97 protein-coding genes, 1 tRNA gene and 1 pseudogene (1 of these 99 running past the window's edge) are annotated in these 115,343 nt (G+C 44.2%); 30 read left to right on the forward strand and 69 right to left on the reverse strand.

Annotated features, from left to right (window positions below; all coding sequences use genetic code 11):
* Positions 1 to 175: 175 nt before the first annotated feature.
* The 3 genes from KUL49_RS12385 to mutY form a co-directional block, all read right to left on the reverse strand.
* Positions 176 to 251, reverse strand: a tRNA-Phe gene (locus KUL49_RS12385).
* A gap of 151 nt (positions 252 to 402) precedes the next feature.
* Entirely contained in the window at positions 403 to 675 is a 273-nt protein-coding gene (locus tag KUL49_RS12390) for an oxidative damage protection protein (RefSeq protein WP_014947929.1), read from the reverse strand.
* Between the two features lie 59 nt (positions 676 to 734).
* Positions 735 to 1,802, reverse strand: coding sequence for an A/G-specific adenine glycosylase (gene mutY / locus KUL49_RS12395; RefSeq protein ID WP_110288991.1), 1,068 nt, complete (start codon positions 1,800 to 1,802; stop codon positions 735 to 737).
* Between the two features lie 113 nt (positions 1,803 to 1,915).
* Here mutY and KUL49_RS12400 point away from each other — a divergent pair, with 113 nt between their 5' ends.
* The 6 genes from KUL49_RS12400 to arcA all read left to right on the forward strand — a co-directional run bounded on the left by KUL49_RS12400 (position 1,916) and on the right by arcA (position 8,703).
* A complete protein-coding gene (locus KUL49_RS12400; RefSeq protein WP_131137472.1) occupies positions 1,916 to 2,620 on the forward strand; it encodes an alpha/beta fold hydrolase in 705 nt (234 codons plus the stop codon).
* Positions 2,621 to 2,711: 91 nt separating this feature from the next.
* Positions 2,712 to 3,431, forward strand: coding sequence for a tRNA (guanosine(46)-N7)-methyltransferase TrmB (trmB, locus tag KUL49_RS12405; protein WP_131137473.1), 720 nt, complete (start codon positions 2,712 to 2,714; stop codon positions 3,429 to 3,431).
* A complete protein-coding gene (locus KUL49_RS12410; RefSeq protein ID WP_061439106.1) occupies positions 3,431 to 4,513 on the forward strand; it encodes a methyltransferase in 1,083 nt (360 codons plus the stop codon). The genes trmB and KUL49_RS12410 overlap by 1 nt, the downstream gene beginning before the upstream one ends.
* Before the next feature lie 149 nt (positions 4,514 to 4,662).
* Complete coding sequence (gene glgA / locus KUL49_RS12415; RefSeq protein ID WP_131137474.1) at positions 4,663 to 6,087, forward strand: glycogen synthase GlgA; 1,425 nt, start codon at positions 4,663 to 4,665, stop codon at positions 6,085 to 6,087.
* 107 nt (positions 6,088 to 6,194) lie between these two features.
* Positions 6,195 to 7,841, forward strand: a complete 1,647-nt coding sequence (locus KUL49_RS12420; protein WP_039236941.1) for a sensor histidine kinase — start codon at positions 6,195 to 6,197, stop codon at positions 7,839 to 7,841.
* A 154-nt stretch (positions 7,842 to 7,995) separates the two neighbouring features.
* Positions 7,996 to 8,703, forward strand: coding sequence for a two-component system response regulator ArcA (arcA, locus tag KUL49_RS12425; protein ID WP_014947922.1), 708 nt, complete (start codon positions 7,996 to 7,998; stop codon positions 8,701 to 8,703).
* Between the two features lie 157 nt (positions 8,704 to 8,860).
* Here arcA and KUL49_RS12430 read toward each other — a convergent pair whose 3' ends face one another.
* Positions 8,861 to 11,980, reverse strand: a complete 3,120-nt coding sequence (locus tag KUL49_RS12430) for a beta-galactosidase (RefSeq protein WP_131137475.1) — start codon at positions 11,978 to 11,980, stop codon at positions 8,861 to 8,863.
* 104 nt (positions 11,981 to 12,084) lie between these two features.
* On the opposite strand from KUL49_RS12430, the gene KUL49_RS12435 reads away from it, so the two are divergent.
* Positions 12,085 to 12,939, forward strand: coding sequence for an AraC family transcriptional regulator (locus KUL49_RS12435; protein WP_039225847.1), 855 nt, complete (start codon positions 12,085 to 12,087; stop codon positions 12,937 to 12,939).
* On the opposite strand, the gene pmbA is transcribed toward KUL49_RS12435, so the two are convergent.
* Positions 12,936 to 14,267, reverse strand: coding sequence for a metalloprotease PmbA (pmbA, locus tag KUL49_RS12440; RefSeq protein ID WP_131137476.1), 1,332 nt, complete (start codon positions 14,265 to 14,267; stop codon positions 12,936 to 12,938). The genes KUL49_RS12435 and pmbA overlap by 4 nt on opposite strands.
* A 72-nt stretch (positions 14,268 to 14,339) precedes the next feature.
* Between pmbA and yjgA the strand changes: the two genes are divergently transcribed.
* Both yjgA and KUL49_RS12450 read left to right on the forward strand, forming a co-directional pair.
* Positions 14,340 to 14,897 (forward strand): ribosome biogenesis factor YjgA, encoded by a 558-nt coding sequence (gene yjgA / locus KUL49_RS12445; protein ID WP_039236930.1) that lies wholly within the window; start codon positions 14,340 to 14,342, stop codon positions 14,895 to 14,897.
* A gap of 61 nt (positions 14,898 to 14,958) precedes the next feature.
* Entirely contained in the window at positions 14,959 to 15,387 is a 429-nt protein-coding gene (locus KUL49_RS12450; protein ID WP_131137477.1) for a hypothetical protein, read from the forward strand.
* A gap of 87 nt (positions 15,388 to 15,474) precedes the next feature.
* Here KUL49_RS12450 and tldD read toward each other — a convergent pair whose 3' ends face one another.
* The 29 genes from tldD to KUL49_RS12595 form a co-directional block, all read right to left on the reverse strand.
* Positions 15,475 to 16,917, reverse strand: coding sequence for a metalloprotease TldD (tldD, locus tag KUL49_RS12455; protein WP_131137478.1), 1,443 nt, complete (start codon positions 16,915 to 16,917; stop codon positions 15,475 to 15,477).
* Positions 16,910 to 17,728 carry a carbon-nitrogen hydrolase family protein gene (locus KUL49_RS12460; protein WP_014947915.1) on the reverse strand — a complete coding sequence of 273 codons (819 nt, stop codon included), beginning with the start codon at positions 17,726 to 17,728 and terminating at the stop codon, positions 16,910 to 16,912. Before KUL49_RS12460 ends, tldD begins: the two co-directional genes overlap by 8 nt.
* Positions 17,721 to 21,716, reverse strand: coding sequence for a YhdP family protein (locus KUL49_RS12465; protein WP_131137479.1), 3,996 nt, complete (start codon positions 21,714 to 21,716; stop codon positions 17,721 to 17,723). The genes KUL49_RS12460 and KUL49_RS12465 overlap by 8 nt, the downstream gene beginning before the upstream one ends.
* A gap of 26 nt (positions 21,717 to 21,742) precedes the next feature.
* Complete coding sequence (gene rng, locus KUL49_RS12470) at positions 21,743 to 23,209, reverse strand: ribonuclease G (RefSeq protein ID WP_014947913.1); 1,467 nt, start codon at positions 23,207 to 23,209, stop codon at positions 21,743 to 21,745.
* Positions 23,206 to 23,796, reverse strand: a complete 591-nt coding sequence (locus KUL49_RS12475) for a nucleoside triphosphate pyrophosphatase (protein ID WP_131137480.1) — start codon at positions 23,794 to 23,796, stop codon at positions 23,206 to 23,208. The genes rng and KUL49_RS12475 overlap by 4 nt, the downstream gene beginning before the upstream one ends.
* Before the next feature lie 36 nt (positions 23,797 to 23,832).
* On the reverse strand, positions 23,833 to 24,309 hold the full coding sequence (mreD, locus tag KUL49_RS12480) for a rod shape-determining protein MreD (protein WP_014978011.1): 477 nt from the start codon (positions 24,307 to 24,309) through the stop codon (positions 23,833 to 23,835).
* The gene (gene mreC / locus KUL49_RS12485; RefSeq protein WP_131137481.1) at positions 24,302 to 25,204 is read right to left on the reverse strand and encodes a rod shape-determining protein MreC; all 903 of its coding nucleotides are present in this window, start codon (positions 25,202 to 25,204) and stop codon (positions 24,302 to 24,304) included. Before mreC ends, mreD begins: the two co-directional genes overlap by 8 nt.
* A 37-nt stretch (positions 25,205 to 25,241) precedes the next feature.
* Positions 25,242 to 26,285, reverse strand: coding sequence for a rod shape-determining protein (locus KUL49_RS12490; RefSeq protein ID WP_012516782.1), 1,044 nt, complete (start codon positions 26,283 to 26,285; stop codon positions 25,242 to 25,244).
* A gap of 355 nt (positions 26,286 to 26,640) precedes the next feature.
* Positions 26,641 to 30,336, reverse strand: coding sequence for an H-type lectin domain-containing protein (locus KUL49_RS12495; RefSeq protein WP_131137482.1), 3,696 nt, complete (start codon positions 30,334 to 30,336; stop codon positions 26,641 to 26,643).
* Entirely contained in the window at positions 30,333 to 30,818 is a 486-nt protein-coding gene (locus KUL49_RS12500) for an agglutinin biogenesis protein MshP (protein ID WP_131137483.1), read from the reverse strand. Before KUL49_RS12500 ends, KUL49_RS12495 begins: the two co-directional genes overlap by 4 nt.
* Positions 30,808 to 31,539, reverse strand: a complete 732-nt coding sequence (locus KUL49_RS12505) for a type II secretion system protein J (protein ID WP_131137484.1) — start codon at positions 31,537 to 31,539, stop codon at positions 30,808 to 30,810. Before KUL49_RS12505 ends, KUL49_RS12500 begins: the two co-directional genes overlap by 11 nt.
* Positions 31,539 to 32,060, reverse strand: coding sequence for a prepilin-type N-terminal cleavage/methylation domain-containing protein (locus KUL49_RS12510; RefSeq protein WP_131137485.1), 522 nt, complete (start codon positions 32,058 to 32,060; stop codon positions 31,539 to 31,541). Before KUL49_RS12510 ends, KUL49_RS12505 begins: the two co-directional genes overlap by 1 nt.
* The gene (locus KUL49_RS12515; protein ID WP_131137486.1) at positions 32,050 to 32,511 is read right to left on the reverse strand and encodes a type II secretion system protein; all 462 of its coding nucleotides are present in this window, start codon (positions 32,509 to 32,511) and stop codon (positions 32,050 to 32,052) included. The genes KUL49_RS12510 and KUL49_RS12515 overlap by 11 nt, the downstream gene beginning before the upstream one ends.
* Position 32,512: 1 nt before the next feature.
* Positions 32,513 to 33,013: a prepilin-type N-terminal cleavage/methylation domain-containing protein gene (locus KUL49_RS12520; protein ID WP_131137487.1), complete on the reverse strand. Its 501-nt coding sequence runs from the start codon at positions 33,011 to 33,013 to the stop codon at positions 32,513 to 32,515.
* A 22-nt stretch (positions 33,014 to 33,035) separates the two neighbouring features.
* A complete protein-coding gene (locus KUL49_RS12525; protein ID WP_101563278.1) occupies positions 33,036 to 33,623 on the reverse strand; it encodes a prepilin-type N-terminal cleavage/methylation domain-containing protein in 588 nt (195 codons plus the stop codon).
* A gap of 45 nt (positions 33,624 to 33,668) precedes the next feature.
* Complete coding sequence (locus KUL49_RS12530) at positions 33,669 to 34,163, reverse strand: hypothetical protein (protein WP_131137488.1); 495 nt, start codon at positions 34,161 to 34,163, stop codon at positions 33,669 to 33,671.
* Between the two features lie 27 nt (positions 34,164 to 34,190).
* A complete protein-coding gene (locus tag KUL49_RS12535) occupies positions 34,191 to 35,426 on the reverse strand; it encodes a type II secretion system F family protein (RefSeq protein WP_014978002.1) in 1,236 nt (411 codons plus the stop codon).
* A complete protein-coding gene (locus KUL49_RS12540) occupies positions 35,426 to 37,138 on the reverse strand; it encodes a GspE/PulE family protein (protein ID WP_101563275.1) in 1,713 nt (570 codons plus the stop codon). Before KUL49_RS12540 ends, KUL49_RS12535 begins: the two co-directional genes overlap by 1 nt.
* Positions 37,138 to 38,346 carry a lipopolysaccharide assembly protein LapB gene (locus KUL49_RS12545; protein WP_131137489.1) on the reverse strand — a complete coding sequence of 403 codons (1,209 nt, stop codon included), beginning with the start codon at positions 38,344 to 38,346 and terminating at the stop codon, positions 37,138 to 37,140. Before KUL49_RS12545 ends, KUL49_RS12540 begins: the two co-directional genes overlap by 1 nt.
* On the reverse strand, positions 38,343 to 39,245 hold the full coding sequence (locus KUL49_RS12550; protein WP_039236883.1) for an ExeA family protein: 903 nt from the start codon (positions 39,243 to 39,245) through the stop codon (positions 38,343 to 38,345). Before KUL49_RS12550 ends, KUL49_RS12545 begins: the two co-directional genes overlap by 4 nt.
* A 2-nt stretch (positions 39,246 to 39,247) precedes the next feature.
* The gene (gene mshL / locus KUL49_RS12555) at positions 39,248 to 41,059 is read right to left on the reverse strand and encodes a pilus (MSHA type) biogenesis protein MshL (RefSeq protein ID WP_131137490.1); all 1,812 of its coding nucleotides are present in this window, start codon (positions 41,057 to 41,059) and stop codon (positions 39,248 to 39,250) included.
* Complete coding sequence (locus KUL49_RS12560) at positions 41,043 to 41,363, reverse strand: agglutinin biogenesis protein MshK (RefSeq protein ID WP_014947895.1); 321 nt, start codon at positions 41,361 to 41,363, stop codon at positions 41,043 to 41,045. The genes mshL and KUL49_RS12560 overlap by 17 nt, the downstream gene beginning before the upstream one ends.
* Positions 41,364 to 41,372: 9 nt before the next feature.
* On the reverse strand, positions 41,373 to 42,020 hold the full coding sequence (locus KUL49_RS12565) for an agglutinin biogenesis protein MshJ (protein ID WP_014947894.1): 648 nt from the start codon (positions 42,018 to 42,020) through the stop codon (positions 41,373 to 41,375).
* A complete protein-coding gene (locus tag KUL49_RS12570) occupies positions 41,995 to 42,621 on the reverse strand; it encodes a PilN domain-containing protein (RefSeq protein ID WP_131137491.1) in 627 nt (208 codons plus the stop codon). Before KUL49_RS12570 ends, KUL49_RS12565 begins: the two co-directional genes overlap by 26 nt.
* Positions 42,618 to 43,532, reverse strand: coding sequence for a hypothetical protein (locus KUL49_RS12575; protein WP_039225880.1), 915 nt, complete (start codon positions 43,530 to 43,532; stop codon positions 42,618 to 42,620). The genes KUL49_RS12570 and KUL49_RS12575 overlap by 4 nt, the downstream gene beginning before the upstream one ends.
* 166 nt (positions 43,533 to 43,698) lie before the next feature.
* Positions 43,699 to 44,202, reverse strand: a complete 504-nt coding sequence (locus tag KUL49_RS12580; RefSeq protein ID WP_014947891.1) for a hypothetical protein — start codon at positions 44,200 to 44,202, stop codon at positions 43,699 to 43,701.
* 135 nt (positions 44,203 to 44,337) lie between these two features.
* A complete protein-coding gene (locus KUL49_RS12585) occupies positions 44,338 to 44,922 on the reverse strand; it encodes a histidine phosphatase family protein (RefSeq protein ID WP_131137492.1) in 585 nt (194 codons plus the stop codon).
* A 108-nt stretch (positions 44,923 to 45,030) separates the two neighbouring features.
* Positions 45,031 to 46,578, reverse strand: coding sequence for a glycerol-3-phosphate dehydrogenase (gene glpD / locus KUL49_RS12590; protein WP_131137493.1), 1,548 nt, complete (start codon positions 46,576 to 46,578; stop codon positions 45,031 to 45,033).
* 304 nt (positions 46,579 to 46,882) lie between these two features.
* Complete coding sequence (locus KUL49_RS12595) at positions 46,883 to 47,641, reverse strand: DeoR/GlpR family transcriptional regulator (protein ID WP_014947888.1); 759 nt, start codon at positions 47,639 to 47,641, stop codon at positions 46,883 to 46,885.
* 160 nt (positions 47,642 to 47,801) lie between these two features.
* On the opposite strand from KUL49_RS12595, the gene glpK reads away from it, so the two are divergent.
* The 7 genes and pseudogenes from glpK (at position 47,802) to KUL49_RS21195 (ending at position 58,704) form a co-directional block, all read left to right on the forward strand.
* Positions 47,802 to 49,286: a glycerol kinase GlpK gene (glpK, locus tag KUL49_RS12600; RefSeq protein WP_131137494.1), complete on the forward strand. Its 1,485-nt coding sequence runs from the start codon at positions 47,802 to 47,804 to the stop codon at positions 49,284 to 49,286.
* A 305-nt stretch (positions 49,287 to 49,591) separates the two neighbouring features.
* A complete protein-coding gene (locus KUL49_RS12605) occupies positions 49,592 to 52,402 on the forward strand; it encodes a TonB-dependent receptor (RefSeq protein ID WP_242633825.1) in 2,811 nt (936 codons plus the stop codon).
* A gap of 123 nt (positions 52,403 to 52,525) precedes the next feature.
* Positions 52,526 to 54,058 carry a tryptophan halogenase family protein gene (locus KUL49_RS12610; protein ID WP_131137495.1) on the forward strand — a complete coding sequence of 511 codons (1,533 nt, stop codon included), beginning with the start codon at positions 52,526 to 52,528 and terminating at the stop codon, positions 54,056 to 54,058.
* A gap of 13 nt (positions 54,059 to 54,071) precedes the next feature.
* Positions 54,072 to 54,821: a SapC family protein gene (locus KUL49_RS12615; RefSeq protein WP_131137496.1), complete on the forward strand. Its 750-nt coding sequence runs from the start codon at positions 54,072 to 54,074 to the stop codon at positions 54,819 to 54,821.
* Positions 54,822 to 54,841: 20 nt separating this feature from the next.
* On the forward strand, positions 54,842 to 56,305 hold the full coding sequence (locus tag KUL49_RS12620) for an SLC5 family protein (protein WP_131137497.1): 1,464 nt from the start codon (positions 54,842 to 54,844) through the stop codon (positions 56,303 to 56,305).
* A 396-nt stretch (positions 56,306 to 56,701) separates the two neighbouring features.
* Positions 56,702 to 58,311: pseudogene (locus KUL49_RS12625) on the forward strand (alpha-galactosidase); the annotation flags it as partial.
* Positions 58,312 to 58,407: 96 nt separating this feature from the next.
* Positions 58,408 to 58,704: a GH36 C-terminal domain-containing protein gene (locus KUL49_RS21195; RefSeq protein ID WP_242633827.1), complete on the forward strand. Its 297-nt coding sequence runs from the start codon at positions 58,408 to 58,410 to the stop codon at positions 58,702 to 58,704.
* Positions 58,705 to 58,761: 57 nt separating this feature from the next.
* Here the strand turns inward: KUL49_RS21195 and KUL49_RS12630 are convergent, their stop codons facing one another.
* Together KUL49_RS12630 and KUL49_RS12635 are read right to left on the reverse strand one after the other, a co-directional pair.
* Complete coding sequence (locus tag KUL49_RS12630) at positions 58,762 to 59,850, reverse strand: lipopolysaccharide assembly protein LapB (RefSeq protein WP_131137498.1); 1,089 nt, start codon at positions 59,848 to 59,850, stop codon at positions 58,762 to 58,764.
* Positions 59,851 to 59,970: 120 nt separating this feature from the next.
* Entirely contained in the window at positions 59,971 to 60,882 is a 912-nt protein-coding gene (locus KUL49_RS12635; RefSeq protein ID WP_131137499.1) for a LysR family transcriptional regulator, read from the reverse strand.
* 153 nt (positions 60,883 to 61,035) lie between these two features.
* Between KUL49_RS12635 and KUL49_RS12640 the strand changes: the two genes are divergently transcribed.
* The 6 genes from KUL49_RS12640 to KUL49_RS12665 all read left to right on the forward strand — a co-directional run bounded on the left by KUL49_RS12640 (position 61,036) and on the right by KUL49_RS12665 (position 67,033).
* Positions 61,036 to 62,481: a dihydrolipoyl dehydrogenase gene (locus KUL49_RS12640; protein WP_131137500.1), complete on the forward strand. Its 1,446-nt coding sequence runs from the start codon at positions 61,036 to 61,038 to the stop codon at positions 62,479 to 62,481.
* A 2-nt stretch (positions 62,482 to 62,483) separates the two neighbouring features.
* Positions 62,484 to 63,137 carry a glutathione S-transferase N-terminal domain-containing protein gene (locus KUL49_RS12645; protein WP_131137501.1) on the forward strand — a complete coding sequence of 218 codons (654 nt, stop codon included), beginning with the start codon at positions 62,484 to 62,486 and terminating at the stop codon, positions 63,135 to 63,137.
* Positions 63,138 to 63,150: 13 nt separating this feature from the next.
* Positions 63,151 to 64,230, forward strand: coding sequence for a hypothetical protein (locus KUL49_RS12650; protein WP_165477903.1), 1,080 nt, complete (start codon positions 63,151 to 63,153; stop codon positions 64,228 to 64,230).
* A gap of 157 nt (positions 64,231 to 64,387) precedes the next feature.
* Complete coding sequence (locus KUL49_RS12655) at positions 64,388 to 64,939, forward strand: carboxymuconolactone decarboxylase family protein (protein WP_131137503.1); 552 nt, start codon at positions 64,388 to 64,390, stop codon at positions 64,937 to 64,939.
* 59 nt (positions 64,940 to 64,998) lie between these two features.
* Positions 64,999 to 65,463: a nuclear transport factor 2 family protein gene (locus KUL49_RS12660; protein ID WP_131137504.1), complete on the forward strand. Its 465-nt coding sequence runs from the start codon at positions 64,999 to 65,001 to the stop codon at positions 65,461 to 65,463.
* 307 nt (positions 65,464 to 65,770) lie between these two features.
* Positions 65,771 to 67,033: an ABC transporter substrate-binding protein gene (locus tag KUL49_RS12665; RefSeq protein WP_131137505.1), complete on the forward strand. Its 1,263-nt coding sequence runs from the start codon at positions 65,771 to 65,773 to the stop codon at positions 67,031 to 67,033.
* Between the two features lie 11 nt (positions 67,034 to 67,044).
* Here KUL49_RS12665 and KUL49_RS12670 read toward each other — a convergent pair whose 3' ends face one another.
* From KUL49_RS12670 to KUL49_RS12720, 11 genes are all read right to left on the reverse strand, one after another.
* Entirely contained in the window at positions 67,045 to 69,051 is a 2,007-nt protein-coding gene (locus KUL49_RS12670; protein ID WP_131137506.1) for a pyridoxamine 5'-phosphate oxidase family protein, read from the reverse strand.
* Between the two features lie 62 nt (positions 69,052 to 69,113).
* Positions 69,114 to 69,758 carry a glutathione S-transferase family protein gene (locus tag KUL49_RS12675; protein ID WP_131137507.1) on the reverse strand — a complete coding sequence of 215 codons (645 nt, stop codon included), beginning with the start codon at positions 69,756 to 69,758 and terminating at the stop codon, positions 69,114 to 69,116.
* A gap of 646 nt (positions 69,759 to 70,404) precedes the next feature.
* The gene (locus tag KUL49_RS12680) at positions 70,405 to 71,472 is read right to left on the reverse strand and encodes an L-dopachrome tautomerase-related protein (RefSeq protein ID WP_131137508.1); all 1,068 of its coding nucleotides are present in this window, start codon (positions 71,470 to 71,472) and stop codon (positions 70,405 to 70,407) included.
* Positions 71,473 to 71,695: 223 nt separating this feature from the next.
* On the reverse strand, positions 71,696 to 72,985 hold the full coding sequence (locus tag KUL49_RS12685) for an acetylhydrolase (protein ID WP_131137509.1): 1,290 nt from the start codon (positions 72,983 to 72,985) through the stop codon (positions 71,696 to 71,698).
* A gap of 269 nt (positions 72,986 to 73,254) precedes the next feature.
* Positions 73,255 to 74,208, reverse strand: a complete 954-nt coding sequence (locus KUL49_RS12690) for a hypothetical protein (RefSeq protein ID WP_131137510.1) — start codon at positions 74,206 to 74,208, stop codon at positions 73,255 to 73,257.
* A gap of 442 nt (positions 74,209 to 74,650) precedes the next feature.
* Complete coding sequence (locus KUL49_RS12695) at positions 74,651 to 74,908, reverse strand: hypothetical protein (protein ID WP_131137511.1); 258 nt, start codon at positions 74,906 to 74,908, stop codon at positions 74,651 to 74,653.
* The gene (locus tag KUL49_RS12700; RefSeq protein ID WP_131137512.1) at positions 74,901 to 77,966 is read right to left on the reverse strand and encodes a DNA-directed RNA polymerase subunit alpha C-terminal domain-containing protein; all 3,066 of its coding nucleotides are present in this window, start codon (positions 77,964 to 77,966) and stop codon (positions 74,901 to 74,903) included. Before KUL49_RS12700 ends, KUL49_RS12695 begins: the two co-directional genes overlap by 8 nt.
* Positions 77,966 to 78,412 (reverse strand): hypothetical protein, encoded by a 447-nt coding sequence (locus KUL49_RS12705; RefSeq protein WP_131137513.1) that lies wholly within the window; start codon positions 78,410 to 78,412, stop codon positions 77,966 to 77,968. The genes KUL49_RS12700 and KUL49_RS12705 overlap by 1 nt, the downstream gene beginning before the upstream one ends.
* Positions 78,409 to 80,418 carry an AAA family ATPase gene (locus tag KUL49_RS12710; RefSeq protein ID WP_131137514.1) on the reverse strand — a complete coding sequence of 670 codons (2,010 nt, stop codon included), beginning with the start codon at positions 80,416 to 80,418 and terminating at the stop codon, positions 78,409 to 78,411. The genes KUL49_RS12705 and KUL49_RS12710 overlap by 4 nt, the downstream gene beginning before the upstream one ends.
* On the reverse strand, positions 80,415 to 80,675 hold the full coding sequence (locus tag KUL49_RS12715; protein WP_131137515.1) for a hypothetical protein: 261 nt from the start codon (positions 80,673 to 80,675) through the stop codon (positions 80,415 to 80,417). The genes KUL49_RS12710 and KUL49_RS12715 overlap by 4 nt, the downstream gene beginning before the upstream one ends.
* Positions 80,676 to 80,731: 56 nt before the next feature.
* The gene (locus tag KUL49_RS12720; RefSeq protein WP_131137516.1) at positions 80,732 to 81,886 is read right to left on the reverse strand and encodes a site-specific DNA-methyltransferase; all 1,155 of its coding nucleotides are present in this window, start codon (positions 81,884 to 81,886) and stop codon (positions 80,732 to 80,734) included.
* A 78-nt stretch (positions 81,887 to 81,964) separates the two neighbouring features.
* Here KUL49_RS12720 and KUL49_RS12725 point away from each other — a divergent pair, with 78 nt between their 5' ends.
* Positions 81,965 to 84,133, forward strand: a complete 2,169-nt coding sequence (locus KUL49_RS12725) for a DEAD/DEAH box helicase family protein (protein ID WP_131137517.1) — start codon at positions 81,965 to 81,967, stop codon at positions 84,131 to 84,133.
* Positions 84,133 to 85,635, forward strand: a complete 1,503-nt coding sequence (locus tag KUL49_RS12730; protein ID WP_131137518.1) for a hypothetical protein — start codon at positions 84,133 to 84,135, stop codon at positions 85,633 to 85,635. Before KUL49_RS12725 ends, KUL49_RS12730 begins: the two co-directional genes overlap by 1 nt.
* A 49-nt stretch (positions 85,636 to 85,684) precedes the next feature.
* Here KUL49_RS12730 and KUL49_RS12735 read toward each other — a convergent pair whose 3' ends face one another.
* The 15 genes from KUL49_RS12735 to KUL49_RS12800 all read right to left on the reverse strand — a co-directional run bounded on the left by KUL49_RS12735 (position 85,685) and on the right by KUL49_RS12800 (position 100,697).
* Positions 85,685 to 85,876 carry a hypothetical protein gene (locus KUL49_RS12735; protein WP_131137519.1) on the reverse strand — a complete coding sequence of 64 codons (192 nt, stop codon included), beginning with the start codon at positions 85,874 to 85,876 and terminating at the stop codon, positions 85,685 to 85,687.
* A 90-nt stretch (positions 85,877 to 85,966) separates the two neighbouring features.
* Complete coding sequence (locus KUL49_RS12740; protein ID WP_131137520.1) at positions 85,967 to 86,470, reverse strand: hypothetical protein; 504 nt, start codon at positions 86,468 to 86,470, stop codon at positions 85,967 to 85,969.
* Between the two features lie 18 nt (positions 86,471 to 86,488).
* Positions 86,489 to 88,723, reverse strand: a complete 2,235-nt coding sequence (locus KUL49_RS12745) for an AAA family ATPase (RefSeq protein WP_131137521.1) — start codon at positions 88,721 to 88,723, stop codon at positions 86,489 to 86,491.
* On the reverse strand, positions 88,720 to 89,229 hold the full coding sequence (locus KUL49_RS12750; RefSeq protein WP_131137522.1) for a hypothetical protein: 510 nt from the start codon (positions 89,227 to 89,229) through the stop codon (positions 88,720 to 88,722). The genes KUL49_RS12745 and KUL49_RS12750 overlap by 4 nt, the downstream gene beginning before the upstream one ends.
* Positions 89,230 to 89,232: 3 nt before the next feature.
* Positions 89,233 to 89,646, reverse strand: a complete 414-nt coding sequence (locus tag KUL49_RS12755) for a DUF6262 family protein (protein ID WP_131137523.1) — start codon at positions 89,644 to 89,646, stop codon at positions 89,233 to 89,235.
* Positions 89,643 to 90,113: a hypothetical protein gene (locus KUL49_RS20920; RefSeq protein WP_207308455.1), complete on the reverse strand. Its 471-nt coding sequence runs from the start codon at positions 90,111 to 90,113 to the stop codon at positions 89,643 to 89,645. The genes KUL49_RS12755 and KUL49_RS20920 overlap by 4 nt, the downstream gene beginning before the upstream one ends.
* On the reverse strand, positions 90,113 to 91,711 hold the full coding sequence (locus KUL49_RS12760; protein WP_207308456.1) for a hypothetical protein: 1,599 nt from the start codon (positions 91,709 to 91,711) through the stop codon (positions 90,113 to 90,115). The genes KUL49_RS20920 and KUL49_RS12760 overlap by 1 nt, the downstream gene beginning before the upstream one ends.
* Positions 91,708 to 92,691, reverse strand: coding sequence for a tyrosine-type recombinase/integrase (locus KUL49_RS12765; RefSeq protein WP_131137524.1), 984 nt, complete (start codon positions 92,689 to 92,691; stop codon positions 91,708 to 91,710). The genes KUL49_RS12760 and KUL49_RS12765 overlap by 4 nt, the downstream gene beginning before the upstream one ends.
* 47 nt (positions 92,692 to 92,738) lie before the next feature.
* Positions 92,739 to 93,200, reverse strand: a complete 462-nt coding sequence (locus KUL49_RS12770) for a hypothetical protein (protein WP_131137525.1) — start codon at positions 93,198 to 93,200, stop codon at positions 92,739 to 92,741.
* A gap of 16 nt (positions 93,201 to 93,216) precedes the next feature.
* Positions 93,217 to 94,398, reverse strand: coding sequence for a site-specific integrase (locus tag KUL49_RS12775; protein ID WP_131137526.1), 1,182 nt, complete (start codon positions 94,396 to 94,398; stop codon positions 93,217 to 93,219).
* Between the two features lie 147 nt (positions 94,399 to 94,545).
* Complete coding sequence (locus tag KUL49_RS12780; RefSeq protein ID WP_039217393.1) at positions 94,546 to 95,130, reverse strand: single-stranded DNA-binding protein; 585 nt, start codon at positions 95,128 to 95,130, stop codon at positions 94,546 to 94,548.
* 267 nt (positions 95,131 to 95,397) lie between these two features.
* Positions 95,398 to 96,960, reverse strand: a complete 1,563-nt coding sequence (locus KUL49_RS12785) for a sodium/sugar symporter (RefSeq protein WP_131137527.1) — start codon at positions 96,958 to 96,960, stop codon at positions 95,398 to 95,400.
* A 357-nt stretch (positions 96,961 to 97,317) separates the two neighbouring features.
* Positions 97,318 to 98,457, reverse strand: a complete 1,140-nt coding sequence (gene galK / locus KUL49_RS12790; protein ID WP_131137528.1) for a galactokinase — start codon at positions 98,455 to 98,457, stop codon at positions 97,318 to 97,320.
* Positions 98,450 to 99,505: a UDP-glucose--hexose-1-phosphate uridylyltransferase gene (locus KUL49_RS12795; RefSeq protein WP_014947878.1), complete on the reverse strand. Its 1,056-nt coding sequence runs from the start codon at positions 99,503 to 99,505 to the stop codon at positions 98,450 to 98,452. The genes galK and KUL49_RS12795 overlap by 8 nt, the downstream gene beginning before the upstream one ends.
* A 172-nt stretch (positions 99,506 to 99,677) precedes the next feature.
* Positions 99,678 to 100,697, reverse strand: coding sequence for an aldose epimerase family protein (locus KUL49_RS12800; protein ID WP_131137529.1), 1,020 nt, complete (start codon positions 100,695 to 100,697; stop codon positions 99,678 to 99,680).
* A gap of 328 nt (positions 100,698 to 101,025) precedes the next feature.
* On the opposite strand from KUL49_RS12800, the gene KUL49_RS12805 reads away from it, so the two are divergent.
* Positions 101,026 to 102,027: a LacI family DNA-binding transcriptional regulator gene (locus KUL49_RS12805; RefSeq protein WP_014947876.1), complete on the forward strand. Its 1,002-nt coding sequence runs from the start codon at positions 101,026 to 101,028 to the stop codon at positions 102,025 to 102,027.
* A 410-nt stretch (positions 102,028 to 102,437) separates the two neighbouring features.
* Here KUL49_RS12805 and KUL49_RS12815 read toward each other — a convergent pair whose 3' ends face one another.
* The gene (locus KUL49_RS12815; RefSeq protein WP_131137530.1) at positions 102,438 to 103,301 is read right to left on the reverse strand and encodes an alpha/beta hydrolase; all 864 of its coding nucleotides are present in this window, start codon (positions 103,299 to 103,301) and stop codon (positions 102,438 to 102,440) included.
* A 253-nt stretch (positions 103,302 to 103,554) separates the two neighbouring features.
* Between KUL49_RS12815 and KUL49_RS12820 the strand changes: the two genes are divergently transcribed.
* A complete protein-coding gene (locus KUL49_RS12820) occupies positions 103,555 to 104,148 on the forward strand; it encodes a hypothetical protein (RefSeq protein WP_014975368.1) in 594 nt (197 codons plus the stop codon).
* Positions 104,149 to 104,222: 74 nt separating this feature from the next.
* Here KUL49_RS12820 and KUL49_RS12825 read toward each other — a convergent pair whose 3' ends face one another.
* Together KUL49_RS12825 and KUL49_RS12830 are read right to left on the reverse strand one after the other, a co-directional pair.
* Complete coding sequence (locus KUL49_RS12825; RefSeq protein ID WP_014977981.1) at positions 104,223 to 104,807, reverse strand: HAD family phosphatase; 585 nt, start codon at positions 104,805 to 104,807, stop codon at positions 104,223 to 104,225.
* 66 nt (positions 104,808 to 104,873) lie between these two features.
* The gene (locus KUL49_RS12830; RefSeq protein WP_131137531.1) at positions 104,874 to 106,211 is read right to left on the reverse strand and encodes an MFS transporter; all 1,338 of its coding nucleotides are present in this window, start codon (positions 106,209 to 106,211) and stop codon (positions 104,874 to 104,876) included.
* A 343-nt stretch (positions 106,212 to 106,554) separates the two neighbouring features.
* On the opposite strand from KUL49_RS12830, the gene uvrA reads away from it, so the two are divergent.
* Positions 106,555 to 109,386 carry an excinuclease ABC subunit UvrA gene (uvrA, locus tag KUL49_RS12835; RefSeq protein WP_131137532.1) on the forward strand — a complete coding sequence of 944 codons (2,832 nt, stop codon included), beginning with the start codon at positions 106,555 to 106,557 and terminating at the stop codon, positions 109,384 to 109,386.
* A gap of 203 nt (positions 109,387 to 109,589) precedes the next feature.
* Positions 109,590 to 109,757, forward strand: a complete 168-nt coding sequence (locus KUL49_RS20820) for a hypothetical protein (RefSeq protein WP_012516741.1) — start codon at positions 109,590 to 109,592, stop codon at positions 109,755 to 109,757.
* Between the two features lie 77 nt (positions 109,758 to 109,834).
* Here the strand turns inward: KUL49_RS20820 and KUL49_RS12840 are convergent, their stop codons facing one another.
* The 3 genes from KUL49_RS12840 to KUL49_RS12850 form a co-directional block, all read right to left on the reverse strand.
* A complete protein-coding gene (locus KUL49_RS12840) occupies positions 109,835 to 111,337 on the reverse strand; it encodes an Hsp70 family protein (RefSeq protein ID WP_039226858.1) in 1,503 nt (500 codons plus the stop codon).
* A 76-nt stretch (positions 111,338 to 111,413) separates the two neighbouring features.
* Complete coding sequence (locus KUL49_RS12845; RefSeq protein WP_131137533.1) at positions 111,414 to 112,649, reverse strand: S41 family peptidase; 1,236 nt, start codon at positions 112,647 to 112,649, stop codon at positions 111,414 to 111,416.
* Between the two features lie 11 nt (positions 112,650 to 112,660).
* Positions 112,661 to 113,137, reverse strand: coding sequence for a MarR family winged helix-turn-helix transcriptional regulator (locus KUL49_RS12850; RefSeq protein WP_131137534.1), 477 nt, complete (start codon positions 113,135 to 113,137; stop codon positions 112,661 to 112,663).
* 212 nt (positions 113,138 to 113,349) lie between these two features.
* Here KUL49_RS12850 and KUL49_RS12855 point away from each other — a divergent pair, with 212 nt between their 5' ends.
* Both KUL49_RS12855 and KUL49_RS12860 read left to right on the forward strand, forming a co-directional pair.
* Positions 113,350 to 113,769 (forward strand): thioesterase family protein, encoded by a 420-nt coding sequence (locus KUL49_RS12855; RefSeq protein ID WP_014975361.1) that lies wholly within the window; start codon positions 113,350 to 113,352, stop codon positions 113,767 to 113,769.
* 22 nt (positions 113,770 to 113,791) lie between these two features.
* On the forward strand, positions 113,792 to 114,490 hold the full coding sequence (locus KUL49_RS12860; RefSeq protein WP_131137535.1) for a 2OG-Fe(II) oxygenase: 699 nt from the start codon (positions 113,792 to 113,794) through the stop codon (positions 114,488 to 114,490).
* Here the strand turns inward: KUL49_RS12860 and KUL49_RS12865 are convergent.
* On the reverse strand, positions 114,487 to 115,343 hold the 3' portion of the coding sequence (locus KUL49_RS12865) for a dihydrodipicolinate synthase family protein (protein ID WP_131137536.1). The gene runs 91 nt beyond the window's last position; only the last 857 of its 948 coding nucleotides appear in the window; its start codon lies beyond the right edge, outside the window — the gene reads right to left on this strand; its stop codon occupies positions 114,487 to 114,489. The two genes, KUL49_RS12860 and KUL49_RS12865, sit on opposite strands and share 4 nt — an antisense overlap.

Below are 115,343 nucleotides of genomic sequence, written 5' to 3' on the forward strand. Positions count from 1 at the left end.
AACCGCCGAGATCAAAAAAGCCCCGCATTTTCATGCAGGGCTTTCTGAATAATGGTGCCTCGACCCGGGATTGCAACGCGCGGCGCAGCCGCAGGGGCACGTTAGCGTGTGCCTGTGTTTTTCAACCGCCGAGATCAAAAAAGCCCCGCATTTTCATGCAGGGCTCTCTGAATAATGGTGCCTCGACCCGGGATCGAACCAGGGACACGCGGATTTTCAATCCGCTGCTCTACCAACTGAGCTATCGAGGCTGAAACTTGTTAGCGTTCTAGGCGTTTACTGCCTGTCCTGCTGTGGGTGCGTATTAAACGGTTTTCGCCTTCACAAGTCAACCGTTTTTCTCGCTTTTTTTGCGCTTTTATTACTGTTTGCGCATTGTTTGCTCAAAAAACGCTTTTTTGCTTATTTTTCAGGCGGAACGTAGCCTTCAATCGTAGGCTCTACGTCGTCAAACAAGTACGCCGACATTTTTTCTTCTAAAAACTTACGGGCATTCGGCTCCATCATATTCAACTTGTGTTCGTTAATTAGCATGGTTTGCTTTTTCTGCCATTCGGCCCATGCTTCTTTAGAAATGTTGTCGAAAATACGCTTACCCAGCTCCCCCGGGTAAAGTTGGAAATCTAAGCCGTCAGCTTCTTTTTGAAGCTTGCGACAAAATACCGTTCTTGCCATGTTATTTCCTTTCGTTCGCTATCTGCTTAGCAAAAAATATTGCGTTGGGCTTAGAACGCCTAACGCATTAACTGCTGAATAATCTTGGTTGTAGGTGCCGCCAAACCAACTTCAATAGGCTCGTTCAACGAAAACCAACGAAATGCCGTTTCGGCTACGCGCTTTGATGGAGCAGAGTTTACCACGGCCACCACCGGGGTGATATCTAAATGAAAATGGCTAAAGGTATGACGGAACCCTTCAAGCGTTCGGGTTTCGTCGACACTGATACCTCGCTTGGCCAACTGCTCAATCCCCTCTTCTATTGAAGACACCTCAATAAAACCATATAGGCCACCCCACAGCCCTGTTGAGGGACGCTGCTCTAAATACACTTGGCTGTTAAACTGTGCCACCATCATATAGGTGGATTTCTCCGGTAGCGCCTTTTTCGGCTTCTTACCCGGGTAGTCGGCTTGCGCGCCTTGGGCGTAGGCAATACAGTCGGCTTGAAGCGGGCACTCATCACACTTTGGCTTGCTTCGCGTACAGATCATCGCGCCCAAGTCCATCATCACCTGCGTATAGTTGGCACAACGTCCGCCTTCTGAATTAGTGGGCGTGTTTTTCTCGGCCACTTCCCAAAGCTGATTCTCTACTTTTTTCTGTCCCGGCCACCCGCCGATTGCATAGTATCGGGCCAACACACGCTTCACATTGCCATCTAATATAGGAAAGCGCATATTGCGAGATAGCGAAAGTATCGCCCCAGCGGTAGATCGCCCTATGCCGGGCAAATCCATGACTTCTTCTAGACTATAGGGAAACTCGCCGTTGTACTTTTCTACCAGCGTATTCGCAGCTTTGTGAAGATTTCTTGCTCTTGCGTAGTAGCCAAGCCCAGTCCAATGATGAAGCACGTCGTCTTGAGAAGCCTTAGCCAAGTCGTGCACGGTAGGAAAGGACGCCATAAAGCGTTTAAAGTAGGGAATTACCGTGGTGACTTGAGTTTGCTGCAGCATTATTTCCGACACCCACACCTTATATGGCGTAACGTCTTGTTGCCAAGGCAAATGCTTTCGCCCGTGTTTATCAAACCATGCGAGTGCTCGCTCTGCAAAGCTACCTGTATATTGTTGTTCTGTCATAATCGTCTGTATGGGCAGTTACTACCACTTGGTCGTTTTCTACTTAGCGACCATTCATTAAAAAGCGCGCTATGGTAGCATGTAACTAGCCAGTTTATTGTTAAGGAGCACACGTGTCTGTGCAGCACCCTGTTTTATTTTTTCCCGGTACGCTCTGTGACGAGCGCGTATTTCTACCGCTTTGGCGCGAACTAAATATTGCACAACGTCGTTTTGTACCGCTTCAATGGGCAGCATCGCTAGAAGAAATGCTGGCATTAAGTGAAGATCGTATTCTTGATAACGAAAAAGTGCACCTTGTGGGTTATTCGATGGGCGGGTTTATAGCGGCATTAGTAGCACAGCGCAATCCTGCCAATATTGCTTCGATAACCTTAATCGGTTACAACCCAGAAGGGTTACCAAAAGAAGAAATTGCAAAGCGCAAGCAGCTTACTACTATGCTTAAGCAAGGTAACTTTAAGCCCGACAACGACGCTTATCTTTCGCGATTTATCCACCCTTCCCGCTTAGCGGATGAAAACGTGGCTGGCGTTGTAAAATCGATGGCGCAGGATTTAGGTAAAACAACGTTACTCAACCACACGCTAGCAACCACACCACGAGAAAGTACCGTTAAAGCGCTCGCAAAGATCAATGCGCCAGTAACGTTTATCACTGCCCAGCAAGACGCCATTGCACCAGCAGAAACAATTAAGCAGCTAAAAAATGTACTACCCAAAGCGATGTTCCACACCATCAGTGACGCCGGGCATATGGTAGTACTTGAGAAAACTGACGCCGTAGCGTCTATTATAGCGAAACAAATTGGCGTATAAAATTACAGCATTTTTGCCACGATAGCGTTGCATAAGCCGTGGGTAAGTGGATAATGCGCCACCATAAAATTGGGTAAGAAAGGCATTGCAAATGAGGCAATTCAAAAGTCAGGCGGAAGCAGAAGCCGCTGGAGTATACGTAAGCAAGGTAAAAAGCTTCGTGAAACGCGAAGGTAGACTTACTAAAGCACAAGAAAAAGCGCTAGAAGATCACTGGCCAACCAAGGGCATTGACTACGCTGAAGCACCGTTATCGTTGTCAGAAATTTTTGGCCGAAGTGCGCCTGTTGTTGTAGAAATTGGCTTCGGTATGGGCAAGTCATTGGTTGAAATGGCCGCAAACGCACCTGAGAAAGACTTTATCGGCATTGAAGTTCACCGTCCAGGCGTTGGCGCATGCTTAGCTGAAGCAAGCGAACAAGGCGTCGAGAACTTGCGTGTAATGGACCATGATGCAGTAGAAGTGCTTAAGAATATGATCCCAGACGGTTCGTTGTCTCGCCTACAACTATTCTTCCCAGACCCTTGGCACAAGAAGCGTCACCACAAACGCCGTATTGTTCAGCCTGAATTTGTTGAGCTGGTTCGCACCAAATTAGCTATTGGCGGTTGTTTTCATATGGCGACGGATTGGGAGCAATATGCTGAGCACATGTTAGACGTTATGATCAATGCCGACGGTTACACCAATACTGCAGCTGACGGCGACTATGTACCTCGTCCAGACTACCGCCCAATTACCAAGTTTGAAACCCGTGGCCAAAAACTAGGTCATGGCGTTTGGGATCTAATTTTCGAGCGTACTAAGTAATGATTTTATCTCCTCAAAGCCAACTGTTAGAACGTAATATCGCGCTTTTCGAAGAAGGTCAGTGGGCATTTATCAACCCTTCTGATGCGTATTTTCTGGACGGTCTTAAATCGCAAGAAGTCACGGTAATTCACCAATATTTCGATATTTTTTCAGAGTGCGTAAGAGTCGTACCCTCGGTATCGTTTGATAGCCGAGATATTACGCGCACAGGTTTTGAGGTGACGCAAAAAGTCGGAAATCATACTCATATATTTACGCCTTTCGTTGCACTAGAGAAATCTCACACTGACGTGATGATTTTCTTACCCAAAGCAAAAACCCATTTTCAGATGCTATTGCGAATGGCAGCCAGCATGGTGGGCCAAAATGGTCGTATTCACGTGGTGGGTGAAAATAAGGGCGGTATAAAAAGTGCTGCTAAGTTGATGGACCAATACGGCCCAACCCAAAAGGTTGATTCTGCTCGCCACTGCAGTCTTATTACCGTTTTAGTTGAAGAGCCACACCTTGCCTTTGAACCGGATGCATGGCTTGATATGAACACGTATCATGTTGAGGGCACGGCTTGGCAAGTGGCCTCTATGCCTGGCGTATTCAGCTACAAGGAACTGGATGCGGGAACTGAGCTTTTACTAGAAAAACTCTCAACATCATTGAGTGGTGAAATTCTGGATTTCGCATGCGGCGCTGGCGTGATTGCCAGTTATATAATGCTTAAGTATCCGCATTTGAAGCTTCATCTTACTGATGTTAGCGCACTTGCAGTTTACTGTAGTGCACTCACCCTAGCAGACAACGGATTATCAGCAACACTCTATGCTGCAGATGGATTGCACGGTTTTACCCAAAAAGTACAGCATATTGTCACCAACCCGCCATTTCATACTGGCATTAAAACTGACTACACCATCACTAAGCGCTTTATTTCTGACGCTAAAGCAAGCTTAAGTCGTGGCGGCACTATGCAGATGGTGGCAAACCGATTCTTACCCTACCCAGGTTTACTCGCTGAGCACTTCCAAACGGTCTATACCACAGCACAAACGTCGCAATTTTCTGTTTATCAAGCGGCTTTGTAATTAAAAAAACCATTAGCTTGTGCTAATTTAGCTTTTCTACCTGTTGCTCATGCCATTGCGTACTCCACGCAATGGCATACGGCGCTTTTTCCGTACACTATATTTAAGCATTACAAGTGCACTGCACGTTACGCTCTGGGGGATCACCTGTGAATATTGTATTTGCTATTTCAGAAGTTGAAGAATTGGTAAAAACCGGCGGCCTTGCAGACGTTGGAAAAGCACTCCCACTCGCGCTTGATACCTTGGGCGAAAGCATCACCATTGTTATGCCTTATTACCAAGTACTGGCTGAACAGTTGAACCTACCAATTGTAACCGAGCAACAAACCCTGTTTACTGAAGGTCAGGTGTACCATTTTGATATTCGCTACATGCAATGGCACGGTATTCCTATTTACTTTGTAGACTCGCCTGAATACTTTATGCGTGAAGGGCTGTACGCCAACGCGTTTGAGGCCTATGAAGACAATGGTGAGCGCTTTAGCTTTTTCAGTGGCGCCGTACTCCAAACGCTAAAAGCTATCGATAAAAAGCCTGACATTATTCACTGTCACGACTGGCATGCGGCCATGCTGCCGTTTTTACTTACCCACGACAAATCTGGGTATTTTGACGGTACTAAAACCATATTCACTATTCATAACGCGGCTTTTCAAGGCGTGCATAAGCTTGAGAGCATTCCCTTTCTTCGCCATCATCCAAACATTCTGGCGCAAGTGCACGGCGGTTACATCAATATGCTGCAGAGCGGGATTGAGTTTGCCACGAAAGTGACAACCGTAAGCCCTAACTATGCAAGCGAGTTACTCACTGACCTGGGTAGTCATGGCCTGCACGAGCGGCTTGTAAATCGTCAAGCCGACTTAAGCGGTATTCTTAACGGATGTGACTACACGCAGTGGAACCCCGAGACAGATACATTCCTACCTGAGAATTACAGTGTAGAGAATCTTCATCCAAAGACCGCATGTAAACGTGCATTACAGGAGAAGTCGGGATTACCTGAGAATGGCAACGTACCGCTTATTGGAATGGTGTGCCGGCTGACTGAACAAAAAGGCTTTGGCTACATACTGCCCATTTTGGACGATTTAATTAAGCACAATGTTCAAATGGTATTTGTGGGCACGGGCGACCCTAAAGTGTGTATGGACCTTGGCGAATTCGCTCAACAACACCCTGACCAATTCGCGTTTATAAATGGGTTTAGTTCCGAACATGCCCATTTGGTAGAAGCCGGCGCTGATTTCTTCCTAATGCCTTCTCAGTTTGAGCCGTGCGGATTGAACCAGATGTACAGCTTAGCTTATGGAACCATCCCCATCGTACGTTCGGTAGGCGGACTCAAAGACACGGTTATCGATTACAGCAACGATAGCGAAGGCACGGGTTTTGTGTTTGATGATCCTACGCCATATGCACTGCTATCTTGCATTCGTCGAGCTCTGCTGGCGTTCTACGAAGATGCCGGAAAATTCAGGGCGATGCAGCAACGTGGAATGCGAACGCGATTCACATGGGAAGCAGCGGCGAAGAATTACCAGCAACTATACGTTTCAACCCTCAACTAAAGGGCTTTGCGTACATTAATTATTGTTTATGGGCGTCTTCCTTTTTGCGCATTTTTGCGCCACTATGAATATATGGAAGACGCGAATGGACAATACGCAAAACGGATATGACGGATAAAGTAGTCAAGCTTACGATTAAAAGCCTTTTCATTTGGGTGGTAATGTCAATTACTACGTTTTCGCTTGCAGTGTTATCCAGTCTTGCCGTCTACACGCAAATTAAAACCTACCGTCATGAACTTGAGTCTAACGCACTCATGTTAGCCAAGTTGGTCGCAAGCAGTTCAGCTATGTATCTTTATGACGAAACGCCAGAGCGCATTGAACTTGCCCTAAGCAACCTTGCTGCCGCCGACCATGTTTTAAATGCCCACGTTTACAAAGCGCAAAGCGGTAACCTAGAGCCCCAGATTTTCGCCTCTTATAACAAGGAAGGCCAGTTATTGTTAGGAGGCAAGGAAAATCAACTGGCGTCCATGTTTATGACACCTCAATTGGCCGACAATGGTCAATACCTTGAATTAAGTGCAAAAGTCTTCGACACTGAGACGAACATTCAGTTGGGCTGGATATATTTACGAATTTCCTCAGAGAATTTTAACCAGCTTGTTGGAAAGTCGATTTGGCTTAATTTGGCAGTAGCCTTGGCGCTATTGGCTATTAGCTTTTACTTTGCAGTGCGTATGCAGCGCATTGTAACTGGCCCCGTTGAGGACATTGCCAACTTCTTGCAGCGTACTTCACGACAACGTGATTATTCAGCCCGTGCCAGCGGCTCCACCATTAGAGAACTCGATATCTTGGCTGACGCCGTGAATGTGATGCTGTTTCGCATGCAAGAGTACATGCAAAAGCAACGACAGGCGGAGGAGCAACATAGAAAGCTCAATGCCAGCCTAGAAGATATGGTAAGTCACCGAACCACCGCCCTTAAGGATGCAAACCAGGAACTTATTCAAACGTTAGAAAAGCTACATCAGTTCCAGCGTCAAATTGTACAGAATGAAAAGATGGCCTCGCTCGGTGATATGGTTGCGGGCGTTGCGCACGAGGTAAATACTCCGATAGGTTTAGGCGTTACTGCGTCGACAATGATGTTAGACAGGTTAGCGGTTATTCAAAAAGACTTTGAAAATAAAACGCTGAAAGCCAGTGCAATGAAACGCTTTTTGGATGAAAGTAACGAAAACCTCAACATTATTTACCGCAATTTGAACAGAGCTGCCGAACTTATTAGCAGTTTTAAGCAGGTTGCTGTAGATCAAACCTCAGAATCTAGCCGAAGTTTTTGCGTTGTACAGCTAGTTAATGAGATACTATTGTCATTGCAGCCTCGACTCAAAAAATTAAAACACAACATCAACGTAGATTGCGACCCTACCCTTAGCGTTGAAACGAAGGCTGGCCCAATAAATCAAATCTTGATTAATTTAATCATGAATTCGGTTATTCATGGGTTTGAAACCATGGATGAAGGCACTATTGATATTCGTGCCGAAATGGTGAGTAGCAATAAGCTCAAGCTTGTTTATACCGATAACGGAAAAGGCATTTCCCCAGAAATTCGTAAACGGATATTTGACCCCTTTGTCACCACGAAGCGTGGGCAAGGTGGTTCCGGATTGGGAATGCACTTGGTATACAACTTAGTAACGCAAGCCCTTAATGGTTCAATATCGATTACCAGTGAGGAAGGCAACGGCGTAGAATTTGTAATTATCTTCCCCGTTGTTAATGCGAAAACGTCAGAATAGTTGTATAAAGTATGAACTTTTCTTGATTTTTATTGGCTAACCCCAATACCTTAACAGTAAGAATATTCACAAGTTGCTTGCAATCAAGTACATGAATATTAAAATTTAACCAGTTAGTTGCTTAAATCGTATTTTAGAAAGAGTGTAGAACACCATGCAGACGCCAAATGTGTTAATTGTTGAAGATGAGGTGGTAACCCGTACCACGCTTAAGAGTTTATTTGAAGCGGAAGGGTATAATGTGTTTGAGGCCGAGAACGGTGATCAAATGCATGATTTCTTCGAGAATCACGCTATCAATTTGGTTATCATGGACATTAACCTACCGGGTAAAAATGGCCTTATCTTGGCACGTGAAGTACGTGACCGTAAAAACGTTGGGCTTATCTTCCTAACGGGTCGTGATAACGACGTTGACCGTATTCTAGGTCTTGAAATTGGCGCAGACGATTATCTGACTAAGCCATTCAACCCTCGTGAATTGACTATTCGCGCGCGCAACTTACTGTCTCGTACTACAAACTCTTCAGAAGACGACGATTTACCAAGCCGTGTAAGCTTCAACGGTTGGACGCTTGACGGTGATAGCCGTTCACTGATTTCGCCTAGCGGGAAAGAGTTCCGTCTACCACGCAGTGAATTCCGCGCTCTTCACCTTTTCCTAAGCAATCCAGGTAAGATCCTTACCCGTGAGCAGCTAATTATGGAAATGACGGGGCGTGAACTTCGTCCGAATGACCGTACGGTTGACGTAACGATTCGTCGTATTCGTAAGCACTTCGAATCAGATCCTTCAGATGAAGAATTGATTGTAACCATTCACGGTGAAGGTTACCGTTTCTGCGGTCAGGTTGACGGCTAAGACGTTGTCTGAACGAGTTTTGAATTAATGAAAAGCCGCTACTGTGTAGCGGCTTTTTTATATGTAGACACTTTATCCCAATGACGGCATAGCTATGCTATGCCGCGAATTGTCATTTGAGATATCGAGTGCTAAATGATCGACTTCACACTGAGGATTAGCTGTCAGTAGCGCTAAAGCAAACTGAGTAGCGGTATTGCTTCTCTTCCAACAAGAATGCTTTATGTGTACTTGGGCTCCATGAATCATCGCCGCCTACGCCCATGTGAGCATGATCAATGTACACAAACACACAATCTTGAGGTGTTAAATCACAGGTGTGTTTTGCCTCGTCTAGCTGGGATTGACCATATTCGCTCACGTTAAAATAGAACTGTCCTTTTGCTTTCAGGCCGCTAACTTCAAGTTGTGTACAGCCACAGCGCAAGCCGTTGTCCGTTGGGAATATGTAGCACGTTTGCATCTCTTCTATAGGTAAGGTGTAGCGACCATAACGCGCTGCCGCTTTTCTGTCAGGATAGTTCTCAAATGGCCCTAGTCCTTGCCAGGTAATCGACGTTGGCTTATTGGCCACAGGTACCGCCGTTTGCATACCAATACGCGGCATAGGCGGTAAACCATCATCCAAAAGCACTTCAACGTCTACCGATAGCTTGGCCTGTACATTTATGGTGTAAACCCACTTTGTTGCCGCTACCAGCTTTTCTGAATGGTGATAATCAAATAACAATGTTATACGCACGTCTTGCGCGCCCTGCTCAACGTTTACGCCCGTGCAAGTGCGTGTCCACTTGCCAATTCCAGCACGACGCCAGCGTGACTCCCACGCATTTGGGTCTGGATTATCAACTTCGCTTACCCCAATGTCGTTATCTAGTGGCGCTCTGAAGAAGTTATCTTCTAGCGGCGCGCTAAGTGTTTCCTCCGCGCCTTGAAGCCACGAGGTTAATAGCCCGCTCTCACTATTAAAGCTAAATACGTTATTTTGCGCATGTACCAGCAACATCCCATCCTGAGCTTCAATTGATAGCTCACTAGTGCCGCTTGTTGTTTCGTTATCATTAAGAGAAAACGATACTATTCCACGCTTGTTGACTAGCGCTAACTGGGCGGTGTCCATAACATGCCCTGCTTTAGCCCACGGGCAATCATTCGCCAGCACCACATCAATATTTAAGTGGTAGTCAGCGCCTGCTTTAAACGTAATATCTGGGCTAAGACTGAGCGTTTGTGCTTGTTGTGGCGCTATGTCGATTTCGCATTCGCCCTTCGCCTCAGCAATCGGTTGTCCATTTTCTAGCACTTGCCAACGTAACAACTCGTTGTCTGTGCATCTAAATAAGTAATCGCTGCTTACTGTAAGCTCAAACTTGTTGTCTTTCTCAACCAACGAAAAGCCTAAGTGCTGCTGACAATATTTAGCTTCTAATAAGTGCGGATGTGGCGTTCTGTCTGGAAATAACAGACCGTTTATACAGAATTGTCTGTCGTTTTCAGTATCGCCGAAGTCTCCGCCGTAAGCCCAGTATGCTTCGCCGCTATTAGTGTGCTTTACTAACCCTTGATCAACCCAGTCCCAAATAAAGCCACCTTGAAGGCGAGGATAAGCCTTAAACGCTTTCCAGTATTCATCAAAGCTACCCAAGCTATTACCCATAGCATGCGCATATTCGCATAGAATAACGGGGCGGTTTTCCCCCGGCATCGACAACCATTTTTTAATGGCCCACTTAGGCACTGCATCGTCTTTAATGTCGGTATCAACCCGTGCGTACATTGGCGCAATAATGTCGGTAGCCCAAGTATCAGCGCCGCCGCCTTCGTACTGTACAGGGCGCGATGGGTCAAATGACTTTGCCCAGCCATACATTGCATCGTGGGTAGGGCCGTGACCAGACTCATTCCCTAACGACCAAATAATGATGCTGGGGTGGTTTTTGTCTCGCTCGACCATTTGCGTAAAGCGCGCCATGTAGGCGCCGGCCCAGAGCGGGTCGCGAGAAAGCCTTCCCATTGGGAACATACCGTGGGTTTCGATGTTAGCTTCATCCACCACATAAAGCCCGTATTCGTCACAAAGCTCATACCAACGAGGGTGATTTGGATAATGAGCGGTACGTACGGCATTGAAATTGTTTTGCTTTAACAACTTAATGTCTTCAAGCATGTCATCTTCATTAATGGCATGCCCTTTCGTTTGATGGTGTTCGTGACGGTTAACCCCACGAATTAGCACGGCTTTACCATTTACCAGTAACTGGCCGTTTTTCATTTCAATGTTTCTAAAGCCAACGTTATAGGCCTCAACATCAACGGCATTGCCATGATCATCAATAAGCGAGACTACGATGCGGTACAGATTCGGTGTTTCAGCAGTCCAGTGTTTAGGTTCATTCACATGAAGCGTTTGAAAAACTACATCATCCCAACCGCCCTTTTCATCAATACGCTTATTGTTAGTGCCGGTAATGACTTGCTCGGTAACAGCGTTATCGCCATCAAAAAGCTGGATACCCACTTTGTAAGTAGAAGGCGCATTGATGGCGGTACGTACGGTTACTACTGCGTCGCGATAGCATGCGTCAAGGCTTGGCGTAACAAACACATCCTGAATGTGATGCTGAGGTTTGGTGACAAGATTTACGTCGCGGAAGATACCGCTAAGCCACCACATGTCCTGATCTTCTAAGTAGCTGCCGTCTGACCATCGGATAACCATTACCGCTAGTCGGTTTTCACCTTCGACCAAGTAGCCAGACAAATCGAATTCAGCCGGTAGTCGACTGTCTTGGGAATAGCCTACGTACTCGCCGTTGCACCACAAGTGAAACGCGCTATTTACCCCTTCAAAGACGATATGATTGCGCTGTTTTAACTCATCCTTGGTAACGTTGAACGTTGTTCGGTAGCAACCCGTTGGATTCTCGCTAGGAACCACAGGAGGGTTCACCGCGAAGGGATATTTCACGTTACAGTAAATCGGTTTGTCGTGACCTTGCAGCTGCCAATTAGAAGGTACCGCAATAGGCTGCCAATTAGCAGATTCATCATCACTTAATGTTTTAGAAAGCAGGCTTTCAAGTACGTTTGCTGGAGCTTCAAATAAACGGAAATCCCACTGACCGTTTAAACTACGCTTTTGCGCATTGGTATTGTGCAATGCGTCTTTTAGCGTTTTATATCCGTGATGTGGACTGTGGGCATTGATGCGATTCCTCTGAAATACAACCGGGTTTTGCCAATCGTTTTGAGCCACTACTTGCGCAACATTAAGCATGTCATATCCTTTACTTTTTCGTTAAGCGCAATATAGCTAACTTTCATTAAATCCTTTATGCTCTAATCTTTCATATATTTATCCAAAACTATTATTTCACATTTATGCAACTTAGCTTTAGAGACATTGTAGACATAGGCCCCAAGTGCTTTGAACGCTTTATTGATAGTAGTAATGCGCCTGAAATCAGCGACCTGGAGATTGAACTAGCAGGATGCTCTAACTTATCAGGTGACTATACGGTAGGTCGCGTTTCGCCTCCTAACCACACCTTGTTTTACAGCATTCATGGACAAGGAAAATTTCGTGTCCCGTCAGGCGAGATGCAATTGGATGAAGGACAGCTAATTATTTTACCCGCTGGACAAAGTTTCGAAGTCACAATAGTCAGTGAGCAATGGGATATAATTTGGGTTAACCTGGCAGACTCCGAACGCTGGACACTATTTAATAAGCTAGGTGCTGTGATAGTGGATAATGCCATGTTGGAAGGACTGCATCATGCAATGGAGCTTTTGTATTTAGAGCGTGACGTCGAGAATCGAAATTCGGCGATGCAAGTTGTGTCTCGCTACCTGTACCGTATTATTGATGCGCCTTTGAGTGACGTACATACTCACGATGAGAAAGAACGACGCCAGGTAAGCAGACTACACAGCCTCTTTTCTGCGGTTGAAAAACAGCTTCAGTTTGATTGGGATATGGAAAGCTTAAGTGAGAAAGCGCATTATTCTGCCCCTCACCTTCATAGGCTGTGCTTACAAGTGTTTGGACGCAGTCCCAAGCAGCACGTTATCCATTTGCGTATGACACGAGCCAAAAGCTTATTACTAAGCACGCAGTGGCCCGTATCTTATATCGCCAGTTATGTAGGCTACGCAAATGTATTTACGTTCTCGAAACGCTTTAAGAAGTCCACCGGGCTGTCTCCTTCAGCGTTTCGAGAAAGCGTAAACTAGCTGCCTGCTATCTTCATTTGGTCAATAAGCACAGAACCGGTCTGTACACTACCTCGCACATCTTTTTCAGCGCCAATTGCCACAATGCCTTTAAACATATCTTTCAGATTGCCAGCAATAGTTACCTCGTGAACTGGGTATTGGATGATGCCATTTTCAACCCAGTATCCCGCTGCGCCGCGCGAGTAATCGCCCGTCACACCGTTAACGCCCTGCCCCATCAGTTCGGTTACGAACAAACCTGTGCCCATTTCTTTAAGCAGGTCGGCGTCGCTGTGACCCGTATCACCTACTAGCCAGTTATGAATACCACCGGCGTGGCCATTCGAGCGGGTGTTTAGCTTACGCGACGAGTAGGTAGTATAAAGGTATGTAGCCAATTTACCCGCATCGACAATGGTCATGTCAGAACATGCCACACCTTCGTTATCGAAGCTTGAGCTTGCCAGACCGCCTTTAATAAACGGACGCTCTTCAATATTAAGCCATTCTGGGAAAACTTGTTTGCCCAAGCTATCTAGCAAGAAGCTAGAGCGACGATAAAGGCTGCCGCCGCTGATAGCTCCAACGTAATGGCCAAATAAGCTAGATGCAATGTCACGGTGTAAAAGCACAGGCACGTTTGCCGTGTTGATTTTACGAGCCCCCAAACGGTCTACAGTAGCTTTAGCGGCATCAATACCCACTGCACTTGCTGATTGCAGCAAAGACGCTTTACGACTTACTGTGTAAGCGTAATCGCGCTGCATATCGTTATCTTGTGCGCCAATAACCATACAGCTTAGTGAATAACGGCTGCTAGGATAACCTGCATTGATACCGTGCGTGTTGCCGTAAACGCGCATACCTAGATTTGCGTTATACGACGCGCCATCTGAATTTGTAATGCGCGAGTCGTAATTCATTGCCGCCGTTTCGGCTTCAATAGCAGTTTTAATGGCCTTTTCAGTATCTAATTCTTCAGGGTGATACAGATCTAAATCAGGGAACTCGGTAGCAATAAGGTCGGCATCGGCCAAACCTGTACAAGGATCTTCACTGGTATAACGTGCAATATCGACGGCTTTTTCCACCGCGAGTGTTAGCGCCGCGTTGCTCAGATCTGCGGTAGACGCACTCCCCTTTCGCTTGCCTACGTATACGCTTATACCTAAGCCGCCGTCGTTGGTAAATTCAACGTTTTCAACTTCTTGCATACGTGAAGAAACGGCGATGCCCTGCACTTTAGACATGCTGGCTTCGGCTTGTGTTGCGCCTTTAGAAAGGGCTAATTTCAGTACATCATCTACGACATTTTGAATGTCGGCTAACTGCTGCTCAATTTGCATAGTAAGTTTCGCTGTCTTAATTCGACTGTGATAGTTACAATTTAGCTAAAGTGTAACACTAATGAGTTTGAAATGAGTGATCAGAAATACAATTCTCCTGAAGATCCTTACTTCGAAGATGCGCAAGCAGATGAGTTCGAAGAGGAAGAATTAATCAGTAAAACTGAGCTGAAGCGTCAAGCTAAAGAACTTCACAAGCTAGGTGAAACCTTGGTTAACCTGACCGATGCTCACATAGCGACGATTCCAATGGATGAAGAGCTTGCTGACGCCGTAGCTATTGCCCGCAAAGTGAATAAGAAAAAAGACGGTTACCGCCGTCAGCTTCAGTTTATCGGCAAAGCTTTACGTCATAGAGATACCGCCCCTATTGAAGAGGCGTTGGCTAAAATTACACATCAGCATCAGGCGAGCAATGCGGCCTTTCATGCACTAGAAAAAGCCCGTGAAGCCGTGATTGAACAGGGTGATCCCGCTATTCAAAAGCTGATTGAAGCGCATCCTGAACTGGACCGCCAAAAGCTGCGCCAATTTCATCGCCAAATTAAAAAAGAGCGTGAAAAAAATGCGCCGCCTAAAGCATTCAGAGAGCTGTTTCAGTATTTGAAAGACGTTATTCATGAGGATTAACGGTCTGCAATTAAAGTAATCTCAACATCACAGTTTCGGTCACCAGCCAAAGGGGGATAGTGTGAAAATATTTTCCAACCCTAACGCAACACTGAAAAGCAAGTACGGTCAGTATCAAATTGCTGTGCTTGGTAGCATTGTTGGCGTGTCGGCTGAAGGTATTGCCGATGGTTCAGCCATTGAACGCTATGCGCGAGATATGATGGATGTGATTAACAGTTTAGGTGGGAATCACTGGGCATTTTTAGGTTTTTTGCATGGTTCTGCCCTTCTCACTAAAGCAGGTGAGACAGAACTGCAGCGTTCAATAGAGTGGCGTGCGAAACACGGAATGGCGCTTGGCGCGCTAGTTATCGGCGATACCACGGTGCAGCCCATTGTAAGAGCGCAATTTCAGAGAATTTACGACAATGCAGGCCTTGAATTAGGTATTTTTACCAACGAGGAAGATGCTATTAAGTGGTTGAATGAAAAAGGATTTGAAAGTTAGCCACGACTTATACCAGTTTGCATACAAAAAAGGTTGGTGCCTAGGCCCAACCTTTTTTAATTTTCCAGTTTACGGGTTTGAGCTGAATTAAGCCGTACCACCCACCGTCAACTCGTCAATTTTAAGTGTGGGCTGACCTACACCCACCGGCACGCTTTGACCGTCTTTACCACATACACCCACGCCTTTATCTAGGGCAGTGTCGTTGCCAATCATTGAGATTTTTTGCATAACCTCTGGACCGTTACCAATTAAGGTAGCCCCTTTCACTGGTGCAGTAATTTTACCGTTTTCAATTAAGTAGGCTTCCGCGCTAGAAAATACAAATTTGCCTGACGTAATGTCTACCTGTCCGCCAGCAAAGTTCGGCGCGTAAATACCTTTGTCGATAGACGCGATAATTTCCTGCGGATCGTGTTGGCCTTCCAACATATAAGTATTCGTCATGCGGGGCATAGGCAAGTGCGCATAGGATTCACGACGACCGTTACCGGTAGGCGCAACGCCCATAAGCTTGGCGTTATGTTTATCCTGCATATAACCTTTCAAGATACCATCTTCAATAAGCACGTTGTGCGCTGTTGGTGTGCCTTCATCGTCTACCGACAACGAGCCACGACGGTCGTTTAATGTGCCATCGTCAACAACCGTCACGCCTTTTGCTGCAACGCGCTGACCAATACGGCCACTAAATGTTGATGCACCCTTACGGTTAAAGTCGCCTTCAAGACCGTGCCCTACCGCTTCGTGAAGTAATACACCGGGCCAACCGTTACCTAATACTACAGGCATAGCGCCTGCCGGCGATGCCACAGCTTGCATGTTAACCCGCGCCATGTGAAGGGCATCTTCTGCCAACGTCTCGTAATACGGTTTGCCGTTTTCGTCTTGTTTAAAGAACGAGTAGGCATAACGACCACCAGCTCCAGCTGAACCACGTTCACGTCTATCGCCTTGTTCTAGCAATACCGAGCAGTTCAAGCGCACCAGCGGGCGAATATCAGTAGCTAAAGTACCGTCACTGCCAGCAACTAAAATTTCTTCATACACACCGCTTAAGCTCACCACTACCTGATTGGCAGACGGCTCTTGTTTGCGGATATAGGCATCTACTGCTTTTAAAAGCGAAATTTTCTCAGCGTCTTGCATCGCAAGAATAGGGTTATTTTCGCTGTATCGCGCTTGCACTGGTTTTTGTCCAAGCGAAGCAACTTGTTGTGAACCGCCGCTTGGCGCAATGCCACGAGCCGCTTTACACGCTTTGGTCAACGCTTCTTCGCTTATTTCATCTGAATAAGCGAACCCTGTTTTCTCGCCGCTAATTGTACGCACGCCTACGCCGCGCTCTATGTTATAGCTGCCTTCTTTAATAATGCCGTCTTCCAACACCCAGCTTTCGTGCTGGCTTGACTGAAAATATAAATCGGCATAGTCGGTATCGTGACGATGAATAGTCGCTAAAGCACGCTCTAGCTTAGAGATATCTAGCCCTGAGTCAGATAATAAATGACGCTCAACAGATTTAGACAAAGTGACTCCTGAATCGGTTATGTTCGGCAACCGGCATATTCTGTTTAATGGTTTCTCTTTCTGCAATATCTACTTTTGCCGAAACTAACCCTACGTCGGTTTTGCGTTCGGCAAGGGTCTCCCCCCAAGGCGACAATACAAGACTGTGACCGTATGTTTCACGGCCATTTGCATGCACACCACTTTGATTCGCAGCTACCACAAAGCACTGCTTTTCAATGGCTCTGGCTTGCAACAACGCATGCCAATGCGCTTCTCCGGTGCGCTGGGTAAAGGCCGCTGGCAACACCAAAATATCGATATCGCCCATTGCAGTAAATAACCCTGGAAAGCGTACATCATAGCACACCGCAAGACCAATGTTGCCTATTGGCGTTTCAACAGTCACCACCTTGCTGCCCGCTTCGGTTGTCGCCGATTCACGATAACTGCCCGTGTTGTCGTTAACCGATACATCGAACATGTGAATTTTTCGGTAGTCTGCCAACACATCACCATTGGGGCCAAACAGCATGCAGGCTGCAGAAAACTTCTCTGGGCTATTGGTTTTCACTGGAAACGTACCCGAAACCAGATAGCACTGATATTGTGCAGCAAGCGCTGACAAACGTCGCTGAATCTCACCTTCGCCCTTTGTTTCTGCCACAGCAAGTTGGCCTTTGTCCTTACCGCCGAAATAAGCAAAACACTCTGGAAGCACAACTAAACTGTCTTTCTCAATCTTTGCCGATGCCATTTCGTTTGCAACGGTGTCGAGATTTTCTTCCACGCTTGGCGCAGATGTCATTTGTAATGCAACTAAATTAACCATCGATCACCTCCATTTTAAGCCTGCGTACGTCATCTTCCGTTAATGGCCTGTCTTGCGGGTTGGCTGGTACAGGCGCATTTTGCGCAGGTAAGCTGATGTCTTTGCTGTTGCGCTCAACTTCGTCGAACTTAGGATCTTTTATGGTGCCTGTAACGCGATAGTTCACATTCGAAATAACTTTCGCAGAGGTTAGCACCTGGTCTATGGCAAGAGCAGCGAGTGCAGTGGGCGGCGTAGCCAAGAAATACACTAAAAACGGTAAGTTCCCAGTTACGTTCGGTGCGAACGATACGTTGTAATTTAATCCACCGGTATTGAGGTCTGTGAAGCCTGTGATCTCTATTTCGCCCGCACCACCGTCAATTTCAGTATCGTCGGTATACGCTTTGCCATCAACAATACTTAACGTGCCGCCCATATCGTCGTAGAAAAACCCCTTAGCAAAAACGTCTCGAAAATCGAGGCTGAGCTTCCGCACTAACGAGTTCAAGCTAAACAGGGTAAAGATACGTGACCCCTTATCACTCAACTCAGTTAGATACCCATCTGAGAGCGACCACTCAACATTACCGTTTAGCTGTTCAAACCCGAAATCCATCGGCGCATTTGGCCAAGTGATATCAAACGCCACATTTGCGCTAGAATCTTTTATACCTGATTCAACACCGTACTCTTTTAGCATCTGCCCAACGTCGGGAGACGTTAATGTTCCGTTTAACGCGCTTTGAATCTCGCCTCCCATGTGCTTCCAATAACCCGTTGCAGTAACGTTAGTTTCATCAGATTTCACTAGAAGCTGGCGAATGGCTAAACCATTCTCTTCCTTCGCGATGTCTAAGGTAATTTCACCTAAATCGATGCCGTGCACGCCACAAGACTGACAATAAAAATAAATGGGCGGTAGCGTATTTGGGTCAATATTGTAGGGCGACTCGCCTTCCTCATTTGGCATAGCGCTATTAGTAGCTAACTCAACGCCGCTCTCTGAGTCGGCTTTTGTCGTCACCACGGCTTCAACAGGTTTCTCTAATGATAAATAGTCGGCATTTATCTCAATGCCCTGCTCGTCTAAATCACTATTAATACGAATAGTGGCTCTTGCCTGAGGCGACGCTAAGTCTAGGATCCAATCTTTATTGCGTTCTGTTGCACTGAGCTGCGCACCTTTAATACTGTGGCCAGCAAAATTTAGCTTGTCGGCTTTGGCGAATATCCGCGAGGGTGTACCAAACAAATTCGCTTTTTTGCTTTCGTTTGATTGGATACTCGATTGAGTATTTGTTTTTGCAACGGCGGTGCTGGTGTCTTTCCCTTTACCGGAAAGTAACATATTTATAGTGGTAAACCATTCTTGCACATCAGCTTGAGCTAGATTCGCACTGATACTAAAACCTGTACCAATGTTGGCTATATCGCTTTCGCCAAGTGCCAAGTGCGCACGTGAAAACTGCATTTCTTTGTGCGGTAGTACGCCATCAAAACGAATGTTATCACCAAGTGACGCCTCCACATTTGATGCTTTGCTATCGCCTTTACTGGTAATAAGCAGCGGTAAACTGCTGCCCGCTGGCGTATCGAAGGGAGCTGGCAATACACTTTGTGTCGCCGTTAAATCTGCAGTTAAATTGGCAGTATAGTTAAACCCACTGTTCGAAAGCGACAGTTGAACTGTAGTGTTCCAATCACTTTCGCCGTCGATGTATTCGGTGAGGTCTGTATTCACATAGTTAGCGAGCGGATGTACATGCCATCGTCCACCTAACTCTACATTTAGGTCGTACGTGTCGCTCTGTCTACCGGATAGCGACAAGTTCACCGGCTGTTTAAGAAACTGCGCCTGAAGCCCACTTGCGTCTATATCGCCATTAACAAATGACACCTCTCCCGATGCCTTATCAAATAGCATATTTGTGGTCGCAACAAAAACGGGGTTATTCGACAAGTGCGCCGTTCCCGATGCCACCACATCTTTGCCTTTAAACGGAATATCAAGCTTTATGTCGGCAGTTAGAGGCCCGCCAATTTGCACGTCTTCGTTAAGTACTTTGCCTAAAGATTTTTTAAGGGACGAATCCATCATTAACGCGGTTAGCGCGTCCCCAGTGCCAGTACCATTGGCATAAATAATCAGGCGAGCATCTGGACTAAAGCTTGGAATGGCAGCCGACATATCACTGATTTTCATACCAGCAAGCGTCGCACTAGGGCTCTCCATCACTAATGCATTATTCACAAAATACAAAGATAGGTCTAAGTTATTAAGTGCCGGCCAGTCTGGAGCAAAAAGAAAATCCCCATGCTCAATATCGACATACGCCTGAAAAATGCCCGTGTTGTCGTCAAACGGGAAGTCACTCGTGCGACCATGCCACAGCACGCGCGCATTTGCGATTTCACCTTCTCCTGTAAACGCGCGAGTAAGGTATTTATCGGTATTGGTCCCCATTAAAGAAGAGGGAAATAAACTGCTCACCTCATTTAACGCCAATGGGCTTACATCCACATAAAGCGACATAAACCCTGTCGACGTATTCAGTTTAAACTGCGGGCGAAGAGTAACGGCATCACTATCAAGCAGCATATCGCTGCCTTTTACTACCCACTGCTTGTCTTCGCTATCTATCTGCTCTGGGTAAATATAAAACTGAGATTTAAACAGGTTTATATTGACGTTTTTCTTAATTACGCCGTTGGCACTTAGTAAGCTATCCGCACTTTCCAAGTAGATAGCGCCATTATTTTTATACCAGAAAAAGTCTGCGTCTAGCGACGAAAGACCTGGTACCTTATCTGTTTTGTCCCACTGCAAATCTAGCACTTTAGCCGCTAAAGAAGGCTGGCCGTTGTGCCATTGAATCTGCAACGTGGCCAACTCGCCTTTTGGATTAAGCCCGCGTATTTCTTCTTCACTGGTATCATCCATGAAAAGCGGTAACAACAGCAGAAAGGGGTTAATTTGCACCGGCTTTACGGTGTTGATCAGCGCGTCACCATTTGCACTTATACTGCCAATTAGATCTGTTGTAAGGGTCTCGTTGCTCGATTTAAGCACCAATTGATCCACCCGGACATTCCAGCCTCCCTGTCTGTTCTCATCGTTAGGCAACGCCTGAAGACTACCTCCGCTGATACCTGTTACCGTTTTCGCGCGGCCACTGCCCCACTCTAAAAGGCTTTCACTAAGCTCGGCTTGTACGCTAGTGACTTCACTTTGAGAAAAGTTAGTCCATACTTCAAAGTTTGCGCGGCTTTGCGCTAGTGGACGCTTGGTTTTGATGAGATCGCTAACCCACGGAGAAATATCGAGCTCTTCTGCTTTGGCGTAAAACACGCCGTCAAAGTCTTCCCGCGTGCCCGTGATATCAATGATAAACAACGCCGAGTTAGCCGCTAAATCTGCAACCTTGAGCTGACCTAAACCTTGGTGTCGCTCTTCATGGTTGTTCCACGATAAACTTTCAATATCAAATGAATTGGTTTCATTAAGGTGAGTGACAGATACCACCCCGTCTTCTAACGAGAAGCTTTGAAGCTGCTCTAAAAACAGACGCTCTAGTGCATTTACTACAGGGAAGTTATTCTTATCGCCTCCAGAAAGGCGATCGGCGTCAATATCAAGCTTAAGACCACGCAGCTCAAAACGGGTAGATGAGATAAGTTGGTGGCGTAGCGATTCCCAAAAATCTAGCTCGACGTAGATTTGCCTGATATCCAATGCAACAGGGGAAGCATCGTTTTTAGCCAACGACACCGAATTGAGCACAATACTTGGACCATTGCGCTGCCAAACAGCATGCACACTTTGGATGGATAGGTTTACGCCATACTGCTCATTAATATAATTTTCCAACAGGTGTTTGTTGTGCTCAATATGCGGCAGAGCATAGCGTGCAGCGCTTAAAACAAGCGCGAAAAGTACAAGCAATACGGCGAGTAGCAGCCAAAACTTCTTAAGTAGATAAGCGGCTACCGACGAAAAATTTGTCACATTTTGCCTTTGTATACGTTAATGCATTACATCATGACGACGTCGTACTTATCCTGATTGTACAATGTTTCTGTTTGAACCTTGATTTGTTTAGACACAAATACTTCCAGTTCTGCCAGCATATGAGACTCTTCGCCCATTAAGGCTTCCGCCACTTTTGGTGAAGCGTAAACCACAAACTTGTCTGCGTCGTAGGCGCGATTCACCCGTACAATTTCACGCATAATTTCAAAGCAAATGGTTTCAATGGTTTTTACCGTGCCTCGCCCTTTACACACCGGGCATTCTCCGCACAATATATGCTCAATGCTTTCACGGGTGCGTTTACGGGTCATTTCAATTAGCCCTAGTGCAGTAAAACCGTGAATATTTATCTTGGCTCTGTCCTTGTTCGTCGCCACCTCTAATGAGTGTAAGACACGTCGTTTGTGGTCTGGTTCAATCATATCGATGAAGTCGATAAGGATCATCCCACCCAAGTTGCGCAATCTTAACTGACGGGCAATTGCCTGCGTCGCCTCAATATTGGTGTTAAAAATCGTTTCTTCTAAGTTCCGGTGGCCAACAAATGCGCCCGTATTAATATCGATTGTGGTCATCGCTTCGGTTTGATCGATGATCAAGTAGCCGCCGGATTTTAAATCGACACGGCGTTCCAAGGCTCGCTGCGCCTCATTTTCCACATCGTATAAATCAAAAATAGGTCTATCACCCGGGTAGTATTCGAGCTTGCCGTTCATTTCAGGCACGTACTCTTTGGTGAACTGGTGAAGTTCATTGAATGATAGTTTCGAGTCGATGCGAATTCTGTCGAGCTCTGTACCAACAAAGTCGCGTAGCACTCGTCGTGCTAGCGGTAAGTCTTCGTAAAGCACGTTCGACTTACGCTTTTTCATACGCGACTGAATTTTATCCCACAGCCTTCGCAAAAATGCTGCGTCGGACTGCAGTTCGTTTTTGCCCACGCCTTCAGCCGCAGTACGCAGAATGAAGCCACCGTTTTCATCACAAAACTCTTGCACCAGCGACTTTAAGCGCTCTCTTTCTGCTTCTTCTTCAATGCGTTGAGATACGCCTACGTGAGTCACCGAAGGCATAAATACAAGATAACGGCTGGGGATAGTAATGTCTGTGGTAAGGCGTGCGCCTTTGGTACCGATAGGATCTTTCACTACCTGAACCACAATATCTTGACCGTCTCGCACCAACTCGCGAATGTCTTGCTTTTGAATATGGCTTGCCGAGACTTCTTCAGCAATTTCATTGTGAATGACAATGTCAGATGCATGTAAGAAGGCGGCCTTTTCTAAACCGATATCAACAAATGCTGCCTGCATTCCCGGTAATACACGGCTAACTTTACCGCGATAGATATTGCCAACCAAACCGCGTTTGGTATGACGCTCTACGTGAATTTCTTGCAGTATTCCGTTTTCAATAAGCGCCACCCGTGACTCTGACGGGGTAACGTTAATAAGCAGTTCAGCACTCACGACACAACTCCAAATGCATTAAGTAATTGGCGGGTTTCGTACAGTGGTAGGCCTATTACGGCACTTGCACTGCCGTTAATGGAAACTACAAACTCACCACCAATACCTTGAATAGCGTAACTCCCTGCTTTGTCGGCAGGTTCTCCTGTTTCCCAGTATGCGTCAATTTGCTCATCCGTCAATGCTGCAAAAGTCACAGATGTGGTAATTACTTGAGTCTGTTGCTGAACGTTATCAAGCACACAAATAGCGGTAAGGACGTCATGAGTTTTACCAGAAAGCATAGTGAGGATGCGCTTAGAATCTGCTTTATCTTCTGGCTTGCCAACACTTTGTCCGTTAAACGATATTAGGGTGTCGCTGGCCAGAATAACCTTGTCGTCGGTCATTGCCTGCTGATCCTCAAGGTATGCTTTCACCGCTTGGGCTTTTTCACTGGCAAGCCTTGCTACAAGCTCCATCGGTGGCTCGTTGTCACGGGGCGACTCGTCAATATCGGCAGGCTGTATTGTATGGGCTATGTTCATTTGCTTGAGCAAAGCGGTGCGTCGTGGAGAGGCTGACGCTAACACTACCGATTTTGTCATTGGCTTACCTTTGGTTTAATCGAGAACGTGTTCGGGTTACGAAATTGAAAACTGTCTGCGCGTGCGTCGAAGCAGCCAAAATACCCACGGCCACAACACCATTGACGTTATCACTGGCCACAGGTAATCGACTTGGAAATAAATATCAGTCAGTAGATGCTGCACCCAAAATGTAAGTAAGTGATATAGCGCCGATAGTAGGCCGATAATAATGGCTTGCTGCCATACAGAATAATTACGCAACCGTTGGTAGTTAGCCGCTAATACGTATACGCATATACTCAACCCAAGGCTATGAATACCTAAGGTTGTGCCTACCAATACATCCATGGCTACGCCCGTTAAGAAGGCTACACCCACATTCACTCTGTGGGGCAACGCCATGCTCCAATATGCTAATACAACCAGCACCCAGTCAGGGCGGTACACATCTACTTGAGTGGGCAGTGGAACAATTTGCAGTACCAGAGCAACTAACAGACTAATCCATATAACGAGGTTGCGTTTACGCATCTGAAGATTCTTCCTCGTTTACAGCTGGCTTATCAGTGTCGTCAGTTGAGTTAGCATCAGACTCATTTTCTGACTCAGGCGTGTGCCATAACAGCAATAGGTGTCGAAGCCTGTCTAGGTTTGCTAAAGGTGTGACAATAACACGAGCAAAAGGGCGGCTTTCATCTCGGACGACTTGTGACACTCTTGCCACAGGGTAACCTTCTGGAAAGACTTTTCCTAAGCCAGACGAAATTAATGTGTCACCTTCTTGAATATCGACACTATGAGGAACATGCTCTAGATACAGCTCGTTTAGTGCGCCGCTTCCGGTTGCGATAAAGCGAATATCGTTTCGAAGAGATCGCACAGGAATAGCGTGGGTAACGTCGGCAATCAGCAATACACGGCTGTTTGTAGACCCAACTTCCATTACCTGACCCACTATGCCCTTATCATCAATAACTGGCTGAGACAGATATACGCCATCTATCGCCCCCTTGTTGATAACCACCTGCTGGCTGTACGGGTTTTTATCCACCGCCATTAACTCAGCAACCATTTTTCGAGAAGAAACCCGAATAGGTGCCTGCAGTAACTCTCGTAATTGCGCGTTTTCTTTCGCAATTACATCGAACTGCTGGAGCTTTTCGCTCATTAACAACAGCTGATTATTAAGTTTCTGGTTTTCGGCCAGCAATTGCTTTTGAGAGGTAAGGCGCTGGGCACTTTCATTTAGCATTAAACCGGGAAGGTTTGCTAAATACTGAAGTGGGCTCATTAATGAGTTGAGATAAACCCGCGTTGATTTGAAACCGTCTAGCTTATGGTCGACAAATATCAGAATCACCGACAGCACAAGCGCCAGTGTAAGCCTGTTATTTAACGAAGGGCCGCGGGTAAAAATAGTATCCATGATACAAATAAGGCAACCTTACGGTTGCCTTTCCTGTTTATTCGTAGCTAAACAGGTCGCCACCGTGAAGGTCAATCATGTCGAAAGCCTTACCACCGCCGCGTGCTACACAGGTTAACGGATCATCAGCAATAACTACTGGTATTCCTGTTTCTTCCATAAGTAGCCTATCTAGGTCTTTTAGAAGTGCACCACCACCGGTTAGCACCATACCGCGCTCCGAGATATCAGAAGCCAGTTCTGGCGGAGACTGTTCTAGTGCCACCATTACAGCAGAAACGATACCCGTTAGCGGCTCTTGAAGTGCTTCAAGAATTTCATTTGAGTTTAGCGTAAATCCGCGAGGTACACCTTCAGCAAGGTTACGGCCGCGCACTTCAATTTCGCGAACTTCTTCGCCCGGATATGCTGCACCAATTTCATGCTTGATACGCTCAGCAGTCGCTTCACCTATCAGTGAACCGAAATTACGGCGAATATAGTTAATGATAGCTTCATCGAACTTATCACCACCAATACGCACAGAAGATGAGTAAACCACGCCGTTTAGTGAGATGATAGCAACTTCAGTAGTACCACCACCGATATCTACCACCATAGAACCTTGCGCTTCAGATACTGGCAAACCTGCACCGATTGCCGCAGCCATAGGTTCATCAATAAGAAATACTTCTCGTGCACCCGCGCCAAGCGCTGACTCTTTGATTGCACGGCGCTCTACCTGGGTTGAACCACACGGCACACATACCAGTACGCGAGGACTAGGGCGCAAGAAGTTATTGTCATGCACTTGCTTAATAAAGTGCTGAAGCATTTTTTCAGTTACGTAGAAGTCGGCGATTACACCATCTTTCATGGGACGGATGGCGCGAATGTTACCTGGCGTACGACCAAGCATTCGCTTAGCTTCTGCACCCACTGCGGCAACACTTTTAGGACCTGCCGCGCGCTCTTGACGAATAGCTACTACTGAAGGCTCGTTTAGAACAATACCTTGGTCTTTTACATAAATCAGCGTATTAGCTGTTCCGAGGTCGATGGACAGATCGTTAGAGAACATGCCTCGAAGCTTTTTAAACATGAAGAGTGTATTCCTGTTTCTGTGTTAACGCGTATTTGCAAAGGTGAGATGGCGACGCTTTAACGTGAAGTCGATATTTATTCGCACACTTTAGCAATGGGGGCTATTTTGGGCAAGTAATGCTGTAATTAAGTGACGAAATAACTGCATTTTTGCTTAGTAGTTTTAGCGCCTTACCCATGAAGGGATACCACACACGCGTTTCCAAATAATTTTAAAATTAGACCCACATAGTGACCCTGTGAAAATTAGAAGGTTCAAAAACAATTTGCTAATAATTTACATCTCTTTATGTTGGCGCCACTACGGTGTGCTACGCAGCTAGCGTTAAGACCAAACCGGATAACCTTCTTTGCTAATTATTGATTTTCTCGCGCTTGTAAATGATATTGTCGTTTCCTCGATACACACCATACGTGAGCGTTGCGTTTGGAGGGTTATCAGCTTCGCCATCTCCATCCCAATCCCACAATAGCCAAGCATCAGGCGTATAACTAACAGGATAATTGCCAGCACCGTTTGGTGATGACAGGCGTATTCCGTCACTATCTCTATAGGCTCCTTCACTTAATGACTCTTCCCCCGAAGAAACCAATTCACCAGATTCGTCATTCACGTTGTCGTGATCATAAGCCGTACAACTGTCATACTTATTAATTCGCCAATTATTTCCGTCCCAATATTGAGTGCGAAGCGGTAACAAAAGCGCTTCGTCGGCTGCACCGTAGTTATTTATCAACGTTGCGCGACCGTAGGCAAAGCTGATTGAATCACCAAAATCATCAACGCACTGACCGGAACAAGAAAGTCCATTGAAGTTTGCGCCCTCAATTTGTGCTTGGTCTGCCACCAGCACGACAGCGGCATCGATATATGCCCCGTCCAGTGTTGCGCTACCTAAGCGGCTAAATGCAATGTCATTATCAGAGAAAGTAATTTGTCCTGTCGCTCCGCTTTGAGGCCAGCCTATCGAGTTGATATTTTCCAAACGGTTTAGCAAATTGCCGTCATGCTCAACCTGCAAACCGAGACTGGTTAGCTTATCAAAACCATCGTAGTAGTTTGTGGTGCGGCTGCCATTTTGGTTAAGTGCGGTTAGCGAGAAGCTCACTTCACTTATAGGTTGTTCAAAGTAATTAAATGCACCATTGACGTTACATGCTGCTTCAACACTTCCGCTCAAGGCAAAATTAGAAGGTGCGAAACGCCCAACGTTTTGCACCAGCCCTTGCACGGTGGTATCTGACAAATAAGTACTCTGTGCCGCAATGGAAATTGTACCTACCTCATCGTAATTAATACCAACGTTAACTTTACCTTCATCGCTAAATAAAACACTGGGCACGCTCAATGTACCCGTTGCGCCGCCACTAGGAAGTATATTTAAGGGTGTTAACAACGCGCTACCTGAAAAATGCTCCGCGGTATTATTGTTTTCCAGTGCTGCAAAGTTATCTGGTATTCCATCGTCGTTACTGTCTTCACCATCGACCCACTGTACTGTTCGCAAGCCTAAGACAAAGTCTTCCCCTGTCAGTTTGAGCAGCGAACCATTCGCACTATTCGCGTAACCGTTAAGATTGGAGCTCGTGCCGCTATCATTTAAGATATTCATAGCAAAGCCGAACGGACGCACTTTAAAAGTATTAGAAGAACCTGCAATACCGCTTCGATTAGTTATGTCTGCTGACAACGACAACTCTCCCGCATCTGGGTATTGAATTGTAAAGGCTGCTCGCGAGTCAGCATCAAATTGGATTGGAAAGGTGCGTGGGGTTAGCCCCAGTTGATGTTCATTACCGTTATTGATAAGCAGTAGGGTGTTAGAACAATTGCTCGAACTAGAACAGTTATAATTTAATTCAACATCGACAATTTGATTTTTTAGCGTGTCAGAATTCCCACATGCTTCGATTGCATAGGTCTTGCTGTTAAAGCCAGTGTCTGAAGGCTTACCAGAAAGCTGAGTAACGATGGTTTCTGAATCATCAGTGATATTCTTAAACACCAGCCCGTCGGATTCATACTTTATTTTACAGCTACCTAAATTCACTTCTTTACCACCGATAAAGCAACGCAATTGAGAAGATGGATTTTCTCCCGAAGTAGCAAGTTCAGGATCTGCGCCTCTTAGGCTATCGAGTGTTAGCGAGGTCTGCCCGATAAACGTTACGCTGTCGTCAGGCGACCATCGATAGTTACCGCTATTAACGGGCACTAAGTTGACTGTAGATGGCTGAGAGTAGAGTAAATCACAGTTGACGTCTGCACAGGCTTTTAGGGTAACTTCTTTCGCGGCGCAGCTGCTACCCTTGTTATCAGCCAGTTCAAAACGATAGTGATTCAGTACTTCAATGACTTCCCGACCGCAGATGCCAGGAATATTGTTTGGCACTTCACTAGCCGTCACCCTCAGAGTAGCAGGTGAGCCGACGCCACCTCCTGCGGTAAAGCGGCCTCTCAATGTGCCTTCAGACACATTGGCAAAGGTTATTTCACCTTTTGCTAAAACCAATGCGTTGGGGTTTGAGCCATCGATGACCACATCTCCATCGACATAAATAGCGAGATAAGCCCCTTCAGCGACAGTGATATTTGCGTTCACCATGGTGAACTTTGTAGCAACGCCACCTATATTGTCCCCCGGGTCAGAAACATAAATTCGCGTGGGTGCAATTACGTTGTAGTTACCCGCCGCCATGGTTACCAGTTGACGGTTAAAATAATAATCCCCCGCTAAATCCCCTTCTGCTATCTCTGGGCCGCTATCGTCAATGGTAATTGTTGGTATCGCTCTCGCTTGTGAGTCGGTAAGCGCATCTGTGTTGTTCACGGTACAGTCGACAGGGTTCTGTCCGCATTTTGGGTAGTCTGCAGATCCACTTGTAGCATCGGTGATAAACTGCTGTGCTGACAACACACCTGCATTCTCATCAATCATTCGGCTACCAGCTGCGAGTGAAATTGCAGAACCACTAAAAGCGGCAACCGCGCCAGGAAAGGCGTCATCACAACTAGGAACTTCGCCACTAAACACAAACTCTGAAGTCATAGCCAGAATGCTAGCGTCTTCTTCAGTGTGGTTGCGCTCAGAGTCTAAGCTTCTATCCTCATCTACACGCAGTCCAAGCCTATTTTTGCTTACGCCGCAGCTGCGAAGCCAACCGCCGTCGCCGCCGTTTCTACTTATTTTACTGGCTGCAACCAAAGGAGTTTGCGCATAGTTATTTTTAAAGTCATTTCGAAAGCAACCATCGTCCCACCCCTGTATGCGTACGTCGGCAAAATCGGCTTCCCAAACCACTTCAATACCATTGTCATCGAAAAATCTACGATTGAACCCCTCTGTTGTCGCCATGTAAGCTACCGTTTCATTGCGTGTAACTGGCGCATAATCTGTTTCAGACGCTTCCAACGCCATAAAATAAGACGGTGCTTCATACTTTGCTGCAATAGTTAGAAACGGTAACAAATGTTCGTTGGGTGGCTTCTTTCCATTAACGTCAACTTGGTTATTTAACGTTTGAATAGAGTGAAAGAAAACAGGCTGTTCACCAAAATCAGTTTCAAGTGAAACGCGAGCATATCTCGCATTTTCTTCGCCCACCTTTAAGGGGCCGTTAGGTTCATACCAAGGAGAGCTTGTCGATGCCTGAATAGCCCCCCCTCCGAGCTCCATCTTACCGACTTCAACAATATCACCGTCAGGAAATTCATGAACGCCATACGCAATCGCTAAGTAATGTGCTCCCATCGTGATATGCGGACCATCTTCTCCAGAAGGCTCAAGGGGCAAAGCTTCAAAACCTGTGCGGGTAACGTTGCGAATTTTGACAATCGCTGGGTTGCTACCTTGATTGGTAGAGAGCATAAACACTGCTGGCGGCTCGTCGTATACCTGTGAAAAGCTAATGGTTGTCCACTCTGCTTTACTGTAGGTGTTTTGAAGCTCGATGAACCTGCCTTCGATCTGAGGGACGGCTTGCACGGGCAGTGCAACACATAACGTGAGAAACAAACAAAACAGCGAAATAGACTTTAAGTTCATCATTGGTCCTGCCTTACTACAACGCTTACTTTCCTCGATGTTTCTATTTGTCCCGCAGAGCAACTAGATTCCGATGTCAGCAAGTAGACTTCCACTGCATCAGAGGTAACTTCCGGTTCTGGTGCTACTGCAGGACCTATACACTCTATGTCCGCTTTACAGTTTTTAAGACCACTTGTTGTAAACATTATTTCGGTCTGATAAGGGCATGTTCGGTCTTGGATTTCAACTAACCGGGAAACCGCAACTTCCATCCCGCTCTGCGCTGCTAAATAGGCGCGAGCACCATAATATTCAATGGATTGCTGGCGAATATTCGATGAGATTTGATTAGACAGCGCAATACCAAGACCTAAAAGTATAATACTAATGATAATTGCTACAACGGTGGTTGAGCCTTGTTGGCGCGCAGGAGAACCAGACAACCCAACAGGACGTTGGCCTATACGATACTTTTTTTGTTGGCGTGCTTTACTATGGCACATTGGGAAAATGCACCTCATGTACAACCGATATTTGTTCGTCATCACTGCTTTCTAACGTCATTTGTAGCTCAATTAAGCCATTTTGGCGTAAACCCGCGGTGACCACATTCGCGCTCCACGACGCCACATTGGTTCCAAGAACGCCGGATGTAGCACCCTGCGTTCTAATCAAGCGTTCTCCTTGTGCTGTAGACGTTCTACAAATTGTCACTTGCGTTTCAGGAACAAAGAAGCGTTTGCCTGGTGAGGATTGTGTGTTCGCGGCGCTAAGCGTGAGGTCGTACTGATTACTATCAGTCAATAACGGATCGGTAATAATTGTTCGCCCGTTATCATTCACGCTTTGTGGATTCGTTGGGTATATAACGAGGGTGTCGCCCTTACTTAACTGACTATTAAACACGACTACGTGCATAATGTTGTTAAACGCATCACCAACGTAGGTGCCGCTTTCCTTGATAGGGTAATATGAAAGGCATCCTAAACTCGAATCGAATGACACAGAGTTGGGTACCACATTGCGCAGCTCTTTTTCCAGTCGCAAAATAATAAAGCGCGCGTCTGAAACAAGCCGAGTGCGCTCTGCGCCTGTTATGTAAATTTGGGCACTGAGTGAAATCACTTGCGCCACAGATACGCTAATTACACCTAATATAGTGATCACCAAAATAAGCTCTATAAGTGTAAAACCGCGCTGGCACTGTGCTTTTGGTAGGGACATTAATAGCTCCCTCGGTAAGCGCTAAAATTGTATATTTGGCCGTCTGGAGCGGTAATGGCTATATCAATACGCTTGAAAGTTTGCCCATCAGTTGGCGTGCTGTCGTCTAAGTCACTGTCGTAATCTACCGTTACGGAAAAGCTAAAATTGTTATAGTTACCGCCCACATTACCCACGACATAACCGTTGTAGTCGTCAACATCGTCATAGTCGTCTTCACTCGCCTCTTCAGGACCAAGTGTTGTTGAGCAATTTCCTTTGGTATTACAGGTTTCAAAAGGTGGGCTTCGGTCGCTGTTTTCGTCAAACGAACGACTTAAGATATCATTCATTAACGACTGCCCTAACTTAGCAGCTTTTACTTGGCGAAATGGCTCAGCCGTTTGTTCAGCTTGAGGCACAATAAGCGACAGCACTATTGTTAAGCTTATAGTGAAGACAACAATACCAATTACTAGCTCTAATAAAGTAAAGCCTTCACTGCCTTTTCTGAAGTTAGGCAACATTGCGCTAGCACGCATAAATTGCCCCTTCACTTTGCAAACACATGGCAAAGGTACTTATTTGAATTTTGCAGTTAGTTGAGCAGGCAATATTGCTTGGTCGGCCGAACCCGTCAAACCGAATTTGCGAAAAACTATCGCCGTTTTCATCTGCAGTTTGAAAAGTGAAATCAGTATTAGAGGCATTGACAACTTGGTCGTCATCAAACGCAGTGGAAAGAGCGTTTGCGCAGTCGTGTCCAGCGGGGGGAGCAATAGCTGTACTCGTTATTTTCACGCAGCTGGAGTCTTGTACGTTTTGCATGGCACGAAGTTGCATATTGCGCACAAGCTGAAGGGTTCTGTCGCGAAGCGCAATAGCTTCTTCGGTGTCGCTACCAAGAAAGCGAGGTGCGGCGGTTACCGCCAGCACCCCAATAACCAATATGGTTATAATAAGTTCTACTAGTGTAAAACCGTTTTTCTTCACATTACTGGACGCAAGTGTTGACGGTGATTTCAGGGCGATCGCCCGCTACTTCTGGATTTGTATACACTACCGTACAACTAGCCGTTGTTGCCGTTGGAGGTGTGTTCAAATAATCCCCAAATCCAGTGTAATATACAAGAATAGAATCTGGGTCAGCAGTAATCAGAGCCGTTGCATACTCAGTCGTATCATAGTCAACGACATTGGTGATATTCGCTGCAACTTCAGCATTTGGGTATCCAAAAACCGTTGTTACAGAAGTTGTGGAATTCAGCACTACTGTACCAGTCGCGCCAGCTTGATCTTGAACTAATGCCTTACCATAAATAATGGATGAAGCAGACTCCAGAGAACCTGCAATACCTTCCAATACAGAGTCACGTGCATCATCTTGAAGGTTCAAAAACTTAGGTGCTGCGGTTACCGCTAGAATACCCAGCAATACAATTACAATGATTAACTCGATTAGGGTAAAACCCTTTTGTGTTGATACTTTTTGCATAATCAAACTTCCTGAGTATTAATTAAAAAACAGTAACCTGGCCAGTGGCTGGGTTATAAGTAAAACCGTCGTACGTTGTACCGTCAGGTGTGCCGTCTGCTGGTGCTGAACTATTAGGCAACCCCATAGATTCAACTAAGTAGTAAACACAAAGTGTATTTGCACCTGAGTCGTCCTCACGAACGGCATATCTGAAATCAGCAACAACGGTGTCGTTCGTCGACGTTGTGTTTGTTGGTGCTGACTGAAGAATTAGGTCAAATACGTTTTTGCATTCAGTGTCGTTAACTGTAGAAATAAGTGTGTTGCCTGTAGAGCTTCCCGTTGGGTAACCAATGGTGCCGTCTACCCCTACTTGCGTTTGATCGTAAGTGACTACAGTGCCGTTCCCATTTCCATTGTTTCCACTCGGACGGCCTTCAACTTCCCACTGCGCTCTTACAAGACCTACCGCTGCGGCAAAACCACCGGCAACACCTTCAACACTTGCTTCACGAGCTTCATCAGTAACATCAATAAAGCGTGGTAATGCAGTGGCCGCAAGCAACCCTAGAATGATTACAACAATTATCAGCTCGATTAGCGTAAAGCCTTGTTGTTTGGTGTTCATAACATCTCCTTGATGACGATAAAGGCGAATTGTGCCGCCGTTTAATCAACTGTTTCTTTGCCTGACAACGCCGCTACCAGCGTTATATTCAAACCAAATCTCTTTTCCCCAAAAGAATGCACATTGTAAGTGACCGTTTGCATACTGGTCGCTTACAGTCACTGTTGACAGCGCTTCACCTTCTCTTAAGGTTGCAAGTGTCAGCATGTATTCGCACGCATTCCCCTGTTCTTTTTCAAGTCCTTCGGGCCAGCCTTTTTCATTAATGTATAGCTCTGCCGCCACATCTTTGTGCTGTTTAACTTTGCCACCAGCGTCAAACTCAGTTTCGTAAATAAGCACAGTATCTTGCTTAGTCTTTATCCACTGTGCCCTGGCTAACATCACCACTCGCTGAAACTGTGCAACCGCGTTCTCTTTGTTAACCTTTTCCGCTTCATCAATAATTGGTGTCGCGTAAAACACGTATGTTGTCCCAATAACAGCAAGCAATACGCCTATAACAACAAAATTAAGTAACCGCGTTTTGGTGCTTGCCACGCTTTTCCCCAGTTATAAAGCGCTTTATCAGCCGCCTTTCACCGCCGACATCATGTTCCACATTGGCGTAAATATGCCAAGCGCCAGGATCAATACCATTACCGCAACAAAACCAATCAAAATAGGTTCGATTTTGGCCGTTAAACTTTTCAAGTCGAAGTCGACTTCACGTTCGTAATAGTCAGCACTTTCTTCTAACAACGGTTCTAGTCGCCCCGTCTCCTCACCTACTGCAATCATCTGTAGTACAAGTGTAGAAAACAGTTCGCTATTTTTCGAAACTCTAAGCAAACTTTCGCCTTTTTCGATCCCTTGACGCATTTCTTTAATGCGCTTTTGCATGTGCGCGTTGTCAACGGCGTCGGCAGTAAGTGAAAGCCCTGCGGTTAACGGCACGCCTGCACGTAAGATCATTGAAAAACTTCGGCTATATCTTGAAAGTAATGATCGCTCAATAATGCTGCCCACGACAGGCAACTTTAGTTTAAATTTGTCCCATTTGAGTCGTCCATTAGTCGAATTAACGTATTGTTTAACAGCGAAAACCCCTCCCACAATCACAATAATTAGCAGCCACCAATAGTTCACAAAGAAATTGGAAGTACCAATTAACACGCGGGTCATAATTGGAAGTTCAGTGTCAAAGCGCTCAAACATTTGGGTGAACACTGGCACAACAAATAGATTCAAAATAAACATGGCAATTGCTAGCGCAATTAACACAAAAGTGGGATAGCGAAGCGCCGATTTGATGCGCTTGCGGGTTTCTTGCTCGCGCTCGAAATAGAGGGCAAGCTGTAGGAATACGTCGTCTAATTTACCGGTATTTTCACCTACCACCACCACGGATATGGTAAGTCTCGTAAACACCTTTTCATATTTAGCCATGGAAGAAGACAGACTTCGTCCCTGCTCTAACTGGTCTGCAATATCTTTCAAAATCTCTTGAAAGCGTTTATGCGATGCATTTTCGCTTAGGCCTTTAATGGCGCGAATAATGGGAATACCGGCCTTTAACAATGAGTACATTTGGCGGGAGAAAATGATCATTTCATCCAGTCCCACCTTTTGTTGAAATAAACGCGTGATATCGAAGCCGTCTCCTTCATTTTCTGCACTGCGTTTTTTTGATTCAACAATGGTAAGAGGCACAATGTTTTGTGACAGCAAGGCTTGTGCTGCGGCTTGCGCTGACGCGGCTTCAATAACCCCTTTTTGAGGCCCGCCTTGCGTTGACTTACCTGCGTACTTGAACTGTGGCATTAATGATTCACCACTTCAGGTACGAATTCAGCGACTTTGAACACTTCATCTAAAGAAGTTTTGCCCTGAGCTGCGTAGTCCAGCGCCATGTGAGATAAAGGAACAAAGTCTTTATTCGCCTTAGTCGCATCTACGAAGCCCTGCGTGTCGTCTTCACGCAAGGCCTCCATCATGTCCTCGTTCATTTCCAGAAATTCAAAAACACCTATCCGGCCTTTGTATCCTGTGTGATTACAGCTGTTGCACCCGCGCCCTTTGTAGAAGGTGGCAGCGGCTAATTCAGGCTTCAAGAAGCCAACCCACGCTTGTTCTTGGGCGGTTGCAGGCTTTTCTTCTTTACAGTTTTCACACACCCTACGAACCAGACGCTGTGCAAGCACTCCTCGTAATGAAGTAGCAACCAAATACGGCGCCGCGCCCATATCGATAAGGCGAATAGCGCTGGTTACTGAGTCGTTGGTGTGAAGCGTACTTAATACCAAGTGGCCGGTTAATGCACCTCGAAGACCAATCTCTACGGTTTCTTGGTCACGCATTTCCCCCACCATGATAATGTCAGGGTCTTGACGTAACGTAGTGCGAAGAATGGCGGCAAAGTCCAGCCCAATTTTGGCATTAACCTGAACTTGGTTGATTCGCGGTAGACGGTATTCAATGGGGTCTTCAGCCGTTATGATTTTAAGGTCAGGCTTGTTGAGTTCGCTAAGTGCCCCATACAGAGTCGTAGTTTTACCGGAACCCGTAGGCCCCGTTACCAGGATCATACCGTGGGGACGATTAATGGCAGCTCTAAATTTCTCTGCCATAGCATCGGGCATACCGGTTTGGTCTAGCGTTAGTAGGCCAGCAGACTGGTCTAATAAACGCATAACTACCGCTTCTCCATTGGCTACCGGCATGGTCGACACACGCACATCTAAGGTGTGTCCTTTCACTTTAATATTAAATCGTCCGTCTTGTGGAATACGCTTTTCAGATATATCCAAGCCAGACATGAGTTTGAGTCGTAGTACCAGCGCCGACGCTATTTTCACTTGGTTGAGCGTGTTTTCTTGCAAAACGCCGTCGACACGTTGACGAATGCGCAGGATTTTTTCATCGGGCTCGATGTGAATATCTGATGCCCTAACTTGAACGGCATCTTCAAATATGGAGTGAAGTAGCTTAACGACCGTGGCATCCGAGGTGGTGTCATCAAGGGCTGACAACTCAAAATCAGCCTCGTCTGCATACTCTTCACCTAGTTTTTCAGCAAACGACGCAATGTCCTGGGTACGGCGGTAAACAGAATCAAATGCCTCTAGCATTTGGTTCTCTTGCACAATAGCCAGCTCAATGGTTCGAGGAGCGACTAACGGGCCGAGTTGGTCTAAGCCTCCCAAGTCCGTTGGGTCGCTCATGCCCAGCAGCACTTCATCGTCGTCCGCTTCTAACACTAAGGCACGGTAGCGACGTGCGTAAGTCTCTGGGATTAGCTGAGCTTGCTCTGGATCTATACGGCGCTGTGTTATATCCAAGAAAGGAATATTTAGCTGCTGTGCCAAGAAGCGAAGAAGCTGGGGTTCGCCAATAAAGCCCAAATCGATAAGTGTATCCCCCAGTTTGCGCCCTGACGTTCGCTGCGCCGCAAGCGCATTGTCAAGCTGCTCACTGGAGATAATGTTTTCGTGAACGAGTAAGTCGCCAAGGCGCATCTTTAATCGAGGTCGCATTAAGGCTGCTCCTGTAAATCAGTTAGACGCGAGTTTGCATATTGTGCAGATGCAGAGGAAAGCCCGCCAATGGCGAGTGCCCTGGAATAAGATGATATCGCCAGGCGCTCATCTGCCAATGCGTCATAATTCACCCCTAGTGCCAACCACCATTTCGCATTATTAGGCTGTAGCGATGTCATAGCGCTGAATGCAGATATCGCTTGATCTGACTTATTGATGGTTTGAGCAGAGGTGCCCTTTAAAATTAGATAGTCGGCACGGCCTTCGGCTAACGCTTTAGCATCCAAACTATCAGGCATCAAATTCAATACTTCTTCGAAGCGGCTTTCCTGCACCAGAATTTTGGCCATTAGCTCTCGCCAAATTAATTCGCTAGGCGAGATCACAATGCCCTCTGAAAGTACCTGCAGTGCCTGTAAATTATTGTTTTGTCCAAAATAAAGTGCAGCCAGCTGCTTGCGCGCCTCGTCATTGTGCGGAAAGGTTGCCAGTGCTAGCGTGAAGCTTTTTTGAGCCTCATCAAAAATGCCAAAGTTATACGCTTTAAGTCCTGCCTCTAAATGCACTGCACTTTGTTGTTCAGGTGACTTAGGTGCTACCTCAACTACAGGCTCTCTGGTTATGATATTTGTGGGTTTAGGCTCTGCGGCCTTCGAGCTTGCCGCAGACAGTTCTGATTGAGGGCTACTGGCGTTTGCGCTGTTATTGACGCTTGACGCATTCACATCATCAGCTGTGCTGATTGCTGATGCCGTAGTTGTAACCCTTTTTCTGTATTGAGCTTCATCATCTTCTAATGACTCATCAACGGTATTGAAAACCAACTCAGCCACATCTGACGCACGGTTTTGTAGCGCCATATCACTTTCAGATAACGGGGTCGATTGCATTCCTTGTGACGGCGCATTTATATCTGCTGTGCTATCGGCAACGCGCTCTGATATTGTACTTTCAGCAGGCGGGTTGTTAACGCTCGGGGCACTTGAAACGGCCGTTGTGCTTAATCCATCTTCATTTTTTTCGCGATGGGAAGTACCAGATAAAAGTGTAATTACTAACCATACTACAAACACCAAAACGGCGATGATCATGAGTGCTTTTGGCCAAACTGGACGTTGACTGACTTCAACGGTTGGCGGCAAACCAAAGTCTTCACTTTTATCGCGTTCATCCAGTGTCTTTAAGGTGTCATTCAAAATACTCATATGCCACCTGCGCCGTATACATGCAGTACACTTGCAACTGCCACCACAGCAAGCGACAAAATAACAAGACTCTGCCTTGGGACAAGTCTGCGTTTACAGTCATGTGTATCGAAAACGGCGCTTAGGGTATGTGACCAGGTCGCCGACGCCTTGCCCTGACCATATGCGCGCAAAAGAATCTTATGACAAACTATGTTAACCAAGCGAGGCGTACCCTTGGTAACCAACGCTATAAATGCGCGCAGTCCTCTAGATATCAACTGCTCGTCACCACCTGCTGTCGTCAACCGGTGACCAATGTAGTAATCGACTTCGGCTGACGTCATTGTGCGTAAAGTGTAGGAAAAACTTATTCGCTGGCGTATTTGTCTTACTTTAGGGTTTGCCAGGTTGTCATCAAGTTCAGGCTGTCCAAACAAGACAATTTGAAGCAGCTTACTTTTTTCCGTTTCCAAATTGCTAAAAAGACGCAGCATCTCAAGAGCATCCCAACTCAGCGACTGCGCTTCGTCAATGATTAATACCGCTTGTCGCCCCTCTTTTTTAAGGGCTAATAGCTTTGTCTCTATTGCATTATGTAAGCCTTGATTATCACTATTTCCCTCCGTAACAATACCTAATTCCCTCGCAAATGCTTGGCGTAATTCATCAGGCGAAAGGTATGGATTGGGTAAATAGCAGGCTACAAATTTATCAGACAGATGATTAATTAATTTACGGCATAACAATGTCTTACCTGTACCGACTTCACCGGTTACTTTTATAAAGCCTTCAGACATACTCAATGCTGATAATATGACTTTTAACGCTTCATTGTGTGGCGCAAGCGCACAAAAGAAATCCGTATTCGGGGTAAGCGAAAACGGCATATCTGTGAAGTGAAAAAAGCCCTGATACATAATTAGTTTCTATACCACTGATCAAGTAATGACTGAGTGCGAAGACGTTGTTTTTCCCACGTGTCCGGTTGCACAACTGATGGGCGTATCAAGATCACCAGCTCGCGCTTACTTTGCGTTTTGGCTTTGTTTTTAAACGCATTACCAATGAATGGAATGTCACCCAACAAAGGCGTTTTTGATTCTTGCTCACTGGTAACGGTTTCCATCAAACCGCCAATCACGACAATTTCTCCATCGCGGGCACGAATTACCGTATCTGACTCTCGGATATTACTTTGTGCCAGTGGCAGCAAGATTTGTTGATCGCCCACCTGAATGACTTTAGTCTGCTCTGCCGTTTCCGTTACTGATGGGTGAACGTGCAATATAACCGAGCCGCTTCTGTCAATTTGAGGGGTAACATCTAAGGCAATACCTGAAAAAAACGGGGTAAGTTCGATGTCATTTTCGTTTTCGGTTTGTGTCGCGCTTTGATCTTCACTGGTCGACACGTCAGTAACAAAGTACTCATCTTGCCCTACTTTTATAACGGCTTTCTGATTGTTAGTTACCGTTACGCGAGGGTTACTAAGCATTTGGACGTCGCCTTGGGTTTGCAGCAAATTGATAACACCATCAAAATCGCCACGAGCAATCCGCAAAGACGATACACCGCCAATCGCGCTCGAAATAATATTACCGATACCGTTAACCGCATTAATGGGGGAGTCAATCACATTGTTAAAAATCACCTGCCCATTTGTATCTAATACGGGCTGGCCATTTGTATCTAATACGGGTTGTAGTGCACTTGCCGAATAATTACCGGCCACAGCGCCTCCACTAAGTCCGAAATTGAGGCCGCCCGTCAAGCCGCTTGCAATACGATCCCAGCGCACGCCTTGCTGATAGCCATCGTTTAGCGTGACTTCAATAATGCGCGCCTCTAATACCACCTGTCGCTGTAAGCTCTCTTGACTTTGGTTTAAAAAGTCTTTCACCACTGCGATTTCGCTGGGCAATGCTCGAACGGTCACTAAGCCTGCTTGGGGTGAAACCACAACTTGGCGACCTTCTGTTGGAGAGACCAGTACTTTTAGTGCCTCTTTTAAATCGCTCCAAAAGTCGTTTTCACTGGTAGTCTGAATGTTTGAGCCATTGAGCTGTTGGATGTTATTGCCGCCAAGTCCGCCTTGGCCTCCAAAACCACCCTGACCACCTAGCGCGTTCCCGCTAATATTATTATTGCCGTTAATTCCACCGTTGTTGCCACCATTGTTTTGGTCTTGCTCACTTACCCCACCGGCAATAACGCTTACGTTAGATACACCGAAGCGCTTGATCATAAGAAAGTTAACCGGGATAGATTCCGTCTTTAGTTGAGAAGGCATAACCTGAATTACCTTTCCTTCCAAAAACACGTCTAACGGATACATTCTCGAAATAATGGTTAACACATCTTCTAACGCCACTTCTTTGAGCGTTAAACTAATTTGCCCTGACACAGCAGGATGAACGGCGACACTGTAGGGTGTGTCTTCAACTAACGCATCGAAAAACGGACGCACGTCTACATTGTTAGCAGAAACTGCAAACATTTTCTGTGATGTTGGCGCAGGTAACGCTTGATAACGGGCAACCTCTGCCAGCAGTTCTTGATTAAGCTGAGGGGGCGGTGTTGGTTTACTTGATGTCGTATTCTGAGAACGTGCTAGTTCATCGCGAATATGAGGTTTTACTTCCTCGCCAACACCATAAGATTGGCAACCTGCCACAACTAACGCTGCAGACAAAACCAATGTGTTAACAATGAGGCTATTTTTTAATTTCATATGCATACATTCTTAGTATTTTCTGCTGACGTCCGTCAGTGATAACCACGTTCTTGGGGTTAATTTTTGATACGGTGTATTCGTTCAGTGTGTCGCCCACGCGGTAAGATTTACCCGATATGATGGCGCTATAACCTGTACTGCGTTTAAAGATAGATTGAAGTGCTAGCTCTCCTGCTACCGCTTCATCATTGCTAGACACTGATGCACTGGCGATTGCAGGCCTAGTCGGGTCGACAGACGCAACTGCAGGTAAGCATGTTGCTATCGCTAAAGCTGTGACCACAATTCTTAACCGTTTCACACTCTCTCCTTACAGCGAGATAAAGGTTTCATTATTGCTTACCGTTGCTAACCCCAGCGCTAACGTGGCACTTGGGTAAGCTTCAACGTTGTAAGCAAAATCTGTTACTACGACTTTTTCAGGGGCGGCTTGAAGGCGCGCTAGGTAGCTACGCAGGTCAAAGTAACTTCCCTCAATAATTAAGCGCATGTTATGACGGTAAAACGGTGTGCTTTGAGACTCACCGTCACCAAAGCGTACTGTTTCGGTAGGCTCGACCTTAAAATTCACTAAACGTACGTTGTCTTCTTCGTTTAGAAGCGTCATAAGCAGCTCAGGCATTCGATCGGCTGCGACAAACCCTTCATTAAGTGAAAGTAGTGCCTCATCAATTGATAGTAGGTCTTTTCTGGCCTTATCGAGTTCTAGCTGCGTGCGCTTTGTATAATCGATGGTTAGCGCTTCTTGAATAGCATCTCTTTGAATGACCAATGCTTTGTGCTCGCTCTCCTTTCTGATGACTGCTTTATCGGTTGCAGACAAGTCATCAAGTGCAGGCGAAACACCGAACCAGAAGAATAGATAGATAATGAGACCAAAACTCACCCATGTAATTAGCTGTTTTTCTCTGCTTTCAAGAGCGGAGAATTTCTCAGAGAGCTGCTGGTACTGATTCATCAGCGTCTCCTTCAAAATCTGTGGATATCAAGAATTGTTTCACGTTTTCTTTGCCGTCTACTTCATCAAACTGCACTGAAGAAAATGACTTACCTTGGAAAAACGGAGACTGCTGCAACTTTTTAAGCCACACTGGTATAGATGAAGGCGCCAAGGTTTGGCCTGACAAGCGAATGGTTTGTGTATCGATATCAATACTCGTCAGCCATAGGTTCTGATTGTGGAAATTAGCCAAGTCGTCCATCACCTCGCCGTACTTTGTTGCGTCAAATGACAACTCTCCGCTATCGAGATACGCCAACAGACGTTTTCGGTTGTCAATTTTGGCGTTCACCTTTTCAAGCTGTTGCTGAAGCGACTGGGTGTCTCGTTTCTTCTCGAGTGCAGCGCTTAAGGTTTTAATTTCGCCATTCAATTGGCTAATTGCGTTTGTTATTTCATTTAACTTTTTCTGCTTCGCCCCCAACGTAATATTGAGCGCGATTACCACTACCAACATGACAACAATTGCCGCGCCATTAAGCCAAAGTACCTTCGAGAATGGTAACCGCTCTTTCTTTGGTTTTAGGGAGTCCTGATAGAGGTTTATCGTTCTTTTCATGCCACCTCTCTCGCTGCAACAAGTGCACTTGCTAACGCAAAGTGGCAGGCAGGTTCAACTACATCGGCTAAATTAAGCTGTGGAGTAAAGACATTCATAGCAGCGGGCTGAAACGGCTTCAGCCGTTCGATCACTGGCACGCAGTCAAATTGAGTTTTAAACAGAATTTCTTTTAAAGGCGGCTGCTTAAGTTGCGACTCATAGAAATCCATTGAGCGCTGAATTTCTAATCCCAATGTATCACTTAGCTGTGACAGGTCTGTTTGCTCATTAACTTTGCTTACAAATCCACGTAAGCGACGTGCCAACCAGATAGCCTGAGAGCGCACTATCATTAAAAACGGTTCACTGTTGGGCTCTTGGATGATGAGTAGTCGCGCATAGTCATCATTTGGCACCATTTCAGTTGCTAACACTTCTTTGGTGTGAATATGAGTAAGCTGCTTGTCTTTCTTTTTTGCCATGCTCGCTGCGACGGCAGCAAGTGGGGACTTTTCGGCAGCGAATACATCTATCTTTTGGCCGCCAGTTCGACTTTTAACCGGGTAATCGACATAGTCTAAAACCATGTTACTGGAGTCATAGGGAACCAGCTCTCCAAGAGTCCACGGTAACGCCGTTGTAATGTCCTCTTCTGCCATTTCTGGCTTATCAACCTGTACCATGTGGTACATATCCTGTGAAAGCACTATAGAAACATTACATGTCGACTTAGCAAACGGGCTTAACGCCGCCGATAGCTGTTGCTTGAGAGGCTGATGCTGATCATAGGGAATTGAAGAAACAGAATTAAGTGAAACAGCGTCGCCACTGCGCTCTATAGCCACAATATGTAGCTCAGAAGCACAGACCGATACGCCTACAGTGACGCTAGTTTTGTTACTTTTCGAAGAAAATAAGCGTGAAAGCATATATCTACTTAATTCGTTAATGCCGAGTATTATCTTATAATCGACAATACCTTATGGCGCCAATGAGTAACATGGCATTAACTCAAAAGTAGACTAATTATCTAAATAGAACAAATACCTACATAAGTATAGGCTTATATTGTGCGTGTTCGTTTATGTGGCCAGTTTAATCGCTTAAATTTGTTACTGTTCCGTTTGCAGGAAAATAGTCGAAATACGCGCCGCTGCTCAAGCTGAAGCGACACCAATAGTTGTCTTCGTTCTCTTCAAGTTCAGCGTAATAGTCGGCATGGATCTTAAAGCCGTCCACGCGCAGTGGTGTCGCCACTAGCGACGTCCATATTTTTTCACACCCTTCACTAGAAAGCTCAGCGGTCGGCCATCCGTTGTGATTCATTCGCACCGGAGTACGGTTCGTTTCTTTGCCCGACTCATTGTAGTGAATCAGCATTATCATAGTAGTGGGTTGGCGTACTCGCCATTGCCAGTGAGACGAGACGACGTGACGCTTAAACGTATCTAGGTTTAGTGCAAATGCGATTGTTGTGGTGTCTTGCTCGTCGGTATGAAGAAAGTTGATAGTAACGCCAAGGGTAATTGCAAAAATAGCTGCAATAGCCGCCTTAAAAACATTAGACGTGGAAGGTTTCTTTTTGTTGGTTTTATTCATTGTCGATTCCCCATGCCTTTGTTCAAGTCGTTAGCGCTTGTTAGGCATTGTTCTATTTTATCGACATTTTGAAGAAAAAATGAAGTAGGTATAAATAAACCTTAAGAATTTCTGGTTAAAAACGAAGACTCAGCATTATGGCAACGGCCTGTGCAATATCGTAATTCCCCAAAAATCACCGTCTTTTTGCTTTAATTGCCAGCCATTTTTTATGAGTGATTTTCGGGTGTAATAGTTAGTCATACCATGCCCGAATAGCACTATCCGCTCGTGTTTCTCACACAGTTTTTCAATACGCTCGGAAACAAGATTAACCCTTTGCTTGGCAGCTTTGAAACTTTCAAATCGACCTTTAAATCCTATAAACCATAATGCACGGCTTAAGACGACCCAGTGCCAACTGCGCAAGGTGAACGGAAGTTTGTAGTAAGGAATATCCATTTCTTTAAGATAGGGCAACTCTTCATCAATTTGAGTCGCGCCGTAATAAGCCGCAGACAATTTAGCCCTTAGTAACGGGCTAACCACAATGTAGCTGTCGTCGATATGGGTCTTCAGCTTTGGGTGACTTGTTGGATCGAGTATCGATTTATCATAGTTACGCACCCACTGAGCATATTGAGCTGCGTTTACTTTGTCATTATGCGCCGAGAGAGGCTTACCGTGTCTAATAAGTACGACTTCCTTGACTGAAGTATTGTTTGTCACGTCCATGTTCATTTTGAGTCGTCTACTTTATCCTGTTGGGCTAGCTAATCAATGGCGATTGAGCCACCTTATCGCTTTTCAAGCAAAGATGGCTCCTTCTAATGCGTACCTTTTCACGGGTTAGGCGCTTGCCAATACAGCATCCACAGACTCATCCGATTGAACTGCGCCAGAAACTTTCGTTGAGATATAAGAGGACAGCACTTCCTGTTGGGCTTTGTCCAAGCGTAATCCATGTTTTGTTCTGCGCCAAATCACGTCTTCTAGACAACAAGCCCACTCGCACTCTATAAGGTAATCAACTTCTGCCTGATACATACCAGCCCCGAAATGAGTCCCCATAGCATCTACTGACACTTTACCTTTAAGAAACTTATAACATAGTAAGCCATACTGTCTTGCGTAGCGTTCAGCGATAGCGCTGTCCAGCCAAGAAAACTCGGAAGTTAGTTGAGCAACTAGCGATTCTTGACTCTCAAATGCACCACCTGGTAGCGGTACTTCTTTGGTCCACGCTTTTTTCGCTTTCGGGAAACATGAGACAAGTTTATCTACCGCGTGCTCTGAAAGCTTTCGATAGGTTGTAATCTTGCCGCCGAAGATATTCAGTAATACGGGCTTTCCAGCCTCACCCTTAAGCTCTACTTTATAGTCCCGAGTAAGTTCTTGTGCTGACGCGTTTTTCTCTTCTAAGAGTGGGCGCACGCCACTGTAAGTATGGACTATATCTTCGCGTGTTATCTTGGACTTGAAGTAGTTGTTTACGACATCAATTAAGTAATCAGTCTCTTCGTTTGAAATTGCAGCGTCAGACGGATTACCTTTAAAGTCTTCGTCTGTTGTGCCCACAAGTGAGAAATCACCTTCGTAAGGGATCACAAAAACAATACGCCCGTCTTTATTTTGCAGAATGTACGCTTCATCAGAGTTATATAGTTTAGGAACGACAAAGTGACTTCCCTTTACCATACGCATCGCATTGGGGTTGTGAATATTTACCAAGCGATCTAGAAACGATACTGCCCACGGCCCAGCCGCATTAACAATTGATTTGGCTTTAACTGTAAACGTTTTCCCTTGAGACGTTTTAAGCTCCACATTCCACAAATTATCTAACTTTTCAGCTTTAACGCATTCAGTACGCGTATATACCTTCGCCCCCTGATCTTGGGCAGCTAGCGCATTTAGTACCACTAAGCGTGCGTCATCTACCCAACCATCTGAGTATTCAAAACACGTTGAAATATCGCTAACCAGCGGGCTTTCACTGGTGGTCGTTAGCTTACGTGAGCGCGGTAACATATTGCGCTTAGCCAGCGAGTCATAGAGGAATAAACCAATTCGTATCATCCACGCAGGGCGTAAATGCTTTTGGTGAGGCAAACGAAATCGTAACGGCCACATGATGTGAGGCGCTTTCTTCAACAACACTTCACGTTCTGCCAGCGCTTCCTTCACTAAGCGAAATTCATAATGTTCTAAATACCTAAGCCCACCATGAATCAATTTGCTGCTAGAAGAAGACGTTGCGCCTGCGAGGTCGCCTTTCTCGCACAAAGCAACCGAAAGCCCGCGTCCCGCAGCGTCAAGCGCGACGCCTACGCCGTTAACACCGCCGCCAACGACTAAAACGTCGACTGTCTGTTCAGTTTGATTGCTTTGACTCATACATTGCCTCTAGTGGTATTTATATGGATATCCTCATATGGTTGTCTATTTGACAAGCAAAAAGAAAACATGTCAACACAAAACGAACATTTACGAACATTAAAGAAAGTTAAAATTCGCAGTTAAAAGGAATGAACAAATCCAATCGCAGCAATATTTCACTGATTTATATTGAAAAATACGTGGTGTGTAAGAGCGCTTGCGGCAACAGTGCGTAATGTTTAAAGAAGGCTGCCAAAAAGTAGAATGCGACCAAAACCGAGAACAGGTTTAAGAGTAGTGGAAAACTATGGTGAATAGATGGTCACGCTTTGACAAAGGTGATGTTATTTTCTTCGATTATCTTGCTTATGCTGGGCGGCGGCGTTTTATCACAAACCAAGCAATCAACCTGTGAAATGTGCCCCTGCTCCACCATTGCGCGGCGTTCAAACTTACTGTAGTCCGCAGCTAATATAACGTGTTGAGTATGTTCCAAAATGGCTTGGGACACTTTCACTTCTCTGAAATCAAAGTCAAGTAGTGCACCGTCCGAACTAATACCACTGATACCGATAATGCCGTAATCCATGCGGAACTGACTTATAAAATCGCAGGTCGCCTCGCCAATAATTCCGCCATCGCGATAGCGAACTTCACCGGCAGCAATAATGACGGAGAAATCCTCTTTAGCCGAAAGAATGGTAGCAACGTGAATATTGTTGGTTACCACGTGAAGATTTTTGTGGTTGAGCAACTTAGTTGCAATCATTTCCGTCGTCGTACCGATATTAATGAACAACGATGCGCCGTCAGGGATCATTGCAGCCACTGCTTCAGCAATTTTCTCTTTGACTTCGCTGTTTTGGGTTTTCCTTTCCTGATATGGCGTGTTTTCCCAACTTCTGTTAAGGCCAGCACCACCATGATAGCGGCTAACCACACCATTTTCAGCTAGCTGGTTAAGGTCTCGACGGATTGTTTGCGGCGTAACTTCGCAAGCACTGACCAAATCATCAATAGACATAAAACCATGTAGCTTTATAAGCCCAACAATTTTTTCGTGTCTTTGCGTTTGATTCATCGCGAGTCCTCAGAATTAGAAAATTACATCAATTATACGTGCTTAACTTCAATGTTCCCATAACAAAACGAAAAGCAAATGTTCGTTTTCGAAAATATGGCATTGTTAAACACCTGTAAATGATGCAAACTCTATGAAAATTATCTTCAGGAGTGACCTTATGGGACAACACATTCTTGCCATTGATCAAGGCACAACAAGCTCTCGCAGCATTATTTTCTCTGCAAAAGGCAGTATAGAGGCCATCGCTCAACAGGAGTTTTCTCAAAAGTACCCTAAAGATGGCTGGGTTGAACACGACCCGGAAGAAATTTGGGAAAGCGTTGTCGCTACCCTGAAAGAAGTTTTTGACAAGTGTAACGTAACCCCGTCTGACATTGCTGCTATTGGGATCACAAATCAGCGCGAAACCACGCTAGTTTGGGATAAACAGTCAGGAAAGCCTGTCTACCCTGCAATCGTTTGGCAAGACAGACGTACAGCGCAATATTGCAGAGATTTTAGCGAAGACGAAGAATTCGTTTCGTACATAACAGAGTCGACAGGGCTTTTACTTGACCCTTACTTCTCGGCAACGAAAGTCGCATGGATACTAGATAACGTGGAAGGTGCCCGAGAAAAGGCAGAAAACGGCGAGCTTCTGTTTGGTACTGTCGATACGTATTTGATTTGGCGCTTAACGGGCGGTGAATCACATAAAACTGATGCCACAAATGCGTCTAGAACCATGTTGTTTAATATCCATAATCAGTGTTGGGATGAAAAGCTCCTTAATAAATTTAACATCCCAGCTTCAATGCTGCCGGAAGTTATGGACTGTGCCGCGGATTTCGGGATAATTAAGGAAGACATCATCGGAAAAGCTATCCCTATTCAGGGTGTTGCAGGCGATCAGCAAGCAGCACTTGTGGGTCAGGCGTGTTTTGAAAAAGGCATGGCGAAAAGTACGTACGGAACCGGATGCTTTATGATCCTTAACACCGGCGACGCCCCTCTTCAGTCAAAGAACCGCTTGCTTACAACCGTGGGTTATCGCCTTGATGGTAAAACAACCTACGCCCTTGAAGGCAGCATCTTTATGGCTGGCGCCACCGTGCAGTGGCTTCGCGATGGATTAAAGCTTATTGATGATGCTGCAGAATCTGAAGCTTTAGCACAGCGCGCTAGAGAAGATAACGGTGTATTTTTAGTTCCCGCATTTACCGGCTTAGGCGCGCCTTATTGGGACCCAGATGCTCGAGGCGCCATTTTAGGCCTTACCCGTGATACAGGAATAAGCGAAATCGTTGCCGCAGGCCTGCAATCGGTTTGCTATCAAACCAAAGACCTTCAAAAAGCGATGGAAAGCGACGGAGCTCGCCCTACGAATATACGTGTAGACGGCGGTATGTCGCGTAACGACTGGGTTATGGGCTTTTTGTCAGATATATTGGGTGCTGAAGTAGAGCGACCTGAAATTACCGAAACAACTGCGTTAGGCGCAGCCTTCCTTGCCGGATTACAAGCAGGCGTGTTTAGCAGTATTGATGATTTAACTCAGTGCTGGAGAAGTGATAGCGTTTTCACCCCAAGACTATCAAAGCAAGAGCGTGATCAGGCCTATGATGGTTGGAAAGCCGCTGTGGACCGTATCCGCTGTAGCTAATTTTCTCTTATTTTTCTTATTGTTAATAAAGTGCGGTTATATTCAGCACTTTTTTTATACAAAAAAAATTTTATAACATTGTAATTACATTATCATTTTGTGCTAGTATTACATTTAAGGTAAACGTTTCACCTTTTACCTTAAAATAGAAATGCTATATTTTTCATAAAGTTACAAATAATAATCGAGAAAATATAACGTTAAATGTGTAAAAGTAATGTTAATAAGCTTGATCCGCACATACTAAACAACGTAATTTAAGTGCAAAGTACGTTAAAACGTAGCCTACTCACGGAGAAAACACAGTGACACATAAAATTAACACATCACAGTTAGGCCCAATTGCGAAACGCTCACTTTTAGGTGTTGCAATCGCCTCTGCCCTACACGCACCAGTAGCATTTTCTCAAGATGCTGACACTCAAAGTGTAAACGATGCACCTGTTGAAGTTATTGAAGTTCGCGGCATTGTAAGCAGCTTGAAAAGAGCAATGTCTGATAAGAAAGAAAACCTCGCTGTTTCAGACGGTATCGCAGCGGAAGATTTAGGTAAATTCCCAGATCTAAACGTTGCTGAATCACTTCAGCGTATCACTGGTGTCTCTATTGACCGTAACGGTGGTGAAGGTCAAAAAGTTACGGTACGTGGTTTCGGCCCACAGTTTAACACTGTACTTGTAAACGGTCGTCAGCTCGCTACTGACGACGCTGGCCGTGCATTTAATTTCGATGTACTCGCTGCCGACCAAATCACTGGCGCAAGTATCTACAAAAGTGGCGTTGCCAACCTTCAATCGGGTGGCATCGGCTCTACCATCAACGTATCAACTGCTCGTCCGTTCGACTATGACGGTTTCCAGGCGGTAGGAAGCGTGAAGGGTGTTTATGAAACTCTTTCTGAAGAAACGTCTCCACAAGCTTCTTTCTTAGTTAGCAACACATTCGCTGACGATAAATTTGGTTTGCTACTTGCGGTATCTCATCAAGAGCGTCAAGTTCAAATTAACCGTATTCAAACGGCGGGGTGGCGTCCAGGTCTAACACTTTCGAATAGAAATGACGGAGTTTTAGAATCTAATGTTTATCTACCTCGTAACTGGGACCAAGTTGTTGACCAACAAGACAGAACCCGTACTAACGCATCACTTGTTGCGCAGTTCGCACCATCTGATGATGTAACCATTACTTTAGACGGTTTCGTATCGAAATTTGAAGTGGATTCACAAGTAACCGACCTAGCATCATGGTTTGAGCCAGACCGCGTAGGTTCTGCCACTATTTCTGAGTTTGGTACAGCTGTTCAATTTACGCAGGAAATCGACTTACACCAAGGTAGCGGTAACCCAGCATCTGACTTCGTTTCATCAACCCGTGGTGTACGTGATGTAACTAACAAAGGGTTCGGCTTAAATGTTGATTGGCAAGTAACTGACGCCCTTTCAGCAACCTTCGATGTTTCAACATCTGAAGCTGAAAACGACGTTGCTGGCGAAGGTCGCTTTAACGTTGTAGGTATTATCAACAACTACGAGTTTGACAGCACAGGTGGTACACCTACTGTAATTCACGATGGTTTCGGCAATGGTCAATTACCTGATATTTCGCTTAACCGCCTTCACTATAACGATTTGGGCAACACCCAAGCTTCTGAAGACGAAGTAACAGAATACAAAGCGGATTTCACATATCTTGCAGACTCTGACGTATTCCGCAAAGTAGATTTCGGTATTTTACGTTCAGAGCGTGAGAAGTTCGTTTTCCAAGAGTTTGCTTCACAATGTGCATTCTGTGGTTATGGTACAGCAGCGCCAATCGATGAACTTAACATTCGTCCATTTACCGCAAACAATTTCTTTAGCGGCCTAATTGATACTTGGTATACGTACGATGGTGATGCATACCTAGACTATCTTGCGTCTCAAGGTGCGCCAGTTGTACCTGAACTTCAGCCAAACCGCTACAACATCGACGAAGAAGTGACAGCGCTATATGCACAGTTTGAGTTTGGTTATGACATTGGCGATATGCCTTTAACTATGAACTTTGGCGCCCGTTATGAAGAAACAAATGTTTCTGTAGACGCCGTGCAAGCTTTCCCTAGAGACATTTTCCCTACAGACGATCTGACGTTATTCGATGACGCATTTGAGGACGAAATTAATATTCAAGGTACTTCTTCGTATTCAAATCTACTACCTAGTTTGAACGTTAAGCTAGAAGTGCAAGAAGACATGATTGTGCGTTTTTCTCGCTATGACTCTTTGACTCGCCCTACAATGTCTCAAATGTCCCCGGCAACAACGTTCAATGAGCCTCGCCGTCAAAACCTTCAAGCGAGTGGTGGTAACCCTGACCTTAAGCCATTTAGCGCTGAAAACTGGGATCTATCGTTTGAGTGGTACTACAGCGATGACTCTGTGTTCTCGTTTGCAGTATTTAGCAAAGAAGTCGAAGACTTCATCATCACTCTTTCTGGGGACGAAACGTATGGGTTGTCCGATCGTCAAGGTCCTGACTTCCGCTGTGCGGCAGCAAAATGTGCTCCGGGCCAAGTTTTAGATCCTACTAATCCAGAGCTAGACGTGGTTGCAGAAACTGAAGAGCTTAACGGTGCAAGCGAAGTTTATACTGTGACTCGTCCTCAAAACGGCGAAACAGCAACAGTTAATGGCTACGAAGTAGCGATTACCCACGTATGGGATAACGGCTTTGGTATCACCGCTAACGCAACGGTAGTAAACAGCGATGCAGAAGTATCTGGTGATACTAGCCAAACGTTTGCGCTAGCTGGTCTTGGTGATTCACAAAACCTTATCGTGTTCTACGAGCGCGATGCGTTCCAGGCACGTGTAGCGTTTAACAACCGTGAGTCGTTCCTATTTGCACTAGATAACACTGAAGTTGGTGGCGCGACAGGCGAGCCAATTACTACTGAAACCTATGGCCAGTGGGATGTAAGTGCAAGTTACGACATCAACGAGCACCTTACGGTGTTTGTTGAAGGTATTAACGTGACTGAAGAAGAGCTTACGCAAGTAGGTCGCTTCCCAGACCAAATTTACTCAATTGAAGACAACGGTGCCCGCTACTCTGTAGGTATCCGAGGCTCTTTCTAAGATTTGTGTGTGTTTTGGCAGGGGTAAAACCCTGCCATTTATCCATAAACCTATTGGTATAACGAGTACGTTTATGGATAAATGTAGAAAACAGTCATAATTTCATTTTAGCAGTGTTGTTTCATGAACCATTCATCTCATACATCTCAAAAACAGCGTATCGTCATTATTGGTGGCGGCACCGCTGGCTGGCTTACAGCCGCTATCGTCGCGGCTAAACACAAGGTAGCAGTGGGTGAATGCGGCTTAGACATCACTTTGGTCGAGTCCAGTGACATTCCTACTGTCGGCGTAGGTGAAGGTACGTGGCCAACAATGCGCAACACGCTAAAAGACATTGGCCTGTCTGAAAAAGAAGTATTCAGACGCTGCAGTGCTGCATTCAAGCAGGGCGGTAAATTTGTTAATTGGGTAAATGGCGACGGTGACTTTTATTACCACCCGTTTACCGTTCCGCTAGGCTATGGACGTGTTGAGATGGCCCCCTATGTAGGTGATATTGCAAACTTTGCCAACGCCACTAACTTTCAGCAGCACGTGTGTGAGCGCAATATGGCACCTCGCACGCTTAGCGAACAAGAATACAGCAGCGCACAGTCGAACTATGCGTACCATTTAGATGCTGGCGCATTTGCTGACATGTTACGAGACTTCAGCAAAACGGAGCTAGGCGTTAAACACATTGTCGCCACTGTAGAAAGCGTAGCCGCAACCTCAAACGAACATATCGAAAGCGTTACCCTTAACAACGGCATGGTTTTACATGCCGATTTATTTGTCGACTGTTCTGGTTTTCGCTCACTATTACTTGGCGAAACCCTCGGTGAAAGCGTTATTTCCACAGACGACGTGCTATTCAATAACTCTGCCCTTGCCCTTCATGTACCCCACGAAGAAGACTTCGAAATAAAGCCCTATACCCAAGCAACAGCACAAGAAGCAGGCTGGATTTGGGATATTGGTTTATCTTCTCGAAGAGGCGTAGGTCATGTTTATTCCACCGATTTTACTACCGACGAACGAGCGGAAGAAGTATTGCGTCAGTACGTTGGTGACAAACACGGTGATTTGAAAGCGCGCACAATTCGCTTTAACTCTGGTTACAAGAAGCGTATTTGGAAAGGCAACTGCATTGGCGTGGGTCTTTCCGCTGGGTTTGTAGAGCCATTAGAAGCAACAGCCCTAATGCTTATTGAGATTTCAGCACGTTATATTGCAGAGCAAATGCCGCTGCCAGAGTCAGCGATGCCTATCGTTAGCCAGCGCTTTAACAAGCAAATGAACTATCGCTGGCAGCGCATTATCGACTTCTTGAAACTCCATTATATTTTCAATCAACGCAGTGAACCTTACTGGGTTGCCAATCGCGATGCGGCTTCTATCCCCGACTCTTTAAAAGAAGATTTGGAAATTTGGAAGTATCGCGGCCCTCAAATTGCTGATTTTTCAGCGGCAATAGAGCTTTTTCCTGCCGCCAGCTATCAGTACGTACTATATGGAATGGGATTTTCTCCAGACTTTTCTTTGCAGTCTCATTTCTACAACGAACGTGACCTAGCTGATAAAGTAATTCAACAAAATCAGCTAATCACGCAGCAAAAACTAAGCAGCTTACCTAATCACCGCGACTACATTGAGCAGTGGTTGGCAAGCTAACGAGAACTATAATATGCCAACATTCGAAACCTTATCGGCTGATACCCACAGTGCTCTTACTATTGATGAGAGCAAGCTTGCTAGTACTTATTCGAAATTTCATCTTCTCAACATTGAGATAAAGGAAGCCGTTCAAGCATCCAGCGACTTCCCTCTGTTTTTCAGTAAATCTACTGAAGCACAGTATTGGACAATTTCGGCCCTGTGCGGCCTAGCTCCCCAAGAAAATGTGTTTGAAACACAAGGTACATGGCTTGGTCACTATGCACCGCTTAGTCTTCGCACCTTACCTTTTATCGTACGATTGGGAAATGATGTTCAGCAGCGAGAAGTTTTAGTTGATGTCGACTCACCAGCTGTTTCTTCTCAAAACGGTGAAGCACTCTTTCTACCTTCCAAGCGCCCTACTGCGTACTTAGATAACAAAAAGAAATTGCTAGATGAGCGCGTTACCGCCATGCAGCAAACCGCTGTAATGATGAATCAAATAAGCGAGATGGGGCTTATACATACTGTTGACTTGATTATAGAGTACAAAGACAACACAAATCAGCGCGTGGGCGGATTAGCTACGGTGAATGAACAACGCTTGCAAAACCTTACGGGTGAAGAACTGGCCAGTTTGAATCAAAAGGGCCTGCTAAACGTGCTTTTCAATATTCTTGGTTCTATTTTGCAAGTGAACCGCGTTATTCGTCTTCATAACACTAAATTCCCTGATCGCGCTGTAAACAACATTAAGTTCGAAACCAGCAAGTCATAACTGTTCTCTAGGAGTAAAACATGTTTTCCAGCACTATCCAGGTGTCTGTTTTTGTCTTTGTGACTGCTTTAATTGGTTTTCTTACCTATTTAAGTTGCCGCGGCCAAAATAGAAATGCACAAAACCAAAACCAAAACCGCGAATACTTTCTTGCAGGCGGAGGTCTAGCTTGGTATTTCGTTGCAGGTAGTATCACGCTCACCAACCTAAGTACCGACCAGCTAGTAGGTATGAACGGTAACCAAATGGCCTTGTTAGCCCTATGGGAACTAGCAGCCGTTGTAGGCCTTTTCGTACTGGCAAAAGTATTTCTGCCTGTGTATTACAAGTTCAAGTGTACAACCACAACAGAACTTCTAGAGCAGCGCTATCACGACAAGCACATACGTGCAGTTATTAGTGCGCTCTTCTTCGCAGGCAGTGCTTTAATATTTTGCCCAGCAGTAATCTATTCGGGTTCATTGTTCATGCAGTCTATGTTTAACGTTGAACTGCCGCTTATGTACATTGCAGTTATCTTCGTTATCGTTGGTGCCCTTTACGCTATCTTCGGTGGTCTTCGTGCAGTAGCGGTGTCTGATACCTATTCGGGCGTGCTTCTTTTAACCATGGCTGTTTTGGTGGTAATTCTAGCGCTTCAAGCCATCGACTATAACTTTGACGGCATCCCGCAAGAGCGACTTACGCTAATTGGCGATGATGAGTCTCCAATCCCTTGGCATACCTTACTTACTGGGATGATCTTTATCCAAATGTTTTACTGGGGTACTAACCAAGTTATTACTCAGCGCGCAATGGCTGCACCTTCTTTGAAAGAAGCGCAAAAAGGCGTATTCGCTGCGGCCGGCATCCGTTTGCTGATTGTACCTGCCATTATTGTTATTCCAGGTATCGTCTCATACAAGCTATTTGGTGATATTGGTGATAGTGCTTACGGAAAAATCGTGGCAACGGTATTGCCCGATTGGCTTTCTGGCGTATTCGCAGCGGCCATGGCAGCCGCGGTGTTAACCACGTTTAACAGTAACCTGAACTCTGCTACTGCACTTTACGTGTGCGACATTCATGAAAGCTATATCAACAAAACACCTGACGTACCTAAGCTAAGCGGCTACGTTACTATTTTATTGTGCTTAGTATCGCTTGCGCTAATCCCCGTATACCAACAAGCTGATAGTATTATTAACTTGGTCCAGAAGCTGTACGGTTTATTAAGCATGCCGATTCTTTCGGTATTCATTGTTGGCTTACTGTTTAGGAACGTGCATGCATTCGCAGCCATTGGTGCAGTGTTGTTCGGCGTTTCTATTTACGCATTGATGAGCTTTGAAGCTTCACCTCTGTATGCACCATTTGGACTTCATTACATACACCTGATGTTCGCAACTCTGATTAGCTGTGTCGCCTTTGCTCTTATTGTGAATCGCGTGGTGTTTAACCAAAAGGCAGAGTTTTCGTTAGAGCTTTATAAAAAAGAAGCCTAACAAATTAGTAACATGTCGAAAAAGGATGTCTTTTGACATCCTTTTTTGTTTTTAACAATTATTATCGTCTATATTTTACAACCATTGGTCAGACTTCATTTCCTTCGCAATGCAGACTACCATTGAAAGTAAAACGTTTACCCTAAAATTGTAGAATAGGTATAGCGAACGTGATTTAATACGCGAAATTATGGCGTAAGAAAACACTACTTACGTTGTAAAAAATTTGTATCACCACCTAATTTACGTTTTATTAACGCTGAGGTTTTTATGTCGTCACTTTCTCAATTCGTACGCCTGTCGAACGAAAAAGTCACCTTAATATTCGACTGTCAGGGTCGTATGCCAAAAGTCATTTACTATGGTGCGCCATTAAGTGACAGCACAAAGCCTGAAATGCTTAGCGTTTTAAACACACGCCAAGAAGCTAAGTGTGCACCAGTAATAGAGCCCCCCATTACTTTAGTGCCAACTCATGGTGAGGGTTGGACAGGACAGCCAGGCCTTGAAGTTTTCGGTGATGCGGACCAGTGGTCAGCAGGTTTTAATTTAGTAGAGATAAATCAAGACGCTCAATCGGTTGCCTTCGTTGCTGAAGATGCGCATCGCGGCATGCGTCTTATCACAACTGTAGAGCTTGATAGCGCGACCAGCGTTGTAAAATATGTTTCTCGTGTAGAAAACACCGGCAGCAGTGTGCTGAACCTCAATTACCTGAATGCCGCTAGCCTTCCACTTCCCACAACGGTTAGTAAAATTAAGACATTCGAAGGTCGTTGGTCTGCTGAATTCCAAACTAAAGATCACGACCTCTTCTTTGGCAGTTATGTACGTGAAAACCGTCGTGGCAAAACTTCTCACGATACTTTTCCCGGTTTAATTGCATTTCCAGATGGAACAGGCGAACTTAATGGTGAGTGCTTTGGTTACCACCTTGGCGCTTCAGCAAATCATAAGCTTCGAGCCGAACTCATGGCTGATGGCAGAAGTTATGTTCAATTCGGTGAATTACTCTTTCCTGGTGAAGTGGTACTTAACGCTGGCGAAAGCTATACATCACCAGTGCTTTACACAGGCTACGGCTGCGAAGGTTTCTCTTCGCTATCACAACAGTTCCATAACTTCATTCGCAGCAATGTGCTAAACCATAGCGCCGAGTCTAAACCTCGTCCAGTTCACTACAACACGTGGGAAGGGATTTATTTCGATCATAACGAGGACGAGCTTAAAGCCTTGGCTGACAAGGTAGCGCCGCTAGGTATTGAGCGCTTCGTATTAGACGATGGTTGGTTCAAAGGCCGCAGAAACGCAAAGCTGGGCTTGGTGACTGGTTTGTAGATGAAGCCATCTACCCTGAAGGATTAGATGGATTGATTGACCATGTTACTGGTCTTGGCATGGAATTCGGCATTTGGTTTGAGCCAGAAATGGTTAACCCAGATAGCGACTTATATCGCGCGCATCCTGAATGGGCACTTCAAACTGAAAACAACCCTCATGTGCCATTTAGAAACCAATACGTACTAGATTTAACCAACCCAGAAGTCGTTGAGTACCTGTATAAAGTGATTACTGATGTACTTAAAGCCTATCCAAAAATAAGCTACATCAAATGGGACATGAACCGCGACGTAAACCACCCCGGCAACCTTAACGGTAAACCTGCGATGCATGGTCAAATGGCTGCGCTTTACAGCTTAATAGACCGCGTCAAGGCAGCGAAGCCAGGCATTGAGATAGAAAGCTGTTGTTCAGGCGGCGGCCGTGTAGATTTAGGTATTTTGCCACACACAGATCGTTTCTGGACGTCGGATTCTAACGATGCACTAGACCGCTTATATATTCAGCGCGGCTGCTCTTACTTCTTCCCATCTGAAGTAATGGGCGCCCACGTAGGTCCGCGTGACTGCCATATTACAGGTCGTAACCTACCTATTGAGATTCGTTCTGCCGTAGCCTTATTTGGCCATATGGGTATAGAAATGGACCCGCGTGAACTAACAGACCACGAGCAAAGCGTGCTAACCGACGCCATTTCGCTTTATAAGAAATATCGTCATATTACCCACGGCGGCGACCTATTCCGCATGGACGATGACGGTATGAACGTGAAATTTGGTTATGTGTCGAAGAACAAGCAGGAAGGCATTTTTGCGTATAACAGCGTTATAGAAACCGTACGCACCACGCCAAACCGTTTCTACTTTGCGGGGCTTGATGCTAACAAGCAATACACCATTGAGCGCGTTTGGCCCGAAAAGCTAAAAGAATACACTCCCTCAATTTTGCAGCAAACTGAAGGGAAAGTATTTTCTGGCGAAGTCTTAATGAAATACGGTATGCAACTGCCGGTACTCTTCCCTCAAACCGCGCTGATTTACACGGTCAAAGCGGTGTAATGTAGCAAGCCAAACATTTTTGTTGTCCCGACAAAAAGCGGGTTTAGGATGTGTGCCCTAAGCTCGCTTTTTTATTTGCTTTTTAAGTCCTTTCAATATTTTGGCAAACCGCTTGTCTTCTTCACCGTTGATTTGTGACAAGGTCGCTTTCGCTTGCTGAACATCATTGGCATTTAACCGAAGCTCGGCCAAACGCAAGTTAGCCCAATTCATACTTGGCAAGTGGGCAGTTTCAATACTTGTGGTATTGTACTCTTCAATATATTGCTCAAGTGCAGCTATGCCGCTATCTGTATATTCACCGCTTTGCACTGCAAGGAGCCCTATGCGGTATTTGCCATAAAGCAAATTGCTTTTGTTTTCAGCGTAAGCTTCCCATTGCTCAGACTCTTTATCTGTCACAGTCTCTACAGATTCATTCAACAAAACTGATAAGGTTTCGAAGGCATTTTGAAAACGCTCATCAGTCAAATAGTGCGTACCTAGTTCAAGGTTGGCGCGGATCTTTGCTTCATTTTGCTGAGCAAGGGTGGCATATATTTCGACGGCCTTGTCTACCTGATCATCTTGAAGGTAAAACTTCGCTTTTGCGAATTGCCCTTCAAGGGCATCGAGGGTGGCTATTTTATCAGCAAGCTTTTCAGCTTCATCCATGTCTCCCCCAGCAATAGAGGGGGCCATTAGGTGAAACTGCATGAGAGCTTGATATACACCGACTTCATCAGGTGCTAATGTAACAGCAGTTTCCAAGCTCTGCTTGGCCTTTTTAGCATAGCCAAGTGCAGAGAAAATACTGTTGGATGCTTGCGCTCCCATCACATTCGCGTGAGTGTGATAAGCACGGTAATCGTTGCTGTAATTTTTCACAAATTCATCAGCCACTTCTTCGGCGTCATCTAGGTCTATATTCATTAGCGCAGAAATAAGGATATTGTATTGCTTGGGCGTTTTCACCTTCACATCTTCAAGCGCTTCTATGACGTACTCATAATCACCTTGCTTAAAACGTGCATTAAGCATTTCAATACTCGTGCTATCTATATTTTTTATACTGTCATTATTTAGCGCGAACGCGCCCGCGCTGGTAAGTGCAATCGATACGGCTGCCGCACATAGCAAACGTGAAGATACTTTTTTAACGTTCATTCCAAGTCCCTTTGTAATAGGTGTAATGTTGGTAGTAGATGCAATGTCAAGTGGCATTGAATGCGTTTGTATTAAGATAGATAACGCTAAATTAACCTAGCCTGAACAAATTTCCATCGATTATTTGGTTTGAGAATTAATATAAGGATTCTCTCTAAGTCGCTCCACCGCGAGATCAATGAACGCTCTTACTTTTGCATTTGCTCTGCGACCTTCTACATGAATGATGTGAACAGGTAGAGGTTCTTCTTCATAACCTGTTAAAACACTTTGCAAAGTGCCTTTTTCTATCTCCTCACCCACTTGATAGGACATAAGTCTAGTAATACCAAACCCTTTCAGAGCAGTGCTTACAGCTGCGGCATTTTGATTACACATTAATCTCGGAGACAACTTCACCGACTCTTTGTGCCCCTGATTTTGAAAATGCCAAGTTGAACCGCTATCAACAGTATTAGAAAAAATCAAATCGTGTTCTAGCAAGTCTTGGGGATACTTAGGGATTCCTTTGCGTTTAAAGTAACTAGGAGCCCCGCAAATGATCCTACGTACGCTACCTACTTGAACAGCGTACAAACTAGAATCTTTGAGGTGACCAATTCGGATTGCAACGTCAAGCTCCTCTTCCAATAGACTTCCCAACCTGTCGAAAAACATGGCTTTTACACCAACTTCCTCATACATACCTAGGTATTCATTAACTATTGGCATTATGTGCTTTTGGCCAAACATCACAGGGGCAGTTAATGTTAGCGTACCAGACGGCGTTGCATACACCCCCGCAGCGTGCGACTCTGCTTCATCCAAGTCTTCTAAAATACGCTGGGTATCATTAAAAAAGCGAGTGCCTGACTCAGTCAGTCGGACTAACCGAGTGGTTCGATTAAATAGTTTAACTCTTAATCGCCCCTCCAACTCAGCAACAGCTCTTGTAGCGACAGGAGCAGATATACCTAGTACTTCAGCAGCTGCGGAGAAACTTTGCTGCTTAGCAACTTCAATGAATACCTTTATCGTTTGTAATTTGTCCAATTGCTGGGCCTTGTAACATTCACATGACTATTGCTGTTTTAGCAAGAATAAATTCCTAAAACAAACAATTAAGAACAAACCAAACTACTTTATTCTTCAAATATCAAAATTACATTCTCGCCAACGAGACTCAGTCTAGAAAGAGGGAGCACCATGAAAAGAGTTTATTCAGTAGATGTAGCAATAATTGGTGCCGGCACCGCCGGAATGGGCGCCTACCGAGAAGCTTTAAAATACACCGATAACATTCTTCTTATCGAAGGAGAACAATTCGGTACAACGTGTGCCCGAGTTGGCTGCATGCCTTCAAAGCTTCTTATTGCCCCCGCCGAAGCACGTCATAATGCAGAAAAATTTTCAGCATTTGGGCTTCTTGGACATGTCCCTAAGGTTGACGGAAAAGCACTATTGCAGCGAGTAAGAGATGAGCGAGATCGTTTTGTAGGTTTTGTAAAAGAGGCTGTAGACGGCTTTAGAGACGAGCATCGTATTATGGCTAAAGCAACATTCATTGACGACAACACGTTGGCCTTATCTAACGGAGATCAAGTTAAAGCCAAACGAATTATTATTGCAGTAGGTTCTCGCCCAAACGTTCCAAAGATGTTTGATGCTGCTGGAGATAGACTAATAACCAACGATGACGTTTTTTATTGGAATGACTTACCCAAAAGTATTGCAGTTTTTGGCGCAGGCGTAATAGGTCTTGAGTTAGGCCAAGCCCTCCACAGGCTTGGCGTTAGAGTTCATATTTTCGGACGTGACAATATTACAGGCCCGCTGACAGACCCAAAAGTTTCTCAATACGCCTATAGTACAATTGGAAAAGAATTGCCGTTTCACGGGAATGCAAAGATAAGTCGAATAGAAAAGCATAATGAGCAAGTTGCCATTACATTTCAGAGTCACGCTGAAAGTGAAATAGTTACAGAGCACTTTGATTATCTACTTGCAGCTACTGGTCGCCGTTCAAATATTGATAAACTAGATATCGAAAATACAACCTTAACCCTAGACCATCTAGGCATTCCTGTTTTCGATCGCTTATCTATGCAATGTGGTGATAGCCACATCTTTTTGGCTGGTGACGTTAATAACGACATTCCTCTACTACATGAAGCAGCAGATGAAGGAAGGCTTGCTGGAGAGAACGCAGGGCGCTTTCCGAATGTATTTAAAAGAGCGCGAAAAACATCCCTAGGCATTGCTTTCACATCTCCACAAATAGCTGTTGTTGGAAAGTCGTTTAACGAGCTTACATCGCAATCTGTTCCTTTTTCAATCGGAGAGGTTAGCTTTGAAGACCAGGGAAGAAGCCGAGTAATGTTAGTCAATAAAGGTTTAATGAGATTATACGGAAACTCTGAGAGTGGCGAACTGTTAGGTGCAGAGATGATTGGACCGGAGCACGAGCACTTGGCACATTTACTAGCTTGGTGTATTCAACTACGAATGAGTGTTGCGGATATTCTTCAAATGCCTTTTTATCATCCAGTTATTGAAGAGGGGTTACGAAGTGGTCTACGCGACCTCCTTCAACAAATGGGTATGGGGCCTCAACCTCCGTTGCATTGTATTGACTGTGGCCCAGGAGCGTAAAGATGATTGACTTGTATACGTGGAATACACCTAACGGCCGCAAGGCGACGATTATGTTAGAAGAGCTGGGACAAGAATACACTTTGCACCCTGTAAATATTGGCAAAGGGGAGCAAAAAGCGTCCAGCTACCTGTCTATTAACCCCAATGGAAGGATCCCAGCACTATTTGATAGTGATACAAGTGCGAGAGTGTTTGAGTCTGGCGCTATATTAATCTACTTAGCTGAGAAATTTCGTGATTTGTCTGAAAGCTTACTTCCATCCGATGCTGCTAGGCGCGCTGAAGTGCTTAGCTGGACATATTGGCAAACCGGAGGATTAGGACCAATGTTAGGACAGTTTAATCACTTTACGTCAATAGACTCTCATGCATCATACGCTGTCCAGCGTTTTGAGGATGAGTCATTTAGATTACTTGAGGTTTTGAACACTCAACTAAACGAAACTGAATACCTCGGAGGAAATGAGTATTCCATTGCCGACATTATGAATTTCCCTTGGGTATCGGTTGCGTTCAAGACGATCGCAGAAGCTAACAAAGAAAAGTTCACTAGGTTTGAGTCGATAATGCGTTGGCATAGCGTTATTGAAGAACGTCCAGCTGTTATTAAAGGCTTAGATCGACTAGCAAACCTAAACAGCAGCCGCTACTAATGGAGTATATCTGATGTCAGTGTACTGTTTGTATGGTAATGAAAATGGCGAAAGAGTGATGAAAGGGGCACCAACAATTAGTATTGCTGGTAAACAAAATCACATTCCACAACATTATTTTACTTATGAGCACAGCTTAGAAAGTATTCGCGCTATTCTGTGTGATATTTCAATGTCAAACGACGTTCTACTTTTTGCAGCTAAAGATAAACAAGGTATGTACATTCAAGTAGGAATCATAGGGCAAGAAAACTATCGAATTACTGGGCAGTGTTATCCGGCTAAGATTGTATATGGAAGGCGTTGGAGAATAGATGCTGATACGCCAACATCGGAAATTATCCAAACAACGATGTTGGCGATACAAAAAGTATACGAGCATGAAGTTCGAGAGTTGCTCACTATAAAGCTAAACAGTAAAGTCACTCGAAGTGCCCCCCTTACCAGTCATCAAGACATTAAATATCTAAAGAACGCTAAACGCCTTGAAGGGATCAATCAAGCGCAAAATGTGATGTCGACTAGCACTGTTAAGAGCGTGAGTTTAAATCAATTTAAGTATGCATTAGAGAATAAACTAAACCGACTAGAATTTGCCCACCACCGTTTAATCATTGACCGGATAATGCCGATTTCTGGTGGTCGAGCAGTATTAGATATTGAACTTGTAGCTAAGTTAGTGCCTAAAATGGTTATTCCATCTGCATTTTCTCAAAAACGGTTGTCTGTTGTAACCTCAATTTACGATATCGACAATATAATGTATATCCTACTCGATGAACTTATCGCCATAAGCAATAGGCATGTAGAGGAACATTTTTCTTTTCAAAACTTTAAAAGGTTTAGCCGCAATATTTCGCCCGAATGGCTTGCTGAGAAGTCGATAGAAAGTCGTCAATATAAGGCACATATGAAAAATGTGGAATTCAAAAAAATATTCGAATCGCTTAATTACAAAACAGATGAAAGTCGCACACCCGAACTCGGAAGTGACGCTCTTGCACTTATCAATTTTAAAAAGCTTTCACAGTATGAAAATCTTGGCGGACATATTCCAAAAGGATCGGCTAATGCTTCAATAAAGCACGCATAATTTCTATGGCGCTTTTCATACAACACATAGTTTAACTCACATGACACTTTTATTTCTAAATACGAAATGATGTATTAGTGAATAGTGTAATTATTTATCGGGGTAAGCCAGCTACATTGACAGTGTTATTTACATTTTGTAATCAGGACTATTATTCATGCCACGTATTAACATCCCTGACGATATAGTACAGCCTTCTATAGCGGCACATACTGTTCTAAGAAATATAGAAGGACAATTGGGCTTTATTCCAAATATGTTCCGTATTTTGAGTAATAACACAACAGTATTTGAAGGGCTTCTTGGATTGATTGACTCATTATCCAACGGAACCATATCAAGCTCGACGCGCGAGCGTATTGCACTAGCTGTAGCAGAAATCAACGAAAGTAATTACTGCCTAGCAGCTCATTCTTTTATTGGAAGAAACCAAAACAGATTAAGCCAATCAGAAATGATAGTGAACCGCAGAGGCAGCTCGCTAGATGCAAAGGCAGCATCTGCAGTGGAATTTGCAGTCACAATAGCAAAACAACGAGGAAAAACATCAAAGGCTGATTTCGACGCTATACGATCTGCTGGCTACAATGATGCAGAAATTATCGAAATTATTGCGCTTGTTTCTGTGAACATTTTTACTAATTACCTGAACGAAACACTAGATACAGATATCGATTTTCCCAAAGCTGGGAAAGTAGTATCAGCTTAGTTTCTTTCCGTTTCGCTAACTAATCATACGCTAATAAATATTAAATTTTGGAGATAACCATGTCGAGACCACCATTACCACCGTTCACTTTAGAAACAGCTATGCAAAAAATTCGTTTGGCAGAAGACGGTTGGAACAGTAGAGATCCAGTCAAGGTCGCACTAGCCTATACCCCGAACTGTGTTTGGCGAAATCGAGCAGAGTTTATTCGAGGCAGAGTAGATATCGAAACTTTTCTGAAGAGGAAATGGACCCGTGAACTTGATTATCGCTTAATTAAGGAGCTTTGGGCCTTCACCGAAAATAGAATCGCAGTTCGCTTTGCTTACGAATTTAGAGATGATTCTAATCAGTGGCACCGCGCATATGGCAATGAAAACTGGGAGTTCAATGAAGACGGATTAATGCAACGTCGAATTGCCAGTATTAACGAACATGTAATCGACGAAAAAGACAGGCTATTTCATTGGCCTTTGGGTCGCCGTCCTGATGACCACCCAGGGCTGTCGGATTTCGACATTTAGTTGAACCGCCCTGTTTTCATATGAGCCCAACCTCCCCTTAACCGATTCTTTTTTCTGATTTTTAAACACTAAGCCCAATTTGTACTTGGGCTTTTTTCTGTGGCAAATTACAATTTTCGATATAAGCTTAGTTTTATATTCATGGATTTGCTATGGCTACATCTAGTGCGCGCTCATAGAGCATAGAAGTTTATATGAAACATAGCGTGCTATTTTTTCGGCTTAACAAGAATATTCACCATAATAATATAAACTTATATCTTTCCTCGGATATCAAATTAGAACAATTAGCAAATAAGGGAGGTCTATGCGCCAAAAATTTTACCTAATAATGGTTTTAGCGCTTATGCTAGTGGCCTCAGCATGTGGCGCCAGTTCATTTGATATTCAGTGCAAAGAAAAGGAAGAATCTTTACGTGTTTCCTTGCTGATATTTGATATGGAGCAACGCAATGCTTTTGAAGAAATCGCCTCAAACTTCTCAATACATTGTCCATTAACAAACATTAGTTACGTTTCAATCAACGACGCTCAGTATAAGCAACGTTCAATGGAGTGGTTAACTGAAGGCAACAACATCGACGTTATGCTATGGCTTTGGTCGGCAGATTTAAAGTCTCTGGCTAATAAAGGTTTAGTTGAACCGCTCACAGCTTTGTGGCAAGAGCCGCAAATGCAATCCCATGCTCCAGTTCTCAAGAAACTCGCTACTATCGATAAGGAGCAATTCGCAGTTCCTTTTTCTCAAGGCTTTTGGGGGTTATATACAAACGCAACATTATTGCAAGACCACGGTATTTACAAACTCGAAAATTGGGACGAGCTTATTTCTGCTTGCAAAGTGCTATCCCAGAATAATGTCACACCAATTGCAATAGGTACAAAGGACAAATGGTCCATACTTGCATGGTTTGATTATTTAATTCTACGAATACATGGTCTAGTTTTTTACGAAAGGGTAATTCGTGGCGAGATTCCATTTACTGATGACAGAATGCTGGTAATTTTCAAAAAATGGAAAGAATTGATAGATAACCGTTGTTTTCTGCATCGTGCGGAGAATTTTACTTTTAAGCAAGTCTTGCCCTTATTTTATAGAAATAAAGCAGCTTTGGTTCTTTCGGGTAATTTTCTAGTTAGCCAAATTCCAGACGAGATAGTCGCTGATATTGATTTCATTTCGTTTCCCATCATCAATAGCGACACACCAAAGTACGAATTATCACCTGTCGACTTTTTTATCATTCCGTCGAATAGTTCAAATAAAGAACTTGCGAAGACATTTTTACGTTATTTATCAACTGCTGAGGTGCAAAGTAAAATTAACAATAAAATCCACTTCATGCCAGTGAACCCCAAAGCAAAGTTAAATGGCAACAAATTTGTCTATGCTGGCATACAAAATATAACTTCCTCCTTTGGGCTCACACAATACTTTGACCGCACAGCCACAAAAAACTACTATCTTCCTATTATGGATGAGCTCGTCATCTTTCTCCAAGAGGGTGATGTTGACAAAACTGTCAATCAGTTGGAGTTGATTCGTCAAACAACGTTCGAGCTAAAATAAGACGCCGATGCTTAAATGTCTATTTCGAGTGTATCACTTCCAGCTGCTGGTCTTGCGCTGCAGATAAGCACTTCTCCCTCCTTAAATTGGTAAGTGGGCTGTTTTCCGTAAACAACACTCCCCGACTTTAAGTTGCACAGGCAAGCGCCACAACTACCATTTCTGCAGCTAAACGAAGGTGATAGACCTTTTTTCTCAGCAAAGGCTAACAAGGTTCCGTCTTCAGGCTTCCAAACTTCAGAAACTTTACTTGTTGTAAAAGTAACTTTTGCTTTTTCAGCAACATCAGGCACCATTTCTTCATCATCTAGGGTTCCTTCTCCAAAGAATTCGTAATAAATATTATTCTTTGATACACCAATGTTTTTAAGCCCTCGATATATGGCCGACATAAAACTTTGTGAGCCGCACAAATAGAAATCATATTGATCAAAAGGCAAACAATTTTTAAACGTTTCTATACTGATTCGGCCTTCAGCTTGGTGAGTCTTTGATAGTTCATCAGTGTCCTTAGGTTGAGAATAGACAGTGTGTACCGTCAACCAGTCAAACTGATTACTCCATTGCAACAAGTCTTTTTGGAAAGCGTGGTTTTCGCTATTTTGTGTTGCGTGAAAAAACCAAACTGGTGGTATTTTTTCACCATTATTAGCACGCACTATTAGCCCCTCAAGCATCGCAATCATAGGAGTAATACCAACTCCACCAGAGACGAGTACTATTGAGTGGCTATAATTTTTGATTGTGAAATTACCTGCAGGCTTTCCTACTCGAAGGTAGCTACCAATCCCATATGTATCATGTAGCGCCTTTGAAACCAAACCAGCCTCTTCACGCTTAACAGATATTCGATAAGTCTCTGCTCTCGGTGCCCGAGATAATGTATAACTGCGTTTTAAGGGTTGTTTTTGACCAGGTATTGTTATTTCCAATGGTAAAAACTGCCCCGGAATATAGTCGATTGTACTGTTTCCTGTTTTAGGCGATAAATAGATCGAGCTTATCGTAGCGCTCTCGGGCTGTTTACCTACTATCTGAAAATCACTGTACTGTTCATTTTTGGACTCACTCCAGACACCAGTACTCGATAAACTAGAAGAATACTCTTCGATTTCACCTTGCATCGGCAAGAACCCATCAACATAAACACTTCTGTCCACATTTATTTCAATAATTCTCTCTGCTCCATCAATACTAGAAAGCGCCGGATGTTCGTAGTGAATCTTTGCTCTCCCTGTAATGAATAACGCATCAGTTGATTGGAAGTCAGGAAAAACTAATCCGACACGTTCGTCAGAAGCAATATTCCCAATTGTGTTGAAAAATTTGTTCCCACTAAAATCTGGGAACAACAGTGTATTCTTGTAAACTTTTACAAAGCCCGGTTTGCCTCCGCGATGCGAAGCATCTAACCCTGTTCGTTTATCTTCTGTAAATTGCTTAGTTCTAGAGGCAATAAAAAATGTATCAGCATTTTCTATAAGAGATTTACTTCGGGCACTTAGATTTTTCGATATTTCAGTACTATATGAATCATTATTGTGTTTGGTTTCCTCCACATCATAGATATAGCGTTTTTGAATATACTGGGGGCAATTACCAAAACTGAGTTCCACACTTATGGTCAATCCTTTGTCGTCAATGTCACTAATAGTTCCATTCATACGATTGCGACGACGTGTTTGTACTTCTACACCTACTGTACCGATTTTCTGCCCCACCGATAAATCGAGGTCAAGGACACCTTTTAACTGTGGTAAAGTGTTCAGCTTTAAAGTAGTAGCTGATGGGGAACTTATAAACCCATTGGTCCCAAATACAGGAACGGCCCAAGGACACCCCTGTCTATCAACAACCCCTAAAATAATAAAAGGTAAATTAGCAAAGAATTCTCGATGCTGGTCAGGCATGAATTCTCGAATATACTGACTAGCAGGTGCCACTCTTTCAGCCACACCCACTTTTTTCTGAACAGCTATTTCAGCTTCATGAAATTGATTCGTATATTGCTGAGACATATCTTACTTCCGCTTGAGTTAAGTAAATGAAGTTGTAGTGACACCAAGCCAGCTATATGGCTTTACTTTGTTAGATCTTTTGAACGCTTCATGCCTACGAATTTTGGCTGGGCCTCTATCCGCGCTAGCCAAGCCTCAATAGCAGGGTATGGGTCGAGGCTTACTCCGCCTTCAGGCACATGTGAGATGTAGCTATAACCTGCAATATCGGCTAACGTAATTTGGTTTCCAGCTAAGAAACTACGTTCTGCTAACGTCTTTTCTAGTACCGAGAATAGTTTATGAGTAATCGCTTCAGCGGTAGAATAATCTAAGTCCATACCAAATAGCTTTACTAAGCGAACCGTGCACGGCCCATACATTATTTCCCCTGCAGCTACAGACAACCAACGCTGGACTTCAGCAGCTTGAGCTGGCTCCTCTGGAAGCCAAGCGTCGTTCCCACTGTATCTTTTTACCAAATACGTAATAATTGCATTTGAATCAGACATCGTGTATCCGTTGTCATCAATCGCAGGGACTTGTCCAAATGGGCTTATCTTCAAATACTCTGGCGATTTATGAGCACCGTTAGCCATATCAAGATCGATATTCTCATAAGGTAAACCCAGTAATGAAAGCATTAACTCAACTCTGTGGCAGTGACCAGAAAGTGGATTTCGATAAAGCTTGATTGGCGCGTGATCTGCTGGAAAGTTGTTGTCCATCGTTGTCTCCTAAAGTTTCATATTTTGATTATCAGAGGGCACTGGGTACGACAAAATGACGTTGCCATTTCCTCCTCCGTTCCATTTAAACTCTAGGACTTTCCAACAGAATAATAATTACTTGATCTCAAAATTCACTATTGCGTGTGCAGTAATAATTGACGAATACAAACCGTAGATTAGTTTTGCTTACGATCTATTCTTGATTCTTTTAATGTAAAATCGCAGTGAAGCTCCGCCGATTCTTGAATGTGAATGTCTCGATTATTTCGTATTTAGCAAAATTGTATTTAGCAATTTGAGATTTATCTAAATTGGAGTAGCCACTAAGTTATAAAGCAACAAAAACCAGTGAGGAGATATTTATGTTGGCTACTATTGTTACAAAGAAAACAAAGATAAACGGGATAAGAAACGAGCATTGTAATTGCAACTACGACAATGATTATTATGGAGACCAAAAATGCATTAGAAACAAGCAAGACACTGGCTTAGGTACGCTTGTAGATAAAGAGTCCATTATGAGTAAACTCTTTCTTTATTCTTTTATGCACTAAAAAAAATGCTATTTGCGTTGTTTATCAGGTCACCTGGCAACTACTACTTCTAAGATCCAGGTGACCACTTTTTAACAACAGATTAAGTACTAGCGTCCAACATCAGCACTCGCCAGTGCTGTAAATTTGTAGATTGCAAATTTACCCGTCGTCGCGTTGTTGCCGTCGTTTAGAACAGAAGAATGGTGAAGTTCATTTACCGTAAAGAAAATCTCATTTTTTGGGCCTACTGCAAAGCCATCCGGCCAGCTTATGCTTTCGCTTTTGAACAAGGTTGAATACTTTCCGTTTGAATCAATAAAACCAATACTATTATCAGTTATAGATGTAACATATACATTGCCAGCATTGTCCACCGTAATGCCATCAGAAATTGGTTTTTCTCCGTAAAAATCCACCCTTTTGCTTAGTGCATTTGAGTCGAGTGAATAATTAAGCAAATCAGAAGTCTTTATCCTATATATTGCAGTTCCGTTCATTGCACCAAAGTAAAGCCACTCATTCTGACTATCGACTACAATTGGATTGACACCTATGCGCGCTGGGCCACTACCTAAATTTACGACCTTTTCATCAATTACAATATTTATGTTCTCAGATAGCGTATAAGGAGATCCTTCTAACAACCGCCTTGCTCGTTCTGTTTTCAAATCTACTACAATTAAGGCTGAGTTTTTTTGACCTGCTGTGTCAGTGATATATACAGCGTCGTGTGCTCTATCGACGGCCAAATCATTCAGGAAAGAGTTTTTAGGGATGACGGGGCTTTTAAGCGGAATTCTCTTAAAGAGACTGTTAGTTTCAATATCCCACCCGATAAGCGTTCCTGTATTTGTCTTTTCGTCAGCAGTTTCTAATATCCAAAGCACGTTTTCGGAATCAACAACAACACCAAGTACCGGATTGAGTGACTCACTAAATTCGGCATTCGGATATGGTTTAACTTCACCTGAGTCAAAAACTTCTACGATTTTGTATTTTGCTCCATAAAAGTGATGTGTACTCATAAACAACCGCCCTGTGGATGAAACTCCTATATTTCCAGGGGGATTTTGAGCATCAAATTCAGCAACTTTTGTAAATATTTCTTCAGCATTAGTGCTAAACCCTTGGCCCATTAAAAGCAAGAATATAGAAAAAAAGATATTTTTATGCATAGCGAAACTTCACCTTCTGTTTAATTAATTTAACAGTGAAGCTTGTGGGAAAGCGCTGTCTAAGCAAGAACCACGAGCCAATTTGAACAATCGTTCAAATTGTAAACCACATATGTGTCGAAGTCCAAATTATTTGAACAGGCGTTCAAATATAAAATGAACACATCAATAACTCGCCTATTTCACTACCCTAAAAATTTTGAGCTGCAAACACAGGAATAAATTAAAGCTTGCTTTCCATCTTCAATCCGAGCGCCCAACGATTGTCAAACCCTTTCCATGGTGCAGGTGTTTCGCCACCAACAGGCACTTGGTCACTGCTGCCCGACACGTTCAGGAATTCACAGTAGTCTGGCATTTGCTTTACGTGGCAATTCATTAGCGCTAACGCGAAGTGCTCGTTGATAGCATTCAGCTTTTGCACTTCCCACGCAGGTTCAATGTAGCTGCCCAAATCAAACTCGCTGCCATAGGCTTCTTTGGGGGCGGGGTGAGGTGCGACATTATGACGCGCATTTTTAACGGTAAGTAGTTTAGAACCTTCACTGCCGGTATTTTCGAATAACCACTTAATGCCGTCGTAACCAGAAATATCGTCATTATCACCCGCCACATAAAGAACAGGCACCTTGATATTATTAAGTGATTCAACATCAAATAGCTGATGTTGCCCGCCCCATGGGGCAAGCGCTAGCGCTGCTTTCCAAGCTGGCAGCACATCTTTGCTACTTTCTTCGCCACCGGCGCACGTATTTAGCGCGTCTTTGATAAGAGCTGCCACTTTAGGGTCTTGCGTACCGGTAAAGGTTGCTGCTGTTTGGTCGTTAAAAGCATAGCATCCTCCTACTGTGCTAACTGCGCCGTAGCCACCCATCGAATAGCCGATAATACCTGCTTTGCTCGCATCCACACTCTCTTTAAAAAAGGTATTTTCGCCGATGCTGTTCAAAGTAAAAACTTGGTCACGCGAGCGATTTAGTAACGTGCTTGGAAAGCCTGAATACGGGTTTTCTGCAAAATTAACATCTTTGTTTGTGGAATCTGTGTGGTCGATTGCCGCTACAACATAACCGTGAGACGCAAGGTGTTCGCCTAAATAAAACATAAGGGTGCGGTAACCGGTATAACCATGAGAAATAACAATTACCGGAAAATCAGTGTCAGCGTTGGCAATGGGGGCATCACGGCTTGCATCGGCTTGTACCTCAAACACTTGACCACTTCTTGTTTCATTAATGTACGTAGTCTTTTGAGCAGAGCTTGCTGCGGGATACCAAACTTCCAAAGTAAGTGATCGCTCGACTTCATTGCCAGCAATGTCTTTGACTTTAACAGGGTAAGCCGCTTCGATTGTCTTTACGCCAACGTCATAGTTACCTTTCTCACTCAACGACGGCATTACATCAGCAGGGAACGGCTTATAAAGCGTTTGAGCAGCTGATACCGAGGGAGATATAATCGCGGTTGCTGAAACCAGAGCAGCTCCGCCAAAAAGAAGGGATAACGTTTTCATATTTTGGTAATTTTCTTGTTGTTAATAGACAAATTTATAATACCTCGTCACGGGTATCGCACAAGGAAAACACTATTATTATTGGTGATTAAGAAAAATAAAGAGAGGTAATTAAAATCGGCTTAGCTAAGCGTTTGTTCGCGCTTTAAAGACGGGCTTCGCTAGCCCAACATCTGCTTTACGAATGTGATTCACCTGCCGTCAAAAGCTTGTAAATTAAGCATGTTTTGCCATATAGGAAATGGTAAAACGTAAAACCTTGAAAGCCTTCAGTTTGAAAGGTATTGCTTCCACCTTTCATCAAAAAGCGGTTTAAGAAATAAAGGGTATCCATCTGCCACAAAGTTAATATCTCTTAAGGTTTGGCTTTTCATAGGCGTAGATGTAATGTGAGTCAGCACGCTGTCTAGATCACTCGTTACCGCTTGTCCTAGCTCACTCTTAGAACACAGTAAGCGCTTTGTTCCTCTTAGCTGCTGGGACAGTTCACTGATTTGATAAACATTAAGCGCATCGAGTTCTTCTTCTGGTAATGCTGAAAGCTCGCGGTGCCCTACATAGCCAAAGTCTATTCTTCCACTTTCCAGTAGGGCAATGGTATGCATGCCTAAGTCTTTGCCTAACCCATTTAAACGAACCACATTGTTTTTTGTAGCCCATTGCTCAACAGTATCGGCGTATACGTTATTCACATCGTTGTAGAGTACCGTTCTCAAATTTTGCTGAAGCAAAGCCCGTAAAGAAATGGACTCAAAATACCCCTGCGTTGGCTGAGACTGCGCGGTATCTAATTCATTTTTCAATGAAGGCTGAAGCGCTTTTCTTGCAACAATGAGTAGCGGTAAGTTTATAGAGGTTGGCTGGGAGTAATATCCCCACTCAGCGCGTTCTTCTTGGTAAGCGGCGCCATAAAAACAATACACTTTTTGTGCGGATTGTTGATGCTGTACCAACGACCATGCGCGTTTAACCGGATAAGCTTCAAATTGGTGGTCGTAGTTATGCAGGTGTGTAGAGAGGTACGCCATGACGTCATAGATCGGCCCTGAAGTGATACTGACACCACTGCCTTCAATTCCAAGCTCGGGTGGTCGCAACCATACTACTGTAGGCTTTTTGGAGGCGCAGCTTTCCCCTTCACATTCGCCGTCTGTTTGCGCAAACAACACGCTGCTTTTAAGACACAACAAAACAAAAGCCACCAAGGTTACTACTACTGACACTGCAAAAACCCAACCTTTTACACGTAATTCTTAAAGCTCACTCATCGCGTTTATGGGAAAACAACAATGGGAATATGATGAAATTATTTTAAGGTAATCGGGGGAAGAATGGCGGGCACCAATCTCATAATTGGGCGAACTTAGCTCAAAAAAAGAGCCGCTATTAAAGCGGCCCTTAATTCTTTTAGTCTACATTTTTTATTTATGTATTCCTCAGAACGGTAGTGCGCCATTTTTTACTGTAAACTTAAGTGTGTGTGTGACTTACCAGCCCTATGCCACCTTAAATACTATACTAGCACAATATTATTTTTTTGATTTGCAAAAAAATCAATTTTTCTGGCTGTCGAGATATAAACTTATGTAAACTTTGTTATATTACCAAGCGGAAAGTTTACAAAAGCTCTCACAACCCCAACTAACTCTGTGGCAGGACGCTTCTTCAGAATTCATCTTCTGGTAAATTTGTCTCAGGGTTAATGTTAAGTTCAGCGTCATCTTTCAAAACCTTCCTAACTTCATTCATAATCACATCATGAATCCAAGCGTGGCGAGAACGAATATTCGGAACATAGTCAAAAGCGCGATTTAACAGTTCGTATTCTCTCTGGTTAAAGCGCATAAGTACACTTTCTGTCGCTTTACCATTCTGTAGGCTCTCTAAAGATTTGGAATGCTTGGGGTCGTTGTTTTTACGCATCCACCTTCCCTTTTTCTAATGAGACTATAATTTTATTAAACGCATCCTTTTTAACTCTCACCTCTGGCATACGTAGCAATAGCGCAAGAAATTGCGCAGAGTTAAATTGATTAATTATATCAGAATTGTGCACTATATCGGCTTTGAGTCCAGACATGTATATGCCTGTATCAAAGGTGTTAGTTAAGAGGTTTAAAACCTCATCTCGTAAGATTTGAGACTGTTCAGAATTAAAAGGAACAGGGTCCAAACTTTCATGCCAATAAAGTGAATTTTTTCCAGAAGCTGTTAGGCGAATCAATCCATTTTTCTCATGGTATTGTGCTGTCACCCCGCGTCCTCTTGTCGAGGCGATATGTTCGTCAATGTAATACTTGGGAACTGGTTGACCTTTATCTTTAATCAATTCTTCTATGAGTTGGTTAACTTGAAAACGATTAGATGTGTCCACTTTGTCAGTCCATTTTCCTTTTCCCCAAACAAAGCGACCAAAATACCTTACGTTTTCAGGTCTATAACGCATAAGAATGACAGAGACTATGCGGTGTTGGTCAACATGATCAGCTTGCCAAGTTACGATTCCTTTCTCTTTAAGTACGTTGAAAAGTTCAAGATCAGTGAATTGCCGCGCCTCATTCTCCGCAAGATATGCGTCTATAAAATTGGCGCACTTTCCACCATCTTCATCGCTGATTCTAAAGTGTTCCCATAGAGCGTATCTGCCACGCCCCATCGTAAAGATATAATCTGCACTTTCTCCTGGACACTGCTCTTGGTATTCATTTATTTGACTGATAACTCTCCTGTTTCCTACAGCGTCTTTATATACTGCTGGCATCTCGGGATAAATATCATCAATCCCGTGCATTGGTTCTCCATTACGCCGCAATATACTGACTATCTCTGCAATTGCTTGCCTACTTGTCATACGATTAGGTGTATTGTTTATAGTTTTTGTGTCTTCATCAATAGAAGATCGATAGTAAACTATTTCTTTCGCTATGAGCGAACTGAAGAATTGACTGTCAACTAATCCCAAAAGATGATTTTTAGCATAGTTTTCAGCCTCATCCAGTTTCATACCGTGGATGGACTCAGTAATAGAAAGCATTTCACTCTCTAATGCTTCCTGAAAATCTTCAGAATAATTCTTATCCAATGGCAAGATAACGTCTTTTGAAGAGAGTTTGAACGGCACCAATGTGACATTTTGTTCTGGAACTAGCTTTTCAAGCATCCGTCGCTGTGAAGCTCCTACTTCAAATGCTTCTGTTCCCGAAAATATTCGCACAAAGTTACTGAAATCAGCGTGTGAACAGTCATCCCAAGAGTGCAAATCCTTCATAACCCATAGCAAATCTGAATTAACATTACTCCCCGGCGCCATTAATCTACATACTCGAACCATATATCTAAGTGCTTTATCCGTTAGTTGCCTTATACGCTCACGAGTTAATGCCTGAGTTTCTGCAATAGACTCAAGTGTTTCACCCGTAAATCGGCGTTTTAACATACCCAACTCACGAGCGCTCCGCTCATCAACAGACCTATCTAGCTCATCATTGATTAAGGTTTCAATTACATCAGCAAGCCTAGGGGCACTGTCTAAGTTAAGATAGGATAAATTTGTTTTTTGCTTTGTTGTATTTGACTCATCCTCGCTCTTTTGTTTTCTGCGAGAGTCTCCCTTAACTTCACCTAATGGAGGGAACGGCACTCTGAAGTTGATCAGGTATTCATACAGCGACTTTACAGAATTACGACCTATATTAGGTATCTGAATGAGCTTTATTGAATGCATTTGCTCCAAGTCATATAAACTATCGTAGTTTTCTGCGCGAAGAGCATTATAGGTTCTTACGGGTTCCGTAGGTATATTCGCGGCCCATGGTGGAAGAAAGCTGACTAATTTAATCACTCCCTCCCTTTGAACCTGTTCTGTTTTAAAATTTGTATTCTCTAAACAATCTCTTTTAAATTTTTTTATCCCGTAATCCAAGAGAGTGATGGCGATGTCATGAATATGTTGCGCATCGATATTTGTCCACTTGTTCCTAAAATCCGTTAAGGTATAAACAGAACTTTCAACAAGAGCTTGTACAAGGTCATCTCTGGCGACAAATGCTTCCTTAAAGATATCGCATAGCTTCTCATTTTTTCCGCTATCAGAATCTCTTTTGATTTCACTTAAAGGCGGGATTGGCACTTTGAAGTTCCGAAGGTACTCATACAATAACTTTATGGAATTACTACCTAGATTTGGTATTTGAAGAAGCTTTACTGGACTTTCATTTTCTAAGTCATACAAGCTGGTATAATTTTCTGCGCGAAAAGCGTTGTATGTTCTTACGGGTTCCATCGGTATGCCCGCGGCCCATGGTGGAAGGTAGCTAACTAGCTTGATTATCCCCTCCCTTCGAGTTTGCTCTTTTTTTAAACTCGCATTTTCTGAAAGATATCTATTAAATGTATCTGTTCCATAGCTATATATCATGCTGCCAATTTCATGGATATGCTCAGGGTCGATATTTGCCCATTTGCTCCTAAAGTCCTTCAGATTGTAAATAGAAACTGCAACAAGTTCTCGTATAAGATCACCCCGACCGACAAACGCTTCTTTGAAAGTATTGCATAGCTCCTCACGCTTTTCGTTGAGTTCAGCAATCACGCTGTTCGGGCCCACTAATCGAAGAGATTCATTGTCTCTACACTTAACAGCAACAGACTTAAGCAAAAAAAACCAAGTATCTATTTCGCTTAGAAGAGCATACCCATCATCCGTGTTGCCATGACAGATTTCTAATTTTTTGTTGCTGAAAATATTTGGGAGCAGCGCTTGCGTCGCAGCACATACAACAACCCCCTCACTAGCAGAGGGTAACAATGCTAATAATAAGTCTCGTGAGAGAACGGAAAAGCCAGTATGAATTATCAGCCCCGAATAAGAGTACTCTTCAAGCCAAGATACGACTTGTTCAGGCTGCTCTGTTGCTCCAACCATCACCCACTGCTCGGTTTGATTTATGCTCCGATACACTCGGACCTGCAACCTAGGCATTAAACGTCTCCCTGCCCCTCATCTCCTGAGGTAGAGTAAATGTTTTTAAGCACTTCATCTAAGTCGAAACTGCTAGGATCTCCTTCACAGTATCCAAGCATTAGCTCAATGCCTTTTTCACCATAAGCGCGTATTAATCTCGTCAAGGGAACTTCTTGAGAGGGAGTGGGAGCAACAATCTTTATCGCTTCGCTGAAAATTTGACTACCATCAAAAGAACCCAAATTATACAAAGTAGTGCCTGATTGATTTTTTATTTCAGGAACTTGTTCACCGCATTTCGCTATAGCAATGCTGACTGCAAACCTAAATGCATCAATCATATCTTTAAACGCTGCACCCTCGTAACCGGTAAACGACTGAAGTTGCGCTTTTGAAAGATCTGATATACCGATAGTCACTCCTGGGTTTGGTATATCTATCTCTTCTGTATGGTAGCTGCTCATAGTTCTCCCTCCTTCAGTTTTGAGCGTCCTTCAGCCTCTTTGAGAATCGTATATTTGCAGCCTATGCGTGTTTGTACTGTGTTAAGCGTAGAAGGCTGCAACTCACCACTATGGTATAGAAGTACTAATTGGCTAGCTTGCCGAGTCAAGTATCGAAGAACCCTTTCACGGTGACTTTCATCGAGCCTCCCAAATGGCGAGTCCATAACTATAGGGCCAATCTCCCGCCCTGCTTTTCCTAACGCAACGATTAATGCTAACGCTAGTACTTGAGTGGCGCCAGATGAAGGCTCTGTAACATGGCGTCCTCTCGAATTTACAATCGACAATTCAAAGTTTTCTGGTGATATTAATACGTTTTCATGGTCCCCCTCATGAATCATTGCCTTATAAGCTCGCGAAGCATAATCCTGAACATGCTTTCGCATTTCTTCGCGTAACTGGCCTCTTCCCACTTCGAATATTTTTTTGAGGGTTTCAATTTTCTTTTTGATGTTTGTCGCAACTTCAACTTCTTCAGAGTCTTCTTTCGACTGAATTTCACGAATAAGTTGCTCAATATTTCTGTCATGTTCCGAAATTGAACAGCTTAGGGAATTGATGTGGCTCTTTAATACACCAATTTCTTCTACCGTTTGTTCTAAATCCAACCTACGCTTTCTTACCGCTTCAAGGTCTTCGTTTTGCGACTCAGCTTTCATTCGATCATGGTCGTCGGATAAGCGGCTCAGTTCATTGATTTGTTGTAGCATCAATCCGTATTGCGTACCGTATTGATCACTGACTGGCTTGACTTGGTTCAACAGTTCGCGCACTTTTCTGGCTTGATATGTCTTTTCTTGTAACGCTTCGTGCTGCGCTTTGCGCTTCTCGCGCGACTGCGTCATTAATTCAAATTTGCTAAGAATTTTTTCGAAACTCGCCCCTGACACATCTTGGTCGCATGCATTGCAATGACGAGAGGATATGATTTCCTGAAGAGCGCTGAACTCATGCTCTTGCACAATGAAACTTTCGTGCTGGTCACTTAAAGCGTCTTGCTCTTTTTCTAATGTCTTGTGTTTATTTTCTAATGCTAAGTAGAGGCCGTCTTTCCATGCCAATGAGGTCAATGTATTTAATTTCTCTTTTGTCTCATCTATTTGGCGAGCAAGCTTCTCTCTCTGTTCTTTATTAGCATTTATTTTTCCTCGAAGAACATCCATTTCGCGCTCTTTGTGAACTTCTTTTTCTAATGAAGATTTCTTACGCTCCAATTCTTCTAATTTAAGTTCGTTTTTCTGCAACGCATTTGCAGCTTCATCTCGCTGCGTTGTCAGTGTATCCAACTTTACTGATAGATTCTTTGTTTGCGTTTTACTTTGCGCTTTTTGTGAAACATTTCGGTCAGCAAAATTCTCTGCTTTCTCCAGGAAACGAGTTGCGGTTTTTAGAGCTGGTAGACCCAACACGTCCTCTATAGCTTCAGTAAGTTGGTATGTGCTTCGTCGATTTCTTTTCTCAATCAGGTCTTCATACTCTTTTAACAGTTCACCATCAAAGAGGAAAAACTGTGAAATGATTTTAGGCGCTATTCTGTTGATTATCCTGTTTGAGGCATCCTCACTAAGAACTTGACCATCTTTTTTGACGATAAACTGTACTGCAAAATCATTATTGGATGTAGGTTTTGAGTTTGGATATTTTCTCTTTGCAACTCGACTAATGGTGAAGGGCTCTTCTTTGATAATTGCCTCTACTTCAACTTTCATGGCATCTTCGCCATCTAACAGTGCGTTAGAGTTGAACAGTTGCGTGAGCGGAATTTGATTTTCTGCGCGATTTCCCACTTCGCCATATAAACACCACTTAAGTGCATTGAGAAAACTGGTTTTACCACCCGTATTTCTTCCTTGGACAACCATGATGTTTCTATCCCCTAAGGGAAACTTGGCATTTGACTCACCGAAATATCCACCAAAGTTGATTATGCTGATCGACTTGAAAATAAGAGGCGCTTTGTTCATTTTTCACCCTCCTTACCAAGAATATCAGAAGATATTTTCTCGTATAGCTTTCTGCCCATCGTTGCAGCATCAGAGTCATTTTGATCGTTATCATGGGCTGCAACAGCCTCTTGATAAATTTGGCGAATAAGTTCGTCATCTTCCTCTGTAAGTCCATTTTCACGTGCCAACCGTGTCAAAACCTTCATGGCCTCATCTTCAGGCGAGAGTTTCTTCAACTCTGCGTCTGATTCATCGGTGAGGTCGATTCCTTCCATATCAAAGTCCATTCTGATTTCCTCCGTTTTTAGTTAAAAATTTTGATTGTTGGGTGTCATTTTTTTGGTCTACTTTGCCCGCCATCAAGTGGTAGCGGAACATCATCCGTATTACCTAACGAACAAGGGGCAAGAATTTCATATTTTGTACTTCTGCCAGACTCAGGCAATACCGACGGCGCATCTTCTGAAAACCTGGCCATTCCTCCAGCAATGTAATCAGGCTCCAGTTCTGTTCCAACCCAGCGGCGTCCCAATTCTTCTGACACACGTGCTGTCATGAATGATCCAGAAAACGGGTCAAAAACTTTATCACCAGGCTCCGTTAGCATTCTTATAAAGTATTCAGGAAGTTTCGCTGGAAAGCGTGCAGGGTGAATTGGGATATCATTTTCCCTACAAAATTTTGCATAGGCAGAGTTACTTTCAGTATTGGCTATGGCCAAAAGATTTGGTGGGATTGAGCCCTTCCCCCCTTTACTAAAGTTTTCGGAGATATCATGGCCGCTCGGTCGCAATTTAGCTTTGTAACCATTTTTAAGGAGTCCTTTCATACTATCACTATACTCGCCAATCACTCTTCGATTACTACTTTTCGGCCATGGGGTTTTAGATAACCACCATACAGTGTTCACCGCGTCTTTTGGTCGAACTCGTCTGACATTAACCCATTCAGCAGGTGAAGGTAATTTAGAAGGGTTCCACCAATAATGCTCTAGACAAAGGTGAAAACCATATTCCTTTACCAACATTATTAACAGATCGAAGTGGTAAAGTGAACGTACAGGTTTACCTTTTTCCCAAGAACCACCAATATCGATAACAAGGCTACCACTGTCTTTGAGTAACCGATGAAACTCTAACGCAAAGGGACGGAACCAATCACAATAAGCTTCAGAAGCTTCATTGCCATATGTTTTCTTTCGGACTAAGCCGAAAGGGGGTGATGTCATAATTAAGTCGATTGACCCAGATTGTTGTGTTTGGGTGTAACTTAAAGCATTTCCTTGGTAAATTTCCCCTAAATCGGTAGTTAATTTTTGCGTCAAGGATGAACTGCGTGCTTCAGACAAAGTTTTATCAATGTTTTCCGAACGACAAGCAAGTGCCTCTAAATACTCTTCAGGGGAAGAGTAGCCATGTACGAGAGCAAGCTTTGCTAATTCTTGCTGCGCTCTGTTGCTTATACCTTCGAGGTTTTGCGGTGACATACGGAAACTCCCTTTATTTATCCCCAAATTTAATATATATGATATCATATCATAAAATCAAGGAACTGAGGTGAAGAAATGAAACGGGATTTTCGAACTATAGAGTGGAAAGAATTTTACTCAACAGGAAGAGATAATTTAGCCGATGATTTTTACGGACCAGCAATTGATCGCGCCTATCTCATAGAACGCGCAGTCGGTTATTTTCGCTCTACAGCATACCTGCTTCTTTACAACGAGTTTTGCGATTTTTTGCGCAATAACGGACGTCTTCGTATTATTTGCTCGCCGCAAATGCACCCAGAAGACATAGAAATATTAGGGAGTGAATCCCTGAAGCGAAGACGCGGATTGTCAAAAGAAGGCGAACAAATAGAGCTTCTTGACCAAATAGAAGCTTTGAAAGCAACAGAGAAAGGTCAACTTCACATAAAGCTTTTAGCTGGGATGCTTAAGTTTGAATTGCTTGAAATAAAAATCGCACTTACCTCCCACGGTGAAGGGATATTTCACGAGAAACTAGGTGTGCTACATGATAAAGATGATCGACTACTTTCCTTTTCAGGCTCAGCCAACGAAACCTTATGTGGATGGGGACTGAATGGAAATGTTGAATCGTTCGACGTTTTTCGAGGTTGGGTTGACGCAGAGAAGTCTCGGGTAAAAAACCACCACGATGCATTTTGTGAAGCTTGGGAGGGGCGTCGCGAGGGTGTCACAACAGTAGATTTAGAGACGGCAGTTAGAAAGAAGCTTCTTGAATCAGCTCCTGAAGACAAGGACGAATTGATAAGACTTGCAAAATCATATCAGCACCTCAACAAGGAAATTCTTCGCAATCACAGGAGAGCCCCTTCTCATAGTGAACTAGAAACCAATGAGTGGCCTTCAGGAAGAGAGGCAGAAAATCATCAAAGACAAGCGTTAACAAGTTGGTACGAACGAAATTGTTTAGGCATTTTCAAGCATGCAACAGGGTCAGGAAAAACATTTACAGCACTGCATGCAATTAGAGACCACATCCGATTAGGGAAAGTAGCATTGGTCGTGGTCCCGAGTGAACTACTTTTTATTGGATGGCAAGCAGAACTAGTTCAAGAAATTCCTAATGCCACATTGATTTTAGCTGGGGCAGGTAATACCTCATGGAAGTCTCAATATCGATTAGAAGCTTTTACTAGCCAAACAAATGCTGAAAGCAGGCATATTATATTGGCGACCATGCAGACTGCATCCTCACCTAGCTTCTACAGGCGCTTGAAAAATGCCAATGACATCTTGGTCGTTGCAGACGAAGTCCATCAATTAGGAAGTATCGAAAATAGTAAGCTGATGACGAAACAATTTGGAAAACGTTTGGGCCTATCCGCGACTCCCGAAAGGTATGGTGACCCAGATGGCACCGCCAACCTTTTGAATTACTTTAACGGTATAGTTGGGGAGGAATTCACGCTTTCGGATGCCCTTAAAGCTGGTCGACTGGTACCTTATTACTATCACCCCATGTTTGTATACCTTAATGAAGAAGAGCGGGATAGGTGGGAAGAGCTTACTAAAAAAATCAGGCGACTGGCCGCGTCGTCGCCGAGAGACAATGATGGGAACATGACCCCTTCATCTAGCCTGAAAAAACAGTTGATAAATCGCTCTCGGATTGCCAAAAAAGCCAATGGCAAAATAATGCTGACAACGAAAATCGTAAAAGAGCATTATTACGAAGGACAGCACTGGCTTATTTACTGTGAAGATCAAAATCAAGTATCTGATATTACCGCTGCACTAAGGGGCATTGGTTTAGAACCAATGAGTTATCATTCATCAATGGCAGGCGACCCAGCAAGAACACTCAAACATTACATCGACGATGGAGGAATAATGGTTGCTATACGATGTCTAGATGAAGGTGTAGATATTCCATGTATCTCCCACGCAATCATACTCGCTAGCAGTCAAAATCCTAGACAGTTTATCCAAAGGCGTGGGCGCGTCCTTCGAAAGGCGGAATTAAAGAGTAAAGCTGAAATCTGGGACGCATTAGTGATGCCAATAGATGGCGACGTTGAAGACGAAAAAATTCAAGATAGCCTAACTAGAGCAGAATTACTTCGCGCATTAGAATTTGGGGCACATGCCTTAAATCAACACGAAATTTCTGATCTGAGAGCAAAAGCTATTGAAATGGAATTAGAACTTACAAAAGTCTATCCATCTCAGGAAGAGGATATGCAAGAGGGAGAAACTATCTAATGAAGAAAGATTTACAGACTGAAAACTCAGTTGTAAAAGAATGCTTAGATGCTGTACGTAAAGACTTGAAGGGTATTGTAGAAAGCAAAAAAGGGGAATTTAAGACTTGTGGAATTAGATATTGGGATAGAGCCATAGAGTTAGATAGCAACACAGGCAGCTGGGCAAAAAAAGGTATGTTTAGCAAGCCGAGTCGTTGGTTATTCACACACGACGGTACGGGGGAGCCTCTCGATTTCACTGACCGCATAGCTTACTTCAGTTTGAGAAACGAAGCATTAGCCTTTGCTGTAAGGGCTGTCCCGGTTTTCAAAAATGAAGAACTAAGTACATTTCAATTCATAGAACACACAGAATGGATTGTAATTTTCATTGCTAAATCTTTGACGCCTAGAGGCTCTTCTAGTGCTACGGCGCACTCATCCAGGCTCGACGAAGGGCTAATTACAATTACTACCGATGATCGCGAGTTTGAGGTCCCTTTGGAGTGCATTGGGTTAATAAAGCCTCAAGATATGATGTCATCTCCTTTAATCAATGAAGTGCACGCTTCTTTTGAGAAAGCCCTCTCTGCTTCCACTAAGTGCTATGATTTGAATGAAGAAGAGTCCAGAGTAGAATTTTTAAAACGAGTAGACAAATTACAGGTATCACCATCAAACAGCCATGCGTCAACCGAGGCTTCGTGGATGTCTGAGGACGACTTTAATCAAGTTATCTCCCTCTTTGGTGACGCTGATTCGAACCTCATGTTATGGGGTAACGATGAATCGTCACTCCTTGCGACAACTGCACGTATTGAACAATCATCTGAACAAAATTTTGTTCATATAGAAGCTCTACCAAATTGGAATGAAAACACCCTGCCCATAATATTAAGTTCAATTGATGCCTCAACAAAAGTAGTTTGCATTCATCGGGCGGAAAGAATTGCTCCAGAATTGGTACTACCAGGCGTATTTAACAAGAATAAAATTCCATTGATAAGTGCTGCCGGCAAGTTCCTTCCAAAATCCAGGGATTTACCTCTCGCTTGGATATTCGTCGCTAACGGCCTTAGCCCAGGTCAAATAAAAGAATGGCATCGAGCGCTTTCTAAAGATCTCAAATGGTTTAGATGTGAAGCAGCAATGCCATCTATTGAAGCTGTCAAACGCATTTACAAAGAAGAAAATGTTCAATCTGCCGCGACCAACTGGTTTGATAATTTGTTTGTTATAATGTGGGATGAGATGGTTGCGCACCTCCCAATTTCTACAGAGGCATTAGCCGCAATAGTTAGAAATTGCCTTCGCAAAGACTCAACTGGTACGTGGGATTTAGAAGCTTCTGCAATTCAGAAGAAAATTCTTGTCAGAGAAATAGAAAGTGAATCTAGTTCGTTAATTGCATCAATGGAAGTCGAGCGAAGGAAACAATGTGTAAACGCTTTGATTGCGACTCTTGAGATACCTAATTCACAAGGGCATAGGCTGCTTTCGTTAGTTAAAGCACTATCTTAATTTTTGCACGAAAGTGAAAGCTTGGTTGTTTTGCTTAAACTAGAAACCATTAGTCAAACTGTAATGAAAGTGCTTCTTGAACAATGCATTCTGCGCTCACAAACGTGTCATTTATGAGCGCTATTCCACAGGGAGGCAAAATGATAAATTCAATGATTTCCAAATTCCTATAAGCAAAGAAAGCATTATCAGGCAGCTTAGCACTAGCATCAGCTAATGATTGAAGTTCTTCAATATCCATAGGTTTTACAGTCAAAAAAAGCATATCATTAGGCTAATATACTGACTTCTATTTTTATACTGAACCATGGAATCGTTTTGAATAAAAAATTCAGACAAATATTCCTCTCGGCTGAAACAGTGAAACACAATTTTTTGTCGCATGCAGTGAAATATCAAGTGCCGCTACATCATCATTTAAGTCACCGCTAAAGGCATCCATTACCGCCATTAGTTCTCTATTTAATGAGCTATCAACAAATGTTTCATAGTCGCTAGAGAACAGGGGGTCGTACACCGTTGAATCTAACGCTCTCACTGTATGTTCAAACCATTGCAGACTAAGTGATAAACACATTATTGGCCATTGTGCTCCCACAGCGGGATGCAATGCTACACATAGCCGAGCCATGCTTAGGGGGCAACCTAAATCAGCAAAGTAATACAACACCTGCAAGCCTGCTTCGTTTGGTGATGTTAGTTTAATACCCTGAAAGGTTTCCCCAGGGAAAATAAAAACGTTCCCGTCAGTACTATCGAGCTGTCGATTGAATTCCCTATCGCACAACTGCTTGGTGTCAGGAGCAAGGTTGGCTAATAGTGGTGTAAGTTCCAATAGATACCTCTGTATTAATTAATGTGAGTCTTCCAAAGCAAAGCAGTGACGTAGCTTCGCACCTAGATTAACCATTCTGTCGTTGGCTGAGTTCCGTAATAAGGCTGCCTGTAATAGTTTTAGGTTGCCAACAAAAATCACTTCTTTTTCAGCTCTGGTGATAGCTGTGTAATACATAGTAACGCTGGTATGGTTGCCACCATCGATGGGTATAACCACACGTTCAAACTGCGACCCCTGGCTCTTATGTATCGTCATTGCATAAGCCAACTTCAACGCATCTACAACTTCAATGGTAACCTCTCTCGTCACGCCATCATCCCAGAGAACTTTGCCGTAACTTACGATCTCATCATCACCTGTCTCGGCTTTAACTAATCGTTGTTTCTTGTATACTTCTGCGACCTCGCCAACCGAACCATTCATTATGTCCATATCGTAGAGGTTCTTGCAGCACATTACTTTGTCATTCAATCTAAATTGCGTCTCTTGATATCTGTCATAGTCATCTACGAAAACCTTCAAGCGCGGCTTTTTGTTGAAAGATGCACACAATTCATTAATTGCATCTGCCATTCTGTTTGTTGGGCAGATGACTTGAGTTGAATCTGGTAACTCTTTATAGAGTGCAGCGACCTCTTTCTTAATAACCCCATGACTATTCGCTGTGATGAACCTAACATCATCATTTCCAAAATCGGGCAGCTCTCCTTGTCGTACCTTAATTGAGGCTGCCGGAATGTTGGAGTCGTTACCCTGCCTCTTAACCTTTGTCAGTGTTATTTTAGGCACTAAATCTATTTCTATTAACTCGTGTAACACTAGCCCAAAATCGACTGGCGGCAATTGCCCGGTATCCCCCAACATCAGAATACGCGTACCATACGGGATAAACTTGAGAAGCCTGTACATACTTGGGAGGTCTACCATTGAGCTTTCATCTATTACGATAATGATCTCCATCCCTTTATACTTTTTGAAATCGAATGACCGCAAAAAGCGGGCAATGGTGAACGACTCATATCCTGTAGCTTCGGTCATTCTCTTCGCCGCTTTTCCTGCTAGGGCAATCTGTATTGGCTTTACATGAATACTAGCAAACACCCGATACATGGCATCAAGCACTGTGGTTTTACCAACACCGGCACCACCGTTGATGATAAAGAAGTGATGGTGCGTAGCCTTTTTAACGGCTTCTTTTTGTAATGAAGTGAGCGTGAACCCCTTCTCGTGCTCATACATTTCAATGATTTCATCCACCTGAGAAGGGGACGTTCTAAGTTGTGTCGGCTTTCTAATCAGTTCGAATAAACGTTGAGCAACAAAGCATTCCATCATGAATGCGCCATTGCTCTGGTAAATTTTTTCAGCCAAGCGCACATAATTATCTGTCAAATAAGCCTCAGAGAGCGCCTGTGAGACGAGTTCTTCTGAATCATTATCTGCGTTAGCGTTTGACTTCAAAAGTTGCGTGAGTGGCTCTGTGAGTTCATTTTGAAGGGCAGCAGTGCTTCCTTTGTCGAGTATTTTATATAACGCGGCTTCGACTGCCGCCGCCAACCTTATTGCACTATCAGGGAAAAAATTCAAATCACTTGCAATGCCATCACACTCTTCGAACGATAAGCCGAATGTGAGAAGCCGATAAGGATCTTCATTAAGCTTTGCTATCGTTTCATCTCGATAGAAGTCTACAACGCGCATCGACAAGGGTACGGGCAATTTCAAGGTCATATTGCAGTAGCGCATCTCGTCGAGGAGGATATATTTCTGCCATGCACTTGCAGCGTTGTTAGCAGCTTTCTCAGTCAATATCTGACGTAGAGTCTCAATATCACCGTTATCCAGGTGCTTGAAGAGTTCCTCACCAAAATGATTCCAAAGCTTCTGTGCCTTAATCGGCCCAATTCCTTTGAAGCGACTACTGCCACCGATTAAGTCAACAATCAACTTGCTCTGTGGACGTAAGATATCCACATTACTGGTCGTGATGAGAAACCGCTCAAATCCATTTTCTGTTCTGCCTTTCAGCTTGGTTTTAGGCCTGACGTCAATCAACATGCCTTTCTTGAGCTCAGATATAACGACGTCTTGGTCACTTCCTTCGATAGAGATGACTAAGTGCTGAAATCTATTGGCTTTTACTAACGTTTCCGGGTCAACTTCAACACCATGTACAACTGCCCCCTCCTTTCCTCGATAGGCATTCCGTGTGACGCGAACGGTAATAGATCTGGAGTAACCGATATTCATCGTAAGTGTTTACTGAATTTTGCCAGATAATCGTCGCGGGTACCTTCACGATCCAATGCAGCCTTTGTCGCTTTAAGCTCTTCTTTGAGTCTATCTTTATCCGCTGATAACTCAGCAACTTGCGACTGAAGGCGTTTTATCTCCGCGTTTTTCTCCTTGATTTCTTTCTCCGAGGCTGTGTATAAGACCGTTGCTTTGGCATTGCTCTGCGTTTTTTCCGGACTTTGATAGGGTAGTTGAAGAAGCAATCCCTGCATCTTTAACACCTCCGCTTTTCCCGTTATATAACGTTTGATATGTGAATTTTGATATAGACTGGAGCGACTGATACCACACTCTTTAGCAATAGCTGTGAGATCAATGTAGCCGTGTTCTATATAATCTCCCCAACTATCACCATCGAGAATACCCAAAAGTTCAGCAACCTTGATAAGGTTCGCTTTGCCCTTATGGCCCATGCGCTCTAAATTGAAGTCAACTAACTCTTTCTCTACGTCGAATTTCATTTTTTATCTTTTGCCACTTTTGCGTGAAACCGTTTTTATCGACTCGGGCATCGGTGCGTTGAGTTGGTCAATCGTAATGTTTGCGTTCGTAGCGTTGTAAAGCCAGCGAACATACTTCAAGTCATATTCAGCAAGTGTCGTTTCGAGACGTTCAATTTTATTCTTTGCCTTTGCTAATTCTGCTTCCAGTTTTTCTATGGTCTTTGAGTTATGCTGCTTAAGGTTTTGAGATTCGTTAATTTCTTTATACAGCGCACTAATAGCGTCATTTTTGTATAACGCGGGTCTGGAAAACCCCACCTCTTTTGCGATATCGGTCATTGTGACTTTTCCGTTCTTAGAGAGGTAGGCCATTCTCTTAATGGTTTCGCAGATTTCCTTCTCGGCTTCGGGGGTTATTCTGGCACTCTTTTTCATATTGCCTCACATTTCGTTTTGCCATCAGGAAAAATCTGCACTCGCTCACCGACTGCGATCGAGTCATCGTTCTCGATGGCTAACGCCATCTGACATCCGTTCAATAACTCCTCATGCGAGAGTAGCCAATTATTTGCATTGTGATACTCCTCATCAACTGCTTCTTTAGCTGCATCGACGTGTAACTTCTGTTGATCTCTGATACGAGCCACCTCTTCCATCTCAGAAGGATTACCTTTTACACGATAATAGTTACTACACCCTCTCAAGCACGCGTAGTGCTTACCGCAAGGTGAGTCATTATAATCATGCTTGCATAGCCCAATTGAAGTAGTCAGCGACGTCGTCAGATCCTGAATTGTATCCAGCGCCTCATCTCTATCCACCAAGGTAAACAGTATGGCTGCTTCCTTCTCTTGTTCACGAGATAACCCTGTAGAGGCGATGATTGTGTCAGCCTCATCCATTACCTTTTTGTTTTATTTGTGTGGTTGTAGGTCGCGTTATCACCCATATATTTCCTACCAAAATAACGCGCTACCTCAATGTCAGAAACTGTGTCACTTAACTCCAGCATAGTACTTAAAAAATGACGAAATTGATGGGACGTCAACCGCACTGGCCTGTCTTCAAATTTAAGGTCATAGCGTTCAAACACACTTTCCATACCAATTTTGGGACGGCCACTTAGATAATCTGAAAGCTGTGTATGGGTGATCATTGTGAACACCCAAGGCTCTGTAGATTTCACTGAATGATGTCTTTGATGTTGAGTAATGAACAGCAAGTCCTCTGGTCGTTCAGCTACTGTTAGGTTCTTTATAGAATCCCATAGCGACGAAATTGATTCCTGCGCCAATGCTGTTGTTTTTTGCTTTAATTCGCTCGTTTGGAATGTCGCTACTGACTTCATTTTGCCGTTAACGTCTTGCTGCTGTTTGGTGATAGTAATCCCGCGGCTTCTTAAGTATGTTTGAAAATTAGAATTACTAGACCACTTCAGTAACTTCCAAGTACTAGGGATAGTTGCAACAGTGTCATCCTCAAGTTCAGGAAAGAAATCATGTTGATTTTTGGTGGCCGCAGCGACGACATCCCTCACTGGCTGCAAGTGTTTGCGCGCAGTGTCTATCCCCTTTTTTAAAATTGGAAGCAAACTTTCGGGAATGCTTTTTGACCGCCAACCGCCGCCTTTCTTAGCCTTGTAGCGAATTTCATGTACAAGAGAAGTTACTGGTTCGCCGGTTAAGACATTCGTTTCTTCGATTTCTTTTTCATAAAGACAGTGTTTATCTAATAGAACCAACTCATCAAAACGTAGGCCTGTCGCCAACATGATTTCTACTATCGCTTGAAATAACACATCGTCACCCAAAAGAGGGGCATTTGAGAGGGTTGCCGCAGCAATAAGTCCTTCTTTAGTGGGGAGCTTTTTAGCGCGCTTTGTAATAGATTCTTGATCAATCCTTGAGTCGCTGTTGGTGTGAGTCTCACTACGTTTAGCTGATTTTTTGAATGTAATCTTATGATTTGCCAATTTTTTTTGATTTATATATTTACAAATCGCTTCTAATTTTACACCTACTCGATAGAACGTACTGTCTTCCAAAGAAACACGAGCTTCTCGCTCAGCCAATTTAAAATCATTCATTGAAAGTTCACTAAGGCACTTATTTGCAGGACCTATTATATTGTCGAGGTAACGATAAGCATTTATCCAAAGTTGAAGTGTCCCTACATCCTTTGCTTTCGCAATTTGAAGTGAAGTGACATGGCATTTTACTACGTCGGATAGTTGCTTATGCTGAAAAGGTGCCATGTCAGACTGGGAGTCTTTAATTTTGTTACCTTTTTTATTATCTCTATTGAAGTTTAAGCAAATGCGATAGCCAGCTTTTCTCCCTTGAGATAAGCAGATATTTTTCACATCCCAATGCAGCGAATCCCAGTTCCAGCCCTCTTTACTCTTAAACGGTGAATGCTTTTTAGAAAAATGAATTAACTCATTCAGGTTACTCAGAGGATCATTGCCAGGTCGAGGTATTAAAGGAGCAACATTACTCATAATTCACCGTCCTCCAATTGCTGCACAAATTTAGATGCTGCTAAGTAGTCTTTGTGTTTAAGTATCTCAATTGCATGCCCTTCACCAAAGGTCTCTTTCGCTTCAGAAACAAAGTTTTCAACGACAGACTTGTGATCAACGTCATCGAATGCTTCAAGAGATGCACACCCATAGCAGCTCAGAGGTGGATTAAGTGAGCATGGCGTTTTACTTGCGCAACTACCAATGAGATGAAGTTTTTGGTCTTTTGTTGGTGCAAATATTTGTTGCCCAGCTTGAGATGCCTCATCAGGATTTACTATTTTTCCTGCAAATGCCTCAATGATTTCTTTAGCTTCAGATTGGAGTACATCATCCAATTTTTTAGCGACATGGTGAGTATGGCGGTAATACACTTCAAGTTGCTGAAGATCTGTATGATCCATCAGCTCAGCCACCACCTTAAGTGGAGTTCCTTTAGCGATTAACTGAGTACAAAAGGTCTTTCGCAAACGTCGATTTGTGACTTTGAAATTCAAACCTAACTTTTCAGAGATTTTTTTAATTCGATCTGAATAGGTGTGTATTGTTGTGCTCAATTTAATTGGCTTTTTTGTTGCTTGGCTTAAATTACATAGTAAAGGCCAATCATGGGGAAGTTTCTTGCCAAGTTCAGATTCATATCTCTCTCGCAATAGCGTTACTAAGCTATAAAGAGAGTTTGTAATCACCCTTTTTTTGAATTGACTATTTCTTTTGTGGCCTCGCTGTTTCGCCCGGGGAAGCTGGATATATGGAACTCCATTTTCCTCGATTCCAACCTTATCACAAGAAAGTTTGATAACTTGTATATCCCGAGCTCCCAACACTTGCCCAATCTTTAATGCCACTAGTCCTTGAAGCTCTGCAATTGATAAGCTTTTAGTATCGATAGATGCCATCGCTTCTCGAAAAAGTCGCTGTTCTCTTAGTGTTAGAGGGCCTCTATTTGGAAGCTCCATAATGACATCTTTACCTTTACCATCATCTGTTCCAAATTTGAGTACATCTAAATACAGGTCAAAAAAATCGTCATCAAAAAAGGAAAACTTTCCTCGACAAACCAGCTATACATTGTTCTCAACACAGACTTGGTTGTAGCGCTAATATCGCTAGTCATTAACTCCCGAAATTGTTGTTCTATTGTTTCTTCAATCTCAGATTCATTCTTAGCCTCATCCCCAACTTCCAACTTTTTAAAAAACTTCCAATGGTTCATGAGCGAAAAATTCGAATAGCTTTTACACGCAAAAGAAATCCACGCTTTTGCGTGCTCGCGCAGGATAGGGTCAATGAGTTCAAAATTTATTGGAATTCTTTCTGGCAGGAGATGAATTTTTGTTTTTGTTAAGTCGAGTGGTTGTCCATTTTGAGAAACTGGATAAGGATCATAAACAATCTCTTTGTCACTTTTATCAAAACCTACTGTCGTTAATTGGGTGTCGCTCAAAACAACGTTGTACTGCATCACTGCTACTCCTTAGCTATCAGTTATTCTCAAGGAAACTATGAAACGAACTCATTGCTTCAACGCACTGTTCGTATGTCGCCAATTTCTCGTAATTTTCGCTTTGACGTGATAACGGCTTCCAACCACCGATGTTGTTTTTTATTTTTCTCTTTTGTTCGTCGTCATAGCTATCGCGGTGAAGAATACGGTCGAGATTCTCGAAGAACGTATGGCGCAATCTATGTGAGCCTAATTCGTTAATGTCGGGTATTTTGGCTTTGATTGCATCAAACACAGATGTTAATGACGACATAGACAAAGGAGGATAAGGAGCATGACTAGACAAAATTAGATAGGGTGGTTGCTTTCTAGCAGCTTTCGGTGTGCTTCTAATAACTTTGTATTGGTTAATTAAATCTGCCAAATCATTAGAGATGGGAATGATTCGTTCTTCTGTTTTTTCGTGCGGAATGTCTTTACGAGGATCATCGTACTTCACGTTCTGCCTAGTGTGAATATAAGGCCTTTCGCCATGCGCAAGCTTAGACGTATGGCAATTCTCTATAGTTAACGACAAGAGCTCCCCTCGACGGATACCTGTCTCATACAATAAACGAATAATAAGCCTATTACGTAATGCGGTGCCTTTGCTCCATCCGAAATACTTCGGATCTTTTAGGCCTTTGAAAAGCGAAACTTGAACTTGAGTGGATAACCCAGTAACCGTCGATGTGTTGCCTACGGACAACTTCCGAGCCTTTAACCTTCGAGTGAGACGTTCAACATTCTCTTCAATGGTTCCAATCATAGGATCATTCAGTTTGCGTGTTTTGATAGCACGTTCAGCTAAATAAGCAAAATACTCGCAACACGCATCGATACGTTGATTGAAATATTCAGCCTCTACCGTCTTTCGATTAATGGGTACAACGACATCCGTATCCTTCGCATACATTTCGAGATGTCTTAACAATGAGATGAAATGTTCACTTCTATTGAGGCCATGAAGCGCCACCTCTGCTAACAGGTCAATGTCATGCTTTGTTGCCCAACGTTCTACATGGATGACATGACGAGCATTGTTCTCTTGTGTGTTATCAGCACCATTAAGAGAAATAAGCGTGTAGCGGCAAATGCGGTCTATCGGCACTCCGTTATCATCAACCACAAGACAACCAACTTCATTAATACCGTCTTTTCTGACTTTACGTAACTTCATAGGCTTAAACTTTACATTTTAAGTTTGGTATATTTATAGTATCAGTAAAGGGCCTTGTCAAATTAAAGTTTACACCACAAAAACGAAAAGAGCCCTTGAAAACAAGGGCTCTTTACAAATAAAGTTTACACTGTAAATTTTGGTTCCCTAGAACGGAATGTCATCGTCGAAGTCAAAATCTGGCTCAGCCATTGGTGGGTTCTTTGGCTGACCTTGATTGCCACCCTGAGGCGCTTGATTGTAGCCACCACCTTGGTTTGAGTTGTAGCCGCCCTGCTGACCACCACCTTGCTGTGGCGCTTGGTTATAACCGCCTTGTGCTGGCGCCTGGTTGTAACCACCTTGGTTGTTCTGAGGACGTTGGTAACCACCGTTACCGCCGCCACCTTCACCACCGCGACCACCAAGCATTTGCATTTGGTCTACGATAATTTCAGTGGTGTATCTATCTTGGCCTTGTTGATCTTGCCACTTACGCGTTTGCAATTTACCTTCAACGTAAATTTGCGAGCCCTTTTTCAGGTACTCTCCGGCAATTTCTGCTAAGCGACGGTACATTGTAAGGCGGTGCCACTCAGTGCGCTCTTGAACCTGACCCTGTTGGTCTTTCCAGCTTTCGCTAGTTGCTAGGCTTAAGTTCGCAACGGCGTTTCCGTTAGGCATGTATCTAACTTCAGGATCATTGCCAAGGTTTCCAACAAGAATAACCTTATTAACGCCTTTCGTTGCCATTGATGTCTCCTGTAACGTTTTTAGTGGCTTGCTGTATAAATCTTATTAGTACGACATCAGCAAGCGCGAAAGTTCATCGAATATTAGCCGATTAGTATACCGTATTTTATGAGGGAAAATTGAAGTTTTTCGCCACATGTTTACGTTACTAACTGCAACACGCTCTAGAACTTAACAAAATTTATTGCCAGCGTCTGCTGAACTTTCGCGTTGTTTTTTGCAAATACAAACAAGGGCGTTGATATTAAAAACGCCCTTTATTATTTACTACCACCACGCAATATAAAACGCAGCGGTAAGGATCACCACAGCAATTGACGCAACGTTAAAACCAGATGTGGTTTTGAACTGGACTTCATTAAGGTCAACCGCATTTTTACTAATCCCCTTCTTCTCTAGCAGAGAAACAACTACAGCCAAAGCAATGCAAAGCAGGAAAACAAGTCCCACACGGTCGATAAACGGCAGTTCTGGCCAAAACAGCCAGAATATTAAGCTTAATAAAAATGAGCCTAGCGCTGCAAGCAAACCACCGTTTGCTGTAGTTTTCTTCCAGAACATTCCCAATACGAACAATGCGCAGATACCTGGCGTAAAGAAACCAGTAAACTCTTGAATATATTGGAATGCTTGGTCGAAATTACCCAGCAGCGGCTTGGCCACCACCATAGCAATGATAATCGCGACCAAGCTTACGATACGACCCACTTTCACATAATGCTGCTGCGACTCGTTTGGACGCTTATCTTTATAAAGGTCCATGGTAAAAATAGTAGAAACGCTATTTGTCATCGACGCTAGCGAGGACACAATCGCCGCCACCAAGGCTGCGAAGATAATACCTTTAAGGCCAACAGGCATCAGCGTCATTAGGCTTGGGTATGCTTGGTCCGGTTTAGCTAAGTTTGGCACAATTAGCACTGCTGCAATCCCTGGCAATACCACAATTAGCGGCATTAGCAGTTTTAGGAAAGCCGCAAACGCAATACCTTTTTGCGCTTCTTGAACGCTCTTTGCCGCCAACGTGCGCTGAATGATGTACTGGTTAAAGCCCCAATACGACAGGTTCATGATCCACATACCGCCAATCAATACAGAAATGCCCGGCAAGTCCATATAGTGCGGGTTGTCTTCTGACAAAATCATGTCGAATTTCTCAGGGAGCTTGTTAGTAAGGTCAACAAAACCTTGGATGGCACCATTGCCGTCACTGATTAGGTTTAACGCCGTATACGACAGGAACAAGCCACCAATAACCAACAGCACGACTTGAATAATGTCGGTGAGCGCTACCGCTTTCAAACCGCCGTAAAGTGAATAGGTTAACGAGAAAAGGCCTAAGAACATCATGCCGTAAACCATATCAACACCCGCGATGGTATTGATGGCCAATGCACCTAACCACAGCACAGCCGTTAGGTTTACAAAAACATAAACACCTAGCCAGAATATTGCCATTACCTTGCGCACGCGATGATCATATCGCTGCTCAAGAAATTGAGGCATGGTGTAAATTTTATGCTTAAGAAAGATAGGTAAGAAGAACTTGCCGACAATAAGCAGCGTAATGGCGGCCATCCACTCATAAGACGCAATGGCAACCCCCAACTGGTAACCTGACCCCGACATGCCGATGATTTGTTCGGCAGAGATATTGGCAGCGATGAGTGATGCGCCAATTGCCCACCATGGCAAGCTTGAGCCCGCTAGAAAGTAATCATTTGTGTCTTTTTGATGACCCTGCTTTTCGCGAGAAACCCACCACGCAATTCCGACAAGCGCGACGACGTATACCACGAACAACGTGATATCTATTGATGCTAATTTCATAGTTTTTCCCAAAGTTCTTATTTTGGGTGCGGCGATTGTTATGCAGGGTACACAGGTGAAAAATTGTTTTTATTATTATATTGGTTGTTGCCACACCAGTGTCACGTGATTAAGACGCGTTTTGCAAAACATAATCATTCACTGAGTGGTTTAAAAGCCCACTAATTAACCCATCATGTTTGTGCACACAGTATTAGTATCACATTTCATTTACTTTTTTTAACTATAAATTTGCACTTTTTGTAAAAAAAAGCCGCAACCAATGGATGCGGCTTAAGGGACACAAACAATTCTAAAGAATAGGATTGTTTAGAAAGGGGAGAGGTTTGTGCATAAACGCTGTATATAAATCGATAATTAGGCGAACGCGCCCTGTGTAGCCGTACACACATAAATGTCAGCACTGTATCCTGTTTCATCAGAGTACTTGTCGGCCACGACTTGCTTCACCGCTTCAACTTTGTCGGTAGGTACAAGGGCCACTACGCAGCCGCCGAATCCACCGCCAGTCATGCGAACACCACCCGATTTACCCAGCACTTCACCAACGATCTCAACCAAGTAGTCGATTGGGCGAACGGTAATTTCAAAGTCATCACGCATGGAGATGTGAGATTGCGCCATGGCTTCACTAACCGTTTCGATGTCGCCAGCTTTTAATGATTGGCTTGCTGCCAGTGTTCTAGCGTTTTCGGTAACAATATGCTTCGCGCGGCGATAAACCACCTCTGGCATATGTGCTTTAGCGCCTTCTAGCATTTCCATAGTTGCTTCGCGTAACGATGACACACCCAATAACGACGCGCCTTGTTCACACTGCTGACGACGCAAGTTGTATTCACTGTCAACCAAACCACGTTTAACATTCGAATTGATGATAACGATTTGATGCGAGTCTGGTAGTGGTGAATGCTCAATGGCTAGCGACTGGCAATCAAGCAACATTGCCATACCTTCATTACCCATAGCAGAGATTAACTGATCCATAATTCCGCATGAGCAGCCTACGAACGTATTCTCGGCTTTCTGCCCTAACAGTGCAGCCTGTACGCCATCGAGGGGCAACTCATACAGCGCGCTTAACGCTTTTAATATAGCCACTTCAAAAGATGCCGAAGAGCTTAACCCAGCGCCTTGTGGCACATTGCCCGTAACCAATAAGTTAGCGCCGCCAAAATCTGGAATGGCCTCTTTAAGTACTTTCACTACGCCGCGAACATAGTTGGCCCACCCTTGTTCTTCGTCATAGTTAATGTCTGACAACGAGAACTGGTTTTGCTGATTTTCGTAGTCCATCGCGGTAACCACGATGTCATTATCTGCGCGCTTTGTTGCCGCAACCCACGTTCCAAAGTTGATTGCAGCCGGAAATACGAACCCTTCGTTATAATCGGTATGCTCACCAATAATGTTCACTCGACCCGGCGCATGTGCGATTAATGCTGGCGCCTCGCCGTAATGCGTTTCAAAATTAGAAGAAAGTACTTGATTATCCATTCGCATTCTCACGTTTCTTATAGTGCACTGTGGATAGTGCTTTTAATCTGTCTGCCGCTTGTTCAGGGGTCAAATCTCGCTGTGCCTCTGCCATCATTTCGTACCCAACCATAAACTTGCGTACACTTGCTGAGCGCAGAAGTGGTGGGAAGAAATGCGCATGTAGCGTCCATTCAGGGTGCGCTTCACTATCAAATGGGGCACTGTGCCATCCCATAGAGTATGGGAAAGACGTTTCAAATAAGTTGTCGTACTTCGCTGTAATTTCGCCAATGATCTTAGCAAGAGATAGCGACTGAGAATCCGAGAGCATGTGCATAGATTGCACGTCAAATCTGGGTAACAGTAGCGTCTCAAAAGGCCAAGCGGCCCAGTATGGTACAACTACAACCCAATCATCATTTTGACACACGACTCGCTCTTGCTTCGCTACTTCTTGTTCGGCATAGTCCAACAGCATAGGCGTGCCGTTATCACCAAAGTATTGCTGTAGCTGCACGACTTTTTTCGCTGGGTCGGTAGGCACATGCTGCTGCGCCCATACTTGACCATGAGGGTGAGGGTTTGAACACCCCATCATTGAGCCTTTGTTTTCAAAAACTTGTACCCAGCGATAGGTTTCACCAAGTTCAGCGGTTTGTGCTTTCCACGTGTTGACTACGTCTACGCGTTCTTCATCGGAAAGCTCAGGTAATGTTTTGCTGTGATCAGGGGAAAAACAAATAACACGACTGCAGCCTTGCTCAGTTTCGAACTGAAACAGCCCCTTTTTCTCACTGGCTTGTTCTGTATCTTGCTTAAGGGCGGCAAAATCGTTTTGAAAAACAAACGTACCTTTGTAGTCAGGGTTAACTTCACCATTCACGCGGGTGTTTGTTGGACATAAATAACACGTAGAGTCGTAAGATGGCTTTTGTTCGTTGTTTGGCTCTTCTGAGGCTCCCTGCCAAGGGCGCTTCGCTCTGTGAGGCGACACTAACACCCACTCACCCAACAAAGGGTTGTAACGGCGATGTGGATCGTTGGTAGGGTCGAAAGGGGTTCCCATAATCACTCTCTCTGAATTAGCCTGCTACGCTCTAATGCGCAACATCAAATAGGGTTAAACGTTTACCCTGATAATGATATAGCAAGCTTCTACGTTTATCAATTGCGTAACAAAGAAAATTAATTGTTAAATTGATAACAAATAATTTTCTTTTGTTACTACATAACGATTTCTATGCGCTGAACTTGTATCGCATACTTGCTTTGAAGGTTTCCCCGGGTTTTACGAAACAGTTTGGAAACTCGGGCTTATTGGGTGCATCCGGGAAATGCTGTGGTTCTAAGCACAAGGCACCAAGCTGATCGTCGGTTTTCAACCCGCCAGTATAAAACTGCAAACCCGGCAAGTTAGTAAATAACGACATAGCGACACCAGTATCAAGTGCCTTTACGGTTGCTTGTGGGGTATGCTCAGGCGTATCACGGAGCACATAGTTGTGGTCGTAGCCTCCCACCCTATCAAATAATGGATGGGAATTAGATTGCTCTGCCCTTTCTTTTATTGCTGTAGGTTTCGTGAAATCGAAGGGAGTATTGGCAACTTCGACCAGTTTTCCAGTTGGCAGCAAGGTGCTATCTGCGTCCGTGACTTTGTCAGCATTTATATGTAGCAATGTATTACCCACTTGCGGGTCGTTGCTCAACGTGAAGTAAGCATGCTGCGTGAAACTAAGCGGGGTTTCTTTGTTTGTGTTTGCGGTGATCACAAGAGATAACTCGTTGTTTTGATCAAGGGAATAGCATGCCTCTACATTAACAGTACCGGGAAAGCCACCTTCCCCATCGGGACTAGTTAAGGTAAATGTTACAGCCACACTGTCTGTCGTCTCTTGGACACTTGCCGCCCAAACCTTCTTATGAAACCCAGCTAGGCCGCCGTGTAGATTATGTTCACCGCCATTTTTATCTAAGGTGTACTCTGTTCCATTTAACGCAAACGAGCCATGCCCAATTCGGTTTGCGTAGCGTCCTACGATCGCACCGCGATAGCTCGGGTCATCTATATAGTCTTGTAGAGTCTCGAAAGTTTGGACACAACTTACCGATTCACCTTCTGCATTCGGGAAGTGAATTTCTTTAATAATTCCACCGTAGTTAAGCAAGGTAACTGACATGCCGTTGTCGTTAGTTAACGTAAAGGCGTTTATGACTTCGCCTTCTACTTCACCAAATGCAGATACATTTATTTTCATAACAAAATTTTTACCTTAAGACGTGCTTAGTAAACTGACGCTTTCCAACCTACCACACATTTTTTATACATTAATGAATAATGCAATCTTTCAGAATGTCTAGGAGGTTATACGTTTTCCATTCTTTTTTACAGCGGTTTGATTAACAATCATAGAAGGTAAAACCACTTAGGTAATCTAACGCTCTTCATCTCTCTAATGCATCTCAGCCCCGTGAAAGACACCTTAAGCTAAGCGTTAGAATTTTATCTTTTTTTGTAAATATAATGTACGCTATGGCAATCAGGTCAATCGACACTCCACGCAATAAAACGAAGTTTGAAAGAAAATGGCAACAATAAAAGATATCGCCCAAGCCGCTGGCGTTTCATTAGCGACCGTATCAAGAGTTATTAATAATGGTCCTAAAGTGGGCAATGATACTCGCAAGCGTGTCAAAAAAATCATGGAAGAAATGGGTTATCGTCCCAACGCTAATGCACGGGCACTTGTAACCAAACGTAGCGCATCTTTAGGCGTTGTCATTGCTGAGCTCCACGACCCATTTTTCGCTATGTTAGCCCACGGTGTGGAGTCCATTACCCGCAAAAATAACGTTCAAATTTTATTAAGTGCCGGCTCTATTGAAAAAGAGACTGAACTTCGCGCTATTGAAACACTGCTAGAGCATCGAGTAGAAGCCATGGTAGTGCACAGCAAAGCACTTGATGACGAGACCCTGATCGGTTTTGCAAACCAAGTTCCAGGCTTTGTATTAATTAACCGCTATATACCAGAGATAGCAAATCGTTGTGTATGGCTTGATAACGTAACCGGTGGTCGCCTTATGGCGGAATATGCCATCAACCAAGGCCATGAACATGTCGCGGTGATAAGCAGTCAGTATCGCATAGACGATCCTAATCATCGCCTCGAAGGGATTAGAAACGCAGTTAACAATGCGAATTTAAGCTTGCCTGAAAGCATGATTGAGTATGCTACGCCCGATCAGGAAGGTGGTGAACTGGCAATGCAAAACTTGCTTGCTACTGGTGCAAAATTCACTGCTGTTTTGGCTTATAACGATGCTATGGCATCTGGTGCTATGACCATGCTGCAGGATCATGGTATTTCAGTTCCAGAACAAGTTTCTGTGATGGGGTACGATGATGTGCTGTTAGCAAAGTACTGTCGTCCTAAATTAACGACTCTGCGTTATCCGGTAGAAATGATGGCAGCAAAAGCGGCGGAACTTGCATTGAAGTATGCATCGGGAAGCAAACCAGAAGATGGGCTTACCTTTAAATATACTCCTACAGTAGTAAAACGAGATTCAATGGTTAGGGTTTAGCTGTTCGTTTTCCCTTCAGAAATTAATAGACCAAAAAATACCCGCCTATGGCGGGTATTTTATTTAATCACTTACAAGCCAGTTTGATGGATGATTAATCGTAATTCGATGTATAGTTGAGCAACTGTGTTCTAAAAATTTCATGACACGAAACTATTGACAAAAATACCCGCTTGATCGTTTTGCCTCGAACTTTTATCCCCAAAGAGCAAAATTGCCTGATCCTGTACAGCTTTACGATCAAAAAAGATTAAGATCGAGCACAGTTGCTCTACAGCGCTTGATTTAACTGACGTTTCGTGATCCGACCAGAAAGTAATGAAAAGATCGTGATCTGTTGTTCTATATGGCTATTAACAGACTTACCAACAAGGTTTTCCACTACTTATCCACAACGAGTAAGGTTTCAATTACTTAGTGAATCTTGCTAAAAACTGTTTGTACTCTTGTATGGCATAGTCACTTTTTAGCGTTGCGTTGTGCGTTGCACCAGGAATGACCGAAATATACTTTTCGCTACTTGATGCATCTTCTAATAGCTGCTGACTTATCGGGTAAGGCGTTATTTTGTCTTCCTCACCCACCACTAGCCATAGCGGTCCTTCATAGTGACGCAAGATTGGGGCTATTTGCATACTATGAACTTCATCGTGAAGCTTCATGTTTGTGAATGAATTAGAGAAGCCTGGCACCATGTTGGCAATTAAATCAGAGATGTTATTGAAAGCGCCGTCTAATACTAAAGCGTCTATCTTTCTATTTGCAGCAACATAGCTTGCGAAATAGCTGCCTATACCTCGGCCGTGAACGATAGTGGGAATTGAGGCGTCAAACGCACTTGCTACATAGTCAAACTGGGTTAACGCATCTTGTTTAATAGCGTTAATACTTAAGTCCTTCGCTTTATCACTGGCTCCAACTCCCTGATAATCGAGCCACAATATATTAGCGGGCAACTTACCCAGTCTATGAATAACGCTGTTGTTTTCGCTTACAGGCATACGATTGTCTGCAAAGAAAACAATGTTAACAATAGGGTCAGGGTAAGAAACAGCAACGCCTCTCAAAGTTAACCCAGCTTCATTTTTAACTTCAACACGGGTTATGCCCGCTGAGGTTTTGTCTTTTTGAATTGCCGCGTGTAGCTTCGTAGTATCAAGGGGCTTTTGCTGAGTGTCTTGATAAAAGAAGGCCGAAGGAGACACGTTAATTGCGCACCCAATAAGTGACACACTTGCAACTACACTAATTACCGCGTTTTTTAAGCTCATCATTAAAGAACTGTCCGTGTTGAATGGTTATGGCGAAATTTTTATTCAGGTTACATAGGTGTAATGGTTGTGTCGCTGATCAAAAACTCGCTCAGCAAAATCAACAGTCCCACACCTATGCTAAACAAGCTGTAACAGTTTGCAACAGTTGTTCTGTTTCTTAGCGATACAAACTTTCTTATACTAAAGACAATATTACTTGCATAATTTATCTGCATAAAACAAAAATAATTTAATGAAAAGTAGAACATTTTCCATGTCTTACGCTACATCACCAGCTCGACTTATTGTTGCCTGTTGTGCCCTACCCTTACTTATTGCCTGCGAGTCTACGCCACCCGAGCTTGACTCATCATTAATTCCTGCGTCGCAGAGAAAAGACTATCAGCTAACCATGTCTAAAGCGAAAGCTTGTCCAATTAACTTGGCAGAACTAATCGACATACGGTCGAGTAAAGACTTGCTCGTTGGAAGCAGTAATGTAACAGAAGACACGCTCTATTCACTGTTACAGCAAAGCTTAGAAGCGATGAATGTCAGCCCAGATATTGAAGCAGCCAACAGCGTGAAAGTAGTACTAAACCGCGCGTTTATAAAAACCTTAGGAAGTAATATGGTTGCCACCGTGGTGCTTAATGTTAAGTACAAACCTGACTATGCCGATGAGTATTCACCCGCCACCACCTTCAGAGGGCAAAGCATGAATGTGAACGCCAGTGTCAGTGAAAAAGAGAGCAATCAGATTGCTATCGATGCAATGAAAACCGCCATTGATGATGCCACCAAACGTATAAAGTCTTCACTGTTACACAACTGCGGAAATGCGCTAAGCGAACTAGAGGCGGTATAAGCCTAAGAAACTATAAAGTGAACGCGATTGAGTGAGCGTAAGCCCTAAGCTCGAACTTTCAATCTGGGTAAGATTCAGTAGATAAGCCGCGTATTGTCGACCATAAAGCACGCCATGCCACCGTCAACCGCCGCTTTTCGTCCCATGTCGGTATCTTCAAACACCACACAATGCTGTGGTGCTACACCCATTAATTCTGCCGCACGCACAAAGGTTTCAGGGTGAGGTTTACCTTGAGTGACGTCATCGGCTGTAACCAGCGCAGATAGCTGTGCTAGCAGGCCGTGTTCATTTAACACCATTTGAGCGTGCTGCCTATCTGAGCCTGTCCCCACTGCAATGGGCATGCTTCCCTTATAATGGTTAAACACGTCCAGGGTATCTTGGATAAGCCTTGGCACATGGTCTAGCCCTTCAAACGCCTGTTTTTTATATAAAGCAACCTCTGCTGGATCATGGCTTTTGCCATACTTTGCATTCATAAGATGTACGGTTTCAAAGGTAGGAACACCACCTAAACTGTATTGGTAGTCTCGGTCGAAGGGATAACCAAACGCATCGCACGTAAGCTGCCACGCATCAATATGCGCGCCCATTGAATCGACCAAGGTGCCATCCATATCAAAAATAATGGCTTTGTAGCTGCTTAGGTCAATCATGGTGTTCGCTTCCTTCTTCAAAAATAGTGTGATGCTAATCTTTTATGGTTGCAATGAGATAAGCAACTATTCAGACAACACGTCTCGCGCTTTTACCGCATCAAAATCACGATCAACTTTCAGGTATACCGCGTTATTTTGACTGTTTAATGTCACTTCCAACACACCAGGCACTAATAGCAGCTCGGCTTCAATGCTGGAAACATTTGAACTATCAAAATCTCCATTCATCATCACACGTTTAACCCGGCTCACTTCTTTAACACCAAGAATAATAAAAAGCCAAAGCAGAGTGCTAGCAGCACCAATGCCATAAGCTAACTCTTGCGACCAAATATCGGTGACTAAACCTGAAATTACACCGCCCAAAAACGCACCGAAAAATTGAAAACTGGCGTAGAGGCCCATGGCCGTTCCTTTTTGTCCCGCAGGCGCAATGCTCGACACCAATGCAGGGAAATTCGCTTCCAAATAATTAAAGCCAGTAAAGAAAAGCACCACGGCAGCGGTAACCCACCACCAGCTATGGTCCTCTAAACTCAGCGCCAAAAACGCGCCGCCCATTAATACAACGCCGGTTACAAGGAGCGATTTAGGCGTACGGCCTCTTGCTGCTCCCATCATTATAATTAGACCTACAATTGACGCGCCTAAAACGGGTAAGTAGACCGTCCAATGACTGTCTAGCGTCATATCAAAATTCAGTAGCGTAACGGGCAGTTGAACAAACAACAGCGTTATCATCATGTGTAGAATCATCACGCTGATATTTAAACGCCATAACTGAGAAGAGAAGACTAAGCGCTTTAGCTGGTCTTTTTGTGGCAGTGTATCGCCACTGCTCAGCTGCACACCGTTTGGCACTACCCATTTAACCAGCGGCATGCAAAGAATGGCCAGAATACCAGTAATACCAAACACACCTGCAAGCCCGTAGCTGTTCGCAATAAGAGGCCCTAAAATAACGGCTAAATAGAATGAAAAGCCAATGGCTATGCCTATAATAGCTAACACTTTGGCTCGCTGACTTTCCCGGCTTACATCGGTAGCTAGCGCCATTATCGCACCTGCAATAGCCCCAGCACCTTGAAGAATACGCCCAACAATCATCATGGCCATACTGTCGGCGTTTGCTGCTACAAAGCTTCCTAATGCAAATACAGCAAGCCCTAGCAAAATAACGGGTTTACGCCCCCACTTGTCAGACATCATACCCATAGGAATTTGCAGCGCTGCTTGGGTTAGGCCATATCCACCCACGGCAAGTCCTACCAACAACGGCGAGTAATCCGGGTAGTCCATTGCGGCTACAGCCAACACGGGCATAACCATGAACAGCCCCATCATGCGTAATACGTAAACGGAGGCGAGTGCAAGCGCAGCGCGTAATTCCAAAGCGTTCAAAGCGTCTGTTTCCCTCAATAAATAAAATCAAAAAAACAAAAAAGCGCGCAGAGACCGCTGTTTCTGCTGCATCAAGAATAAGGTCGCGAAGTGTAGCATAATACAATTGGTATTTTCTTCTGCTCGCGAGGTAGATTTAGCCCTCTCGCACTACCCTTTTTCTTACTAGGGGTTTAAAAGTGGGGATAAAATCACCACTTTGCAATGTCGATAAGCGAGATCTAATCGTAAGTTTATGTCCGTGAGGTGATCTGCTTACTCCGCTTACAGTATAACTTGAATGTCATATCACTTTACTTGACACCTATGGCATACTGATTCTTTTTCTCTCATTTAGGCTTCAATGGATAAAATCGAAATTCGCGGTGCTCGCACCCACAACTTGAAAAACATCGATTTAACACTGCCACGAGACAAACTGGTGGTGATAACCGGCCTTTCTGGCTCGGGTAAATCGTCTCTTGCATTCGACACGCTTTATGCAGAAGGCCAGCGTCGTTACGTTGAGTCTTTGTCTGCCTATGCTCGTCAGTTTCTATCTATGATGGAAAAACCAGATGTTGATCATATTGAGGGTTTATCACCAGCAATATCCATTGAGCAGAAATCAACATCGCATAACCCCCGTTCAACGGTGGGTACCATAACTGAAATATACGACTATCTGCGTTTAATGTTCGCGCGAGTGGGTACGCCACGCTGTCCTGACCACGATGTGCCGCTAGATGCACAAACAGTCAGCCAAATGGTCGATAAAGTGTTAGCGATGCCCGAGGGCAGTAAGCTAATGCTGCTAGCGCCTATTGTTAAAGAGCGAAAAGGCGAGCACGTTAAGACGCTGCAAAACCTGTCTGCTCAGGGCTTTATTCGCGCGCGAATCGACGGTGAAGTGTGTGACCTATCTGATCCGCCGCCTCTCGATTTGCACAAGAAGCACACCATTGAAGTTGTGGTTGACCGCTTTAAAGTGCGCGACGATATGGCACTGCGTTTGGCTGAATCATTCGAGACGGCGCTTAGCCTTGCTGGCGGCAACGCGGTTGTGGCTGATATGGACGATAAAGACGCAGAAGAAATTGTGTTTTCTGCTAATTTCGCCTGCCCACACTGTGGTTACAGCATTAGTGAACTAGAGCCGCGCCTGTTTTCATTTAACAACCCAGCGGGCGCCTGCCCTACCTGTGACGGCTTAGGCACAAGACAGTTCTTTGACCCCGCACGCGTAGTCGGCAATACCGAATTGAGTCTGTCTGGCGGCGCTATTCGCGGATGGGACAAGCGCAGCTATTACTATTTTCAAATGCTACAGGCAGTAGCAGACCATTATAAATTTAGCCTTACCGAGCCATTTGAAGAGCTCGATAAAAAGCACCAGGACATTGTGCTTTACGGGTCTAAAGGCAAGTCGCTGTCGTTTAAGTACATAAACGAGCGTGGCGACGTGATGGAGCGTAAGCATCCATTTGAGGGCATTATCCCTAATATGGAACGTCGCTATCGCGAGACCGAGTCGAACTCGGTGCGTGAAGAGCTAGCAAAATATTTAAGCCAGCAGCACTGCAGTAGCTGTAACGGCACCCGTCTGCGTGTTGAAGCACGTAATGTATTTATACAAGACACCAACCTGCCAGCCATTGCTGACATGTCGATTGCCGATGCGTACGGCTTTTTCGAGACACTCAACCTTGAAGGTCAACGTGCTCAGATAGCCGAAAAGATTTTGAAAGAAATCATGGACCGCTTGCGCTTCTTGGTAAACGTAGGTCTTAACTATCTTTCTATGTCGCGTAGCGCCGATACCCTATCGGGCGGTGAAGCTCAGCGTATTCGACTGGCAAGTCAAATTGGCGCAGGCCTAGTGGGCGTTATGTACGTGCTGGATGAACCCTCTATCGGACTTCACCAACGGGATAACGAGCGCTTACTTGGTACGCTTACGCATTTGCGTGACCTGGGTAACACTGTTCTAGTTGTAGAACACGACGAGGATGCCATTCGCGAAGCCGATTACATTGTAGATATTGGCCCGGGGGCGGGTGTACATGGTGGTGAGATAATTGCCGAAGGTTCGCTGGAAGATATTAAGAACAGTGAACACTCACTTACTGGAAAATACTTATCTGGTAGAGAGAAGATTGATATTCCTGCAACACGCACACCGGTTAAAGACGACAAGTGGCTAGAGCTTTTAGGCGCTACCGGCAACAACTTGAAGTCTGTTGATTTACGTATACCTACCGGTGTAATGACCTGTGTGACGGGTGTATCGGGCTCGGGTAAATCAACGCTGATTAATGACACCTTCTACAAAATTGCGCAACGCGAGCTGAACAAGGCGACCACGTCTGAACCGGCACCGCATAAGTCGATGACCGGATTAGACCAGCTCGACAAAGTGGTTGATATTGACCAAAGCCCCATCGGCAGAACGCCGCGCTCTAATCCGGCGACTTACGCTGGTATTTTCACTCCAATTCGTGAAATGTTCGCCGGCACTCAAGAGTCGCGTTCACGGGGTTACAAGCCTGGCCGCTTTAGCTTTAACGTGAAAGGCGGTCGATGTGAGGCGTGTCAGGGTGACGGCGTAATTAAAGTGGAAATGCACTTTTTGCCAGACGTGTATGTGCCTTGTGACGTGTGTCAAGGAAAACGCTATAACCGTGAAACCCTTGAGATAAAGTACAAAGATAAGAACATTCACGAAGTGTTGGAAATGACGGTGGAAGATGCCCGTCAATTCTTCGATGCTATTCCGGCTATTTCACGCAAATTGCAGACCCTCATGGACGTAGGCTTGTCATATATTCGACTAGGCCAAGCAGCCACTACGTTATCGGGTGGTGAAGCACAGCGTGTAAAATTAGCAAAAGAGTTGTCAAAAAGAGACACTGGGCAAACACTCTATATCTTGGATGAGCCAACCACCGGGTTGCACTTCCACGATATTAAACAGTTATTAGCCGTCCTTCACAGACTGCGCGACCACGGTAATACCGTTGTGGTTATTGAGCATAACCTAGATGTGATTAAAACCGCAGACTGGATTGTCGACCTTGGACCCGAAGGTGGATCCGGAGGTGGCCAGATTATTGCAGAAGGAACACCTGAGCATGTGGCCCAACAAGAAGTTTCACATACAGGTAGATTCCTTAAACCCATGCTCGCACAAGCTTGAGCCGGTAACGAGGTAAATACGTTAGCGTAAAGCGCACTCGTTTTCTATTTTGTTGCTGTGTAATTTACACAGCAGCTTGTAAGAAGTGCGCGTTGACGTTTATTTACACGTTTTTCCTTGCTGGTCAGAGCTTGTATTGGCAAATCATACGTTACGATGATTTTTGTGTATTTTTGCAGTAAGAATTGCTGGAGCGACAACTAATGAACCAAACGCCGCCATTAGCCTTAGTGAAAACATGGTATCACCTACTGTCATCATCAGAAGACAATGATGTAAAAGCACGCGCACAAGAAATGCTGTTAAAAGCCTTCGAGTCGCCTGAGGCCATCGCGATTTATCTAAAAGAACACAATATCCTTAAGCACTGATCAAAAAAGCTTTAGCGTAGTAAATGCTACTACGCTAAGGCTTAGTGTTTTTCATACCGGAAAAAGAATAGAAAAGGTTACGCGTGCTTCGCCGCTTGAATAGCTAATCCTTCGCACACCGAATTGAAAGCGTCATTTTCTAATCGAGGTAGCCCAGTAAGCAAGTTTTCATATAGCGCATCAACCACGATTGGCGATAAACTCATACCACCTGTGATCATCACCACTTCTGGCTTTTCACTGCTGTTTTCCAAGCATTCCACCACTAGCGCTTTCACTTTATCAAGCCAAGGTTTTAATGCCTTCTTGAGCGAGTCTTGCGAAATCTCCACGTCAAAATCATCTTCGATATAGTGCAGCGGCAAGGTAATATTCTGCTTGCTCGACAGTAGCTCCTTGGCTAATCGAGCCGAGTTCACCACACGGGCAGACAACTTGTTCTCCTGAACAATAAGCAAGCGTTCTAGTTGGGCTGGCTCTTTAATCACAGACATGGTTTGAGAAATATCTAACCCATAATCGTCAGAGAAAAAGCGAGTAAGAGCAGGAATGTTATCAACCGCGCACATATCAGAGAAGTACGTGGGTGGAACAGGAAGCCCGTTGATCATCTTAAGGCCCATTCCCATTTCAGGGGCAATAGCCTTAAGCACCAAGCTCTTATCGCAATCCATACCGCCTAAACGTCTGCCTGTTACCGACAGAACATCCTCTTTGCGATCAAGCTGATTGGAACGCTCGGGAGAAAGCTTAATACAGCAAATATCCGTGGTACCCCCACCAATATCGACAATCAGCGTAGTGGTATCCCTTGGTAGGGTTTGCTCAATTTTATACGCCGCTGCTATGGGTTCATCTAGGAAATTAACCCCTGAAAACCCAGCTTTCGTCGCCGCTTCAGTCATAATTTGAATGGCTTGCGCGTTCCCCTCTTCACCGCGGGTGCCGTGAAACTTAACAGGACGGCCAATAACTGCATTATTAACAGCCTTGCCTAGCTGTTGCTCTGCACACTGTTTAAAATACGCCAGCTGCTTAGCAATAATACCGATGAATGCTTGTTTTTGGTCACCATCTAGCGAGGCGCCTAGAAAGTTCTTAGGTGAATAAATTAGACGGCCTTTGTCCGGCATTTTAAGAAAGCGTCTAAACCCTTCTTCACCAAACGCAAACTTACCGTGCTCTACCAACCGCAGCAAAGGGATTTCGTCTAGCGACATGGCATGCATCAATTGCGCAATAGCTTTACGCTGTAATGCAGGCTTGTTGTGCAAATCACCGCGCAGCGAGTCGATACGGTCGCTATACATCGCCTGTTCTTTTGGATCTTTTGCCGAATAATAGCCGTCCTTCGCCTTATCTATTTGCTCACTGATAACGCGCTGTAACTGCGCCACTTTCGCTTCAACCATGGCATCAGGAGGCGGCGGCAGTTCATCTTCAAAATAGATGAACACCGAAGAACGGATTTTATTGCCCTTCTTATCTAACGGGTCGAGTTTGATGTGCTGATGGGCCGTTCCATCAAAATACACAACCTCAGAATTTGATGTACCGTAGTCAATCCCAATCGCAGTCATAGTATGTTCGCTCAAAAAGTTAGAAGCGGATTGTAAGTAAATATGAAAGTGCTTTCTAGCTTTGTATGTAATTGAGCTATATTGCTTTTAACAGAGCTATTGCAGCATTTAATTCTGAGTCACTGGCTGTATGCCCGTCCCAAGATACCGCCTGGGGCACAAAGTCCTCTCGATATGAGCCGTTCACATGGTAAAGACGTTCAAAACCCAGCTCTAAAGTTATGGTCGAATCAGGTAGTTGAAATTGATTTATCCCGCCAAGTAAATCAGCCATGGGTGTGCCGATTACCGCCTTTGCACCAATGGCATCAAAGCCAATAGCCATACCTTCTCCCATACTGCCGGTCCAATGGCCAACGAGTACCACTACTGGCTTACTGTAATAAGGTAATGAAGGGGTAACATGGGCCATGTGTAGCTCTGCTTCTTGGTAGGGTTTACCCGCATTTTGAATTTTGTAACCTTGATATGCGGTATTGGCATTTACAAAGTGCCCCAAAATAGGCTCAGCCACGCCAGTGTTTCCCCCGCTCGGCGTATTGCGCAGGTCAATCACCAACCCTTGGGTTGATTCAAGTGACTCAAGGGCTACTTTGAACGCACGAACGGTTTCAGAATTACCTAGATTATTATTAAAGCGGATGTACCCTATTCCCTCTTTCTGCTTAACTACCAGAGGAGCTTTTGTTCGAAGTAGATTAATAGCATCGTAACTAGCTGCTAACTGCACGCGTTTGGCATCATCAAAATCAGACGCCACTTCAATGTGTCTTTCTTGATTGCGACGCCCACCTAAAGCCACATTAACCGCCCACGTTTTATGTGCGTCAGTAAGCGGTAGCGATGTGTTTCCAAAAACGCGTTGTATTGCGGCTTCTGTAGACTCGCCGTCAATACCTACAATCATGTCACCTAAGGCTAACTGGCTTTTGGCAGCAGCACTGCCCGCTTTAATACGTGTTATAACAAAGTCATCGCCTTGCTTTTCCACCCAAATATCAGACCCCGTTGGCGTGACGCTGTAGTCCTCTTCGTTGAGCGGTGATACGTTAAAATGCGGGTCGATAAAAAACTGCTTCACCACCTGCAATACGTCGACAAACTCCTCTTGCGTTGTCGCGTTTATTGCAAGGGGTTGGTAGTACGCTTTTAAAGCTTCCCAGTCGGTAGGTGCCGTATCTAAGTAGGCGTAGTTATCTTCAACAGTTTGAACAAAGGCTTGCCAGCTTTCTTTCGTATTGAAATCCTGGCTTTGTGCGCAGCTGCTTAGCGGAAGAAGTAGTGACAACAATAAAATAATTCGATAAATCATAATGTTCCCTATTATGAATTGGAGTGATAAGGAAATTGTTCATTTAAGCGCGTAAGAAGCGATTGTTTTTTTAGCGCCTGCTCCATGCTTTTAAGAGAGGCTTCAAGATTGACCTCTATTTCTTCCCAAAGGGCATCATATACGTCTTCAAATTCCTGCATTATCGTCACTATCTGCGCCGCCTCGGCCTTTTCTTTAGGCGCAATATCGTACACGCGCTTTCGCGAGTCTCGTTCATCGGGCACAGAAACAAAAAAGCCGTCTGCAACACTTTGCTTCAACCGACTTTCAATAAGTTGACGTGAAAGACCAATGTGACTTGCTAGCTCAGTTGACGAAAGAGGCCCTTGAGTATGAATCGCCAGTACCAGAGAAATACGATTTGCAGGCAGACTAATATTAAGCGCTTCAAATACCTCTTGGCCTTGAGTTGCAATAAGCTCGCTAGCACGCAACAGTATCGCGCCAAACTGAGGACTTCTGATCATAAATAGGCACCTTGTGATTTTTCTTCAAACTCATTTATGCAAATATTTGCGCAAAAATTTTCACAAATCAACTTGTTTTTGAATGTGTATGTTTTGGTTAGGTGTTAAAAATGTTTTCCATCCGGATCAATTACTGTTTGATAAATGACTGAAATAGCTGCGGCATAATGCTAGAGTGAAAGCTAAATAAACAAAGAACCCTACTAAAAAATATGAGCCATTCAGTACCATTAGTTACGTCATTCGACGTACGTTTTTGTGAAACAGATGCCTTACAGCATGTAAGTAACACTGCATTAGTCGCTTGGTTTGAAGCAGCCAGAGAGCCTATTTTCAGAATGTTTACCCCTGAACTAGACTTACAAAATTGGCCGCTAATTTTAGCCAGCTACAAAGTCGATTTTTTAGCTCAAATTTTTTATGGCAAACCTGTGACGGTTAAAACCTACATTAGCCGGCTAGGCAACAGTGCGTTCGACGTGTTTCAAGAGTTATGGCAAGACGATAAGCTGTGCTCAACAGGCATTACCACCATGGTGCATTTTGACTATAAAACACAGCGCTCTGCGCCTATACCGGATGAAGTGAAATCAGAACTACAGTCTCACTTTAAAGAAGTACCAACTCAGTAATAAAGCGCAGTACGAGGTCTCCATGAGCGATTTAATTGAAGTTATTGATGATGTGTTACCACCAGAGCTGTGCAAACAACTCATGGAACGCTTTGAAAGCAGCCCTAATTTATCTCAAGGCCGCACCGGTGGTGGCGTCGACTTAGATAAAAAGCGCAGCATGGATGTATCGATAAGTCGCAACCCGGAATTTAAAGACTTATTTCAACAAGTGATGCAGCACACTGGGCAGCAGCTGGTCTCCTACATTGAAAAGTACTATTTTGCGCTTGTTGGGCCCATTGGCTTAACCGTACGCCATCCCAAAACTGGCGAACCGGTGAAAGTAACAGGTGAAAATTTTGATGAAGTGGGTAAACCCAATTTGGCGAATTTGGTGAATTACCTGTTTCGGGTTGGCGAAGTAAATGCCCAGCGCTACACCGCGGGCAATGGTGGCTACCCATACTGGCATTCAGAAGTCTATCCACAGCTTCAACATAACGATGCGCTGCACCGCGTGTTGCTGTTTATGTACTACTTAAACGATGTGGAAGAAGGCGGCGAGACGGAATTTTATTATCAAAACCGTGCGGTTAAGCCTAAAGCAGGCCGAATGGTGATTGCGCCAGCCTATTTTACTCACACGCATCGCGGCCAAACTCCAAAAAGTAACGACAAGTACATTTTAACGTCTTGGCTTCTGTTTAACCGCGCTGAACAGATTTATACGCAGGGCTAGCTTAACGGTAACTTCGTGATGATGTGCTCTAGCTCGCTGTACTCATTTTTGTCGATAGGTAAGAAGGGGGCAGGTAAGCTAGGCGTTTCACAATAGCCCAAAATTTCTGCCGCGGCTGCAACCACACGCAAGCCGCCGCCATTGCGCGCAAACATGCTCCATATTCCGCTTAACGCTTGTGACTGAGCCTGTGCATCAACAGCATTACCAGACTGAGCGGCGTCGACAATACGCATTACGGTTCGCGGGAATATTCCCCCTATAACAGAGAGCCAAAGGTCACAACCTTCACTCATTCCTGCCGCGCCAAAACTATCACCACTCACGCCTATAGCAATGTGTGCAGGCACTATCTCTCGCAATGATGCTAATCGGTGAGCGCCTTCGCTATTGCTTGCTTCAGAGGGTGGGATATCCTTGCTAGAACTATTTTCCATTGAGCTTTTGGCAAATGGAGTTCCGGGTATTTTAATCGCTCCGATATTCGGTAATTTTCCAATACGGCGGTATAAATCATCGCTGAAGGTAAAATTAGTCACGCGAGGATTTTCGTAAACGCAGATAGGCACAGATACCTCGTGACTCACTGCCTCATATAGGCCACACACTTCTTCTTCGTTAAGCACTTGATAGGAAACGGGTGCTAACAGCACAGCATTAACACCTGCTTGCTGCACAGCTTCAACGTTTTTTAGCACGTCATAGGTACGCAGCGCCCCAACGCCTGCCATAACAGGAATGCCATTTGCGTGGTCGACGGCGAGCTTGGCTACGTCGTACTTTTCCCCTCGCGTTAGATAAGGATACAGCCCAGTAGAGCCTATCGCGCAAATTGAATCTACATTCGCCGAAG

The sequence above is a fragment of the Alteromonas sp. KUL17 genome (assembly GCF_006538305.1).
GTDB lineage: Bacteria > Pseudomonadota > Gammaproteobacteria > Enterobacterales > Alteromonadaceae > Alteromonas > Alteromonas macleodii.

Coding starts and splice junctions, on each gene's coding strand:
- KUL49_RS12390 (WP_014947929.1), bottom strand. CDS start 675: ATGGCAAGAACGGTATTTTGTCGCAAGCTTCAAAAAGAAGCTGACGGC.
- mutY (WP_110288991.1), bottom strand. CDS start 1,802: ATGACAGAACAACAATATACAGGTAGCTTTGCAGAGCGAGCACTCGCA.
- trmB (WP_131137473.1), top strand. CDS start 2,712: ATGAGGCAATTCAAAAGTCAGGCGGAAGCAGAAGCCGCTGGAGTATAC.
- KUL49_RS12410 (WP_061439106.1), top strand. CDS start 3,431: ATGATTTTATCTCCTCAAAGCCAACTGTTAGAACGTAATATCGCGCTT.
- KUL49_RS12420 (WP_039236941.1), top strand. CDS start 6,195: ATGACGGATAAAGTAGTCAAGCTTACGATTAAAAGCCTTTTCATTTGG.
- arcA (WP_014947922.1), top strand. CDS start 7,996: ATGCAGACGCCAAATGTGTTAATTGTTGAAGATGAGGTGGTAACCCGT.
- KUL49_RS12430 (WP_131137475.1), bottom strand. CDS start 11,980: ATGCTTAATGTTGCGCAAGTAGTGGCTCAAAACGATTGGCAAAACCCG.
- KUL49_RS12435 (WP_039225847.1), top strand. CDS start 12,085: ATGCAACTTAGCTTTAGAGACATTGTAGACATAGGCCCCAAGTGCTTT.
- pmbA (WP_131137476.1), bottom strand. CDS start 14,267: ATGCAAATTGAGCAGCAGTTAGCCGACATTCAAAATGTCGTAGATGAT.
- yjgA (WP_039236930.1), top strand. CDS start 14,340: ATGAGTGATCAGAAATACAATTCTCCTGAAGATCCTTACTTCGAAGAT.
- KUL49_RS12460 (WP_014947915.1), bottom strand. CDS start 17,728: ATGGTTAATTTAGTTGCATTACAAATGACATCTGCGCCAAGCGTGGAA.
- KUL49_RS12475 (WP_131137480.1), bottom strand. CDS start 23,796: ATGACAAAATCGGTAGTGTTAGCGTCAGCCTCTCCACGACGCACCGCT.
- mreD (WP_014978011.1), bottom strand. CDS start 24,309: ATGCGTAAACGCAACCTCGTTATATGGATTAGTCTGTTAGTTGCTCTG.
- mreC (WP_131137481.1), bottom strand. CDS start 25,204: ATGGATACTATTTTTACCCGCGGCCCTTCGTTAAATAACAGGCTTACA.
- KUL49_RS12490 (WP_012516782.1), bottom strand. CDS start 26,285: ATGTTTAAAAAGCTTCGAGGCATGTTCTCTAACGATCTGTCCATCGAC.
- KUL49_RS12495 (WP_131137482.1), bottom strand. CDS start 30,336: ATGATGAACTTAAAGTCTATTTCGCTGTTTTGTTTGTTTCTCACGTTA.
- KUL49_RS12500 (WP_131137483.1), bottom strand. CDS start 30,818: ATGTGCCATAGTAAAGCACGCCAACAAAAAAAGTATCGTATAGGCCAA.
- KUL49_RS12505 (WP_131137484.1), bottom strand. CDS start 31,539: ATGTCCCTACCAAAAGCACAGTGCCAGCGCGGTTTTACACTTATAGAG.
- KUL49_RS12510 (WP_131137485.1), bottom strand. CDS start 32,060: ATGCGTGCTAGCGCAATGTTGCCTAACTTCAGAAAAGGCAGTGAAGGC.
- KUL49_RS12520 (WP_131137487.1), bottom strand. CDS start 33,013: ATGCAAAAAGTATCAACACAAAAGGGTTTTACCCTAATCGAGTTAATC.
- KUL49_RS12525 (WP_101563278.1), bottom strand. CDS start 33,623: ATGAACACCAAACAACAAGGCTTTACGCTAATCGAGCTGATAATTGTT.
- KUL49_RS12535 (WP_014978002.1), bottom strand. CDS start 35,426: ATGCCACAGTTCAAGTACGCAGGTAAGTCAACGCAAGGCGGGCCTCAA.
- KUL49_RS12540 (WP_101563275.1), bottom strand. CDS start 37,138: ATGCGACCTCGATTAAAGATGCGCCTTGGCGACTTACTCGTTCACGAA.
- KUL49_RS12545 (WP_131137489.1), bottom strand. CDS start 38,346: ATGAGTATTTTGAATGACACCTTAAAGACACTGGATGAACGCGATAAA.
- KUL49_RS12550 (WP_039236883.1), bottom strand. CDS start 39,245: ATGTATCAGGGCTTTTTTCACTTCACAGATATGCCGTTTTCGCTTACC.
- mshL (WP_131137490.1), bottom strand. CDS start 41,059: ATGAAATTAAAAAATAGCCTCATTGTTAACACATTGGTTTTGTCTGCA.
- KUL49_RS12565 (WP_014947894.1), bottom strand. CDS start 42,020: ATGAATCAGTACCAGCAGCTCTCTGAGAAATTCTCCGCTCTTGAAAGC.
- KUL49_RS12570 (WP_131137491.1), bottom strand. CDS start 42,621: ATGAAAAGAACGATAAACCTCTATCAGGACTCCCTAAAACCAAAGAAA.
- KUL49_RS12575 (WP_039225880.1), bottom strand. CDS start 43,532: ATGCTTTCACGCTTATTTTCTTCGAAAAGTAACAAAACTAGCGTCACT.
- KUL49_RS12580 (WP_014947891.1), bottom strand. CDS start 44,202: ATGAATAAAACCAACAAAAAGAAACCTTCCACGTCTAATGTTTTTAAG.
- KUL49_RS12585 (WP_131137492.1), bottom strand. CDS start 44,922: ATGAACATGGACGTGACAAACAATACTTCAGTCAAGGAAGTCGTACTT.
- glpD (WP_131137493.1), bottom strand. CDS start 46,578: ATGAGTCAAAGCAATCAAACTGAACAGACAGTCGACGTTTTAGTCGTT.
- KUL49_RS12595 (WP_014947888.1), bottom strand. CDS start 47,641: ATGAATCAAACGCAAAGACACGAAAAAATTGTTGGGCTTATAAAGCTA.
- glpK (WP_131137494.1), top strand. CDS start 47,802: ATGGGACAACACATTCTTGCCATTGATCAAGGCACAACAAGCTCTCGC.
- KUL49_RS12610 (WP_131137495.1), top strand. CDS start 52,526: ATGAACCATTCATCTCATACATCTCAAAAACAGCGTATCGTCATTATT.
- KUL49_RS12615 (WP_131137496.1), top strand. CDS start 54,072: ATGCCAACATTCGAAACCTTATCGGCTGATACCCACAGTGCTCTTACT.
- KUL49_RS12620 (WP_131137497.1), top strand. CDS start 54,842: ATGTTTTCCAGCACTATCCAGGTGTCTGTTTTTGTCTTTGTGACTGCT.
- KUL49_RS21195 (WP_242633827.1), top strand. CDS start 58,408: ATGAACGTGAAATTTGGTTATGTGTCGAAGAACAAGCAGGAAGGCATT.
- KUL49_RS12630 (WP_131137498.1), bottom strand. CDS start 59,850: ATGAACGTTAAAAAAGTATCTTCACGTTTGCTATGTGCGGCAGCCGTA.
- KUL49_RS12640 (WP_131137500.1), top strand. CDS start 61,036: ATGAAAAGAGTTTATTCAGTAGATGTAGCAATAATTGGTGCCGGCACC.
- KUL49_RS12645 (WP_131137501.1), top strand. CDS start 62,484: ATGATTGACTTGTATACGTGGAATACACCTAACGGCCGCAAGGCGACG.
- KUL49_RS12650 (WP_165477903.1), top strand. CDS start 63,151: ATGTCAGTGTACTGTTTGTATGGTAATGAAAATGGCGAAAGAGTGATG.
- KUL49_RS12655 (WP_131137503.1), top strand. CDS start 64,388: ATGCCACGTATTAACATCCCTGACGATATAGTACAGCCTTCTATAGCG.
- KUL49_RS12660 (WP_131137504.1), top strand. CDS start 64,999: ATGTCGAGACCACCATTACCACCGTTCACTTTAGAAACAGCTATGCAA.
- KUL49_RS12665 (WP_131137505.1), top strand. CDS start 65,771: ATGCGCCAAAAATTTTACCTAATAATGGTTTTAGCGCTTATGCTAGTG.
- KUL49_RS12670 (WP_131137506.1), bottom strand. CDS start 69,051: ATGTCTCAGCAATATACGAATCAATTTCATGAAGCTGAAATAGCTGTT.
- KUL49_RS12675 (WP_131137507.1), bottom strand. CDS start 69,758: ATGGACAACAACTTTCCAGCAGATCACGCGCCAATCAAGCTTTATCGA.
- KUL49_RS12680 (WP_131137508.1), bottom strand. CDS start 71,472: ATGCATAAAAATATCTTTTTTTCTATATTCTTGCTTTTAATGGGCCAA.
- KUL49_RS12685 (WP_131137509.1), bottom strand. CDS start 72,985: ATGAAAACGTTATCCCTTCTTTTTGGCGGAGCTGCTCTGGTTTCAGCA.
- KUL49_RS12695 (WP_131137511.1), bottom strand. CDS start 74,908: ATGCGTAAAAACAACGACCCCAAGCATTCCAAATCTTTAGAGAGCCTA.
- KUL49_RS12700 (WP_131137512.1), bottom strand. CDS start 77,966: ATGCCTAGGTTGCAGGTCCGAGTGTATCGGAGCATAAATCAAACCGAG.
- KUL49_RS12705 (WP_131137513.1), bottom strand. CDS start 78,412: ATGAGCAGCTACCATACAGAAGAGATAGATATACCAAACCCAGGAGTG.
- KUL49_RS12710 (WP_131137514.1), bottom strand. CDS start 80,418: ATGAACAAAGCGCCTCTTATTTTCAAGTCGATCAGCATAATCAACTTT.
- KUL49_RS12715 (WP_131137515.1), bottom strand. CDS start 80,675: ATGGAAGGAATCGACCTCACCGATGAATCAGACGCAGAGTTGAAGAAA.
- KUL49_RS12720 (WP_131137516.1), bottom strand. CDS start 81,886: ATGTCACCGCAAAACCTCGAAGGTATAAGCAACAGAGCGCAGCAAGAA.
- KUL49_RS12725 (WP_131137517.1), top strand. CDS start 81,965: ATGAAACGGGATTTTCGAACTATAGAGTGGAAAGAATTTTACTCAACA.
- KUL49_RS12730 (WP_131137518.1), top strand. CDS start 84,133: ATGAAGAAAGATTTACAGACTGAAAACTCAGTTGTAAAAGAATGCTTA.
- KUL49_RS12735 (WP_131137519.1), bottom strand. CDS start 85,876: ATGGATATTGAAGAACTTCAATCATTAGCTGATGCTAGTGCTAAGCTG.
- KUL49_RS12745 (WP_131137521.1), bottom strand. CDS start 88,723: ATGAATATCGGTTACTCCAGATCTATTACCGTTCGCGTCACACGGAAT.
- KUL49_RS12750 (WP_131137522.1), bottom strand. CDS start 89,229: ATGAAATTCGACGTAGAGAAAGAGTTAGTTGACTTCAATTTAGAGCGC.
- KUL49_RS12755 (WP_131137523.1), bottom strand. CDS start 89,646: ATGAAAAAGAGTGCCAGAATAACCCCCGAAGCCGAGAAGGAAATCTGC.
- KUL49_RS20920 (WP_207308455.1), bottom strand. CDS start 90,113: ATGGATGAGGCTGACACAATCATCGCCTCTACAGGGTTATCTCGTGAA.
- KUL49_RS12760 (WP_207308456.1), bottom strand. CDS start 91,711: ATGAGTAATGTTGCTCCTTTAATACCTCGACCTGGCAATGATCCTCTG.
- KUL49_RS12765 (WP_131137524.1), bottom strand. CDS start 92,691: ATGGAGCTTCCAAATAGAGGCCCTCTAACACTAAGAGAACAGCGACTT.
- KUL49_RS12775 (WP_131137526.1), bottom strand. CDS start 94,398: ATGAAGTTACGTAAAGTCAGAAAAGACGGTATTAATGAAGTTGGTTGT.
- KUL49_RS12780 (WP_039217393.1), bottom strand. CDS start 95,130: ATGGCAACGAAAGGCGTTAATAAGGTTATTCTTGTTGGAAACCTTGGC.
- KUL49_RS12785 (WP_131137527.1), bottom strand. CDS start 96,960: ATGAAATTAGCATCAATAGATATCACGTTGTTCGTGGTATACGTCGTC.
- galK (WP_131137528.1), bottom strand. CDS start 98,457: ATGGATAATCAAGTACTTTCTTCTAATTTTGAAACGCATTACGGCGAG.
- KUL49_RS12795 (WP_014947878.1), bottom strand. CDS start 99,505: ATGGGAACCCCTTTCGACCCTACCAACGATCCACATCGCCGTTACAAC.
- KUL49_RS12800 (WP_131137529.1), bottom strand. CDS start 100,697: ATGAAAATAAATGTATCTGCATTTGGTGAAGTAGAAGGCGAAGTCATA.
- KUL49_RS12805 (WP_014947876.1), top strand. CDS start 101,026: ATGGCAACAATAAAAGATATCGCCCAAGCCGCTGGCGTTTCATTAGCG.
- KUL49_RS12815 (WP_131137530.1), bottom strand. CDS start 103,301: ATGATGAGCTTAAAAAACGCGGTAATTAGTGTAGTTGCAAGTGTGTCA.
- KUL49_RS12820 (WP_014975368.1), top strand. CDS start 103,555: ATGTCTTACGCTACATCACCAGCTCGACTTATTGTTGCCTGTTGTGCC.
- KUL49_RS12825 (WP_014977981.1), bottom strand. CDS start 104,807: ATGATTGACCTAAGCAGCTACAAAGCCATTATTTTTGATATGGATGGC.
- uvrA (WP_131137532.1), top strand. CDS start 106,555: ATGGATAAAATCGAAATTCGCGGTGCTCGCACCCACAACTTGAAAAAC.
- KUL49_RS20820 (WP_012516741.1), top strand. CDS start 109,590: ATGAACCAAACGCCGCCATTAGCCTTAGTGAAAACATGGTATCACCTA.
- KUL49_RS12840 (WP_039226858.1), bottom strand. CDS start 111,337: ATGACTGCGATTGGGATTGACTACGGTACATCAAATTCTGAGGTTGTG.
- KUL49_RS12845 (WP_131137533.1), bottom strand. CDS start 112,649: ATGATTTATCGAATTATTTTATTGTTGTCACTACTTCTTCCGCTAAGC.
- KUL49_RS12850 (WP_131137534.1), bottom strand. CDS start 113,137: ATGATCAGAAGTCCTCAGTTTGGCGCGATACTGTTGCGTGCTAGCGAG.
- KUL49_RS12855 (WP_014975361.1), top strand. CDS start 113,350: ATGAGCCATTCAGTACCATTAGTTACGTCATTCGACGTACGTTTTTGT.
- KUL49_RS12860 (WP_131137535.1), top strand. CDS start 113,792: ATGAGCGATTTAATTGAAGTTATTGATGATGTGTTACCACCAGAGCTG.